This is a genomic window from Pleionea sediminis, from assembly GCF_007570825.1.
In the GTDB taxonomy this organism is placed as follows: Bacteria; Pseudomonadota; Gammaproteobacteria; order Enterobacterales; family Kangiellaceae; genus Pleionea; species Pleionea sediminis.
Genome location: NZ_SUNB01000001.1, coordinates 2,076,174 through 2,191,516, shown reverse-complemented (window position 1 = coordinate 2,191,516; position 115,343 = coordinate 2,076,174). Strand labels below are relative to the sequence as shown.

The 115,343-nt window shown below is 40.4% G+C and carries 117 protein-coding genes (2 of these 117 cut by a window edge); 50 read left to right on the top strand and 67 right to left on the bottom strand.

The window, feature by feature from the left end:
• Window positions 1-507: the beginning of an N-acetyl-gamma-glutamyl-phosphate reductase gene (gene argC, locus FAX86_RS09060; RefSeq protein WP_144393002.1), read on the bottom strand. It extends 540 nt beyond the left edge of the window; only the first 507 of its 1,047 coding nucleotides appear in the window; it begins with the start codon at window positions 505-507; its stop codon lies beyond the left edge, outside the window.
• A 42-nt stretch (window positions 508-549) separates the two neighbouring features.
• Window positions 550-996 (bottom strand): arginine repressor, encoded by a 447-nt coding sequence (locus FAX86_RS09055; RefSeq protein WP_144393001.1) that lies wholly within the window; start codon window positions 994-996, stop codon window positions 550-552.
• Window positions 997-1,096: 100 nt separating this feature from the next.
• Between FAX86_RS09055 and argE the strand changes: the two genes are divergently transcribed.
• The 10 genes from argE (at window position 1,097) to FAX86_RS09005 (ending at window position 9,456) form a co-directional block, all read left to right on the top strand.
• Window positions 1,097-2,254: an acetylornithine deacetylase gene (gene argE / locus FAX86_RS09050; RefSeq protein ID WP_164503516.1), complete on the top strand. Its 1,158-nt coding sequence runs from the start codon at window positions 1,097-1,099 to the stop codon at window positions 2,252-2,254.
• Between the two features lie 242 nt (window positions 2,255-2,496).
• Entirely contained in the window at window positions 2,497-2,733 is a 237-nt protein-coding gene (gene rpmB / locus FAX86_RS09045; protein WP_144392999.1) for a 50S ribosomal protein L28, read from the top strand.
• A 12-nt stretch (window positions 2,734-2,745) separates the two neighbouring features.
• A complete protein-coding gene (gene rpmG, locus FAX86_RS09040) occupies window positions 2,746-2,916 on the top strand; it encodes a 50S ribosomal protein L33 (protein ID WP_144392998.1) in 171 nt (56 codons plus the stop codon).
• Between the two features lie 74 nt (window positions 2,917-2,990).
• On the top strand, window positions 2,991-4,256 hold the full coding sequence (locus FAX86_RS09035; RefSeq protein WP_144392997.1) for an EAL and HDOD domain-containing protein: 1,266 nt from the start codon (window positions 2,991-2,993) through the stop codon (window positions 4,254-4,256).
• Window positions 4,257-4,354: 98 nt separating this feature from the next.
• Window positions 4,355-5,230 carry an ABC transporter ATP-binding protein gene (locus FAX86_RS09030; RefSeq protein ID WP_144392996.1) on the top strand — a complete coding sequence of 292 codons (876 nt, stop codon included), beginning with the start codon at window positions 4,355-4,357 and terminating at the stop codon, window positions 5,228-5,230.
• Entirely contained in the window at window positions 5,230-7,242 is a 2,013-nt protein-coding gene (locus FAX86_RS09025; protein WP_144392995.1) for a DUF4350 domain-containing protein, read from the top strand. Before FAX86_RS09030 ends, FAX86_RS09025 begins: the two co-directional genes overlap by 1 nt.
• Window positions 7,218-7,709, top strand: coding sequence for a hypothetical protein (locus FAX86_RS09020; RefSeq protein ID WP_144392994.1), 492 nt, complete (start codon window positions 7,218-7,220; stop codon window positions 7,707-7,709). The genes FAX86_RS09025 and FAX86_RS09020 overlap by 25 nt, the downstream gene beginning before the upstream one ends.
• Window positions 7,710-7,738: 29 nt before the next feature.
• Window positions 7,739-8,551, top strand: a complete 813-nt coding sequence (mutM, locus tag FAX86_RS09015) for a bifunctional DNA-formamidopyrimidine glycosylase/DNA-(apurinic or apyrimidinic site) lyase (RefSeq protein ID WP_144392993.1) — start codon at window positions 7,739-7,741, stop codon at window positions 8,549-8,551.
• A gap of 137 nt (window positions 8,552-8,688) precedes the next feature.
• Window positions 8,689-9,096, top strand: coding sequence for an ExbD/TolR family protein (locus FAX86_RS09010; RefSeq protein WP_144392992.1), 408 nt, complete (start codon window positions 8,689-8,691; stop codon window positions 9,094-9,096).
• Window positions 9,097-9,147: 51 nt separating this feature from the next.
• A complete protein-coding gene (locus tag FAX86_RS09005; protein ID WP_144392991.1) occupies window positions 9,148-9,456 on the top strand; it encodes a DUF3301 domain-containing protein in 309 nt (102 codons plus the stop codon).
• Here FAX86_RS09005 and FAX86_RS09000 read toward each other — a convergent pair.
• The 15 genes from FAX86_RS09000 to FAX86_RS08930 form a co-directional block, all read right to left on the bottom strand.
• Entirely contained in the window at window positions 9,453-10,217 is a 765-nt protein-coding gene (locus FAX86_RS09000) for a patatin-like phospholipase family protein (RefSeq protein ID WP_246128533.1), read from the bottom strand. The two genes, FAX86_RS09005 and FAX86_RS09000, sit on opposite strands and share 4 nt — an antisense overlap.
• 120 nt (window positions 10,218-10,337) lie before the next feature.
• Entirely contained in the window at window positions 10,338-10,598 is a 261-nt protein-coding gene (locus FAX86_RS08995) for a YfhL family 4Fe-4S dicluster ferredoxin (protein ID WP_144392989.1), read from the bottom strand.
• 102 nt (window positions 10,599-10,700) lie between these two features.
• Window positions 10,701-11,180: a pantetheine-phosphate adenylyltransferase gene (gene coaD, locus FAX86_RS08990; protein WP_144392988.1), complete on the bottom strand. Its 480-nt coding sequence runs from the start codon at window positions 11,178-11,180 to the stop codon at window positions 10,701-10,703.
• Window positions 11,181-11,207: 27 nt separating this feature from the next.
• Complete coding sequence (locus FAX86_RS08985) at window positions 11,208-12,773, bottom strand: GMC family oxidoreductase N-terminal domain-containing protein (protein WP_144392987.1); 1,566 nt, start codon at window positions 12,771-12,773, stop codon at window positions 11,208-11,210.
• Complete coding sequence (locus FAX86_RS08980) at window positions 12,770-13,303, bottom strand: hypothetical protein (protein WP_144392986.1); 534 nt, start codon at window positions 13,301-13,303, stop codon at window positions 12,770-12,772. The genes FAX86_RS08985 and FAX86_RS08980 overlap by 4 nt, the downstream gene beginning before the upstream one ends.
• 30 nt (window positions 13,304-13,333) lie before the next feature.
• Window positions 13,334-14,314, bottom strand: a complete 981-nt coding sequence (locus FAX86_RS08975) for a hydrolase (protein ID WP_144392985.1) — start codon at window positions 14,312-14,314, stop codon at window positions 13,334-13,336.
• Between the two features lie 14 nt (window positions 14,315-14,328).
• Window positions 14,329-15,396, bottom strand: a complete 1,068-nt coding sequence (gene hemE / locus FAX86_RS08970; protein WP_144392984.1) for a uroporphyrinogen decarboxylase — start codon at window positions 15,394-15,396, stop codon at window positions 14,329-14,331.
• A gap of 73 nt (window positions 15,397-15,469) precedes the next feature.
• Complete coding sequence (locus FAX86_RS08965; protein ID WP_144392983.1) at window positions 15,470-17,122, bottom strand: SPOR domain-containing protein; 1,653 nt, start codon at window positions 17,120-17,122, stop codon at window positions 15,470-15,472.
• Between the two features lie 2 nt (window positions 17,123-17,124).
• Entirely contained in the window at window positions 17,125-18,204 is a 1,080-nt protein-coding gene (gene aroB, locus FAX86_RS08960) for a 3-dehydroquinate synthase (protein ID WP_144392982.1), read from the bottom strand.
• A gap of 20 nt (window positions 18,205-18,224) precedes the next feature.
• Complete coding sequence (gene aroK, locus FAX86_RS08955; protein WP_144392981.1) at window positions 18,225-18,743, bottom strand: shikimate kinase AroK; 519 nt, start codon at window positions 18,741-18,743, stop codon at window positions 18,225-18,227.
• Between the two features lie 102 nt (window positions 18,744-18,845).
• Entirely contained in the window at window positions 18,846-20,942 is a 2,097-nt protein-coding gene (locus tag FAX86_RS08950; protein ID WP_144392980.1) for a type IV pilus secretin PilQ, read from the bottom strand.
• Between the two features lie 22 nt (window positions 20,943-20,964).
• Window positions 20,965-21,504 (bottom strand): pilus assembly protein PilP, encoded by a 540-nt coding sequence (locus FAX86_RS08945; RefSeq protein ID WP_144392979.1) that lies wholly within the window; start codon window positions 21,502-21,504, stop codon window positions 20,965-20,967.
• Window positions 21,501-22,124 (bottom strand): type IV pilus inner membrane component PilO, encoded by a 624-nt coding sequence (locus FAX86_RS08940; protein WP_144392978.1) that lies wholly within the window; start codon window positions 22,122-22,124, stop codon window positions 21,501-21,503. Before FAX86_RS08940 ends, FAX86_RS08945 begins: the two co-directional genes overlap by 4 nt.
• Window positions 22,117-22,689, bottom strand: coding sequence for a PilN domain-containing protein (locus FAX86_RS08935; RefSeq protein ID WP_144392977.1), 573 nt, complete (start codon window positions 22,687-22,689; stop codon window positions 22,117-22,119). Before FAX86_RS08935 ends, FAX86_RS08940 begins: the two co-directional genes overlap by 8 nt.
• Window positions 22,689-23,756 carry a pilus assembly protein PilM gene (locus tag FAX86_RS08930; RefSeq protein ID WP_144392976.1) on the bottom strand — a complete coding sequence of 356 codons (1,068 nt, stop codon included), beginning with the start codon at window positions 23,754-23,756 and terminating at the stop codon, window positions 22,689-22,691. Before FAX86_RS08930 ends, FAX86_RS08935 begins: the two co-directional genes overlap by 1 nt.
• Window positions 23,757-23,936: 180 nt before the next feature.
• On the opposite strand from FAX86_RS08930, the gene FAX86_RS08925 reads away from it, so the two are divergent.
• Window positions 23,937-26,465, top strand: a complete 2,529-nt coding sequence (locus FAX86_RS08925) for a penicillin-binding protein 1A (protein WP_144392975.1) — start codon at window positions 23,937-23,939, stop codon at window positions 26,463-26,465.
• A gap of 100 nt (window positions 26,466-26,565) precedes the next feature.
• On the opposite strand, the gene rpmE is transcribed toward FAX86_RS08925, so the two are convergent.
• Window positions 26,566-26,781 (bottom strand): 50S ribosomal protein L31, encoded by a 216-nt coding sequence (rpmE, locus tag FAX86_RS08920; protein WP_144392974.1) that lies wholly within the window; start codon window positions 26,779-26,781, stop codon window positions 26,566-26,568.
• Window positions 26,782-26,953: 172 nt separating this feature from the next.
• Between rpmE and priA the strand changes: the two genes are divergently transcribed.
• From priA to FAX86_RS08900, 4 genes are all read left to right on the top strand, one after another.
• A complete protein-coding gene (priA, locus tag FAX86_RS08915) occupies window positions 26,954-29,179 on the top strand; it encodes a primosomal protein N' (protein ID WP_205859136.1) in 2,226 nt (741 codons plus the stop codon).
• Window positions 29,180-29,350: 171 nt separating this feature from the next.
• Window positions 29,351-31,054, top strand: a complete 1,704-nt coding sequence (argS, locus tag FAX86_RS08910; protein WP_144392973.1) for an arginine--tRNA ligase — start codon at window positions 29,351-29,353, stop codon at window positions 31,052-31,054.
• 77 nt (window positions 31,055-31,131) lie between these two features.
• Window positions 31,132-31,713, top strand: coding sequence for an SPOR domain-containing protein (locus FAX86_RS08905; RefSeq protein WP_144392972.1), 582 nt, complete (start codon window positions 31,132-31,134; stop codon window positions 31,711-31,713).
• 104 nt (window positions 31,714-31,817) lie between these two features.
• Window positions 31,818-32,834: an NAD(P)/FAD-dependent oxidoreductase gene (locus FAX86_RS08900; protein WP_144392971.1), complete on the top strand. Its 1,017-nt coding sequence runs from the start codon at window positions 31,818-31,820 to the stop codon at window positions 32,832-32,834.
• Between the two features lie 73 nt (window positions 32,835-32,907).
• Here the strand turns inward: FAX86_RS08900 and FAX86_RS08895 are convergent, their stop codons facing one another.
• The 4 genes from FAX86_RS08895 to FAX86_RS08880 form a co-directional block, all read right to left on the bottom strand.
• The gene (locus FAX86_RS08895) at window positions 32,908-35,517 is read right to left on the bottom strand and encodes a sialate O-acetylesterase (RefSeq protein ID WP_144392970.1); all 2,610 of its coding nucleotides are present in this window, start codon (window positions 35,515-35,517) and stop codon (window positions 32,908-32,910) included.
• A 382-nt stretch (window positions 35,518-35,899) separates the two neighbouring features.
• Entirely contained in the window at window positions 35,900-36,109 is a 210-nt protein-coding gene (locus FAX86_RS08890; protein ID WP_144392969.1) for a cold-shock protein, read from the bottom strand.
• Window positions 36,110-36,405: 296 nt separating this feature from the next.
• The gene (rapA, locus tag FAX86_RS08885) at window positions 36,406-39,297 is read right to left on the bottom strand and encodes an RNA polymerase-associated protein RapA (RefSeq protein ID WP_144392968.1); all 2,892 of its coding nucleotides are present in this window, start codon (window positions 39,295-39,297) and stop codon (window positions 36,406-36,408) included.
• Between the two features lie 236 nt (window positions 39,298-39,533).
• A complete protein-coding gene (locus FAX86_RS08880; RefSeq protein WP_246128532.1) occupies window positions 39,534-39,770 on the bottom strand; it encodes a TIGR02647 family protein in 237 nt (78 codons plus the stop codon).
• A 150-nt stretch (window positions 39,771-39,920) separates the two neighbouring features.
• Between FAX86_RS08880 and hslV the strand changes: the two genes are divergently transcribed.
• The 11 genes from hslV (at window position 39,921) to FAX86_RS08825 (ending at window position 48,086) form a co-directional block, all read left to right on the top strand.
• Window positions 39,921-40,466: an ATP-dependent protease subunit HslV gene (gene hslV / locus FAX86_RS08875; RefSeq protein WP_144392967.1), complete on the top strand. Its 546-nt coding sequence runs from the start codon at window positions 39,921-39,923 to the stop codon at window positions 40,464-40,466.
• Between the two features lie 26 nt (window positions 40,467-40,492).
• Complete coding sequence (hslU, locus tag FAX86_RS08870; protein WP_144392966.1) at window positions 40,493-41,833, top strand: ATP-dependent protease ATPase subunit HslU; 1,341 nt, start codon at window positions 40,493-40,495, stop codon at window positions 41,831-41,833.
• Window positions 41,834-41,935: 102 nt separating this feature from the next.
• Window positions 41,936-42,325, top strand: a complete 390-nt coding sequence (locus tag FAX86_RS08865) for a gamma-butyrobetaine hydroxylase family protein (protein WP_144392965.1) — start codon at window positions 41,936-41,938, stop codon at window positions 42,323-42,325.
• A gap of 12 nt (window positions 42,326-42,337) precedes the next feature.
• Window positions 42,338-43,084 carry a bifunctional demethylmenaquinone methyltransferase/2-methoxy-6-polyprenyl-1,4-benzoquinol methylase UbiE gene (ubiE, locus tag FAX86_RS08860; RefSeq protein ID WP_144392964.1) on the top strand — a complete coding sequence of 249 codons (747 nt, stop codon included), beginning with the start codon at window positions 42,338-42,340 and terminating at the stop codon, window positions 43,082-43,084.
• Window positions 43,085-43,696 carry a ubiquinone biosynthesis accessory factor UbiJ gene (locus tag FAX86_RS08855; RefSeq protein ID WP_144392963.1) on the top strand — a complete coding sequence of 204 codons (612 nt, stop codon included), beginning with the start codon at window positions 43,085-43,087 and terminating at the stop codon, window positions 43,694-43,696.
• 38 nt (window positions 43,697-43,734) lie between these two features.
• Window positions 43,735-45,366 (top strand): ubiquinone biosynthesis regulatory protein kinase UbiB, encoded by a 1,632-nt coding sequence (ubiB, locus tag FAX86_RS08850; protein ID WP_144392962.1) that lies wholly within the window; start codon window positions 43,735-43,737, stop codon window positions 45,364-45,366.
• 148 nt (window positions 45,367-45,514) lie between these two features.
• A complete protein-coding gene (locus FAX86_RS08845) occupies window positions 45,515-45,850 on the top strand; it encodes a histidine triad nucleotide-binding protein (protein WP_144392961.1) in 336 nt (111 codons plus the stop codon).
• Between the two features lie 58 nt (window positions 45,851-45,908).
• The gene (tatA, locus tag FAX86_RS08840; protein ID WP_144392960.1) at window positions 45,909-46,133 is read left to right on the top strand and encodes a twin-arginine translocase TatA/TatE family subunit; all 225 of its coding nucleotides are present in this window, start codon (window positions 45,909-45,911) and stop codon (window positions 46,131-46,133) included.
• Window positions 46,134-46,142: 9 nt separating this feature from the next.
• Complete coding sequence (gene tatB, locus FAX86_RS08835; RefSeq protein ID WP_144392959.1) at window positions 46,143-46,658, top strand: Sec-independent protein translocase protein TatB; 516 nt, start codon at window positions 46,143-46,145, stop codon at window positions 46,656-46,658.
• A complete protein-coding gene (tatC, locus tag FAX86_RS08830; protein WP_144392958.1) occupies window positions 46,655-47,419 on the top strand; it encodes a twin-arginine translocase subunit TatC in 765 nt (254 codons plus the stop codon). The genes tatB and tatC overlap by 4 nt, the downstream gene beginning before the upstream one ends.
• Before the next feature lie 322 nt (window positions 47,420-47,741).
• A complete protein-coding gene (locus tag FAX86_RS08825; protein WP_144392957.1) occupies window positions 47,742-48,086 on the top strand; it encodes a hypothetical protein in 345 nt (114 codons plus the stop codon).
• 74 nt (window positions 48,087-48,160) lie between these two features.
• Here the strand turns inward: FAX86_RS08825 and FAX86_RS08820 are convergent, their stop codons facing one another.
• The 4 genes from FAX86_RS08820 to FAX86_RS08805 are packed head-to-tail and all read right to left on the bottom strand — an operon-like array spanning window position 48,161 to window position 50,939.
• Window positions 48,161-49,258 (bottom strand): 5-(carboxyamino)imidazole ribonucleotide synthase, encoded by a 1,098-nt coding sequence (locus tag FAX86_RS08820; RefSeq protein ID WP_144392956.1) that lies wholly within the window; start codon window positions 49,256-49,258, stop codon window positions 48,161-48,163.
• Complete coding sequence (gene purE / locus FAX86_RS08815; RefSeq protein WP_144392955.1) at window positions 49,258-49,740, bottom strand: 5-(carboxyamino)imidazole ribonucleotide mutase; 483 nt, start codon at window positions 49,738-49,740, stop codon at window positions 49,258-49,260. The genes FAX86_RS08820 and purE overlap by 1 nt, the downstream gene beginning before the upstream one ends.
• Window positions 49,741-49,757: 17 nt before the next feature.
• A complete protein-coding gene (locus FAX86_RS08810; RefSeq protein ID WP_144392954.1) occupies window positions 49,758-50,699 on the bottom strand; it encodes a sodium-dependent bicarbonate transport family permease in 942 nt (313 codons plus the stop codon).
• Between the two features lie 3 nt (window positions 50,700-50,702).
• Complete coding sequence (locus tag FAX86_RS08805; protein WP_144392953.1) at window positions 50,703-50,939, bottom strand: hypothetical protein; 237 nt, start codon at window positions 50,937-50,939, stop codon at window positions 50,703-50,705.
• A gap of 244 nt (window positions 50,940-51,183) precedes the next feature.
• On the opposite strand from FAX86_RS08805, the gene FAX86_RS08800 reads away from it, so the two are divergent.
• A complete protein-coding gene (locus FAX86_RS08800) occupies window positions 51,184-52,122 on the top strand; it encodes a LysR family transcriptional regulator (RefSeq protein ID WP_144392952.1) in 939 nt (312 codons plus the stop codon).
• A 9-nt stretch (window positions 52,123-52,131) separates the two neighbouring features.
• Here FAX86_RS08800 and FAX86_RS08795 read toward each other — a convergent pair whose 3' ends face one another.
• From FAX86_RS08795 to FAX86_RS08780, 4 genes are all read right to left on the bottom strand, one after another.
• On the bottom strand, window positions 52,132-53,022 hold the full coding sequence (locus FAX86_RS08795) for an FAD:protein FMN transferase (protein WP_205859135.1): 891 nt from the start codon (window positions 53,020-53,022) through the stop codon (window positions 52,132-52,134).
• Window positions 53,023-53,090: 68 nt separating this feature from the next.
• Window positions 53,091-54,425, bottom strand: a complete 1,335-nt coding sequence (locus tag FAX86_RS08790) for a DUF3570 domain-containing protein (protein ID WP_144392951.1) — start codon at window positions 54,423-54,425, stop codon at window positions 53,091-53,093.
• Window positions 54,416-54,649 carry a DUF4266 domain-containing protein gene (locus FAX86_RS08785; RefSeq protein WP_246128531.1) on the bottom strand — a complete coding sequence of 78 codons (234 nt, stop codon included), beginning with the start codon at window positions 54,647-54,649 and terminating at the stop codon, window positions 54,416-54,418. The genes FAX86_RS08790 and FAX86_RS08785 overlap by 10 nt, the downstream gene beginning before the upstream one ends.
• A gap of 1 nt (window position 54,650) precedes the next feature.
• Window positions 54,651-55,124, bottom strand: coding sequence for a TlpA disulfide reductase family protein (locus tag FAX86_RS08780; protein WP_205859134.1), 474 nt, complete (start codon window positions 55,122-55,124; stop codon window positions 54,651-54,653).
• A 244-nt stretch (window positions 55,125-55,368) separates the two neighbouring features.
• On the opposite strand from FAX86_RS08780, the gene FAX86_RS08775 reads away from it, so the two are divergent.
• Entirely contained in the window at window positions 55,369-55,881 is a 513-nt protein-coding gene (locus tag FAX86_RS08775) for a helix-turn-helix transcriptional regulator (RefSeq protein ID WP_246128530.1), read from the top strand.
• Window positions 55,882-55,888: 7 nt separating this feature from the next.
• Here FAX86_RS08775 and FAX86_RS08770 read toward each other — a convergent pair whose 3' ends face one another.
• Window positions 55,889-56,881, bottom strand: coding sequence for a 2-hydroxyacid dehydrogenase (locus FAX86_RS08770; protein ID WP_144392949.1), 993 nt, complete (start codon window positions 56,879-56,881; stop codon window positions 55,889-55,891).
• A 7-nt stretch (window positions 56,882-56,888) separates the two neighbouring features.
• Entirely contained in the window at window positions 56,889-57,431 is a 543-nt protein-coding gene (locus tag FAX86_RS08765; RefSeq protein WP_144392948.1) for a hypothetical protein, read from the bottom strand.
• A gap of 172 nt (window positions 57,432-57,603) precedes the next feature.
• On the opposite strand from FAX86_RS08765, the gene FAX86_RS08760 reads away from it, so the two are divergent.
• From FAX86_RS08760 to FAX86_RS08750, 3 genes are all read left to right on the top strand, one after another.
• A complete protein-coding gene (locus FAX86_RS08760; RefSeq protein WP_144392947.1) occupies window positions 57,604-58,065 on the top strand; it encodes a DUF4442 domain-containing protein in 462 nt (153 codons plus the stop codon).
• A gap of 103 nt (window positions 58,066-58,168) precedes the next feature.
• The gene (locus FAX86_RS08755; RefSeq protein WP_144392946.1) at window positions 58,169-58,702 is read left to right on the top strand and encodes a hypothetical protein; all 534 of its coding nucleotides are present in this window, start codon (window positions 58,169-58,171) and stop codon (window positions 58,700-58,702) included.
• 6 nt (window positions 58,703-58,708) lie between these two features.
• A complete protein-coding gene (locus tag FAX86_RS08750; protein ID WP_144392945.1) occupies window positions 58,709-61,588 on the top strand; it encodes a prolyl oligopeptidase family serine peptidase in 2,880 nt (959 codons plus the stop codon).
• Between the two features lie 46 nt (window positions 61,589-61,634).
• Here FAX86_RS08750 and FAX86_RS08745 read toward each other — a convergent pair whose 3' ends face one another.
• From FAX86_RS08745 to FAX86_RS08720, 6 genes are all read right to left on the bottom strand, one after another.
• The gene (locus FAX86_RS08745) at window positions 61,635-62,273 is read right to left on the bottom strand and encodes a YceI family protein (RefSeq protein ID WP_144392944.1); all 639 of its coding nucleotides are present in this window, start codon (window positions 62,271-62,273) and stop codon (window positions 61,635-61,637) included.
• Complete coding sequence (locus FAX86_RS08740) at window positions 62,260-62,631, bottom strand: VOC family protein (RefSeq protein ID WP_144392943.1); 372 nt, start codon at window positions 62,629-62,631, stop codon at window positions 62,260-62,262. The genes FAX86_RS08745 and FAX86_RS08740 overlap by 14 nt, the downstream gene beginning before the upstream one ends.
• Window positions 62,632-62,640: 9 nt before the next feature.
• Complete coding sequence (locus tag FAX86_RS08735) at window positions 62,641-64,002, bottom strand: alkaline phosphatase (RefSeq protein ID WP_144392942.1); 1,362 nt, start codon at window positions 64,000-64,002, stop codon at window positions 62,641-62,643.
• Window positions 63,999-64,667: a deoxyribonuclease V gene (nfi, locus tag FAX86_RS08730; RefSeq protein ID WP_144392941.1), complete on the bottom strand. Its 669-nt coding sequence runs from the start codon at window positions 64,665-64,667 to the stop codon at window positions 63,999-64,001. The genes FAX86_RS08735 and nfi overlap by 4 nt, the downstream gene beginning before the upstream one ends.
• A 70-nt stretch (window positions 64,668-64,737) precedes the next feature.
• Window positions 64,738-65,190 (bottom strand): hypothetical protein, encoded by a 453-nt coding sequence (locus FAX86_RS08725; RefSeq protein ID WP_144392940.1) that lies wholly within the window; start codon window positions 65,188-65,190, stop codon window positions 64,738-64,740.
• 49 nt (window positions 65,191-65,239) lie between these two features.
• On the bottom strand, window positions 65,240-66,490 hold the full coding sequence (locus FAX86_RS08720) for a VanZ family protein (RefSeq protein ID WP_205859133.1): 1,251 nt from the start codon (window positions 66,488-66,490) through the stop codon (window positions 65,240-65,242).
• Between the two features lie 96 nt (window positions 66,491-66,586).
• On the opposite strand from FAX86_RS08720, the gene FAX86_RS08715 reads away from it, so the two are divergent.
• From FAX86_RS08715 to plsB, 3 genes are read left to right on the top strand one after another with little or no spacing between them, the layout of a single operon-like run.
• Window positions 66,587-68,146 (top strand): acyl-CoA ligase (AMP-forming), exosortase A system-associated, encoded by a 1,560-nt coding sequence (locus FAX86_RS08715; protein ID WP_144392938.1) that lies wholly within the window; start codon window positions 66,587-66,589, stop codon window positions 68,144-68,146.
• Complete coding sequence (locus tag FAX86_RS08710) at window positions 68,143-69,375, top strand: pyridoxal-dependent decarboxylase, exosortase A system-associated (RefSeq protein WP_144392937.1); 1,233 nt, start codon at window positions 68,143-68,145, stop codon at window positions 69,373-69,375. Before FAX86_RS08715 ends, FAX86_RS08710 begins: the two co-directional genes overlap by 4 nt.
• 15 nt (window positions 69,376-69,390) lie before the next feature.
• A complete protein-coding gene (gene plsB / locus FAX86_RS08705; RefSeq protein WP_144392936.1) occupies window positions 69,391-71,862 on the top strand; it encodes a glycerol-3-phosphate 1-O-acyltransferase PlsB in 2,472 nt (823 codons plus the stop codon).
• 15 nt (window positions 71,863-71,877) lie between these two features.
• Here the strand turns inward: plsB and ubiA are convergent, their stop codons facing one another.
• Both ubiA and FAX86_RS08695 read right to left on the bottom strand, forming a co-directional pair.
• On the bottom strand, window positions 71,878-72,855 hold the full coding sequence (ubiA, locus tag FAX86_RS08700) for a 4-hydroxybenzoate octaprenyltransferase (RefSeq protein WP_246128529.1): 978 nt from the start codon (window positions 72,853-72,855) through the stop codon (window positions 71,878-71,880).
• Window positions 72,842-73,381, bottom strand: a complete 540-nt coding sequence (locus FAX86_RS08695) for a chorismate--pyruvate lyase family protein (protein ID WP_144392935.1) — start codon at window positions 73,379-73,381, stop codon at window positions 72,842-72,844. The genes ubiA and FAX86_RS08695 overlap by 14 nt, the downstream gene beginning before the upstream one ends.
• Before the next feature lie 109 nt (window positions 73,382-73,490).
• Between FAX86_RS08695 and FAX86_RS08690 the strand changes: the two genes are divergently transcribed.
• A complete protein-coding gene (locus FAX86_RS08690) occupies window positions 73,491-73,943 on the top strand; it encodes a flagellar basal body-associated FliL family protein (protein ID WP_164503514.1) in 453 nt (150 codons plus the stop codon).
• Between the two features lie 18 nt (window positions 73,944-73,961).
• On the opposite strand, the gene glpE is transcribed toward FAX86_RS08690, so the two are convergent.
• The 4 genes from glpE to FAX86_RS08670 are packed head-to-tail and all read right to left on the bottom strand — an operon-like array spanning window position 73,962 to window position 77,053.
• The gene (glpE, locus tag FAX86_RS08685) at window positions 73,962-74,270 is read right to left on the bottom strand and encodes a thiosulfate sulfurtransferase GlpE (RefSeq protein ID WP_144392933.1); all 309 of its coding nucleotides are present in this window, start codon (window positions 74,268-74,270) and stop codon (window positions 73,962-73,964) included.
• 47 nt (window positions 74,271-74,317) lie between these two features.
• On the bottom strand, window positions 74,318-74,806 hold the full coding sequence (locus FAX86_RS08680; protein ID WP_144392932.1) for a GNAT family N-acetyltransferase: 489 nt from the start codon (window positions 74,804-74,806) through the stop codon (window positions 74,318-74,320).
• Window positions 74,803-75,834 (bottom strand): L-threonine 3-dehydrogenase, encoded by a 1,032-nt coding sequence (gene tdh / locus FAX86_RS08675; protein WP_144392931.1) that lies wholly within the window; start codon window positions 75,832-75,834, stop codon window positions 74,803-74,805. The genes FAX86_RS08680 and tdh overlap by 4 nt, the downstream gene beginning before the upstream one ends.
• Window positions 75,835-75,859: 25 nt before the next feature.
• Window positions 75,860-77,053: a glycine C-acetyltransferase gene (locus tag FAX86_RS08670; protein ID WP_144392930.1), complete on the bottom strand. Its 1,194-nt coding sequence runs from the start codon at window positions 77,051-77,053 to the stop codon at window positions 75,860-75,862.
• Between the two features lie 169 nt (window positions 77,054-77,222).
• Between FAX86_RS08670 and FAX86_RS08665 the strand changes: the two genes are divergently transcribed.
• Complete coding sequence (locus tag FAX86_RS08665) at window positions 77,223-78,584, top strand: hypothetical protein (RefSeq protein ID WP_144392929.1); 1,362 nt, start codon at window positions 77,223-77,225, stop codon at window positions 78,582-78,584.
• Here FAX86_RS08665 and FAX86_RS08660 read toward each other — a convergent pair.
• Window positions 78,577-78,978, bottom strand: coding sequence for a YccF domain-containing protein (locus tag FAX86_RS08660; protein WP_144392928.1), 402 nt, complete (start codon window positions 78,976-78,978; stop codon window positions 78,577-78,579). The two genes, FAX86_RS08665 and FAX86_RS08660, sit on opposite strands and share 8 nt — an antisense overlap.
• 266 nt (window positions 78,979-79,244) lie before the next feature.
• Window positions 79,245-80,225 (bottom strand): malate dehydrogenase, encoded by a 981-nt coding sequence (locus FAX86_RS08655; protein WP_144392927.1) that lies wholly within the window; start codon window positions 80,223-80,225, stop codon window positions 79,245-79,247.
• Window positions 80,226-80,465: 240 nt separating this feature from the next.
• Here FAX86_RS08655 and FAX86_RS08650 point away from each other — a divergent pair, with 240 nt between their 5' ends.
• A complete protein-coding gene (locus FAX86_RS08650; protein ID WP_144392926.1) occupies window positions 80,466-82,526 on the top strand; it encodes a TonB-dependent receptor plug domain-containing protein in 2,061 nt (686 codons plus the stop codon).
• A 49-nt stretch (window positions 82,527-82,575) separates the two neighbouring features.
• Here the strand turns inward: FAX86_RS08650 and FAX86_RS08645 are convergent, their stop codons facing one another.
• The 3 genes from FAX86_RS08645 to recG all read right to left on the bottom strand — a co-directional run bounded on the left by FAX86_RS08645 (window position 82,576) and on the right by recG (window position 86,545).
• On the bottom strand, window positions 82,576-83,115 hold the full coding sequence (locus tag FAX86_RS08645) for a response regulator transcription factor (RefSeq protein WP_144392925.1): 540 nt from the start codon (window positions 83,113-83,115) through the stop codon (window positions 82,576-82,578).
• Window positions 83,108-84,367, bottom strand: a complete 1,260-nt coding sequence (locus FAX86_RS08640) for an ATP-binding protein (RefSeq protein WP_144392924.1) — start codon at window positions 84,365-84,367, stop codon at window positions 83,108-83,110. The genes FAX86_RS08645 and FAX86_RS08640 overlap by 8 nt, the downstream gene beginning before the upstream one ends.
• 99 nt (window positions 84,368-84,466) lie before the next feature.
• The gene (gene recG, locus FAX86_RS08635) at window positions 84,467-86,545 is read right to left on the bottom strand and encodes an ATP-dependent DNA helicase RecG (protein ID WP_144392923.1); all 2,079 of its coding nucleotides are present in this window, start codon (window positions 86,543-86,545) and stop codon (window positions 84,467-84,469) included.
• A 123-nt stretch (window positions 86,546-86,668) separates the two neighbouring features.
• Between recG and FAX86_RS08630 the strand changes: the two genes are divergently transcribed.
• Window positions 86,669-86,866, top strand: coding sequence for a DUF6316 family protein (locus FAX86_RS08630; RefSeq protein ID WP_144392922.1), 198 nt, complete (start codon window positions 86,669-86,671; stop codon window positions 86,864-86,866).
• A 156-nt stretch (window positions 86,867-87,022) separates the two neighbouring features.
• Window positions 87,023-87,223 (top strand): DUF6316 family protein, encoded by a 201-nt coding sequence (locus tag FAX86_RS08625; RefSeq protein ID WP_144392921.1) that lies wholly within the window; start codon window positions 87,023-87,025, stop codon window positions 87,221-87,223.
• Here FAX86_RS08625 and tcdA read toward each other — a convergent pair.
• Window positions 87,220-88,005: a tRNA cyclic N6-threonylcarbamoyladenosine(37) synthase TcdA gene (gene tcdA, locus FAX86_RS08620; RefSeq protein WP_144392920.1), complete on the bottom strand. Its 786-nt coding sequence runs from the start codon at window positions 88,003-88,005 to the stop codon at window positions 87,220-87,222. The two genes, FAX86_RS08625 and tcdA, sit on opposite strands and share 4 nt — an antisense overlap.
• A 46-nt stretch (window positions 88,006-88,051) precedes the next feature.
• Here tcdA and rsuA point away from each other — a divergent pair, with 46 nt between their 5' ends.
• A complete protein-coding gene (gene rsuA / locus FAX86_RS08615; protein ID WP_246128528.1) occupies window positions 88,052-88,831 on the top strand; it encodes a 16S rRNA pseudouridine(516) synthase RsuA in 780 nt (259 codons plus the stop codon).
• A gap of 60 nt (window positions 88,832-88,891) precedes the next feature.
• Here the strand turns inward: rsuA and FAX86_RS08610 are convergent, their stop codons facing one another.
• Window positions 88,892-90,115, bottom strand: coding sequence for a NupC/NupG family nucleoside CNT transporter (locus tag FAX86_RS08610; RefSeq protein ID WP_205859132.1), 1,224 nt, complete (start codon window positions 90,113-90,115; stop codon window positions 88,892-88,894).
• Window position 90,116: 1 nt separating this feature from the next.
• Window positions 90,117-90,755, bottom strand: a complete 639-nt coding sequence (gene udk, locus FAX86_RS08605) for a uridine kinase (protein WP_144392919.1) — start codon at window positions 90,753-90,755, stop codon at window positions 90,117-90,119.
• Between the two features lie 285 nt (window positions 90,756-91,040).
• Here udk and FAX86_RS08600 point away from each other — a divergent pair, with 285 nt between their 5' ends.
• Together FAX86_RS08600 and FAX86_RS08595 are read left to right on the top strand one after the other, a co-directional pair.
• Entirely contained in the window at window positions 91,041-92,078 is a 1,038-nt protein-coding gene (locus tag FAX86_RS08600) for an alkaline phosphatase D family protein (RefSeq protein WP_144392918.1), read from the top strand.
• On the top strand, window positions 92,075-92,854 hold the full coding sequence (locus FAX86_RS08595) for a S1/P1 nuclease (RefSeq protein WP_144392917.1): 780 nt from the start codon (window positions 92,075-92,077) through the stop codon (window positions 92,852-92,854). The genes FAX86_RS08600 and FAX86_RS08595 overlap by 4 nt, the downstream gene beginning before the upstream one ends.
• Before the next feature lie 37 nt (window positions 92,855-92,891).
• Here FAX86_RS08595 and FAX86_RS22735 read toward each other — a convergent pair whose 3' ends face one another.
• From FAX86_RS22735 to asnB, 3 genes are all read right to left on the bottom strand, one after another.
• Window positions 92,892-93,020: a hypothetical protein gene (locus FAX86_RS22735; protein WP_281286388.1), complete on the bottom strand. Its 129-nt coding sequence runs from the start codon at window positions 93,018-93,020 to the stop codon at window positions 92,892-92,894.
• Window positions 93,017-94,030, bottom strand: coding sequence for a DUF3080 family protein (locus tag FAX86_RS08590; RefSeq protein ID WP_144392916.1), 1,014 nt, complete (start codon window positions 94,028-94,030; stop codon window positions 93,017-93,019). Before FAX86_RS08590 ends, FAX86_RS22735 begins: the two co-directional genes overlap by 4 nt.
• A gap of 99 nt (window positions 94,031-94,129) precedes the next feature.
• Entirely contained in the window at window positions 94,130-95,815 is a 1,686-nt protein-coding gene (gene asnB, locus FAX86_RS08585; RefSeq protein WP_144392915.1) for an asparagine synthase B, read from the bottom strand.
• A 182-nt stretch (window positions 95,816-95,997) separates the two neighbouring features.
• Here asnB and asnC point away from each other — a divergent pair, with 182 nt between their 5' ends.
• Both asnC and FAX86_RS08575 read left to right on the top strand, forming a co-directional pair.
• A complete protein-coding gene (gene asnC, locus FAX86_RS08580; RefSeq protein WP_144392914.1) occupies window positions 95,998-96,456 on the top strand; it encodes a transcriptional regulator AsnC in 459 nt (152 codons plus the stop codon).
• Window positions 96,457-96,541: 85 nt separating this feature from the next.
• Entirely contained in the window at window positions 96,542-96,811 is a 270-nt protein-coding gene (locus tag FAX86_RS08575) for a hypothetical protein (protein WP_144392913.1), read from the top strand.
• A gap of 238 nt (window positions 96,812-97,049) precedes the next feature.
• Here FAX86_RS08575 and FAX86_RS08570 read toward each other — a convergent pair whose 3' ends face one another.
• Together FAX86_RS08570 and FAX86_RS08565 are read right to left on the bottom strand one after the other, a co-directional pair.
• Window positions 97,050-97,541, bottom strand: coding sequence for a hypothetical protein (locus tag FAX86_RS08570; protein ID WP_144392912.1), 492 nt, complete (start codon window positions 97,539-97,541; stop codon window positions 97,050-97,052).
• 384 nt (window positions 97,542-97,925) lie between these two features.
• Window positions 97,926-98,414, bottom strand: coding sequence for a GNAT family N-acetyltransferase (locus FAX86_RS08565; protein ID WP_144392911.1), 489 nt, complete (start codon window positions 98,412-98,414; stop codon window positions 97,926-97,928).
• Between the two features lie 480 nt (window positions 98,415-98,894).
• On the opposite strand from FAX86_RS08565, the gene FAX86_RS22495 reads away from it, so the two are divergent.
• The 6 genes from FAX86_RS22495 (at window position 98,895) to FAX86_RS08535 (ending at window position 106,056) form a co-directional block, all read left to right on the top strand.
• Window positions 98,895-100,760 (top strand): Ig-like domain-containing domain, encoded by a 1,866-nt coding sequence (locus FAX86_RS22495; protein ID WP_144392910.1) that lies wholly within the window; start codon window positions 98,895-98,897, stop codon window positions 100,758-100,760.
• 427 nt (window positions 100,761-101,187) lie between these two features.
• Window positions 101,188-102,165 carry a cytochrome-c peroxidase gene (locus FAX86_RS08555; RefSeq protein WP_144392909.1) on the top strand — a complete coding sequence of 326 codons (978 nt, stop codon included), beginning with the start codon at window positions 101,188-101,190 and terminating at the stop codon, window positions 102,163-102,165.
• Window positions 102,166-102,175: 10 nt separating this feature from the next.
• Window positions 102,176-102,796, top strand: a complete 621-nt coding sequence (locus tag FAX86_RS08550; RefSeq protein WP_144392908.1) for a cupredoxin domain-containing protein — start codon at window positions 102,176-102,178, stop codon at window positions 102,794-102,796.
• Window positions 102,777-103,376: a cytochrome P460 family protein gene (locus tag FAX86_RS08545; protein WP_144392907.1), complete on the top strand. Its 600-nt coding sequence runs from the start codon at window positions 102,777-102,779 to the stop codon at window positions 103,374-103,376. Before FAX86_RS08550 ends, FAX86_RS08545 begins: the two co-directional genes overlap by 20 nt.
• An 18-nt stretch (window positions 103,377-103,394) precedes the next feature.
• Window positions 103,395-105,395 carry a methyl-accepting chemotaxis protein gene (locus FAX86_RS08540; RefSeq protein ID WP_144392906.1) on the top strand — a complete coding sequence of 667 codons (2,001 nt, stop codon included), beginning with the start codon at window positions 103,395-103,397 and terminating at the stop codon, window positions 105,393-105,395.
• A 298-nt stretch (window positions 105,396-105,693) separates the two neighbouring features.
• Entirely contained in the window at window positions 105,694-106,056 is a 363-nt protein-coding gene (locus FAX86_RS08535) for a hypothetical protein (protein ID WP_144392905.1), read from the top strand.
• An 81-nt stretch (window positions 106,057-106,137) separates the two neighbouring features.
• Here FAX86_RS08535 and FAX86_RS08530 read toward each other — a convergent pair whose 3' ends face one another.
• The 10 genes from FAX86_RS08530 to FAX86_RS08485 all read right to left on the bottom strand — a co-directional run.
• Window positions 106,138-106,995, bottom strand: a complete 858-nt coding sequence (locus tag FAX86_RS08530; protein WP_144392904.1) for an AraC family transcriptional regulator — start codon at window positions 106,993-106,995, stop codon at window positions 106,138-106,140.
• Window positions 106,996-107,132: 137 nt separating this feature from the next.
• On the bottom strand, window positions 107,133-108,605 hold the full coding sequence (locus FAX86_RS08525; RefSeq protein WP_144392903.1) for an endonuclease: 1,473 nt from the start codon (window positions 108,603-108,605) through the stop codon (window positions 107,133-107,135).
• Window positions 108,606-108,775: 170 nt separating this feature from the next.
• Complete coding sequence (locus FAX86_RS08520) at window positions 108,776-109,057, bottom strand: SET domain-containing protein (protein ID WP_246128526.1); 282 nt, start codon at window positions 109,055-109,057, stop codon at window positions 108,776-108,778.
• A gap of 107 nt (window positions 109,058-109,164) precedes the next feature.
• Window positions 109,165-110,073 (bottom strand): sulfite exporter TauE/SafE family protein, encoded by a 909-nt coding sequence (locus FAX86_RS08515; RefSeq protein WP_144392901.1) that lies wholly within the window; start codon window positions 110,071-110,073, stop codon window positions 109,165-109,167.
• Window positions 110,074-110,091: 18 nt separating this feature from the next.
• On the bottom strand, window positions 110,092-111,357 hold the full coding sequence (locus FAX86_RS08510; RefSeq protein WP_144392900.1) for a hypothetical protein: 1,266 nt from the start codon (window positions 111,355-111,357) through the stop codon (window positions 110,092-110,094).
• Window positions 111,354-112,079, bottom strand: a complete 726-nt coding sequence (locus FAX86_RS08505) for an outer membrane lipoprotein-sorting protein (protein ID WP_144392899.1) — start codon at window positions 112,077-112,079, stop codon at window positions 111,354-111,356. The genes FAX86_RS08510 and FAX86_RS08505 overlap by 4 nt, the downstream gene beginning before the upstream one ends.
• A gap of 28 nt (window positions 112,080-112,107) precedes the next feature.
• Entirely contained in the window at window positions 112,108-113,337 is a 1,230-nt protein-coding gene (locus FAX86_RS08500) for an ABC transporter permease (RefSeq protein WP_246128525.1), read from the bottom strand.
• A 1-nt stretch (window position 113,338) separates the two neighbouring features.
• Window positions 113,339-114,016: a hypothetical protein gene (locus tag FAX86_RS08495; protein WP_144392898.1), complete on the bottom strand. Its 678-nt coding sequence runs from the start codon at window positions 114,014-114,016 to the stop codon at window positions 113,339-113,341.
• A complete protein-coding gene (locus FAX86_RS08490) occupies window positions 114,013-114,750 on the bottom strand; it encodes an ABC transporter ATP-binding protein (RefSeq protein ID WP_164503513.1) in 738 nt (245 codons plus the stop codon). Before FAX86_RS08490 ends, FAX86_RS08495 begins: the two co-directional genes overlap by 4 nt.
• Window positions 114,751-114,755: 5 nt before the next feature.
• Window positions 114,756-115,343, bottom strand: partial view of a tetratricopeptide repeat protein gene (locus tag FAX86_RS08485; RefSeq protein WP_144392896.1) — the 3' portion only. It continues 141 nt past the right edge of the window; only the last 588 of its 729 coding nucleotides appear in the window; the start codon falls outside the window, past its right edge; its stop codon occupies window positions 114,756-114,758.

Here is a 115,343-nt window from a genome sequence, read left to right as displayed (position 1 = left end):
CAATCCGAGAATCGATGCTGATGGGTAACATCCTGCAACAGCCACCAGGGAAGCATCTCTTAATTTATTACGATTAATTTCAGGCAAACCGTATATAGCATCCGACAAATAATCGGCATGTGGATGAGCAAACCCATAATATTCGGCAAAACAATCAGATGAGGTGAGACGGTAAGCACCCGACAGATCAAAAATTTGTTTATTGTCGGCGAGCAAACTGGGCACGACACCAGCACTAAATTCATGCGGCGTCGCTAGAAACACAATATCAATTGAGGACCAGTCTTCACTGTTTACGATTTCTTCGAAGGAACGATAAATAAGCCCTTGTTCTGCAATAAACGCTTGGCAATACTGTGGATAATCATCACTAAAGCGGCGACCAATCGAGTCACTGTTTTTAGATACCGCGAGAGCGGACAGTTCGAGATTTGGATGGTTACTAATCAGGGCTGTCAGTTGAGCGCCAGAATAACCACTCGCGCCAATAACAAGACATTTTTTCATGGCAGACTTCTCCCGCTCCCGCGGGCAAATCTGCCGGCGAGATTATTGAGTCAAAAGTTCCAGTTCGTTTTTCAACTGCATTGCGTCACTCTCACTCCGAGTTGCAATAAAGATGGTGTCGTCGCCAGAGATATTGCCTACAACAAGAGGTAATTTGATATTATCTAATTCGTAGCCAATCGCTTGAGCTCGACCGGGTTGCGTCTTTAATACCACTAAACTTCCCGCGACCTCAGCAGTAACCAACAATGATTGCAACACCTTACGGAGTTCATTTTTAGTCGCCCTTACGGGCGCCGCTTCATTCCCCAGTACATAACCTTCTGGCCCTTTCCAAATACCCAATTCATTTAAGTCTCGCGACAGCGTCGTTTGAGTTGCCCTAATGCCCTGCTGAGCTAACAATGCGACCAACGTCTCCTGGTTAGGGATCATTTGTTCGCCGATTAACTCTTTTATGGCGGACTGCCTTAATTTCTTTTCAGACATAACAGTTCCGTTGATATTTAAGCTAACATAAATCAGAATATTTATGCAATTCAATATGCATAAATATTCTATTAAATTTCAAATTGAGAGTATTATAACCATGTTTCAGCATAAAATGTCGCATAGTCTCCTGAGCTCGATGATCAAAACCAATACTGTCAGCTCGCCAGATCATGGGATTGACCAAAGCAACCTTCCGCTATGTGAAATACTAGCTAACATACTGGTAGATTTGAATTTCTCTTGCCAAATAACGCCCGTTCCCGATCACCCAGAAAAGTGGAACCTGATTGCAAAACGCCCGGGAACAAAATCCGAGTCGGGCGGCCTCATGTTTAGTGGACATTGCGATACCGTTCCAGCAGATGAATCACTCTGGCAAGCAGATCCTTGGCAACTATCTCAGACAGACAATCGACTTACTGGACTGGGTGTAACCGATATGAAAAGTTTTTTTGCCACAGTGATCGATGCCATTTCACTAATGCCAATGCAACATCATTCACCCGTTACTATCGTTGCCACCGCGGACGAAGAGACTTCGATGGCTGGCGCTCGCGCTTTAACTTCTGAAGTTGTAGGGACTCCTGATTTAAATATTCTTGGCGAACCAACTAATTTAACTCCTGTTTTGAGCCATAAAGGGTACCTGGCTTTTACTATTGAGTTAACCGGCCCAGGAGGACACTCAAGCCAGCACGCGCCCGAACTACAATGCCTTGAAGCCGCAACGGCGGTGATGCAACAATTGCTCATGTTACGTGATGAACTACAAAAATCCGTTATTAATCCATCTTTTGCTGTGCCAGTCAGCACCTTGAATCTTGGTAGGCTAAATGCCGGAGATATTGTTAATCGTTTGTGCTCCAACGCTACACTCGAGTTTGATATTCGTCCGTTGCCTGGATTAGCAACCGAAGAATTAACTGCTTTATTGGAAAAACGCATAGAACAAGCACTGAGTCGTTTCAAAGTTTCATGGAAGCTGAAACCGACTCATACAAGCATCTCACCATTTCACACATCAGTGACCAACGAATTGGTTGCCTCAATTTGTAAAAGCTGCGCCTGCGAACACTCCAATCCAGTGAGTTACGTAACGGAAGCCCCGCTGTTCGAACAACTAGGTATTCCCACTCTAATCATGGGACCAGGGAGCATTGACCAAGCCCACCAGCCCAACGAATGGTTGGATACTTCTCAAATTAGACGGGCGCAAGAAGTTTATCCCGCTTTATTAATGAGCTTCTGTTACTGAGCAGTTGAATCATCGCGCCAAATCAGTATAGTAGCGACTCGTTAATGAGAACCCGCCAGAATGGCCCAAATATTGGCCAGACCAGATCTTTTTATTGCTTAAAAAGCCCTCATCTGGTATAAAGTGCGCCCTCGTTTCTAACGACTCAGGTACAGTGTAAATTTTGTACCTATATCACCTGATAGAATATATTTTTAGTGCCAGGTGCTAAGTAAAGAATTTTAGTGGTTTTGGAGGCAATTATGTCACGAGTATGTCAAGTTACGGGCAAAGGCCCAACAGTGGGAAACAACGTTTCTCATGCAAAAAACAGAACGAAGCGTCGTTTTCTTCCTAACATTCACTCTCACCGTTTTTGGGTTGAAAGTGAAAAGCGATTTGTAAAACTTCGTGTTTCTGCGAAAGGTATGCGCATCATCGATAAGCAAGGTATCGACGCTGTGCTTAAGAAAGTACGCGCTAACGGCGTAAAAGTGTAAGGAATATCGATCATGGCTAAAAAAGGTGCACGCGATAAAATCAAGCTTGTGTCAAGCGCAGGAACCGGTCATTACTACACGACCGATAAGAACAAGCGCAACACTCCTAGCAAATTAGAGTTCAAAAAGTACGATCCCGTGGTACGTAAGCACGTGATGTACAAGGAAGCAAAAATTAAGTAATACTGCTGCCTCCAAGCATTTTTAAAAACCCGCCTATTCGGTGGGTTTTTTTATGCCTGTATATATTGTGCTTTATGCTACAGTTTAATGAAAAGCCCAATCATGGAAGCAACGAGTTGACCGAAGCGAACGAATCACCCGACATACTACTCGCACGACAACCCATCTTCGATCGAAACTTGAAGCTTTATGGTTATGAGCTTCTTTATCGACAAAATAATAGCGCAAACCAGGCAGACTTCCTCTGTGGAGATAAGGCGACTTCTTTGCTCCTTTTGAATAATTATGCGAGCTTATCGCAAACGACCGAACATCATCGAGTGCCTGCATTTATCAATACCACAGAAAACCTCATAAAATCTGACGAGCTCTTACCGCTTCAACCAGAAAAAGTCGTTCTGGAAATATTAGAAAATGTAACGCCCGATAAAGCACTCATAGAATCGATCTGTCGCTATAAAGAGAAAGGCTTTAAGATCGCTCTCGACGACTATCCTTTTACCCCTGAGTTTGAACCTCTCCTGAAACATGCAGACTTTATCAAAGTGGATGTTCTATCCTTTCCGCTTGAAACGATAGAAACAAAGCTCGATCAACTAAAAAATTTTGATGCGCAATTACTGGCTGAGAAAGTAGAAGATCATGATGGCTACATTCAATGTCTAAAGTTGGGATTTCACCTGTTCCAGGGTTACTTTTTCCAAAAACCGCAAATCGTACGCGGCAAGAAGCTGGAAAGTAATAAACAAGTCATTATGTCGATACTTTCTCATGTATATGACACCGAAGCTCAACCAGAAATTATCGCAGAGAAAGTCTCTCACGATGCCCAATTAAGTTATCGTTTGTTAAGAATTATCAACTCAGCCGCCTATGGTTTGAATCGCAAAGTTCAGTCAGTAAAAGAAGCTGTCGTTTTTCTAGGACTCAACCAATTAAAACGCTGGATAGCTCTAATAGCTTTTTCTGCTAGCGACGATACACCGCCGGAGTTACTGAGAACACTTCTGATTCGTGGGCGATGCTGCGAGCTTATGGCAAAAGATTCAAAAGCATTTACCGCTGAAATGTATTTTACTGCCGGGCTTTTTTCAGGTATCGATTCTCTCCTTGGCGCCGACCTAAACTATCTCATTCAGGAACTCCCACTGGATACTGAAATTCAACAAGCCATCCTTCAATACAAAGGCGACATTGGTGAAACACTTCGCGCAGTCATTCAATTTGAGCACGCTCAATGGGATCAGCTACCTCCTAATATCGACCCACAACAACTCAATCGGTGCTACTTCAGCGCTATTCAGTGGTGTGATGAAATGACAGCGTCATTGCCTCCTTAGGAATTACCGTCATAATAGTGCAGTTACTCACTGAATTAAGGTTGATTTTTGCTGTACGCTTCAAGACAATCAATAAAAACAAAATTAAGAAGATTGCCGTGCCTCTTATTGTTAACCAACTTAAATATTCCTATCAGCCCCAAAATACAGCTGGATACTCATTTACACTAAATGACTCAGAGCTAACCGCTTTGGTAGGAATGAATGGTGCCGGCAAATCCTCTTTAATCAAAACGTTATCTGGCGAGATAACTCCAGAAGCCGGTGATATTCAACTTAATCAATTCCCTCTAAATTCATCTCGAAAGAAATATAAACAACACACCGGATACATGCCCGATATCTTTCCGGTGCCCAAAAACCAGACAGCTCGGGAATTTTTATTGTGGGTTGCGAGCTGCTATAAAATTTCTCAGAAAAAGGCATCATCACTTATAAAGTCACTTGCAAGCCAATTGAACCTCCATGAACTATTGAATAACAAAGTCTCTCAACTATCTCTCGGGCAAAAGCAGCGACTCTCTCTGGCTCAAGCATTAATCAATGAGCCGCAATGTTTATTTCTCGATGAACCTCTGAATGGATTGGATCCAACGCAACAAACCAGTTTTTGGGATACCATAAAAAACGAAGATAGTGAACGCTCAACTTTAATCGCAAGTCATCACATTAATGACGTTTTAGAACACTGCCACCGAATATTAATTATCGATGCCCATTCCTTAGTAGCAGATATTGCAATCGATAAAACTAAAGTACTATTGTTTAGCGATGAACCGATAATACAAAATAAGGCATCAAGTTACGAAAAGAATATAAATATAATTCATCCCAAAATTTGGGGCTTCAATAACCATAAAGAAGCAGAGAATGTGGCGACTCAATTGTCAAAAGAAGGTATCAAAATCGAAGAACTAAAGCCTGCACTACTTAATATATTTAGTCTTCAGGCAAAAGGGAAGTGGAGCTGGTAATGTCGATTTTAAGCTTTCAAATTCGCTCTCTATTATTATCACCTTCAACATACATGATATTCACGGTATACGCTTTTATTCTTAGTGTATTTGCTAATCAATTCAGTTATCAATTTGTTCAGGCTCAATCAGCGAATACACAGTCAATCAGTGCGACGGCGGCAATCATTTCGCCATTAAGTAATTTATCAATATTGCTAACTCTGTTATTAATTCCACTTATACACTTGCAACTTAAACCCGCAAGAGATAGATCTGGTGTCGAAAGATTATTACAAACTTATCCCATATCTAAATTTAAAGTCTGGTTAACCGATCTCTTAACCTCAATTATCATACTGACCATACTTCAATCCTTTCTTTTAATCATTCAATTACCAATTCTCTTTGCTATTGAGGTAGATTGGCCGGTTTATATTCTCGGGTTCCTCACTCATTATTTTGGAGCAATATCATTTTCCACCTCAGCTCTCGCTTTACAGCAATTAACAAAAAGCACCATTGCTGCATTAATTATTCAGTATGCCGTTATATTCGTCGGTTGGGGAGTTTTTCTGATTTATCAGTTAAATCCAACCTGGACACTGTTATCAACGTTAAACATATTAAATACGATACACTTAAGCACTCAAGGAATATTATATTCAGCAGGACTCGCGACAATAGTACTGATTAGCGTTTACGTTATTTATCTTGTAAGTACTTTTAGTAGTAAGAAATCAAGAATTATTCAACCTATCATTATTACATCTCTTTTTGTTTGCACTTTCGTATTCTTACCCTCTTGGCTGTCAAACTACGATCTCACTAGCAATCAAAGATTCTCACTGTTCTCTCCACTTAAAGAACAGATAAATAAGTCATCAGAAATTACTATTGAAACTCGCGGACTAGACGATCGTGCTAAGCATGAAATTGATTTAAGACTAGTTAAGCCTTTATCAAACTATATTGATAAAATCAACTTAACTCATCATATGAATGCTTCACAGAAGGAAAGCCGAAGTAAACTAGGCGTACAAATAACAGTTAACAATACCAATATTTGGTTAGAATACCCTTTCACTCAGCATCCACAGCTAACGCTCTACCAGTCACTTTTAACGGCAAGAGATCGTAAAGACTCCTGGGTATTTTTTTCTACTGGGCATAATGAATCAGAAATTGACTCAGAGGAAAATCGAGGTTTAAAGAAATTTACAAACTTACTATCCGAGCATGGTTTTCGTTATACTCAAACTCGTTTGAATTCAAATATACCTGATAATACAGCATTAATAATTATAGCTTCATCTCGACAGCCGTGGCTCGAATCTGAACAAGTCCATTTATTAGATTACTTACAAAAGGGTGGTAACTTACTTTGGCTACGAGATCCTGAAGACAGTCAGTTCGAAACTCTTGAAAATTATCTAGGCATACAGAAAATTGATGGCGTTTTAATGGATCCGGTCGGTTATCAACAAGGAACACCACACCCTGCCGTGTTACTTGTGCGACAGTTTGAAAAATCAGCATTAACTCAAAATTTAAACTCATTGATTGCATTACCTTGGTCTACAGCTTTAGTTACCAAGAAGACTTCAAATTCATGGCAAACAATCCCATTTATCGAGACAAACAAGCAAGTATGGACAGAGTTTCAATATGAAGAGGAGCAGCTAGCATACAATGCGAATCAGGGCGAACTACAAGGCTCCTTTAAACTCGGATATTCATTACTTAGAAAACAGGGCGTAAAACAACAACATGTTGTCGTTGTTGGAGATTCTAACTTTTTAACCAATAATGCCATTGATAATTATGATAACAAACAGCTAGCACTCAATATTATTTACCGACTGACCGAGTCTAATCTAAATGACTTCCCCAAAGTCGACCGCCCTATTGATAGCCATTTTTCGCTTAGTAAGAAAGTTCAACATTTACTGGGATGGATACTGCCTTTTGTATTCCCCAGTATTCTTCTAATAACCGGAGGCGCATTTTGGCTGCGAAACCGATTCGTCTAACTCAGAAGCAGTGGTTAAATATCATTATTATTTCCATTGCTTTTATGATTTTATTATTCACTTTAGTAGGTCAAATATTAGAAAAGAAGTTAACGCATTCAACTGAAAGTGAAGCTCCTTTCAAAAATATAGAAAAGTTACAGATAGATAATTGGTCAGCAATCCAAATTAACAGTGATTGCCAACAATCTAAGAAATTAGTTTCGGTAAATCAGTGTTTAGTTATATTGGAAGAATGGAGAACCTACTCTCCAATGGTCATAACTAATGAATTCGACAAAGGGAAGACAGTACTCAATCTTGAAGTTTCTATTGATTCACAAAAGTCATCATGGCAATTAAAATTACATAATCAACAATTAATGCTTATCTCACAAGAACAAAAATTGGCTTTTATTCTTACGACCGAGCAACGAAAATCTTTATTTCCAGATGAATTATTGAAAAACTGGCTTGATAATAAATGATCAACTGATAGAACAGAGGAATACTCAAGTTGCCCGAATTACCCGAAGTAGAAACTGCTCGTCGCGGTGTAAAACCCTATCTGGAAAACCAAACTGTTAAACAGCTGGTCATTCGCAATCGTAAATTACGCTGGCCAATAGAGCCCGAATTAGAGACACATTTATCAGGGCAAATCATTCAGTCGGTCACACGAAGAGCAAAGTATCTTCAAATTAACTTCAAACATGGTCAACTATTAGTTCATCTCGGCATGTCAGGGCAGCTAAGAATTTTACCCGTTGGCACGGAGCCGGGTAAGCATGACCACGTTGACCTTATACTGAATTCTCATAAAATGTTGCGCTTTACTGATCCACGTCGCTTTGGTTTTTGGCTCTGGGGCGACCAAGAAATGGCCCAAAAATTACTCGCCAAACTAGGACCAGAACCACTTTCAGATAATTTTGAACCGGATTATTTTGTAGCTGTGTGCAAACGTCGGAAAGCGTCAATTAAGCAGGTGATAATGGATAATAAAGTTGTGGTTGGCGTAGGTAATATTTATGCTGCCGAATCATTGTTTCGCGCCGGTATTTCTCCAGTTCGTTCGGCGAACCGAATAAGTGCAAAGCGACTTAAATTATTAGTGGATTCTATTAAAGAAGTTTTGCAACAAGCCATAGCTCAAGGAGGAACGACACTTAAAGATTTTTTACAAAGCGATGGTAAACCCGGTTACTTCAAGCAAAAACTGATGGTTTATGGAAGAGAAGGCCAAAACTGTTATCAGTGTAAAGGTATCATTAAAGGCACTCGGCAAGGCCAAAGAGCAACGGCGTACTGCCCCAACTGCCAAAAATAGCTCGTCTGGTCGATCCTGTGGACAGACTCAATGATCTTCCGGATTCAACTGGACTTGGGCATGTGGAACCGCTATATTGCGGGATTCAAAAATAATTAAGCTTTTTGAGCAAAAATCAAACAGATAAAGGTAACCCAATGCGTAGACATCGCTCTGATGATGATGATGCTAACGTCGATATGACGCCGATGCTTGATATTGTGTTTATCATGCTGATCTTCTTTATCGTAACAACATCGTTTACCAAAGAAGATGGATTGGATATGACGCGTCCTTCAAACAATAATACAGAACAAGTTGAAAATGATAATGCTCCTGTAGCAGTTGAAATAACCGATGTCGGTGAAATACGTTTCCAAGGTCGTATTATTGATGCTCGACAGGTTAGCGCTAACATCGAAACAAAAATGGCAGAAAACCCCAATACGATTGTTGTTGTTCAGGCCCACCCTCAAGCAAACACTGATGTTGTTATGGCTGTGATTGATGGAGTCAGAGATGGCGGATTCGATACACCCGTTTTAGCCAGATTACCGGAAAATTAAGCCGGATTTACTAAGCACCGGCATTTGTCGGTGCTACTCGACCTAAAAATCATGTCCAAAGTAATCTTCCTTCTCGTTTTATCACTCCTTGGCTACCTATGGTGGCGCGGACAGCAAATCAAAGATAAAGCCTATCAAGCAGTTTTGACGCGATGCTACAAATCGGATCTTGAGTTATTAGATGGAACGATAGCACTTCAAAAACAAAGACTGCAGAAAGACAAAAATGGTGTTTGGCGTTGGTTTAGAGACTATCAGTTTGAATTTACTTCAACACGAGAACATCGTTACAAAGGTTACATTAAGATGGCAGGCTTTCATGTCGTCGATATCCATTTGGAGCCATTCCACATTAATTAATCTTGCTCCGCACTCATTCTGACAGCTCGACTGTCATCAAAAGTACGTCCTAGAGCTATTATTGCAAGACGCTTAGATTCTTGGTAAATACCGGGCCCCAAATGAAGTTTGTCTGGACCTGAACGATTAATATCCTCCAAAACTAAACTCACCAAATTCTCTCGGAAGGGTAATTTTAACACTTCACTTGTTTTGCTGCGCCAGGGTGAGCGCGAAGCAATGTGATGATAGAACACACGTTCTTGAGAGTCGGTCCCAGCAAGCCCAGGACGATCACCAATACCACCATCCCAATAAAGACGCCCTTTTTGCCACAAGGGATGAAATAAAAAAGGAACGGCACAAGAGGCATAAATCGCATCAACCAGTGATCCTGACTTTAAAACTCGGGTTCGTCTCGCAAACCCATCCCAGACAGATAGGGCCAGTGGAACTCGACATTGTTCAAATTCCATGCAACCAAGAAGCTCTGATAATTTCCGCTTAAACTTTTTACCCCGTAACAAACCCAAACCAGGCCAAGGATCCCAAAAGTCATCTTTACTCAATTCATATAATTGTTGTTCAATGACCTCTGACTCAACTCCTGAGGCCCACAATGAGACAACCAATGCTCCAGCACTCGAACCAGTCACTTTAGCTGGGAACAAATTATGCTCCGCAAGAGCCGACAAAACTCCCGCATGAGCAAAAAAGCCAAAGAAGCCTGAAGACATTGTGAGAGTGAATGGTTTCTCTTGTAACCAGTTATGGAGTGTCATTAGCATCAGAATAAAATATATAAATAAACTCGAGAATCAATGAAGAATATAGCTCCTTCAAATACGCATAAAAAAAGGTGGAACAAGCCACCTTTTTCCTTCAGCTTCTGAAGTTTCACGTTAACCAGCGAAGGATTCTCCAGTTAACTTCTCATACTTCTCGATAAGCTGCTCTTTTGTTTCTTCATTATTTGGATCGAGTGGTATACAGTCGACGGGGCAAACCTGCTGACATTGCGGCTCATCGTAATGACCCACACATTCAGTACATTTGTCAGGATCGATCTCATAGATCTCTTCACCCTGGTAAATCGCTTCGTTTGGACACTCAGGCTCGCAAACGTCACAATTAATGCATTCATCTGTAATTATTAAGGACATAAGCCCCTCACTCTTTAAATCTCAACAACAAACGGGCGCGTATTTTAACCATCTGCTCAGCTATTGCAACCGTAATGACTAATTCTCACGCAACACCGTTCTCTAAGAAAACTTATCCGCAAGTTTTTGAGCCACAAAAGGATGAACAAAATCGGTGATATCACCGCCATATTTAGCAACCTCACGAACCAGAGTCGATGAGATAAAAGTATTTGTCTCATCGGGCGTTAAGAATACACTCTCTAACTCAGGCGCTAACCGCCGATTCATATTGGCCAGCTGAAATTCATACTCAAAGTCTGAAACAGCGCGAATACCCCGCAACAAAGCATCAACTTTGAGTTTCTTAGCAAAATTAACTAATAAGCCATCAAACCCAAGAACCTCAATAGATCCTACGCCATGAGTCGCCTTTTGGACCATCTCAATACGCTCGTCCATACTGAATAGAGGGCTTTTCCCTGGATTTTCGGCTATTGCGACTATCACTTTATCAAATAATCGCGCTGCTCTCGTTACAAGGTCTGTATGACCGTTAGTAATGGGATCAAAAGTACCTGGATATAAGATTGTTTTAACCATAACACTATAAAATTATTAATGATTATCTCATTTTAGTCGCTCTGACAGCCCTGACGCCAGCTTTGCAGAGATAGCATAGATAGTCAATTGAGGATTTACTCCTAAACTGGTCGGAAATAACGAACCATCTAATACCGACAAGTTATTAAAGAAATGACTTTTACCGGTACTATCAACCACTGAATTATCAGGGGAATCACCAAAAGCACATCCTCCCATTACATGAGCAGAGAATAATGACGTCCGCACAACTTGATGCTTTAAGCTTTCAATCATTGTTTTGGCAGCCGGCCAAGTTGTAGCCCACTGTGCATCCATATGAAAAGGTCTAATACGTTTCGCGCCGGCTGCAAATTGAAGTTCAGCCATATTGAGTAAAGCAGATTTCACCCCCTCCCACAGGTAACCATTGGCTTTATAATCCAGCAAAGGCTCATTAAATCTGTCCAGCTCAACCTGACCGCCTATACTTGATTCATTAAATCCATCTCTTAATAAAGCCAAAGATGCGTGAAAATAAGGAAATCTCTTCATCATTTGGCTATGTGGCTCGCCATGAACCGGAATGATAGAACTACCGATAACGGGATGGATAGGAGGGACTTCAAGTTTGTAACCGATTTTACCAGTGACGCCATCACGCCATAAAAATTCGTCGGAATAAACCGATTGAGGAGCACCATAAAAAGCATTCACCTTGTCTGGCATATCCGCAAGCACTGACGTAACGGGATGTAAAAAAGTTCTTTTACCGATAAGAGCGCGCGGATCAGGAACTTTGCTACGCATTAAAATAGCAGGCGTACCAATAGCTCCTGCCGAGAGCACCACGTAATTACAGGCCAGCTTAACCAGGCTATTTTTAGCCTGATGATTCTTATCAACTGGACTCAATAAGATATGTTCGACGACCTCTCCCCGATAAATTAACTTTTGACACCTTGCATTGGTAATTAACGTTGCTCCAGCTTTTACAGCAGCTGGAATAGTCGTTACCAACATGGACTGCTTAGCATCAATCGGGCAGCCCATGCCACAATAGCCCAAATTAGCGCAACCTCGTACATTTCGTGGAATTCGCGCAGCAGACCATCCCAGTTTATGAGCACCTTTTTCCAAAATTGAATTGTTTTCATTTGGAGGAATGGGCCAAGGCGAAATATTTAATTGTTGCTCTACTTTTTTAAACCAAGGAGCTAACTCTTCACTAGAAAAACCACTGACACCATGAACTTCAGACCAATGATTAAGAGTTTTTTCAGGCGTACGGAAACTGCTGGTCCAATTCACTGTCGTTGACCCACCAACAGTTCGACCTTGCATTACGGTTATACCTTTATCCTTTGTCTTTCTCGACATCGCTTCTTGATACAAATCGGGATAAGCTTGTGCCTCGTTTAGTGTAAAGTCAGCTGCTGTTTTGAATGCCCCTTCCTCAACAATGGCAACACTCAATCCCGACTGAACAAGAATTTCGGCCGCTATGCCGCCACCCGCTCCCGAACCGACAATAACAACATCGAATACTTTATTAATAGGCAAAGTATCTTTCGATAGGTCGATATGATTTTTATGTAGTTTTAGTGAAGTCATCGTTGAATCGGAGGTCCTGGATAATCACACAGCGACCAACTCTCTGTTTTACTGTAATAAGCAGCAATAATTAACTGTTGAAGAGCCTGATAACCTTGATTCAAAGTAACGAGCCAGCTTTCTCGCCACACCTGTAAAAAATTATTGATTGTAGTGGCGTCAGCATCAGTCCAAGACGTCCACACTCTTGCAACTAATAATTTAGCCGCTCTATTCCATAAAATATCGAGTAACTCACGAACTTCTTGCTGCGAGCGTTTAGAAAAATTTACGATAGCATTATCGATTAACGTTAATATCGTTTTAAAAGATACGTTTTGTTGCGTCCATAACTTTAGACATGTATCGCCTAACACAACAGGAGCAATCGACAAAAATAAAATTTGATCCGAATCTGTTAGAAACTGATACTTATCAGTTTCAATTGACTCAAAATCTTCTTTTTGAATCAATTGATAGACAGCGGTACCGCCACTAAACGCGGCTAGCGAAGAAACACTCCATATCATTAATTGTCGCCGAGTAAGCATGGTGCTCCAAGCAGTAATTTTTTCTCTACTTTAATGAGAATCAGAGCGTGAATCAAATGAAAAGTAATCGAATACTCGGCGTGCCAAAAAACAATCTTTACTAAAAACATTCAAATGATCTAGAAAACCAACGTGACCACCATACCGACTAAGTTCAAGAATAAGTCCGGGACCAAGCTGCTCCCTTTCCGGTATTACTTCTTCAGTCATAAAAGGATCATCTAAAGACTGCAACAGTAAAGTAGGTGTTTGTATTTTAGAAATAAATTGATAACTCGATGCTTTCTGGTAGTAATCATCAGCACTTTCAAAACCGCTAAGAGGTGCTGTCACATAATGGTCAAACTGCCAAAAATTTTTTATCGCGCTCAAGTCAACGGAGCTCGACAATTGAGGACCAGGTAAGTTTTCGGACAGTTTTTGTTGCATTTTTAGTTTTAGAGAATCGATTAAATGTTTTTGATAAATTCGACTCATTCCTTGGCTAATCGCAGTCGCACATGTCGATAGCTTAAAAGGAACAGAAACAGCCATGGCTTTCTTAATGTCCGTTTGTTCGGGGTTTTCACCCAACCATTTTAAAAGAACATTGCCACCCAATGAAAATCCGACAGCATAAACAGGATGTTGCGTTTGATTTTTAATGACCTTTATCGCAAAGCCTAACTCATCACTCGAACCCGAATGATAGGTACTCATGCTGCGATTTAAATTACGGCCACAACTACGAAAATGTGCAACCACGACGCACCACTGATGTTTCAAAAACTTTGCTATGAGTCGCTGAATGTAGTGAGACTGATAACTTCCCTCTAACCCATGAGAAATAACGAGCGTGGGACTGTCTTCTTTGCCAAACCAGGCGAATTCGAGAAAATCATCGTCGGGCAAGTCGATTACTTGCCAACGATTAGGTTGATAACGAGTCGAGATAAGCAAAGGACCCGCAAGCGTTTGCAAATGACGATTTGCAATTCCTGGCCAAGGCTTAAATTTCGACTCAATGATCATTAACAATAACCAGGCTATTCCTGATGGAAAGGCCGACTAAGTTCATGAACCGCATCAACAAATACTTTAGCATGCTCAGGATTAACGGTTTGGTGAATACCATGACCAAGATTAAAAATATGGCCATTTCCTGGACCATAACTTTTAAGAATATCGGCAACCTCATCTCGAATTCTTTCTGGAGAACCGTACAAAACAGAGGGATCCATATTACCTTGCAAAGCGACACGGCTATTAACTCGACTACGAGCATCAGCCAAGTTGCATGTCCAATCAACTCCTAAGGCATCGCATCCAGTATCAGCCATTTTATCTAACCAGTTTCCACCATTTTTAGTAAACAGAGTGACAGGTATTTGCTCACCTTGATACTCTCGCTTTAAACCGTCAACAATCTTTTGCATGTATTGAAGAGAAAACAATTCGTAATCTCTAGGAGTTAATACGCCGCCCCAAGTATCGAATATCATAACGGCTTGTGCACCCGATTCAATTTGCGCATTTAAATAACTAATCACAGAGTCAGCCAAAACATCTAATACGTGATGAAGTAACTTAGGCGACTGGTACATCATCCCTTTAATTTCAGAAAAGTTTTTAGTCGAACCACCTTCGATCATATATGTTGCCAATGTCCATGGACTTCCCGAAAAACCAATTAACGGAACAGAACCATCCAAGGCTTTACGAATTGTGCTCACGGCATCAGTTACATATTTCAGCTTATCGTAAGGATCAGGTACAAATAGATTTTTAACATCACTCTCGGTTCTAACTGGCTTTTCGAACTCGGGGCCTTCTCCCGCGACAAACTTTAAACCGAGTCCCATAGCATCGGGAATCGTCAAGATATCAGAGAATAATATCGCAGCATCGAGCTCAAAACGTCTTAAAGGCTGAAGCGTTACTTCACAAGCTAACTCCGGATCCGTCGCTAGAGCCATAAAACTTCCAGCTTTTGCACGAAGTTCACGGTATTCAGGTAAATAGCGCCCTGCCTGTCGCATCATCCAAACAGGAGTACAATCTACGGGTTGACGCAATGCGGCTTTAATATATCGATCGTTTTTCAGTGAACTCACGCAAAAATCTCCTACAACTAGTTACCCATATTTTACATGAATACGCAGGTAAGGTTAAAAAATTGCGTTAATTTTAGTTAACAGAACGGATTTCTTGTTGGACATCTGCGACGGACTTCAACCAAGGTTGGCGCTGTTTAAGCTCGGTAGGTAGCTTGTCTTTAGCAGATAATGCATCATTTTTTTGCTTGAATGGTCCTAGAACAACCACATACCAATCACCACCAAAACGATTGGTTCTGTAAAAATGTAATTCACCTACTTTCATGTTCTGCTTTATAAATTGAGCCGCACTATCCAAGCGACTGAATCCGGATAGTTGAATAACCCAGTCAACAGAAGGTCGATTCAGAAAAAACCGCTCTTCACTAGTGAACTTTACTTCTTGAGACGAGGCATTTTTCTCAATAGGTTTGTTTTCATTTGACTGAGATTCCACAGAATCAATTGCTTCCGCAATATCTTCTTCAACACTATCAACGACTTCTAGGCTTTGAACTTGATTATCACTTGACGGCTCAACTTTGAGAGCTTCTGTCGGGTCAGCTTGGGAACTCTCACTTTCTAAGGGTTCCGATATCTCGTCATTTTGATTGACATTATCAAGCTCAGTATCTTTAACTTTCGACTCAGAAATATTACTCAAAGTTGCCAAATTATCATTGGCAGCAATTTGTCCCTGTTTTTTATCATTTAATTCTTTACTTTCAGAGAAAGGCTCATCATCTGATGATGAAATATCAGGCAACTTTTTACCGTCTGACTCAACAAATACATCTGATGCAAAAACATCTTCTTTATTCGTGGATTCACTTTGATTTACTTTCAAGTCTGATGACTCAGTGGCTCCTTCTTGACCCGACTGATTTGAAGTAGTTTTACTGTCGACCTCTTGAGTATCACTCATATGCGAACCCAATTTTTGATCAACTTTTGGACTATTAATAAGCTCATTAATATCATCTTGGTAAATTAACAACCCAATTAACAGCAGTGCGACAAATAAATAAAGCATGCTTAAAGCAATCTTTTTTACTGGAAAGTTATCTTTGATATCATCTCGCCCCGCTAGCTTTTTTGCTGCCAGAGCCATAACTTTCGATGGATTGCCTTCTGTCTGTTTTAATATCTGCTCAATACTACTTTCAGGAAAAACGGTTTGTAATTGAGATTCTTTGACCTTGAGATGAGTCGCCAACAACTCTTTGCTCTCTTCTGATGTTAGAGGCTCAGCAGAAACAACAATCGACTTTTCTGGATAGTCAGCGGCCCAAATCAAATTACTCGACGACTCATCAGAAACTAATATGCAGTGAAATGTTTCCACCTGAACTTTATTGGCTAATAATTCGACTTGCTCTATTGTCAGCTCATTAGAGTTATCCAAAATTAACAGTAAATCTGTAGTAGGATTCACTTGACCTAATCCAAACTGGAAGCTTTGTAGCCCTGCCGTCGTTTGGATGCCGACAGCCTCCAATAGAGAAGAGAACCAATTTGAATCTTGACAATCCGCTAGTACGACATCGACTTCTTTAGGTAGCTGATCTATTAAAAATTTGATTATGACTGACTTACCAGAACCCGAAGCTCCTGATAAAAAGATAAGGCGATCAGAATATACAGAAAAGTGCTCCAGCTTCTCAGCTGTTTTTACCTGGCTGGTCAGCTCAATTAAATTCGCTGATGCCATCATCGATTGAAATAAATGCCCTTGTTCACTCATATTCAAAACATTCGACTACCTATCGCTTGCTTAATGTCCGACTCACAAAAACGTTCCGTAATTTCAACTTTTCCGACGCCAACTGGCACTACCAAAGTAATATTTGAACTTTGATTCTTTTTATCATGTCGCATCGTTGAGAGCAATTCTGAGATTTTAAAAGTTTTAGGTATTGTAGTTGGCAGATTATAAGTGCGATACAAGCTGCAAACTCGCTGAAAATATTCCGCAGTAATTAATCCTTTATCTTCAGCTAAGGCCATAACCATGCAAGTACCTATAGCCACAGCTTCACCATGCAGAAAATCTTCATAAGCTCCAGCTTTTTCAATTGCATGACCAAAGGTGTGCCCTAGATTTAATATTCCACGCAATCCTTGCTCGGTTTCATCGAGCTCAACGATCTTTGCTTTAATTGCACAACTCACTTTAACAATGTTACTCAATGCATCAGAATTTTTACTTAAAATTTCTGTTGATTGCATTTCTAAGTATTCTAAAAATTCAGAGTCGCGAATAAGTCCATACTTAATCACTTCAGCCATACCTGCAGCAAACTCTCGGGCAGGTAATGTGTAGAGGCAATCCAAATCAACTACGACTGCTTGCGGTTGATAAAACGCTCCAACCATATTTTTAGCGAGTGGATGATTAATGGCGGTTTTCCCACCAACAGAGGAGTCGACCATAGCAAGCAAAGTGGTCGGCACTTGAATGAACGGAATTCCACGCTGATAACACGCTGCGCTAAAGCCAGCCATATCCCCTACAACACCGCCACCCAAGGCAATGATAGTTGCGTTGCGTCTCAATCCATTTTTAATTAAAGCTTCAATTATTGACTGAAAAGTATCAAATGACTTATAGGCCTCGCCATCAGGCATAAAGTAAGTTGAAACTTCATAATTATCTAAAACAGAATTAAGTTTCGACAAATACAATCCGCCAACTGTCTCATTAGTTATAACGAAAACTTGCGTGGATTGAATGTACGGTTTGAAAAACTCAGCTTGGCTCAGAATGGTATTATCAATAAATATTGGATAACGATGATGTTTAACATCAACCGTCAACTGAGCCATGAGTAGAGGATCCGTATAGGTTAATTTTGTTGTACAAGTTCGGCAATACGGTTTGCAACGGCTTTAACTGTATTTTCGTTAGTTGCAACGACGTAATCACTGATTTCACGATAAAGAGGATCTCTTTCATCCATTAGATCGACTAAGGTCCCTTCTGGATCATCATTTTGTAAAAGAGGACGACGTTTATCGCGCCGAGTTCTCTCCACCTGCTGATCAATCGAAGCTTCTAAATAGATAACAACGCCCCGTCCCGCTAGATGCAGCCGATTTTCGTCACGAATAACCGCTCCACCTCCAGTCGCCAACACAATGCCTTGCTGAGAGGTTAATTCCTCTATAATTTTTTGTTCTCGGTCACGAAAACCTTCTTCCCCTTCAATATCAAAAATCCAATCGATAGGTGCTCCTGTGCGGCGCTCCAATTCTTGATCAGTATCGATGAACTCTAGTTTTAAGATATCGGCAAGTTGCTTGCCTATGGTTGTTTTTCCAGCCCCCATGGGGCCGACTAAGAATACGTTACGTTTATTCTTCATTGTGTCGATTCAAAATTCCTATCTTATTGATATATAAGACTTTTCACCTCTCAAAAATACAAGAACCCGCTCAAAGCGGGCTCTTGCGCCAAATTTGAGGGCCTATCTTACTCCTTCTTTGATGATTTTTGGAGTCACAAATATCAATAATTCACTTTTTGCTTCTGACTCAACAGTATTTCGGAATAATATACCAAGTCCAGGCAGGTCTCCGAGCAAAGGAACTTTGGTAACATCTTTATTCTTACGCTGCTGATAGATACCACCAAGAACGACAGTTTCGCCATTATCGACCAAGACTTGCGTTCCAACCTCCCGCGTATTAATCGATGGAACACCCAATACTTCTTCGCCTCTAGTATCTTGGTTAACTAGCAAATCAAGAATGATCCTGTCATCCGGTGTTATTTGAGGTGTCACCTTTAAACTTAACACTGCTTTTTTAAACGCAATCTTAGTTCCTCCAGAAGTACCACCTGCTGCTTCCTGAAAAGGAATTTCTTCACCGGCTTCAATATAGGCTTCTTTCTGGTTGGCTGTCACAACTTTCGGCGAAGCTATTACCTCACTACGATTTTCGCTCTCCAAGGCAGAAAGTTCTGCATCTAAAATTAAATTATCCGATAGTCGAGCTAAAACCATACCTATCTGACCTGCTGGCTGTTGAACCGGCAAGTCTACGTTTAACTGCCGATCCTCACCAACGGTTCCACCAGCAGCAAAATCATTTATAAGGTCCGTTGCACTATTTATTGTTCCAGAAACACCGATTCGATTACTGTCAGCTGTATTATGAACACCAAACCTGACACCCAACTCTTCGTTGACACCATCATCAGCAACGACAATTCTTGACTCAATCATCACTTGGCGAACCGGAATGTCTAAGGTTCGAACGAGCTGACGCACTTCATCTAGCTTCTTAATGGTATCTCTAACCATCAAAGTGTTCGTTCGCGCGTCAATCGTGATGCTACCTCTTTCAGAAAGAAATGACGTTTTTTCACCTTGAATAATCCCCATCAAGGTTGCCGCTTTTGCGTAGTTAACTTGAATAAATTCACTTCTTAGAGGTGCTAATTGTTCCACTTGCTGCTCAGACTGCAACTCCAATGCTTCTCGAGCTGCAATTTCATCTGCAGGGGCAATAAGAAGAACATTACCGTTTTGACGTTTATCAAGACCTTTTGTTTTCAAGATAATATCCAACGCCTGATCCCAGGGAACATTTTGCAATTGCAGTGTAATTGAACCAGTTACCGTATCGCTGGTCACCATATTAACGTTTGCTATATCAGCAATTAATTGCAAAACCGCGCGAACAGTGATGTCCTGAAATGTCAAAGACATTCTCTCACCGGTATATTGAGGTTCTTGACGTCGCTTTCGCTCGACCTCTTCGGGAGTCAACGGCTTTAACTCAATGGTATATTTGTCTTCTGCTTGGTAGGCAAGAAACTCGAATTCATTTGCTGTTTTGACAATCAAACGCACATTTCCGCCAACTTGCATGGTCTCTATAATCTTTGCCGGGGTTGCAAAATCAATAACGTCCAGTTTACGGATGAGCTCAGCTGGTATATCAACACCAACAAAATCAGCAACCACGTCTCGACCTTCTTGGCGTAAATCGATACCAATGTTTGGATTGCTTAAATCAATAATTACACGACCTTCCCCCTGATCGCCTCGACGGAAATCAATTCCTTCGATTTGCTTTACATTGGACGCAACTTGCCTCGAGGCTCCTGAAGAACTCGTTGGTGAAGAAGTTGAAATATTCGCTGCTTTAGGTTCTCCAACGGTCACGACGAAATCGGTGCCATCGATACGCGTAGAATAAGCAACACTTTCTACTAAGTTAATGACAACCCGCGTACGACCTTGGGCTTCAACCGCCGTAACGCTTCGAGTTGCTCCCACAGATACGGGCAAAGTTTTTTCCGCAAGTTTTACCGACGTATTTTGAAAATCAAAAGCAAGGCGAGCGGGATTTTCCGTTGAAAACTCTCTTGGCGTAGATGGTGTTTCAGACATATTGAAACGCAATTCAACTTTGTCCCCAGGGAGAACATTAAAGTTAATTGAATTGAGATCATTAGCCTTACTTGCAATCGAAGTAACCATCAAACATAAAAACAAAGAACCTCTTTTGATTATATTTTTCATTGCTTGATTACTCGAATTAAACTTTAACATTTGTTGTCTCCTGATGCTTCAATCACTCATTTAAGGCTAAATTAACCACACGCTTTTCCCAGCAGCCTTGCCCATCCGGAACGAGTGTTTCCACCATTATTCGGAACTCGTTGATATCCACAATTTTACCGTGATCGACACCAACATAATTTCCAGTTGCTACTCTAAATACTTTTCCTGCAGAGGGTCCGCCAGTCATTTTTATGAGCCCCCAGTTTGAATCGCCCTTAAACATTGCACCCACCATTTCCATTGAATCTAAAGAGAAACGTTCGAGATCTTCACGCGTCCTATCTGGATCAGGTTGCAACTCAACATCGCATTGCTCAGCAATAACCAGTAATTCTTTTTCAACTTCAGAAGAGAGCTCTGCGAAAGGACTTTTTAAATCATGAGCTTTATATTCAAATGATGGAGCAGCTTTAACCTCAGGCATCGGTTCGATAGGACCAGCGGGCTTAGCTTTCACAGATTCAACCCACTCCTGCAAATCGTCTGTCGATTCACTACAGCCCCAAAGCACAAATGAAGACATAAAAATTAGTGCTATTTTGTATTTCACTGCTGAACCTCCCCACCTTCATCGTAACGATAGGTCTTTGCAGTAATCGTCATCTTTAACATCATTTCACCTTCAGTACCGAACACTTCCCTGCCGGTATTGCTGATTTCAAAATCATGTAAAGTAACAATCCGCGGCATGTTCGAGACACGGCTAACAAACTCAGCGATTTGATGATAGCCACCGGAAATAATGATATCTAATGGCTCTTCAAAATAAATTTCTTTCGCAATTTCACCTTTGAGAGAAATATTATCGAGTTCTAATCCCGCACCAGTGATCGCGTAAGATATTTCATCAACAAGTCCTGGAACTTCACTGCTTTGAGGTAGCTGTTTTAACAATGACTCAAAAGAATTTTGAATCCGTTTCATTTGATCCCGATATGCATCCAAATGAACAGCTTTGCGCTGCTTAGTTTCGAAGCTTTGCTTTAATTCTCGCTCAGTGTTTTTTGCTGCAGCCAAAGCATCTTCGTCATCGCTCACAAATAAGACGTAACCTCCAACAACAACCAGAATGAAGACTATTGCTCCGAAAACAGCCTTTACCGGAGTTGGCCAAACTCCCATGTTGTTTACATCTAAATCTTCAAGTTTAAAATCTTGCAAACTACTCATTGCCCGCACCCTCTTTCGAATCAGATAGCGAAGCTTCTTTGATCGTCAGGGAAAACGCTTTGCGACTAGCACCATAATCCGAGTCCGTATCGATATCTTTAAGGCTTCCACTCTCAAACCATTCAGACTCATCGATTTTCCTCATAAAAGCTGTCACGCGCTGTGCTGACTCTGCGGTACCATTGATTACGAGCTTGTCACCTGTTCTTTTAATCGACTTCAAATTCAAACCTTCCGGAATTGCACGTACAAGTTCATCAAAAATATGTACAACTTTAGGACGACTTTTCTGCAGATTCGTAATCATTTGCATTCGCTCTATGAGTCGACGTCGCTCTTCTTCCAACTTCTCAATTTCCTTTATTTGTTCATCCAATTTCCGAATTTCAGTTTCCAAAAAACTATTGCGTCTCTCTTGCGCATCTATCTGCAGACCTACTGTGTATTTGTAAGCAAATACAACGACGCCACCGAGAATAAATACTAAGATTAAGACACTCAGAAATTGCTTTTGCTTTTCTTTTCGAAGTTCTTCCCGCCATGGGAGTAAATTTACGCGAGCCATTAATCAAAACTCCTTAGCGCCAATCCGCACGCAATCATTAATGATGGTGCATCAACACTTAGTGCTTGTGCATTTACTCGATTGGCAATGGACATATCAGCAAATGGATTTGCAATTGAAGCAGAAACTCCGAGACGCTCTTCTAGCATATCTTCCAGACCATCAATCACAGCACACCCGCCAGCTAGAACTATGTGATCAACTTCGCTGTACTGACTTGAAGAATAAAAGAATTGAAGTGAGCGGCTTACTTGTTGAATAACGGCTTCTTTGAAAGGCTCTAGCACTTCGGGCTCATAATCGTCGGGTAATCCGCCTTGCTTTTTCGCCATACCAGCCTCTTCATAAGACAGGCCGTAACGACGCTGAATTTCTTCGGTTAACTGTGCACCACCAAAAACTTGCTCTCGAGTATAAATGGTTTTGAAATCTTCAAGGACGCTCAAACTGGTCATAGTAGCGCCGACATCAACAATCGCTACAATTTTGCCTTCCCCTTGGTCTGGTAGTTGATTTTCTAACAACCCAAAGGCACGTTCCATCGCGTATGCTTCGACATCAACAACTTTAGTTTCTAACCCACCAAGTTCAACAGCATCAACGCGACTGTAAACATTTTCTGACCGGGAGGCAGCCAATAGAACATCCACCTTATCAGGGGCTTTTTCAGATTCACCAACCACCTCAAAATCTAAGGCGACTTCTTCTAAAGGATAGGGAATATATTGATCAGCTTCGACTTGAATCTGACTTTCCATTTCATCTTCAGAGAGATTCTTATCCATTTGAATCGTTTTGGTGATAACAGCAGAACCGGCAACAGCCACGGCGGCATTTTTGATGCCTGACTTTGATCGGCTAAGCACACGTTTAATTGCCTCGCCCACAGCTTCCGGCTCGCGAATATCACGTTCCGAAACCGCTTCTTGAGGTAACGGTTCTACCGCATAAGCTTCTACTCTATAACGAGAGCCCACGCGCCCCAATTCTAACAGCTTTACAGAGGTTGAACTAATATCCAACCCAACCACTGAAGGCCTTTTTGTCCCGAATAGCTGAGCCAGCATAAGCGTAAAATTCCTATAACTTTATATATTTACACTACTTACGTGTGTATTCACATTAAATAATAGCGCTAACTGTCCGATATTTCACCTTTTTTCCAAAAAAAATATCCTAATGCAACTATTAAACGATATACTGTGTCAAAATCATAATCTGAACACTAAATATATAGTTTGTGCCCAATGAAATATCTACTGAAAGCATTAAATAAAAGCGGATATTATGCGATCCTTTTCGCAATCGCCGGGTTTATGGGGTTCGGAGGGCTTTATCTCTACCTTGGCCCAAACCTTCCCAATGTCGATTCCATTCGAGAAATACGTCTGCAAACTCCAATGACTGTCTATAGCCACTCTGGAGATCTATTGGCAGAGTTCGGAGATAAGCGACGTATACCGGTCACTCTTGAAGAGGTACCGCAAACATTTATCGACGCACTTATTGCAACAGAAGATAAAAGATTTTACGAGCACTCAGGCGTTGATTTTTGGGGAGTTTTTCGTGCAATTGTGACCAATGTCACAACGGGAACACGTAGTCAGGGTGCAAGTACAATCACCCAACTCGTTGCTCGGAATGTCTATTTGAACCGAAAAAAAACTTTTACCAGAAAATTCAGAGAAATTTTTCTAGCATGGAAAATAGAATCTGAAATATCAAAAGATCAGATTCTCGAACTCTTCATTAACAAAGCCCACTTTAGTCATCGCGCTTATGGGCTGGGTGCTGCAGCGCAAGTCTATTTCGGTAAAGAATTGTCTGAACTGGAGCTCGATGAAGTCGCCATTCTTGCAGGAATACCAAAAGGCGAATCGATTTATAACCCTATTTCTAACCCAGATAATGCAGAAAACAGACGCAATCACGTGTTGGGTCGAATGTTGGCTGAAGGATACATCTCTGAAGAAGCTTACGAAGAAACGATCAAAAAACCTATTAACTCACGCAAGCATGGAACTGATGTCTCATTATCAGCGCCTTACTTAGCAGAAATGGTGCGTCGCGAAATGATTGAGCGTTTTGGTCGAGAAGACGCTTATAACAATGGCTACCGAATTTACACAACATTAAACAACGAATACCAACTCGCAGCCCAAAAAGCATTAAGAAAAAGTTTACGCGAGTACGATCGTAGACACGGTTATCGTGGTCCAGAACAAGTATTGGAAGCAATGAGTGACATGACTCTGGATGAAAAAGTCGACTTTCTAGAGAGCCTTCCTTTTGCCGCAGAGTTGTATCCCGCGATAGTTATTTCTATTGATGACGAAAACAAAATGGCCACAGTGTTAACTCAACAAGGTGAGGAAAAGAATATTCTGTGGGAAGGCATAGAGTGGGCAGCACCATTCATAAATCAAGATAGAAAAGGTTCTAAACCGAAGACTGTCAGCGAGGTATTGAAACCAGGTGACGTCATTCGAACCATATTAAATTCGGAAGATCAGCTAGAGCTCAGCCAAGTACCTGATGTAACGGGCGGGTTCGTCGCCCTAAAGCCAGAAACCGGAGCGGTTGAGGCCTTAGTTGGAGGTTATGACTTTAATTTGAATCAATTTAATATGGTGACTCAAGCCAGACGACAACCTGGATCAAATATAAAACCATTCATTTATTCGGCGGCACTTGAAAAAGGATACACCGCAGCAAGTGTATTAATGGATGCCCCCTTTACTGAGTTTGATGTCACAGCAGAGGATTTTTGGCGCCCCAAAAATGACAGCGGTAACTACAAAGGCCCTACCCGTTTAAGGGACGCCCTCAGGTTTTCTAACAACTCTATTTCAATACGCCTGATTAATGCGATTAATCCGAAGTTTGCAGAGGACTACTTGATAAAATTAGGCTTTCCCGACGAGTATATGGAACCCTATAACTCACTTGCCCTGGGAAGTGCCAGCTTCACTCCTCTCGAAGTCGCCAAAGGCTATGCAATTTTTGCAAATGGCGGATATAAAATAGAACCCTACTTTATCGAACGTATTGAAACACCTAATCAAGATGTACTCTTCCAAGCAGAGCCGATACAGGTGTGTAAAGAATGCGAAGATATCTTAGAAAAAATTGAAGAGCAGGCCTCTCAAGAGGTTGCCAATAAAAGCAGTTTAAATTCTCAACCAACAACCGATGAGTCGTTGGTATCGGGAGCTCAAGATCCGATGTTAATACCTCTAGAGGCATTACCTAAACTTCCCATTGATGAAGAGAAAATGGCTCCCAGAGTGATCGATGAGCGTAACGTCTTTATCGTTAATAGTATGATGAAAGACGTTATACATCGAGGCACCGCTTGGCGAACTCTTTACAACAGTGGAAGTCCTCTTTTACGACGAAACGATCTTGGCGGAAAAACAGGAACAACCAATGATGCGAAAGATGCCTGGTTTTCTGGGTACAATGGTGATTTTGTGGCTACTGCCTGGGTTGGATTTGCAGATTACTCCCTGTCTCTTGGTAATGGCGAGTGGGGTGGTCGAGCAGCCCTACCTGTGTGGCAAAAGTTTATGGAAGTTGCGCTAGAAAATAAGCCCCAAAACACAATGTCTCAACCTCCTGGCATTGTTACTGCGAGAATAGATCCTAAAACAGGCAAACTTGCCAACAGCGCAACAGAGAAAGCTATTTTCGAAGTATTTAGAACAGAGTTTGTGCCCGAAAAAGAAGAGGTCGAAGAAAAACCTATCGACGATCCTTTCGGAGATATTTTCTGATCATCGGTGAGTAAAACAGACGCTGAAATTAAGAAAAGCAAAGCTTAAGAGCACAAAAAAGGCGCCATTTGGCGCCTTTTTTATAGCTGGATGGCAAGAATTACTTCTTTCCGCCTCGGCTTCCAAAACGCTTACGGAAGCGATCAACTCGACCACCAGTATCAACGATTTTCTGTTTACCAGTGAAAAATGGGTGACATGCAGAACAAACATCAAGTGAAATGTCTTTGCAAAGAGTCGAACCAACTTCAATCTTGTTACCACAGCTGCAAGAAGCAGTAATGGTTTCATACTTAGGATGAATACCTTCTTTCATAATACTTTCTCTCTTTGTTGTGGATCGCTATTCGCTTCAGGTTGAAACAAACACCATCCACCCAGTTAGGGGACGCGCGATCATACTCCCCCACTGGTGTAAATTCAACCTCCATTAAAAAGTCCCACCAAGATTCGCTTTCCCCTTTACATATTTTACGGAATGCATACCATTGACCCACAATAAAAAAGCCGATGTCAGAACTTTGAGCCAAAACCTAATAACAGTTGCCCTTCCAGTACCGCTCCGTCGACTGTTCACCTATCAGGTGGCTCAACCTGGTGCATACATTGGTCGTCGGGTAAAGGTTCCCTTTGGAAAACAAGAGCTTATTGGTATCATTGTTGACCAGCCGAATACTACCGACCTACCGGAAAACAAGCTCAAGCCAGCTAATCTAATTATCGATGAACATCCTGTTATTCCGCAAAATACACTTTGGGACCTCATCTTCAAGGTATCGCAATATTATCATCACAGTTTGGGAGACTGCTTTGCCACAGCGCTTCCTAATGCACTCATGAAAGGAGAAAGCTGCACCTTGTCTCCAGAGATTTTCTGGTCCATAACTCCGACAGGTGTAGAAGCAAAAACGAGCTTGTCTAAAAGAGCCGTAAAACAGCAAAAAGCGCTAACCTACCTAGAAAACGAGAATCACCCCGTCAACCAGGACGAGCTAAAACACGTTGAAATATCAACGGCGACCCTCAAAACCCTCCTCGAAAAGGGCTGGGTAGAAAAACACTTAATTACTCCTAAAGCACCAAAGATTACTACTGGAGAAAAGAAATCTTTAAATAAAGAACAGCTAGAAGCTTATAAAGAAGTCACATCAACCAATGACCAATTTGTTGCCACATTACTAGAGGGAATCACGGGAAGCGGCAAAACGGAAGTTTACTTACAAGTGATAGAGGAACAGCTGAACACCAATCGACAGGTACTCATACTTATTCCAGAAATTGGTCTGACACCACAAACACTTAAAAGATTTGAGCAGAGATTTCCGGGACATGTTGGCGTTATTCATTCAGGACTCACCGACAAACAACGCTTAAACACCTGGCTAAAAGCACGTGAAGGTGCCTTAAGAATTATAATTGGTACCCGATCTGCAATTTTTACTCCACTGAAATGGCCAGGAATGATCATTATTGATGAAGAGCACGATCTCTCATTTAAACAACAAGATGGACTTCGCTACTCTTCCAGAGATATCGCATTATTGCGCGGGCAAATGGAAAACATTCCGGTTTTATTAGGCAGTGCAACACCTTCACTAGAATCACTCAACAATGCATTATCTGGCAAATATCGGCACATCAAGTTGACTCAGCGGGCGACCGGTCAAAGCTTACCAACAATAAAACTTCTCGACTGTAAAAACCAACCAATGATCGAAGGGTTTAGTCAACCGCTCCTAAAGTCGATTGAATCTCACATTCAAGCGGGCAATCAAGTACTAGTCTTTATCAACCGAAGAGGTTTTGCTCCTGTTTTATTGTGCCACCAATGTGGTTGGATTGCCGATTGCACCCGTTGCGATAGCTATATGACGCTGCACCAATCAAAACATAATGAGTATTTGCAATGCCATCACTGTGGCCGCTATCAAAATAAAATTCACAACTGCCCAAAATGCAACAGCACCGAGCTGGTGAGTGTGGGACAAGGCACCGAACGCATCGAAAAGTTTTTATCGGATCGATTTCCAAACATCTCATTACAACGAATTGACCGCGATACGACCAGACGCAAAGACTCGATGAAAAATTACATTGAAGCCGCTAAAAAGGGAGAAACCCAATTATTAGTTGGTACACAAATGATTGCCAAAGGCCATCACTTCCCCAAGGTAACACTTGTTGCAATACTAGATATTGATGGGGCTTTGTTTAGTAGTGACTTTCGAGCTCCCGAACGAGCAGCACAACTGATCACACAAGTCGCCGGCCGAGCTGGTCGAGCCGAACGCAAAGGCGAGGTTGTCGTACAAACGCATCATCCAGAACACAGCTTACTTCAGGCTTTGTTGCAAAATGACTACCACCAATTAGCAACAAAGTTACTCGCCGATCGCAATGAAGCTCAATTACCTCCACATACTTACGTTGCATTATTTCGCTCAGAATCAACCAATAAAGATTCGGCCTATGAATTTTTAGCTTTTGTAAAACAAAACTTTTCTCAATTCATGAATCAATTAGAAGTACTGGGGCCTGTTGCATCAACCATTAGTCGAAAAGCTGGACGCTTTCGATTCCAACTATTACTGAACAGCCCGTCTCGAAAAGCTTTACATTCAGCCATAAATGAAAGAATGGATGAAATCGAACAATCATCTCTGGCCAGTAAAGTTCGTTGGTCATTAGATATTGACGCTCAAGATCTACTGTAACAAGTCAGGCAGATTTAATAAGCCCAAGACTCCATAGGGTTCTGAAAAGAGATTTTATTCACTTTAGAACGAAAACTTTGAATCAAATCTTTATAGGTATCGATCATTCAACCCTTTTCAAGGATAATACGGCAAACACTGTATTCTTAATAATTGATATAAGCAATTTCGATGAAAGACACATTATTACAACTACTTGAACAAGCGATACTAAAGATGAAATCTGACGGCCTACTAACCGAAGATTTCACACCGCGACTTCAAGTGACCCACACTAAAGATAAAGCTCACGGTGACCTTGCCACTAATTTAGCAATGATGCTATCAAAGCAGGTTGGCAAACCACCTCGCGATATTGCTCAGATTATTATTGATGCTCTACCAGAGTCAGCCGCAATTACAAAAGTAGAAATAGCCGGACCTGGATTTATTAACTTTTTCATGGCGCAAGACGCTCAAAGTGCCGTTATCAGTGAAGTACTCAAAGCAAAAGATACTTTTGGTCATAACCAAACTGGGAATGGTCAAAAAGTACAGGTGGAATTTGTATCCGCAAACCCAACGGGGCCATTGCATATAGGACATGGACGAGGCGCCGCAGTTGGCGACAGCATTTGCCGATTACTTGAAGCAAATGGTTGGGATGTAACCGCTGAATTTTATTACAACGACGCTGGTCAACAAATAAACAACCTCGCTCTATCAGTACAGGCCCGTTGTAAAGACATTTCCCCTGACGACGTCGCTTGGCAAAAAGACTGGTATCAAGGCGATTATATTAAAGACGTTGCCGATGATTATATGGCAAAAGTAAAAATAGACGCAGAAGATCAGCACGTCATAGGCAAAGGCGACCCTGATGATCTTGAAGCCATTAGACACTTTGCCGTTGCTTATTTACGCCGAGAACAAGACCTGGACTTAAAAGCCTTTGCCGTTCACTTTGATAACTACTTCCTTGAATCATCATTGTATGAAACAGGAAAAGTCGAAGAAGCCGTCAAACAACTCGTCGATAACGGATTCACTTACGAAGATGGTGGAGCCTTATGGCTCAAAACCACTGAGTTTGGAGATGACAAAGATCGTGTCATGCGCAAAAAAGATGGTGGATACACCTATTTTGTACCCGATGTTGCTTATCATTTAAATAAATATCAACGAGGCTTCAAAAAGGTCATTAATGAACAAGGCGCCGACCATCATTCAACCATCACCAGAGTAAGAGCAGGCCTTCAAGCACTTAAGATGGACATACCTCAAGGTTATCCAGATTATGTTCTGCACCAGATGGTAACAGTGATGCGCGGCGGAGAAGAGGTTAAAATATCCAAGCGGGCAGGCAGTTATGTCACACTTCGCGATCTCATCGATGAAGTGGGCCGTGATGCAACTCGCTATTTCCTGGCAGCGCGCCGAGCGGAATCTCAACTCACATTTGATATTGAACTAGCGAAATCTCAAACTAATGACAATCCGGTGTACTATATTCAGTATGCTCATGCACGTGTCTGTTCTGCATTTAGAAAACTTAGCGAAGTTGGTAAATCGTTTGATCAAACCAATGGTTTGAGCCAACTCGAGCTACTTACTCTAGAACAAGAAACAGATCTCATGGATAAAATGAGTCAGTTTCCAGAACTCGTAAAATCGGCAGCCAGTCAATGTGAGCCCCATGTGATTGCACATTATTTACGTGACCTTGCTGCATTACTTCACGGCTATTATCAAATTGGATCAGACGACGCAAACAACCGCTGGATTGTTGATGATAGAAACTTATGTGACGCGCGTTTAACTTTAATTACGGCTGTAAAACAAGTTATTTCAAATGGATTACACTTACTTGGCGTTAGTGCACCAGAGAAAATGTAAATGCATTTTTTCCTCCTGCTCTCCTCTCGATGAGGAGTCTAGATAATTAATTAACGCCAGGAAGGACTAATACAATAATGGCAAGAGATTACGCAAAAAAGTCTGCACCGAAAAAAAGAAAACGTAATGCGACACGTCGCAAAAAGCAGGGTTTTCCAACCGCAGCGGTACTCGTTGTTGGAATGCTTGTTGGTGGGTTTGTCGCATTTTTAATTTATTTAAAGTGGATACCTCAGCCCGATGGTTCAAAAGTAGCGGCACAAAATAAAGTCTCTTCAGAACAAGTAACCGAAAAAGCTGCAGACAGAAAAGTCGAAACACCTAAGACAGAGGTTCCAAAGTACACGTTTCACGATATTCTGGAAAAGAAAGAAGTCGTTATTCCTGAAGAAGAACTTGCTAGACCAGAAAATAAAATTTCAATGCAATACGTTATGCCATGTGCGGCTTTTAGTGACAGTAATAACGCTGACGCATTAAAAGCTAAAGTTGCTTTGCTCGGCTTCGAAAGTAAAATCGTCCCTGTAAAATGGAATGACAAACAACTCTATCGAGTTCAATTAGGCCCGTTTGCAAGTAAACGAGAAGCAGAGTCTATCCGACATCGTTTACAAAGAAACGATATAAACGACTGTAAAATTTGGGGTAAAAAGCTTTAATCACAATCAAGAGTGCGTCCATATTTCAGTAAATAGAGTGCGTCGATAGTATCTAATAGCACTGACTTATACGTATAACGAAAAAGCTATCGTAAAGGTGAATTATGGACATCGCAATTATTGGCGCTGGTTTAACAGGGTTAGCATTAGCAAAAGAACTTAAAGCTCTCGGGCATTCGGTCATTATTTTTGAAAAGTCACGTGGTCGTGGTGGCCGACTTGTCAACAAACGATTTAACTGGGCATCCTTGGACATTGGAGCACAATACTTTACAGTTCGAGAACCTGCATTTAAAACCAAAGTCGATGATTGGCAGCAGCAAGGACTGGTTACACCTTGGCAGTTTACTCCTTATAAAATGAACCATGGCACGCTTACTTTATCACCAGATAATACTGAGCGCTGGGTCGGATTACCTGCAATGAATGCCCCTGCAAAATTTCTTGCTAACGAACTAAACATTAAGTTCAATTGCTCAATTACGCGAATAGAATTCCAAAACTTAAAATGGACACTTCACGATCAAAAGGATAAGTTTTATCCTGGTTTCGACTGGACAATTATCACTGCCCCTGTCGAGCAATCACTACCTTTAGTCACAGAACATGCAGCACCACCAGAAGCAATAACTCAAATAAAGCATACACCTTGTTGGGCTCTTGCATTTCAAACTTCAACGCCATTAGCAAATTCTGAAATCAAAGGTATATTTGGTGACGAAATTATTCGCTGGGTCAGTAGAGATTCTTCAAAACCTGGTAGAAAGGAAAAAAGTAGTTCTAATTGGATCGTCCACTTCTCTCCAGAGTGGTCAAAGAAAAATCAGCCTCATCAACCATTTAAAGATTTAACTCAAGTTGAACAACAACATTGGAAACAACGGTTAATTGAAACAGCGCAAACTTGGTTACGCCCTTGTTTTGATTCTCCAATTGCGATCTCAAATTCCTATTTTCATTTTTGGCGTTATGCAAATTTAGAAGAAAATGACGCATTACCTTTTTATTGGGCAGATAAAGAGAAAGGATTAGCGCTAGCCGGTGCTTGGGCAGCAGGAGGTCGAGTAGAGGGAGCTTGGAAATCGGCGATGATGTTGCTAGAAAATGAGTTCAAACTTTAATTCGAACTCATACGAATTTTCTTAATGCCCTTAATGGCTTGCTCCCGAAATTATCGGGAACAAATGATTTACGTTACTGACAAATTAGTGGAAGCATTGATTCTGCTAAATTCTTACCGATTAAATAGTAAGACTCTGCATTTCGATTCCAGTGATACCCTTGATCAGCAGGCGAGTTTTCTGCCGAACGCCAAAAATCCCGAGTTTCGATGGCAGCTACCTTTCTAGCATTTAATCGATTATCCGATGGTACTGCCAATTGCGCATTCATTAATGACAAAGCCCTTGGATGAGTTTCATCCCAACCGCTCATTCCAGTTGTAGCCAGAACAAATGGAAGCTCGGTCAAAGTTAACTCTTGCCGTAGGTCATTTATAAAATTAACCAAGTTGGTTTGATACTCATCATTGAACTCTTGATTTATTCGATCATTCCAACCTTGATGCCAACCAAAACCAACAATTTCGAAACCTTGGCCTTGATAACCTGGTAACTCACTCTCTAAATTACTTAAAACATTTTGAGCATACTCAAGCATTTCTTGATATTTAGGTCCTGTATCGCCACCAGAACTTGGCGGACGCCAATCTACAGCAAGACTGGTTCCACCCCATGAGGTTTTAATAAGTAACACCTGATTATCATAGTGATCGCCCATCACGTTACCAAACGCAAGCTCAGGTCCAATGTGACTTGAATTAGAGCCTTTGCCGACACTTAACTTACCTGTCGAACTTAAATTTGCAATCCATACATCATCACGCTCAATCCAGTTGCCACTATTATCTTTTAAGTTGGCATACTCCTCATTGTCAGCAACCAATTTTTCAAGCGTTCCCAAACCACCATTGCGATCTAAATGGCCTTGGGTTGGAGTGACAGTTCCGTGACCAACCATATTTGATTGTCCGGCTAGAAAAAATACTTTAACTGGTCCATTGGACTGATTAGTGCATTGCTCAATGCTTTCATCATTCCAAGAAAACTCATCACTTCCACTATCGCCTTCTTCTTGAAAAATATCTAAAACGTCAGGCGATGCTGGCAATCCATTTTGTTCTGCATCAGGCGTCAATAAAAGTTCAACTTTAGTAACTTCACCATCTGATGCACGCAGATTCACAGCTACCGTTTTCAGACTATTTTGATTGAAACGATCCCCACTCGGATCACCGCTTGCTGCAAGCATATAATAACGGGTGTTCCCACCTTGAGTCACTTTGAGCGTAAAGTCACACCCGGTATTTGGACAGTAATCTGAATCAGCTAATGCGCGATCTTCAGCATTTGTCGGATCGAAGGTCAGAATTAGATTACCAACGTAAGGACCAATTGGTGGGTAAACCATATTTAAATCCATATCCGCCAAAGAGGTCGCAGCCATAACACTTATAACATCAACATCCATTTCAATTGGATAACGAACACCGAGCCCAGAAATAATTTGAGATGAATACGACTTATCGTTGTCATTCCATTTAAACCAATTCTCATTTCTATTTATTGCGACTTTCGACTCTAAGTAATTCTGCATTTGGTTAACGCTGTAATCCGAAAAGTGACGCATTAAAAATTGAGCCTCTTGATCACCGGTTCCACCACCTTGCATAGGACTCGCTTTATAGGTTCCAGCAACACCACGGTTACTGTCTTCTTGAACCGTTGGCGGAATAAACGTTAACGTTGGTAAATCAAATGCCCACGTCGGACCAACATGAGTTCCGTTAAGCGTATCGGGAGCCGGAATTCCATGCATATCACCTTTGTAGGGATAACTTCCGTTATTACCCCAGTGTGGTAACGATAATGCATGCCCTAATTCGTGATTCAGAATTCCAACACTCGGCGCACCAACACCATCAAACCCACCGGCCTGACCGCCGGCCGGTACACCTATAATGTTGACATAACACATTGCCGTGTCTTGATTTCCACCCGCTGCAGATAGAGCATGAACCCACTGTAAAGCCGCCGCTTGCTCACCATCGAACCTCAATCCTGTTTTTTCTTGATATTCAGCAGTTGAGGTTATCCTTACATTCGGCGCACCGACATCAGGACGAGCCGGGATTACCATTTCGGGAAAATTAATATCTCTAACTCTTTCAACAGAAAGCGATGCCGCCGGCCACTTTGCCGCTAACTCAGCAAAAGTTCCTGCGGGGTAGTCAGAGTCACCTTGACCGAAATAATGAATATCGAACATTTTCATTTTAATATCTGTAGGAGCACCAACATTTAAGTCATATTCCGCTCTTTGCTCTGCTGCAACCACTTCAATCGACAAGCCAGGGGAAATCCATTGCGCAGGAATAACAACCGTAAAACTGTCATCGAAAGAGTGTTCAACTTGCCCTTTTTCACCGTTGAAAGTGGAAGGTAATAAAGTTGGCCCATCGAGGGTTAATGAGTCAAACTGATCACCCAGCTGTAAGTTAACTGTCACATCTGGCGATGCTACTTCGTTTGGATCAATTACTTGAACTTTAAGTAGTGCGTCTCGGTTACCAACCAGTTTAAAAAGAGGAGCTTCGGGTGGTAGAACATGAGTTTGAGCCAAATAAACGGCTTCTATTTTGGTATTCGACCAATCAGTAGTATTATCATTGTCATCATCAGTATCTTGCCCGCATCCAGACAAAATCAACAGACTACTCAAAGCGATTACACGATACTCTTTCATTTTATCCACCTTAATTTAAATTCCTTATAGGTGAAAAGTATCCTCCGTGAACATCAAAGTCATTAACGAAACCTAAGATTTGTGACTCACTCAAAATTAATCGTGAAATTTATATTCTGCTTTTGCGTATTTTGTGAAATAAACCTCAAATATATAACTTACTGTTTCCGCTAAATAAAGATGCAAAACAGCAACTTAAAAATGAACAATCAACTAGAATCATTCAATAAATCAAAGTTAGAGCATCGAAAAGCTTAGATCGAAATTGAAATGGGCAAAGACAATGGAAAGAATATTTATTTTCTGTGATATCAAAATCAATCAGACACAAAAAAGGCGTGTTTTTAACACGCCTTTTTAAGATAAGAAAAGTCTCAGCTAATTATAGAACAACAATGTTCTCAGCTTGTGGACCTTTCTGACCTTGAGTTACAGTGAACTCAACAGCTTGGCCTTCTGCCAAAGTTTTGAATCCTGAACCGTTAATCGCACTGAAATGAGCGAATACATCTGGACCGCCCTGCTGCTCGATGAAACCGAAACCTTTAGATTCATTGAACCACTTAACGGTTCCTTTAACTGTATCTGACATAATAACTAACATCCTGAAATTTAAACAAATATTTGCCTTACGGCGTCTTTAGCTTCGAAAGCTAGACTGGAACTTAGAAAACTGCAGGACGAAGTGTTACAGGTAAAACAGCGAAATGTAGGTTTTCAAGAATTAGACTTTCTTTCTTGCTGCGGCGAACTTTACAGGAATGCGAACCGAATGTCGAGAATATTTTAGATTATTTTTTAATCAAGCTATCAACTGAGCAGACTCCCTTTCAAAAGCCTGCTTTACGATAAGTCAACATGACTTAATTTCGATAAGAAAAAGATAGATTAACTGGCTACGACCAGCTTTAAACCTTGCATCTGTAAAGATGCTTTTCGAATATGATACTCACACTGCTCTATTCGCTTTTTTAAACGCTCAATCTCATCGCTACGAATACTGGCATTTGTTTTTTGTAAGTCAACGAGTCTCGCTAACTCACTGCCTAAAATTAACTGCATTTTTTCAATAGCAGATGCTTTTAGTGATTCCACCTGACCTTGTGCGATTGCATCGCTTTTCTCGATAATTTTTTCAGCTTGAGGTTTTACTTGTTGAATAACTTGTCGGGCAACTTTACGTTTAAGCGGTTGGCTAAGCCCATTTAAGGCGTCATGACTAACAACTTGAGATAAATCTTTTCCGTTTACATCAACCAATAATCGAACTGGAGCTTGCGACATATAACGGTGCAACTGCAGATGTTTAGGCGCTATCGATTGCAATGTAAAATAACTCTCCAGCAATAATGTGCCGGGTTTAAGCCCTTTCACGGAAATGGTCGTCATGGCAGCATTTCCAGCATCACCTTTGATCATCATATCCATCGCTTCGACAACCATAGGGTGCTCCCAGGATAGGAACTCAATATCATCACGAGATAAAGCCTTTAACCGATCCAAGGTCACGGTATTGCCGTCTTCTTTCAATCCTGGAAAATAAGAGTGTTTCATATGATCGCTTGGACGAATAACCCAACTTAAAGATGAATGATCTTCTTGCTCAACACCAAACTCTTCCAACAACCGCTCAAAATAGCTAGCCAATCTGTTAGCTTGCTCTTCTTCCTCGAGCTGCTCAACAAGTTGATTAGCATGCGGTTGTCGACACGAGTTCAACTCCAAGAGACGATCTCGCCCAGCTTCCATTTGTCGATGTATTTCCGCAACCGTTTGTTGAGTCGCTTCAATTAATTCGTCGGGTAAATCCTGAAGGTGCTCCATGCAATGAGTCAGTTGACTATGAAACTTTTCATAAACCGAATAACCGGCACTAAAACTCTTTTCAAAAAGATTCAGCCCCTCGTGATACCAACGGAATAAGACCTCTTGAGAGGCGCCGGTTAAAAATGGAACATGAACATTTATTGTTTCTGTTTGCCCGATACGATCCAGTCGGCCAATTCTCTGCTCTACCAAATCAGGATTATTTGGCAAATCGAAAAAGATCATATGATGCGCAAACTGAAAATTGCGACCTTCACTACCAATTTCTGAGCAAAACATTACTTGAGCACCTTCTTCACGATCAGCAAAATAAGCCGCGGATCGATCACGCTCAAATAAACTTAATCCTTCATGAAAACAGGTACACCGCAATCCATATTTTTTACTAAAGTGCTCTTGCAAGGTCAAAGCCGTCGATGCGTGGTGCGCAATCACAAGTACTTTTTCACCTTTCAACTCAGTAAGCTTTTGCAACAACCATTCGACACGTGGATCACGAGGTAACCAAACTTCGGGAACCAATTCAATTTCAGGAGTTAATCCCAATTGACCAAGATTCATCGGGTCATCGTCATCAGGCGTATATATTTCAGGACAAGGAAGTGGGTAAGAATGAAGCTGTCGCTCAGGAAAGTTACTCATAGCAGAACGAGTGTTACGAAATAAAACTCGTCCAGTGCCGTGTTGATCGATAAGTCGATCTAATAACTTTTGCTTTTCAACATCGGTTAGAACATCTCTTGAGTCAATTAAAGTCTCTAGCTCAGGCAACTCCAATAGCAACGGTTTAATATCCGCGACTGACAATTCATCATCATTTGCCAAAAGATTAATAAGAGACTGATGCTGACTGTAAATTGAAGACTCTTGTTTGAAAGCCTCAAGATCATGAAAACGATTAGGATCAAGCAATCTTAAACGCGCAAAGTGACTTTCGACTCCAGCTTGCTCTGGGGTTGCCGTCAATAACAATAATCCTGCCGTTTTCTCACCTAACATTTCGACAAGTTTGTAATCGTCTCCTGTCGGTTGTTCGATGTCTTCATTATCGCCCTCATCAAGAGGGTTCCAATGCAAATGATGAGCTTCATCAACAACTAACAAATCCCATTGAGTTTGTTTTAATTTATCCTGCATATCAGAACGCTTCATGAGTTCATCCATGCTGCAGATAATCAGTTGTTCCATTTCGAACGGATTTACTTCTTCACCAGTATCTAAATCAACATCTGGTGAATCACTCAATGCGGCGAATCGAGATTGATCAAACAGTGCAAACCGTAGGTTGAACCGACGTAACATTTCCACCAGCCACTGATGCACCAACGAATCAGGTACCAGTATAAGCACTCGCGACGATTGGCCAGTATGCAGTTGCTGATGCAAAATCATCCCTGCCTCAATCGTTTTACCTAATCCAACTTCATCGGCTAAAAGAACACGCGGCGCCTGGCGTTTAGAAACTTCGTGAGCGATATAAAGCTGGTGAGGCAATAACTCCACACGAGAACCTAGCAATCCACTAACAGAACTTTGATTAAGTCTCTCTAACTGTAAGAAAGTGTCGTAGCGCAGCTGATAAGCCTCTTCTTTATCGAGTTGGCCATTCAACAAACGTTTGTCTGGAGCGTTAAATTGGACATAACAGTTTAAGTGAAGCTCAGATAATTTATGCGAATTGCCCTCTACATCCTCACAGGCATAAATCATTAAACCTTGATGCTCAATGGCTTCCGTAATCTGATAGGCCTGCTCGTCCATGTCCGTTATTTGGTCTCCAGGCTGATAGATAATTCGGCTGACCGGAGCATTATCGATGGCATAATGGCGAGACTCATTAACGGCAGGAAAATAAATTTCCATTCGCCGTCCTTCAATAGACTGGATCATACCCAGTCCCAAATTTGCTTCGTTATGACTGATCCAACGCTGACCGACTACTACAGAATTCATAATTAAACTGGATAATAACTTGGACTGGAAATGGCCGCGCATTCTACCACTGCGAGGGATAATTTAAAGTGTGAATTTGAGTTATCTTTATTCCTTGAATTCCACAAAAGCAACACTTTCTAAATTCCTTCTACTCATCTCAAAAAAATAATCGCGACTTACTTAATATTTCGCTATCTCAAAATATGAGTGACTGCGATCTGAGCCAAGTGTAAAACACCTAAAACAGCTCGATTTTAATTAGAACACAAGATACTCAACAATGCGTCTGCATGTTCTGCAGCCTCACGACCTAAATCGGTTAAATAACCGCCATCTGGTTGAGTGATAAGTTTTTTCTGAAACAACCTTAGGGTTGCTTCTATGATGCGAATATCTGCATTTGAATGAACTTTCAAACCTTCTTGTAAGGTATTCAAATTAAACCTGACGAGCATGTTCAATTCATCTACCATCGATTGGTCAATTGGCATAGAAACAACCTTTATTCTTTTTAGACTTCACCAACTATAGCTCGAACGCCGTCTCCACACCAAAATGAATTCGCGAAGTACCTTGAATTTATTATTCAGACCCCCACTATGTATCCCATTGTTAAGCCCAAAAATCCTCAGGAGCTCATTTTGGAACAATTTAGAGGAACCACCATTCTTTCAGTACGCCGTAATGGCCAAGTGGTTATTGGCGGAGACGGACAAGTCTCTCTTGGCAATACAGTAATGAAAGGCAATGCGCGAAAAGTTCGACGTTTATACCACAACAAAGTTATCGCTGGCTTTGCTGGCGGGACGGCCGATGCGTTCACATTGTTTGAACGCTTTGAAGCAAAGCTCGAAATGCATCAAGGTAAACTCCTTCGTGCAGCAGTAGAAATGGCGAAAGATTGGCGAACCGACCGAATGCTTCGACGCCTGGAAGCTATGCTCATAGTGGCTGATAAAGATCATTCATTCATTATTTCAGGTAATGGAGATGTCATTGAGCCAGAAGCCGATGGCGGGCTATTGTCGATAGGATCAGGAGGGCCTTTCGCCCAGGCAGCAGCCAAGGCACTCATTGAAAATACCGAGATGACGGCAAAAGAAATCGTCGAAAACGGACTAAAAATTGCTGGTGACATCTGCGTTTATACCAACCAGAACCTGACGATCGAAGTACTAGAAGATTAATTAAACCAAAGAGTTAACGAATTATTATGTCTCAGATGACCCCAAGAGAAATAGTCCATGAGTTGGACAAACACATCGTTGGCCAAGATTCTGCCAAGCGAGCAGTCGCAATTGCGCTACGTAACCGCTGGCGCCGCATGCAGGTCGACGACTCATTACGCAACGAAATTACTCCCAAAAACATTTTGATGATTGGCCCAACGGGTGTCGGTAAAACAGAAATCGCACGTCGATTGGCCAAACTTGCCAATGCTCCTTTCATCAAAGTCGAAGCGACTAAATTTACCGAAGTAGGTTACGTTGGACGCGATGTTGAATCCATTATTCGCGACTTGGTCGATTCTGCTTTCAAAATGTTACGTGAACAAGAAGTAGAACGTGTTAAGCCCAGAGCCGAAGATGCTGCAGAAGAGCGTATTCTTGACGCATTATTGCCGCCCGCTCGCAGCTCGATGGGTTTTGATACCGATGAACGGCCTCAAGAAGAATCCAACGGCACGCGTCAGTTATTCCGCAAAAAACTGCGCGAAGGCGAACTAGACGACAAAGAAATTGAGATTGAAGTGTCAGCGCCCCAAGTTGGCGTTGAAATCATGGCACCTCCTGGTATGGAAGAAATGACAAACCAGTTACAAAGCATGTTTCAAAACATGTCGCCAGGAAAAACCAAACGCCGTAAAATGAAAGTTAAAGACGCCTTCAAAATGGTTCGCGAAGAAGAAGCTGAGCGTCTGATCAACCTGGACGATTTGAAAAACAATGCCGTCGATGCAGTTGAACAAAATGGTATCGTATTTCTAGATGAAATTGACAAAGTTGCAAAAGGATCCGAAAACACTTCTGGTGGCGATGTTTCTCGCGAAGGAGTACAACGAGATCTACTACCGCTCGTTGAGGGCAGCACGGTAAGTACGAAGTACGGAATGATCAAAACCGATCATATTCTATTTATCGCATCTGGCGCATTCCATTTGGCAAAACCATCGGACCTTATTCCAGAATTGCAAGGCCGACTACCGACTCGCGTCGAGCTAAAAGCACTGACTGTCGAAGATTTTGTTCGCATCTTAACAGAACCAGATGCCTCTCTAACACGACAATACAAAGCACTTATGGCAACCGAAGAGCGAAGTATCGATTTTGACGATTCTGGCATTAAGCGCATTGCTGAGATAGCCTGGCAGGTCAATGAACGAACTGAAAACATTGGTGCTCGCCGACTACAAACGGTAATGGAAAAGCTCTTAGAAGAAGTCAGTTACACCGCTTCGGAAGAGAAGTCGGACGTTACCATTGATGCTGCTTATGTCGACAAACAACTATCAGACTTAGTTGATGATGAAGATTTAAGTCGTTTTATTCTGTAGTATAAAGCGTTCGCCGTTCGCGGGATTCACTCTCGAACGGCTTGCTTTAACTATCAACAACACCCTAGGCAACTCATTCGCCAACACCAGCGAGACACTCTGATGAAAACAAATCCTCCTCGCGATATAAAATTCCACCAAAAAAGCCAACGACTCGAAGTGGTATTCGACGATAAAACATATGAAATGACCGCTGAATACTTGCGTGTTTTTTCGCCTTCAGCCGAAGTCAGAGGCCATGGTGGAGGACCAATGAAGTTGATCACTGAGAAGCAACACATCAAAATTCAAAAAATCACCCCCGTCGGGCATTATGCAATCCAACTGACCTTTGATGACGGTCACGACTCTGGGCTGTATACTTGGAACACATTACGCGATTTAGGCGATAACTTTGAGGCAAACTGGGAGCATTATTTAAACCGTCTCGCAACAGAAGGCGGCTCAAGAACTCCACAAACCTCAAAAGCACCTTATAAAAAAGTTGAGTAAAGAAGATTCTCTATGAGCGATAAAACCACCCACTTCGGATATGAGACAGTTGATCGAGAAGAAAAGCAAAAAAAGGTAGCGGATGTCTTCCATTCCGTTGCGTCCAAATACGACTTGATGAATGATGTCATGTCGATGGGTATTCACAGGTTGTGGAAACGTTTTACTATCGAAATGAGTGGTGTTAGGCCAGGCCAACAAGTTCTTGATCTTGCAGGTGGCACTGGAGACCTGGCAGCAAAGTTTGCCGACAAAGTTGGCCTTGATGGGCGTGTTGTTCTTGCTGATATCAATGAGTCGATGCTTAACGTTGGCCGAGATAAGTTAATTGATAGCGGATATGGCGGTCGAATTGAGTTTGCTCAAGTCAATGCCGAATGCCTGCCTTTTGAAGAGAATACTTTCGATATTATCACCATAGGTTTTGGTCTTCGAAACGTTACCGACAAAGAAAAAGCACTCCAAAGTATGTACCGCGTTTTAAAACCTGGTGGCCGACTGTTGGTTCTCGAATTCTCTAAACCAGAAAATGAGTTGCTCAGTAAAGTATACGACACTTACTCTTTCACATTATTACCGACAATGGGTAAGCTGCTTGTTAATGATGCTAAAAGTTATCAATATCTGGCAGAGTCTATCCGAATGCATCCCGATCAAGAAACATTAAAGCAAATGATGAAAACCGCTGGCTTTGATGAAGCCCAATATCATAATCTTACAGGTGGAATTGTCGCCCTACACCGTGGATTTAAATACTAAATGTTAACACTTAACTTGGTCACCGCATCAGCACTGGAAAAAGTGATCAATCACTGGGTGTTTCTTGACCCTGAAATTTCCGAGAAACGAAAACCGCTAATCCAAAAACGCGTTGCGATAAAGTTAACTGACTGGAATTTAACCTATGTATTTGATTTTAATGAAGAATCAATTGCTATTGATACGCAAGTCGAAGCTCCGAGTCAGGTAACTCTCAGTGGTACCAGTTTTGCCTTTTTTAATATGGCTCGACAAGAACATGGCGGCGACGCTCTATTTAAAGGCGACATCCACTTTGAAGGTGAAGTTGGTACTGCACAACTTTTTCAAGCCTTTTGGCAATCCATTGATGTTGACTGGGAAGAAGAGCTTTCAAAATATACCGGAGATATTGTCGCTCATCACGCAGGAAACTTTGTTCGTTCAGCACACAAAACGCTTAAAAATTTCTTTATTACCGCACAACAGAATGTCAGTGAGTACGTGAGAGAAGAAGCTAATATGTCACCTTCTCCTATCGAAGTTGAACTGTTTTATAATGAGCTTGACGACTTAAAAAGTGATATCGACCGCTTGGCGAGTCGGATCGAAAAATTAAACACTAAACTTTAATTTTTTCATTCTTAATTAAACACTAAAAAAGAAAACGAATGGCACTTAAAAACTTCTCACGTATTTTTTCAATTAATCGAACATTGATTAAACATGGTCTCGATGAGTTTTTAAGCTTAACGCCAATGGGCAGCTGGTCACCAGCACTCAAATTATTCGCCTTAACGTCAGCGACAGAAAAAGAAAAGCCCCGTGGTCAACGTTTACGTGAGGCTTTAGTTGAACTCGGACCTATCTTTATAAAGTTCGGACAAATGTTATCAACTCGCCGCGATCTCATTCCAGATGATTTGGCCCGGGAGTTAATGTTATTGCAAGACAAAGTAAAGCCCTTTGACGAATCAGTCGCTGCTCAACGTATTGAGTCACAACTGGGTCAGCCAATCGACTCCATTTTTTCGAGCTTTTCTTCCAGCCCCATCGCCTCAGCTTCTATGGCACAAGTTCACGAAGCAACATTACACTCTGGAGAGAGTGTCGTCGTAAAAGTAATTCGCCCAGGTATTCGCAAACAAATTGCCCGTGATATTGCGTTACTTAAACAACTCGCTGGCTGGTTTGAAGATCATTTTCCAGAAGGCAAACGCTTTAAACCCAGGCAGGTAGTGAGCGACTATGAGTTAACTATTTATGCGGAACTCGATTTACGTACAGAAGCCGCCAATACAATGCAGCTAAGACGTAACTTCATTGAAGGTGACCTGTTGTATGTCCCGCAAGTCTACTGGGACTTCACCCGCGAAAAAGTAATGGTGCAAGAAAAAATCAGTGGAATACCTATAGCCGATGTCGAAGGTTTAAAGGCTGCCGGAACGGACATGCAAGAATTGGCACACCGAGGCGTCGAAATATTTTTCACCCAAGTTTTCCGCGATAGTTTTTTTCATGCCGATATGCATCCAGGCAATATCTTTGTCGATGTTTCAAATCCACAAAAGCCTAAATACATTGGTATTGACTGCGGCATCATGGGCACATTAGGTGAGCAAGACAAACGCTATCTTGCTGACAACTTTCTCGCTTTTTTTGATCGCGACTATCGACGAATTGCCGAACTTCATATCCAATCGGGCTGGATACCCGCCGACACTCCTGTTGAAGCTTTTGAATCGGCAATTAGAACCGCTTGTGAGCCGATTTTTGGAAAGCCGTTATCGGAAATTTCTTTTGGACACTTTTTGATCCAGCTGTTTCAGGTCGCCCGTCGTTTTCAAATGGAAGTTCAGCCGCAATTGGTGCTTCTGCAGAAAACGCTTCTTTACATTGAAGGATTGGGTCGCCAGCTTTATGGCGAGCTTGATTTGTGGGAAACCGCGCAACCTTATTTGCGAGAATGGACAAATAAACAGTTTGGTCCAAAAGCAATATTCAAAAAAATGAGAAACAAGTGGCCAACCTGGATTGAACAGCTTCCAGAAATGCCCGAAAAATTTTCAGCCTTTTTAGAGCAAAGTGAACACTCCCAACATAAACTCGATAAGCTACTCACTGAATTAACTCGTCTTAATAACGAACAAAATAAGCGACGGAAGATGACAACCTGGCTAACGATCGGCGCAAGTTTAACCTTGTTATCTGGCTTTTTATTGAGCAATAGCATGTTACAAGAATGTTACGGAAGTCTGTCAGCAGCTGGAATAGCCTTTATTCTGGCAATTAGAAATGCATAAATCTGTCATCAATCTTACAAAACATCTCACCTATCACACTCTGAGTATCATTTTTCAAAAATCGCAATCGCCCATTATATAAATTTGGTATGATAATAAGTGGTGAGTTACCATAAACCGATAACTCGACGAAAAACAGGTACTTGGCATGAACGATTGTTTATTTTGCAAGATTATCGATGGCGAAATACCCTCAAAGAAAGTCTACGAAGACGAGCATATCTACGTTTTCGAGGACATTGCTCCTAAAGCACCAGTCCATGTGTTGGTTGTGCCGCGCAAGCATATTCGATCGTTAAAAGAAGCCTCCAGTGAAGATAAAGAGTTGTTAGCTCACATTCAGCTAACCATTCCTAAAATTGCTCAGCAATTAGGGCTCGACGCTGGCTTTCGCACAGTGTTAAATACCGAAAAAGGTGGTGGACAGGAAGTATTCCACATTCACTATCACATTTTAGGCGGCGGCCCCATGCCCTTCGCATGATAGAGCCGATTTACTTGAATTACACTTATCACTTAAGAGTGATTGAGAGGTACATGACATGTTTAGTATGACGCAAATTCTAATTATTTTACTTATTGTCATTTTGTTATTTGGAACTAAAAAGCTGCGTAATATGGGCGGAGATCTTGGTGCGGCTGTAAAAGGCTTTAAAAAAGGCATGAGCGATGACGATAAATCCGATAAGCCTTCGGAAAAAATTGAGAAACAAGAAGGTGACATTATCGAAGGTGAAGTCACTAAAGAAGAACAGAAAAATAAATAAGCAACTCTCATGTTCGATATCGGCTTTTTAGAGCTCACTTTCGTCGCGATCATTGCGCTTATCGTATTAGGCCCAGAAAGATTGCCTGTTGCAGCAAGAACGGTAGGGCGTTGGATCGGCAAAGCTCGCAGAACATTTAACTCGGTGAAAAGTGAAATTGACCGAGAGCTTCAACTTGACGAGCTCAAAAGGCAACTTGCAGAGCAACAACAAAGGATGGACCAATTCATGAATGCTCGTCCGCTCGACGACCTGACAGAAGAAACGCAACGTCAAATCGAAGAGTCGAAGGCTGAGTTCTATAAAGAGATGAACGAGCAAAACGAATCGGATGCCAATAAAGACAAAGAAGAAATAGAAGAAATGTCAGGTTGTGAAAATCCCGTAGAATTCGAGCCATTACCAACTAACAGCTCAACCGACAAAAAGACATCCGATGACAGAGCCGTGGAAAAGCCAACTAATAGCTCATCATCAGAAAATACGATTCATCCCGAACCAACGAAAAAACAGTCAAATACATGAGCGAACAACAACATACCAGTGACAAGGAAATGCCTCTTCTTGCACATCTCGTTGAGTTGCGGAACAGATTACTCAAAGCTGTTGCCACAATATTCCTGATTTTTTTGGGCCTCATCTATTTTGCCAACGATTTATATTTATTTGTTTCTCAACCATTGATGGCTAGCTTGCCCGATGGTAGTGAAATGGTTTCAACGAGTGTTATAGCGCCCTTCTTCACACCGTTCAAACTGACATTAGTATTATCCTTTTTTCTGGCTGTTCCTGTTGTACTGCATCAGGCCTGGGCTTTTATTGCACCCGCTCTTTATCAAAATGAAAGAAAGCTTGCGATTCCGTTACTCGCCAGTAGCGTCGTTTTATTTTATGTGGGGATGATTTTTTGTTATTACGTAGTTTTTCCACTCATGTTTAAATTTTTTCCATCGGTAATTCCAGAAGGTATTCGTTATATTCCCGACATGAGTGATAGCCTGGATATTATGATAAAACTTTTTTTTGCTTTCGGAATAGCTTTTGAAGTACCCATCGCAGTCATGTTACTCATTTGGAGTGGCGCAACAAAAGTAGAAACACTTAAAGAAAAACGCCCCTACATCGTCGTTGGTGCGTTTGTAATAGGAATGCTTTTAACGCCACCGGATGTTATTTCTCAAACATTACTAGCTCTACCAATGTGGCTCTTGTTTGAACTCGGCATCATTTTTGCTTTGTGGATAAAGCCACAAAAAACACAAGATAAGTCAGCAGAGTCATCTTAACGATTGTCCATTTAATTCTCATTTTGGATAGATACTACAAGAATATGTTTTAGTCATCCGACCAATTATCAAAATCGACAGTTCACCTCAAAGCTTTAAACAATTGACCGATCTAAAAACCATTGCCAACCTAGGTAAACATGACTCTAATTATAATAAATAATACGACCGTTCCATCCTACTTTCGACTCGTTCACGAATCTTAATAATAAACACAAATATCGCTTGAATAAATCTGTGTCGGTCCCATATATTTATTTGGAACAAAATGAAAAAACGGGCATCTAAAGATAAATAAAGCTTAATAAGAAGGAAAGAAATTATGTACTTGAGCATCCAATCAAATAATATAACTTTGAATTCTTTGGCAAAAGAAAATATTAAAAAACGTGCTAGACGAGTGTTTTCCAGAGTCGAAGATAAAATTGATAAAGTACTGATTAACGTTAAGGATGTAAATGGACCAAAGGGAGGTCCCGATAAGCTTTGTAAAGTCATCATAGAAAGCACTGTATCTTCAACTATCGTTGTTACCAACCGCAAACAAAACCTCGCTGCGGCTGTCGATTTAGCCCTTACTAAAGCATGCTTTAATTTGACGCAAAAAATGAAGCGTCGAAAAGGGAAAAAAGTTAAGTCGATGCCTGACTCAACCTTGGAAGTTTAACATTGACAACTGCCTGAGTCTTTTTCTAAAGCTCAGGCAGTTGCAACTAAAAACAGTGAGTAGTAACCAAAAACCTATTGGTAAATTTGCTTTTCTAGATCATTTAGATTTCTTTCAAGTTCTGAATACTCGCTGTGTTGAATATTTATATGACCGACTTTTCTTGCCGGTTTACAAGCTTTGTCATACCAATGCAATTGCGCATTGGGCAACTTAATATCACGCTCGGCTACTTGTTTACCTAATAAGTTTAACATTGCAGTCGATGTTTTTAATTCCGTATCACCTAATACAATTCCCATGATTGCTCGCAGATGATTTTCAAATTGGCTACAACTAGTTCCCGCTTGGGTCCAATGCCCACTATTATGAACTCGGGGAGCTAATTCATTAACGAGTAACTCGCCGTCTACAATAAAACACTCCATCGCTAAAACACCAACATAGTTAAGCTCAGTCAACAATTTATCCAAATAAGACTTTGCTTTTTCCTCAAATGCTTTTTCAAACTGTAAAGTTGGCACTTTCGAAGTCAACAAAATACCATTTTGATGTTTATTCTCCGTCAACGGGTAAAACGCAACATGCCCATTAAGCGATCGTGCAGCGATCATTGAAACTTCAGCTTCAAACGCAACCCACTTTTCAACAATTAAAGGTTGTGACGGAAATTGACAGACAAACTTATCGATATCTTCTTCAGTTTTAATGGTCCACTGATTTTTTCCATCATAGCCTTGTTCTAATGACTTAATCACAACTGGTAAACCAAGATTTTTGATAGAAGCTAAAACATCGTCAGGTGATGAAGCCTCAGCAAAGGGCACTGTGGGTATACCTTGATTATTTATAAATGTTTTTTCTTCGAGTCTATTTTGAGTAATTGAAACGGCTTGCGGATCAGGTGCTACACGACAATAATTTTTCAAATTACTCAATAAACGAAGATCAACATCTTCTTTCTCTACAGTTACAATTTGCGGCGACCCTAGTGCATCAAAGATCGCTTTAGCAGACTCGTGACCAGAATACGTTACGACATTACCCAACCCTTTTATAGATTCAGAGTCATCGCCCGGAGTTTTTACAAAACTAAAAGTTATTCCTAATGATTGGCCAGCCTCAGCCATCATTCTCGCTAACTGACCAGTACCATAAATTCCAATATGCATTACTCCACCTCCTCAGGTACCGAGTCACTTTGGCTGGCACGCCAGTCAACTAATTTCTGCTTAATTTCATTGTCCGTAAGCGCCAAAATTTGCGATGCCATTAAGCCCGCATTGAATGCCCCAGGTTCTCCAATGGCTTGAGTCGCAACAGCAACGCCTTTTGGCATTTGAACAATCGATAACAAGCTATCCAATCCCTTTAAACTTTTACTTTGAACAGGAACCGCAATGACAGGCAATTCAGTCATCGAAGCTGCCATTCCTGGTAAGTGAGCAGCACCACCTGCCCCAGCAATAATCACTTTAATTCCTTTTTCAGAAGCACTTTTCGCATATTTAACGAGACGATCAGGTGTTCGGTGTGCCGAAACAACTTTGGCTTCATATTCGATGCCCAAAGTCTCTAACAACTCAGTCGCACGTTTCATAGTTGGCCAATCGGATTGAGAGCCCATGATAATTCCGACTTTAACTTCGCTCATTTTATTTGCTCCTAAAACTAAAGACTTTGACTAAGTACCTGGGCCAACAATATATAAATTGGAATACCCACCAATACATTAAAAGGAAAAGTAACGCCTAAACTCGCAGCAATAGACATACTATGATTTGCGCTTGGTAAAGCGACTCGCATCGCCGCGGGTACGGCAATATATGAAGAGCTTGCTGCTAATACAGCAAGTAATGCAACACCACCAGTAGACATTGATAAAACAAAATGACCAACGGCTCCGCCTATTAAAGCTCCAACCATTGGCATAAAAACAGAAAATGCCACTATAAACAGACCATTCTTTTTTAACTCTTTCAAACGACTTGCAGCAATAATTCCCATCTCTAGTAAAAAGAGTGCAAGTACGCCACTGAACAATCCTTTGAATAAAGGCATAATAGAATTAATGCTATCATTTGAAACAGCACCGATTATTAATCCACCTAACATAAAGACAATGCCTGGATTGAGAAACATCTCATGGATCAACGTACTTAACTCTCCTTTCTCACGGCGCTTTTGTGCGAGAAAAATACCTACGATAATTGCTGGTATTTCAAGTAATACAACAAAGAGAGCAAAATAACTTTCATAAGGAATGCCAAGAGAATCAATAATTGCAATCGCCACCGCAAAGGTACCAACGCTTACAGAACCATAATGCGCAGCAATACTCGCCGAATTGGTTGTATCTATTCCACCAAAAAATCTTAAAATAGGAAATGCAATTAAAGGAATTACCACTCCAATTGCGATAACCGCAACACCTTGGATAACCAGCTCAAACGTGGCATGTTCTTTTAATGCGATACCACCCTTTAGACCTATTGCAATAAGCAAAATGAGCATTAACGTGCGAGAAAGACTTTCTGGAAATTGAAAGTCTACTTTCAAAATTCGAATAACCGCACCAAAAATGAAAAAGAGTACAACCGCATCAATACTCATAACTTACCTCTGCGTAAAGCCCATTGACTGGTGAGCTTTCGCTCCTCCAAGTACGGAAGATTTTTCGTTATTCTTCTGACTTGGCTCTCTTAACCAGGTAATTAAAGCCGCAACACACAAACCAACACCCACCGCTGCGAATGACATATTTATTAAGCCACTCCACCACAAAACTGAACCAGATGTAGCGAACAGCACTCCCACGAAACTACAAAACATCAATTGGCGTATATTGTTCATTAGTGCTCCTAAACTCTCTTCACGTCGCAGATTATTCCAAAACAAACACCTAGATTAAAATAGATTTAACTTATGCTTTTGATAGACATTAATCTATTTGTATTCAATACCTATTTTTATCCTTATATTTCAATGCTTTACTAAGGCATTATCATCCCACTTCGAAAAGAATAGCTTAGCTATTACTAGACTTTTTAGTTATTTCATAGATAATTATCTATGATTAAGTTAGAGGAAAAATAATATGAGTTCACGACTGCATGCTCGAATCGGCACCTTCCGACAATTAGAAATACTGCTTTCCGTCTATCAAAATGAGAGTATCAAGCAGGCCGCTACGGAGTTGCATCTCACTCAACCAACGATTTCAATGCAACTGAAAAAATTATCAGACAGCATCAACATGCCGTTGTACGACCAAGTGGGACGCAAGCTTGTATTTACAGAAGCAGGTAAGTCGCTCGCTCAAGCCGCGCAAGATGTGCTTAATAGAATGGAAAGCTTGGAGATGGACTTATCCCAATTACGAGGCTTAAAAGCAGGAACACTTAGATTATCGGTCGTAACCACATCAAAATATTTCATTCCTCATTTACTCGGACCATTTTGCCAACGGTATCCTGATGTCGATATCGAGTTTAACGTAGGTAATCGTCAACAAATCATAGAACGGTTACGACAAGGTACCGACGACTTTTTTGTATTTAGTAATTTACCTGATAGCGTTGATTTTGAAGCAATCGACTTTCTGGAAAATCCACTGGTTGCTATTGCGCCGAGTGATCATCCATTAAGCCGACGAACCAACATTGATTTGAAACAACTCGAACACGAACCTTTTTTAATGAGAGAAAAAGGTTCGGGTACACGATATGCGATTGAAAGTTACCTAAAAAGTCATCAAGCAAAAGTAACGGTTCGAATGACCATTGAAAGCAATGAAGCAATAAAACACTCCGTTATGTCAGGACTTGGTATTTCTATATTGTCAGAACACACTTTGGCTTTCGGCGAGTCAAAAGGATTAAAAATTCTCGATGTAAAACAACTACCAATAATTTCCAAATGGTTTTTAATTCGACCACGCAACAAATATATCTCGCCAATTGCAAAAACATTTTTAAATTATATAGAAACAGAAGGTAGAGAATTAATAAGAGAGCAATTAAAGAACTTACATTAACCGACGCTATTATCGTTGGCAAAAGTATTTAACACCTTGCTTTTGTAAGAAAGCTTCCGCATCACTACCTTGCAAAGAAGCCAAGGTCGCTAATAGTCCAGCTTGCGTACAATTATCGGCTATAACAGTGACAGTTTTTGGCGCTCCTGCAACAGGATAACCTGTTTTTGGATTTAAAATATGACTGAAACGATTACCCTCGTGCATGATAAAGCGTTCAGTATCACCACTGGTACAAACAGCACCAACGGTTAGATCGATTCCTCGTTTAACACCGGGCAAGTAACTTTCAACACCAATGACCCAACTTTTTCTCGACTTGGGCGCCGAAGTAATTCTCAAGTCCCCACCAAAATTAATAACGACTGATAACTCAGGAAACTCTTTCTGAAGAATACTTGCGGCTCTATCAACAGCATACTCTTTTCCAATACCACCCAGATCAATTTCCATATTTTTCGGTAAAGTAATTGTCGAACCGGAAAAGTTAACTTTCTTCCAGTCTACCAAAGGTAATAACTCTTTAACTTGTTCCGATGTCGGAAAAGCAGCATCTGGCTTGAAAGTCCAAATACGTCGCAAAACGCCCGATGTTATATCGAACAAACCATCACTCATTTGAAAACACTGATCCGAAAAGTTTAATAAGCTCTGTGTTTCCTCATCAACAGATACAGCTGCACCATTACTCTGATTAATTTTTTGAGTAACACTATCAGAAAGATATCGACTGTATTTTTTTTCTATTCGCCATGCCTCATGAGATACCAAATGCATAACACGATTAGCAATCTTTCGTTCGGTTGATTCCACTAGACACTCACATGGACTAGCCATAGCAAAAAATCGCCCTGCATATCCAAAATCTTTCGGAATCAGCTTTTCAGAAACTGATTGCATTTAAATGATTCCCGTATAACGTCTACCCAATCAAGTTTATCAAAGATCCTTTAATTCCCATATAACCATTAAAATGAATAAGAATATTGTACGAAAAAGGCATCCAACTCTGGATATATCTCAAGATTATTTAGCACACCAGGATGCGAACTCAAAGTATCTTCAGGTGTTTGCTTGTAGTAAGAAAAACGTACAGACATATCATTTCCTGCCGATGTTTTCCAACCATACTTTAAACCTAGCGTATAAGCACTAAATTCACCCAGTCTAATATCTGCAGATGCATATTCAGGTAATGTTTCACCATCAATTAAATAAGGCCGATAAAATTCAGCTGCCGATTGTTGATACCAACGCATCTGTGGCTCGATATATGAGTTATTACCAACCCAAAAGTAGTGACGATAATCAATCGTCTGAGAGCTAATGTCCCAGTTATCGGTCATATATCTGATCGAAACATCAGCTATCGATTCATCAAAGTGGTGCTTTGTTTGCCAAAAGAAACTATGCTTCGTTCGTTTGTCTGGTCGACTTTCAAATAAATGATCTGTCGCTATGCCACCCCCATCGACAGTTGAAATAATTTTAAAGGGGTCATTTAAATAACCGCTAACATTAGAATAAGAATAATTAAACTGCATTATGGTTGAACGATTAATAACTTGTGTCCACCCCAATAATAGGTCGGTAGTTTGCTTGTCATCGCTACTGTCAATACGAGTTGCATTAAATGCTGCACGATAATCGTCTTCTGTTGGAAACTGTCCAAAATCAATAACCATCGAGGAGAAAGGATCGGGTATTTTACCAACCGGCTCGAAAGTATCATTAGCAATCGAAAGACCAACAGAAAACGTCGAGTTTTTCTTATTAAAATCCCAAGCTAAACTTCCATTAAAAGCAAGAGACAGGTAATCATATTCTTTTGAAAAATGTATTCCGTAACTACCCGTCGACTCTCCCCACGCAGCCTTAGTCCACTGAGCGTTCAATTGTAATCGAGTATCACGAAAAGTATCGTCTAAAGGAATCTCTTCTGCTGAAACTATATATTGGCCATTACCAGAGGGACGCGTAAACGTTTGCTCACCAGGTTGTACAATTGCACCGGAAGGAGATGCTCCCGTTAAACTATCAAGCACAACTTTAAAATTAAAGACATCTTTCACGTCAACTTCACGGGTTGCGCTAAAAACCCCTTCTAAAGCAGAAACACGATCTTGCTCTCCGTAATAGAGAACAGCAGAGTCAAATCGCCAGTCTTTAGAAAAGTCCCAAAAGTCGCCCTCTGCTTTAACAGAAGGACCCACTAATATGGCCGTTGCAGCGGCGAGTACTCCTGCAACATTATTATTACGGACGCGATTGTATGTCGCGCTTTTTCTTTCATTTAATTGCATCCGCAACCTCCACCAGCAAAACTTCGTCCACCACTGGTAGCTTCTTTTGAAAAATAAATATGGTCGTCTAATCCTGCTTCTACAGGATCCGCTACCAGAGCCATCTGCGACTTGGCTAATAAATCTCTTTCCCAAGGCTCAACACCTAGACTAGAACAACCACTTAGAATCAAACCGAATAGCAGGAAAATTGTGGACTTAAGTCTAATTTCTCTTAACTTCACTTTATTCTCCTGAACTTTTAAGTAATTGCTCGATAGCATTTTCGTATTCAATCTTTTTCTCTTCATTAAATCCGACATGTCCACTTACCAAAGAACCATCACGACTAATAATAAAACTCATAGGCATTCCTTTTAGTTTAAACTTCTCGGCTAATTGCCCCTTGGCATCAAAAATAACTTTAAAGCTCGCTGGATTTTCCTCCAAAAATGCATCCGCCAAAGATCGTTCTTTATCCAGGTTGACAGTTATTACTTTGAACCCATCCGATTTATGTTTCCTCAACATGTAATTCATCCATGGAAAAGAATGTCTGCATGGCTTGCACCAGGAAGCCCAGAAATCGACGTAAATAACTTGCCCCTTGTTAACATCCAAGAGCTCTTGCAATTCGACTTCGGGATCAACCTTAGCCAACGCACTGTTACTAAAGCTCCAAAACGACAATAAAGTTACCAACCAAAGTACGTTCTTCATGTTCACCATGTCGACCTTCATCCAAACACCATGACTAAAATTTAGTTTATTAACTTCAATTTAAGAGAAATAGATAAAAAACTCTATTGGACAGATGTCCTGACATGCTCTAACCAACTGACTTCATTGCTTTTTATTTTAGAAATAATGAATTAAGGCTCTTTTATAAATAATTTTAACTAGTCTCTGAACTATAATGACGACATCAAATCCAATTAATAAATACCTAACTCCAGGCGCAAAAATGACAGACCGGGTACTCAATTACTTGAGTCGGCTGAAGCTGACAATCGCTCTCTTTACAATTATTGTCACTGTAAACATTATTGATATTTACACGGACTTACTTGAAGGCTCTAGCTTGACACATGTTCTTGAAGAAACAGTAATGATTCTTATTTTTATTAGTATCATTATCGTATTAATTCGAACACTGCTTGATAGCTCCCAAAAGCTCAATACCCTTAAAGTTGAGTTAATGAATATAAAGCAACTCCATGCTCAACAAACAGAAAAGATGAGTCAAGCTCGTAAAAATTACAGTGAAGTTATTCAGCATCAATTTAATGACTGGAAATTAACAAAAAGCGAAAAAGACGTGGGATTCTTTTTATTAAAAGGATTGAGTTTGAAGGAAATTGCAGCGATTCGGAATGTAAAAGAAAAGTCGGTTAGGCAACAAGCATCAAACATTTACTCAAAGGCAGGCGTCGCCGGGCGACATGAGTTTGCAGGATGGTTTTTTGAAGATATGTAGCGGAATATTAAAAAATTTCGTTGTCTGACTTTAACCTTTTCTCTAAAGCTTTTAAGTTTTCGAGAGTAGTTTCTGCTATTTGCTTTAATGCTCGTTTGGTAAAAAATCCCTGATGACCAGTTATTAAAACATTAGGAAATGTCGTGAGTCGCATAAACAAATCGTCCATTATAATATCGGTCGATAAATCCTCAAAAAATAAGCTAGCTTCTTCTTCGTAAACATCAATCGCTAAATACCCAATGTGTTTTGACTTTAAAGCTTCATAAACAGCTTGCGTATTTATTAATCCGCCGCGTCCTGTATTCACTAAAGTGACACCCCTTTTCATCATTTGAATAGAGTGGGAGTCAATCATATGGCGATTATCATTTGTTAATGGGCAATGAAGAGTGATGATGTCAGCGCGCTGATATAGCTCTTCAAGGTCAACGTATTGAATACTCGATTTACTCATCAGATCTTGATTAACAACAGGATCTGAAGCGATCACTTCACATCCTAGCCCATTAAATATATTCGCGACTATTGAGCCAATATTGCCCGTACCAACAATACCCACCGTTTTACCAAATATTTCTTCACCAGATAAACCGGTTAATGAAAAATTACCCTCTCTAACTCGGTTATATGCTTTATGAGTGGAACGATATAATGTTAAAAGTAATGCTAATACGTGTTCAGCGACAGCATTGGGTGAGTAGGCAGGCACCCGTACACAACGAAATCCTTTCTTTTGCGCATATTGTAAATCGATATTGTTATAACCAGCACACCGAAAAGCGATGTATTTCGTTTTTCCTTTGCTTAAAGTATCCAGAACATTCTTATTTATTCGATCATTAACAAATACACAAATAGCTTCAAACTCAGAAGCCATAACAACTGATTTTTCAGTTAAGGAAAAATCAAAATATCGAACCTTATACCCATAATTTTTATTTGCTTGATTGAAAAATTCTTCGTCGTATTTTTTAGCACTAAAAAAGCCAATATTCATATTCAACTCACACGTTATTGATTTGAGGGAAATCAACTTTTGGAAACAATTCAATGATACCGCTTTTACCTTCAAAGTCGGTTACTAACCAAATTTGATCAAAAGGATGCTCCTGTGGAATATGTAAAGACTTTATATTTCGAGCAATTAATTCTGCCGTCCATTCGGGATGAGCATTTCGTATCACCAGCCAAACACGATCACTACGATATTTTTTTTCAGCTTTCGAAAGCAATATTCGCTGAAGAGCATCGACCAACCTTTTCTCAATATTTTTTTGGCGCTCCAGGAGCTTTAATGCTTCTCGAGTTTTTGAACCAAGTTCCCTGCCCAATATCTTCATAGCCTCCTGTTCTGAGGCATAAAGATGAGCCACTTCAAGGTCGAGTCTTACTCCTTTTAATCGACAGGATACATCTGGCTTGACAGGTTTATTGTGCCAAATATGACGAATCTTCACACCCTTTGCTGCTTCGTAAAGTCGCATAAATATTTTTGCCGCTTGGTGCTCTAATTCAATTTTTTCCTGCTCACTTCGATTTAATGCCATTTATATTTACTTTAATTTCTGACAGTAAAGTTAGTATAAGTCAGGCCAGCGCCTAAGATACAGCGCTCAAAAACACTTTTACGATAAGATCCATCAGTACACATCTTATTGCGAAATAAACACAAAAACGATATCCTTAACTGGTATGACCAGAACATCAAGGAGAGACAGTATGCGTAGGAAACTAAGTGCTAATTGGCTGAAACGAATTCTCAACTTTTGGCCACCTTATTTAGGCTCTGGAATTAAAGTGCTCGAAATTTCAGAATCTTGGGATTACGCTCGAGTAAGGCTCAAAAAAGGAAAGTTAAACACCAACTATTTCGGTACTGCTTATGGCGGTTCATTATTTTCTATGACCGATCCTTTCTATGTATTATTGCTCACAAACCGACTTGGCCGAAACTATATCGTCTGGGATAAAGAATCGAGTATTAAATACATATCTCCCGGAAAAACAGACGTTTATTGCCAGTTCAGTCTCACCCAAGAACACGTTGATGACATTAAAAGAAAAACTGAAGAATTAGGAAAATTCGAACCAATATTTGAAGTGGATGTGGTTAATACCGATGGAGAGCTGGTCGCCAAGGTTCACAAGCGGCTTCATGTGAAATTAAAGTCGTCGCAATAAAGGCAATATTTAACAGCACAAGACGGTATCTCATATTAAAATACCCACGCTCGACAAACGCAAAATTGGTTTAGAGCTATTTTTAACAGACAAGGAATCTATGATGAATCGACTCAAGGCAGTTGCCTTACTAATTCTATTGCTTTCAGGCTGTGCAACTCAGGTAACCTCTATCAAGGATGGACAAACTCAATTAGCAAAGGCAAAAGGCTATTTATTGCTTAGTGTGGAGACTAATCGAGATTTAAAAACCATTTATATCAATGGTCCACAAAACATTTCTCTCGGCTCTAAAGACATTCGAGCAGGCTCAAACTATATTTTAGTTGAATTGGAAGCCGGAAGTTATACTTTCGAGCGCATTCAACTGGATCGTTACTGGTATATGAAACTGGACGAAGAATATTGGCAAGTCACTATCGAGCAAGGAAAAATTAACTACATCGGTCATCTAGAACTTGTAAGGCCACGCTACTGGAGTGGTGTTTCTCGAGTCGAACTAGTCAACCGCTCATCTGAAGCTCTCGAATATCTGGAAGAGTCTTACCCTGTTGTACTTTCAAACTACCCTATTACCAACAGCGGCCCAGGGGAAGACGATTTTTTTGACATTGCGGCATCATTAAAAAAGGACTAACACACCATGGATATTCGAATATTACTCGCTTTCGCTTTATTTTTTGTGCCATATTGCTTCGCCGAGCCTATCAGTGCTGATAAGTTATTTGATGATCCAGATGTTCAACAGGTAAGGCTATCACCGGATGGAAAATTTGTATCGGCCTATGTTCTTGATGATGAGAATTATTACTTTAGCTTAATCGATACAGAAAAAATGAAAACAACCCGCTCGATTCCCATGGGAAAAGACAATCGCATCGATAGCTACTACTGGCTAAATAATACCGATATTTTGCTGAATATTGATCATAGAAACAAAGATCGAGTCGCTTTGATTTTTAGATTAATCAAGGATAATCAAGTTCAGGCTTTGCCAATAAAAACCCATGGTTATTTTGTGCATGATTATCCAAAAGATTCCAGCAAAGTTCTGTTCGCAAAACATTCGAGAAATCGTAAATACACCAACTTATTTCTTATAGATATCGATAACCTCGCAAATGATGACTTTTCTGATGCTTTAGAAATCGAACACGATAAGTCGACTAATTATTACAGTTATGATCCTAACTTTAACATAATAACTACCTTCGAATATGATGAGGATGACGATAAGCGGACATTCAGTTATCTGCCTTGGGGTAGTGACGAATGGATAACTTACTTGACCATTACAGACAAAGATTACGAATTAAAGTTTAGCGGATTCATAAATCAATCCAAAATCGCAATACTGACGAATAAAGAAACCGACAAAGTCGTATTGAGAGAGTATGATATTTATTCAAAAGAATTCAGTGATATTGTTTATCAACACCCTGAGTACGATCTCGATTCAGCCCACTATAATGAAAAAGGCGAGCTCATAGGTGTCTCGTATCTAAAAAATGGACTCAGACAATGGAATTATTTTGATCCAAGTACAAAAAAGGCAGCTTCCAGAATAGCGAATACTTTTAAAAATGCAGAAACCTACTTCATCGATACCACACATGATAAATCATCGGGAATTCTTCATGTTAATGGCTCCGATCAACCTGGTGAATACTTTCTAATTGATGACAAGGCGACAACGGCTCAGAGGCTACTAGTCTCATACCAAACATTAGATGACGAATATTTACATCCATCAGAAACGTTTTATTTAACTTCGAAAGATGGCAGCAAAATCGAAGCATTTATTACATATCCATCCAGCGATTTCGATTTTAAAACACTATTAGTCATGCCTCATGGGGGACCTATTGGCGTTAGTGAATCCGATCGATTTAACGCTGAAGTTCAATATTTTGCCAGTCGAGGTTTTGCCGTACTCAGAGTTAATTTCAGAGGTTCATCGGGCTTTGGAAAAGCATTCCAAGATCAGGGTGTTGGACAATTTGGAAAACTTATAGAAGAAGATATTACATTAGCGGTTAACACCATATTAAAGAAAAAAAGCTTTAAACATATCTGCTCAATTGGTGCAAGCTACGGTGGTTATTCAGCCGTTATGCTGGCTATGAAACACCCATCAGTATATAAATGTGTGATTGGTGGTTTTGGAGTGTACGATCTGCAGTTACTTTACAATGTTAGTAACCACCGCTCGGGTGGAGAGTTTACCGAGTCTGTTGAAAAAATTGCCGGTAAATACAGAGAAGAACTTAAAGAAGTGTCACCGGTTCATCAATATCGAAAATTGAAAGCACCCATCTTACTCATCGCTGGTAAAGACGACGATATTGCAGACTTTGAACATACTAATCGTTTTAAATATTTACTCAAAAAAACAAATCATGATGTTGAAACCCTGTTCTTTGAAAATACAGGACACGGTCATAGCAGCAACCATGCTCGACAAATTGAAGCGGCAGTTACTTTTGACTATCTCCGTCGAGTCTTAAATTTAAAACTACCCACAAAAAATAAACTCAGTAATTCTGGGCGAGAGGCAATCGCCAGAGACTTTGCTCTTATTGCTGATCGCTATGAATTTGACAATAATACTGATATTGATAAAGAAAAAGCTTTTGATTACTACAAGTTAGCTGCAAAATACGATCATCCTCGTTCTTTATTTAACTTAGGTGCTACTTACCACTCTGGCGACGATGTTAAAAAAGATCTCGCTAAAGCGATCGACTACTACAAAGCTGCAGCAGATCTTGAATATGAAAATGCTCATAAACGCTTGGGAAGAATGTATATGGAGGGCGAGTATGTTAAACAAAACTGGTCTAAGGCTAAGCATCATTTAGAGAAAGCAACTCAACTTGATCCTTCTCCAGATAATAATATTATGCTAGCGAGATTCTATTGCTCAGCACCCAAACCTCACAAAGACATTCACACTTGCCTCAAACTAATGCAGCTAGAACAGTACGATCGAATATCTGAAAGACAGCGTAAAATTGCTGTCGATCATATTAAAAGCGCTATGCCATGGATACTAGCAGAATCTCAATTAACTCAGAGTGAATTGGAAAGTATAAAGCGATTCGCAAAGTCAGTATTCGAACTCAGTGACTACAAGGTGTATTTAGAAAATATTAAACTTGGTTCTTTTGCTTTTAAAGAAAGAGAGTCTTTTGGTGAAAGGGATACGATGGAGCTCGTTGAAGCAGGCACTCATATTCAAGCGTTACCGGAAGATAAAGATCGCTTCGGAGTTCAGTTTGAAGTTGATGCTCCCGGACTTAATACGAGTAAAGATCGTGTCGCTATTCCTGCCCGCTGGATAAAAATAGATGCAGATGGGCAAACAAGTTATCCACGACAATTTACGCTTTGGGGATCGCCCGATGGAACTTGGAGTGCATTCCTTCCTTTTAAAGAAGATACAACTCAATCAAAATGGAAATTACAGCTGTTTAACTGGGAACAACAAGTAATTCTTGAAAGAGAATTTATAATAAACTAGTTCCAAACAGAAAGAATAAAGCAAAGCTCAGTAGTGGGCTTTGCTTTTACTGCTGTTGAAACTCAGCATAAATTTCAATATTTATTGTATCGCCCACCATCGGAATATAAGAATCCATACCGAAGTCGGAACGTTTTATTGTTCCTGTCGCAGAAAAACCAAGCGTATAATAGCCCGTCAAAATATTATCTGCTCCACCATTAAAACTGGCCTGCAACTGAATAGGCTTAGTAACTCCCAGCAGTGTAAGTTCAGCATTAAAAATAAATTGTGACCCAGACTGGCTTGAAGGCTCAACAGAAAGTGTTTTTAAAGTAGCTCGTGGGAATTTCTCTGAATCGAACCAGGTTCCACCCTTTAGCGAATCTTCTAACTTTGGATTATTTACATCGACACTGGCAGTCTCAACAAAAGCATCGAGTCGTGTCTTTTTTATTTGCTTGGGATTAAAGTCTAATGTTGCATCAAATTTATTAAAGCGGCCAATATAAGTTGACAGTCCCATATGAGAAACTTTGAAGAGCACTGTTGTGTGAGCTGGATCGAGCTTGTATTGCCCCGACTCTAATTCTTCGAGCTTAACTTCAACCGATGGCGTTAATAAATAACTGCATCCAGTTAAACAACTAAGAAGCAAAGAGGCGCAAAACAACCGCGCTCCAGTAATCAACTTAACGCTTTGCATCTTTTTCTTGATATAAGGTGCAAATAGCGCCGGCAGGATCCTCTATCACGGCATAACGACGATCTCTTTCGGGTTGCTTTAAAATTTTTCCGCCTAATTTTTCACAAGAAACTAAAGAGCGCTCTAAATCTTCAACCATGATATACATCATCCACACTGGAGGAATGTCTGCATTTTGCCCTAATGCATGACATATACCCGCAGAAGGATCTTTCTCACCTTCTGCCAGCATATTAAAATCATCATAATCGCCCATTCCAACAGGCTCAGGGTGCCAACCTACCACATGCCGATAAAACTCTTTAATTTCTTCGGCATTTGACACCGTAAGATCTGTCCAAACAATTTTACCAGCCATAGTATTCTCCTATTTATTTTGCAGCCAACTTTTCAATGTTGTTCCAATAAAAGTATTAGGATGAAGTCCTCTAAATAACTCGGCACCTTTACCAATGGCATATAAATTAACATCAACGCCAGTATGACCATTCGTCGTCCAGCCTGTATAAGTTGCACGGTTTACAATTCGGCGTAAGAAATCGAACACCTCATCTTTGTTCAATTTCTTTTTTAATACTTTCCACTCTTTTTGTTCAACTGATAGAAGCTCAATTTGCAATTCCGTTAAAAAAACGTCTAAGCTTTTCGTAGTAAGTACCTCATCAGTATAGCTATTCAAGCTCTTCTTCATATTCTTAACAGGGTTTGCATTAAATTTATAGTGGCTATCGTTCTCAATACGACGACCGACAGATAATCCTCCAGTTTCATGATCCGCTGTAATCAAGACCAAAGTGTCGCCTTCTTTTTCAGCAAACTTTATGGCACTTGCGATAGCTTTATTAAAGTCATCCATCTCATGAAGCATGCCAGCAACATCATTATCATGGCTTGCCCAGTCAATTTGACTGCCCTCAACCATTAAAAAGAAACCTTTATCATTTTTAAGTCGCTTTATAGCGGCCTCTGTCATTTGTGATAGCGATGGATGTTTTTGCTCTCTATCTAATACCGACGGTAAACCAACATCAGCGAATAATCCAGCAACCCTATCGCCTGCACCCGAAAGCTCTTTCGCATCAGTGATAACTTGAAAGGACTTCTCCTCAAGTTCTTTCACTAAATCACGATCGTCTCGCTTAAAATACTTCCAGCCACCACCTAGAAAAACATCAACCATGGGTTGTTCGTTGAACTGACTATCAACAAAAAAGTCGGCAATTTCATTGTACTGTTTACGGCTTTCTACATGCGCGATGAATGCAGCAGGAGTGGCATGGTTAATTTGGGAAGTAGCGACCAAACCCGTTTTCATATTTTTCTTTTTGGCTAACTCTAAAACCGTTAACGTTTTAGACTTATCATCTTCGACCGCAATGGCACCATTATAAGTACGAATTCCAGAGCTATATGCTGTAGCTGATGCAGCAGAATCAGTGACCTGATAAGTTCCTTGCTCAATGGACTCATCACTACCATTTGAAACACCAACACTGTTATCAGTTGTTAAAGCTCCAACCAAATATTCGTCAATAAGTAATGGATCAACCCCTTGCGTTTCTGGATTATCTTTAAATACTCGGTAGGCCTTAATATGCGCTGGCCCCATTCCATCGCCAATCATTAAAATAATATTCTTGGGCAATGCCATGTCCTTTGGCGTATCTGCTTGAGCGCTAAAGCCACAAGACAAGATAATGAGAGTCCAAAACTTGCAAAACAATTTCATTTAAAATTCCTATTTGATGCTATTTTATCGGCCCAACGTGTTGGCTCGGGCAATTTAAGCCCACGACCTAACTTGAGAACCCAGTCTACCGACTGCTCAATCGTTATTCGATGGCCGGGTGAAACAAATAAAGGCTTAATTTTATCGCGAGTCCGAAGGACACTACCAACAATTTTTCCTCGGTAACTTAATTTTGTTCGACTCCCTCTGGCATCGCCTGGTTCCACGAATTCTCCTACCAGCCGCGATTTCGCAACACCAATGGTGGGTAAATCAAGCAAGACTCCCAAATGACACGCAATGCCAAATCCTCTGGGGTGAGCGATACCTTGTCCATCGCATAACACCAGATCAGGTCGATGATTAAACTCAGAAAAAGCTTTTAAAACAGCAGGTAACTCACGAAAAGATAAATAACCAGGAACATAAGGGAAACGACAAGGTTCAGTAGCGACCTTATAATCAAGCAACTCAGCAGAAGTGGCATCGTGATAAGTGACTACCGCTCGAATGGTTTGCCCTTGATCTAATAAACCAACATCAACTCCAGCAATCAGCTTTGGTTCAAGAACGTGTTGCTGAATGTCGACTTTTTGCGCTAACGCTAACTGAATTTGTTTGGCCTCATTGAAGTCCGAGGGCCACGACTCAAGTAAACTTTCCAAGTTGAGTGTTTCCGTTAGGTAAAAACACCACTTTAAAAAGCTTTCAACAAATACTCAACTCAACAAACGATTAGTGATGAATCATCGGGAGTATAACCGCAATCAAAGCCACCCAAAGCGTCCAAAATGGATTTTTGGCCGAGCCCTTTTTGTTATTGGCTCTTAACGATAATTCAACTTGCCGGGTAATCTGCTCTTGCTTCTCTAACGTCAAACGCCCAGTTTCAATGTAACAATGGAATAATTGTTTTTGAAATGCGTCAGAGTAGAAAAAGCCGTTAATCATGGCATCTTGAACCACTTGACGGTATTCGTAAGACCAATCGAACTCGCCGTTCACTTTTTCCCAGTTCTCTCCATGCGATAAAGGATGTCCATGACTCTTTAACCAACTATCCAGCGATTTACGCCGCTCAAAAGTGTCGCCACGAGATAAATCAATTACCAAAGCCTGATAAGCAGCCCGATGGTGCTTTCGAGAAAAACGAGTATCTTCGACGACTATGGGTTTGCTCGTATACATTTTACTGCCTCAACTTCTCACCGAGAGCCTTTAGTGTAGTGCTTATTTTTTACACAGATGTGACAATTGTCTTAGATGATGACGGATGACTCAATATTAACTGAGAAAATCCATATGAGAGAAACAAGATAATTAATGGATCGGTTAATTCTGCCGTATCATGAATAAACCACATTTGGCCAAACTCAATGATAAGCAAAGAAAAAAATGAAATAAGTGCCACCCACCCCCAATCTCGAAGCCAGATAAAACAGAAATAACAGAAAGCACCATAGCAAAATAGGTTTTCAAACAATAAATAGCTGTTCATCCACATTGAACCACTTAAAAAGATGCTAAACGGCGTAAGGTTAAAATCTTGCACATTGTCGCTTAACGCAAAAGGATACCAACCACGGGCAAATAGCCAAACCAATAAAATGACGACACAGTAATCAATTCTAATGCGGCGAACCTGATTAATAAAAATAATTGATAAAATGGCGGCGAATAAAACATTTAAATCCATTAAGTTTCGTACAAACACAAGCTGAAAAAACAGAATTAACAACAAAAGTCCCCATCGATATCGATTCAGTATGGGGAAAGGAAATGCTTTATCTATAAAAAACCAAAACAGGCTCCAAGCGATAAATTTGTCCGCCAATAAAAAAGGCGACAATAAATGCCAGTGATAAAGAGGTCGCAGACTAAACTCTATTTGCGCCCAGGTAAGTGATGGTATAAATGGAAACCAGTGAAAGCCAAGCCAACAGGCGCACAACATGACAGGAATAGATATTTTTAGCGATACTTGCTCAGACGAATACCATTGGCTGACTTTTTTAGTCGCCATTATTTTCACAACAACAATACCCAATAGCAAACCAATTAAATTAGCTACAGCATCGAGAGATGAAGCAATTCGGCTGGGCAGAAAAAGTTGCAAAGCCTGCAATAAAATTGCGTAAAAAACACCCACTCCTATCAATAGGAATGTTAGCCAATGCCTTTTTGTTCGCTCATAAGATGCAATGCCCAGCGCGCCAAAAAATCCCAAGGGTAAAAAGAGTAAAATGTTACCTAAAATATCGCCTCGAGTGGTTCGCTGATTAAACGTGAACAACCAACTTAAAATATCCGTTCCTTGAAAATCAGTCATAACAAATTGAAACGGAAATAACGAACCATAAGCAATAAGAATGGAAACAATAAATAAAACCAGCCTCATATTCTGCTCTAATCCATTCACTACTGACGTAATTCGCAACCCGTGATACACTATGCCCTGCTTAAAATTGTTTAACAACTGTTTTTTCAATGAGTTACCACAACTCAAACTGAAGTAATTTCGCGAACGACCCTCAATTTGGCGAAACTAGAAAACTAAGTAGCAACCGTAAATAGTGACCCCTGTATGAGTGAATTATTGCATGAGTTAATTCTCAATAGCGCTAAACGTCACCCTGGACGCGTCGCACTAATCCATAAAGACGAGCATTGGAATTACCAACAACTCACCGACGCCTTAAACCATTTTGCTCAATTCTTATTGGGCCATGGCCTCAGCTCTGGTGGTCGAGTTGCCGTTTATTTACCCAAGCAATTTGAAACCCCTGTCGCTTTGTTCGGTGCTCAATTGGCCGGCGGTGTGATGGTGCCAGTAAATCCCCAACTAAAAGGACCACAGGTGGGGCACATTATTAATGACTCCAGTTCAGAATTTTTAGTGACATCACGCCACAGATATCAACAAATTAAAGAACATTTAAACGACGCAACTTCATTAAAAGCTATCATTTTAATTGACGATCCGAGCCCGCAAGATGCTCAATGCCATTATTGGTCACTTGATTCTCACGTCGATACTTTTCCGCCGCATCGACGTATCAATCGCGATATTGCCGCACTACTTTATACTTCTGGAAGTACCGGAAAACCGAAAGGCGTTGTCTTGTCGCATTTAAACATGGTCGCTGGCGCATACAGTGTTGCTCAGTATCTTGAAAATCACGTCGACGATCGTATTTTGTCCGTTTTACCGTTAAGTTTTGATTACGGACTGAGCCAATTAACCACCGCTTTTTTAACCGGTGCCAGCGTTGTTTTACTGGAATATTTATTGCCCCGCGATGTCATAAAAGCAATCGATAAATATCAAATAACCGGACTAGCTGCTGTTCCACCTTTATGGGTTCAACTGGCAGAACTCCCATGGCCTGACTCACTTGAAAGTTTACGTTACATTACCAACAGTGGTGGCACCATGCCAAAGACCACACTGCACAAGTTACGTTCCAAACTGCCCAATACCCAGCCATATCTAATGTACGGTTTAACGGAAGCTTTTCGCAGTACTTATCTGCATCCAAGTCAATTGGATGTTCGCCCCAACTCAATAGGAAAAGCCATTCCCAATGCAGAAATACTCGTCATTAATTCCAAGGGCGAACTCTGCAAACCAAATGAGCCCGGAGAATTGGTTCATCGAGGCGTCCATGTCGGTATCGGCTATTGGAATAACCCGGAAAAAACAGCAGAACGCTATCGACCACTTCCAGGACAGGAAGGTCTATTAAATCCTGAATTGGCCGTTTGGTCTGGTGATACTGTAAAAATGGACGAAGAAGGCTATCTTTACTTCATAGGCCGGCAAGACGATATGATTAAAAGCTCCGGCTATCGCATCAGCCCGATGGAAATAGAAGAAGAAGTCCATCAATTTGAGGAAGTCGCAGAAGTCGCAGCTATTGGAGTGCCTCATCACCAATTGGGACAAGCTATTGTGTTGGCGATTCAACTAAACAATTCGACGACAAACACGACAGATGCGATATTAAAACAGTGCAAAACTAAACTGCCTAACTTTATGCAGCCTCAACACATCGAACTTTACGAGATGTTACCCAGGAACGCTAATGGTAAAATCGATAGACCCAAACTTGTTGAAGAACACAAACAAAGATTTCAACAATGAAAAATAAACTTTTACACGCCCCTATGTCACAATTTAAAAGTGATGGTGATGACTTATTGATCAATGGAATTCCGGTAACTCAAATAGCGCAAAGAGTCGGTCAAACCCCTTTTTACGCCTATGACCGCTCCGTTATCCAACAGCAAGTCAATAAACTTCGTCAATCGCTCGCAGGTGCAGCCAATATTCACTACGCGATAAAGGCTAATCCGATGCCAGCCGTAGTTGATCTCATGGCTCCTCTCGTCGATGGACTTGATGTTGCTTCAGGAAAAGAATTGCGAGTTGCATTAGACAGCGGCGCCTTACCGGCAACGATCAGTTTTGCAGGTCCGGGAAAAAGTGAGAAAGAATTAACCATGGCTGTGGCTTCTGGAGTCACGATTAACATTGAGTCAGAAATAGAATTTAATAGAGTCGTTACGGTCAGCAAACAACTCAACATAATTCCGCGCGTTGCGATTCGCGTTAATCCTGACTTTCAACTAAAAACGTCAGGTATGAAAATGGCAGGCGGACCACAACAGTTTGGTGTCGATGCAGAACGCGTTCCCGCACTCGTTGATGAAATCAAAAAGGCAAAGTTCAACTTTCATGGATTTCATATTTTCACCGGTTCTCAAAATTTAAATCCTGATGCCATTATTGAAGCCCACAATAATATTTTTGAACTGGCAAAAAAACTAAAAACAGAATGTGATATCACTGTTCCTTCACTGAATATTGGCGGAGGATTTGGAATACCTTATTTCCCCGGAGAAAAGCATCTCGACATTGAACCCGTTACAGCAAATATTAAACGTCTTACCAAAGAATACAGCAACGAATTTGGTAAAACCGAGGTTATTTTAGAATTAGGCCGTTTTCTAGTTGGTGAAGCCGGTGTTTTTATTTGCCAAGTAACCGACATTAAAGAGTCACGCGGCGAGCTTTATGCAATTGTCGATGGAGGTCTCCACCATCATCTAGCCGCATCAGGAAATTTTGGACAAGTTATAAGAAAAAATTATCCCGTTAATGTTGCCAATAAAATGAGTCAAGACAACGTGCAGCCCATTAATGTTGTCGGGCCTTTATGCACACCACTTGACTTGTTGGCACAAAAACTACCATTACCCAATATATCAATTGGTGATTACATTGTGATTTATCAGTCTGGCGCTTACGGTTTTACCGCGAGCCCTAAAGATTTTCTCAGTCACCCTGCACCCGTTGAAGTTTTAATTTAGCGAAGAAGAATAACTATGTTTGGATTACGACATTTGTATTTTAGTCTAGCCAAGTTACCGATTAACTGGTTAGTAAGAATAAAGGCTATTCCAGAACAACCCAAAGAATCGCTTAACATAGATCTGGAAAAACCAGTTTACTATGTCATGCGGACACGTGCGACCAGCAGCTTCATTATGCTCGAGCAGCAGTGTAAAAAACTGGGATTGCCAGAGCCCAAATACATAAACTCTACTCAAGATGATATCCCCAATGGCGCTGTATTTTTTATTCAGCATAAACAGATTTTTGGTCGTCGACCATCAACCATAAAAAAATATTTTGACCGACTACAAGCTTTATTAAAACAGCATGAACACAATCAGGATCATCCTCAAATTTTACCTGTTTCAATCTATTGGGGACGCAACCCCGGTCGCGAAAAATCTTTATTGCGTTTGTTATTAACTGATACAGAAAGTGCAACTCCACTAAGAAAGCTACTAATTTTGTTGTTCCAGGGTCGCAATAGTTTTATGCGTTTTGGAAAACCATTAAAACTAAATTTACTCGACCAACACTCCAACTTAGAACATAAAGCTCGAAAAATTACGCGAACTCTGCGTGTTTACTTTCATCGTCAGTGGATTGCAGCAATGGGCCCACTCGTTGCTAACCGAAAACAAGTGATCACCAGTCTGTTAGCAAATGATACTGTAATAGAATCTATTAAACGCGAACAAAAAAAGAAAAACATCTCTTATGAAAAAGCACGAAAAAATGCACTGAAATACGCAGATGAAATTGCTGCAAATTACTCGTACAAAACCATTCGATTTATGAGTAGCATTTTATCCTGGGTTTGGAACAAAATGTATGGCGGTATAAAAGTATTCAATGCTGAGCGAGTTCGTGAACTCGCTAATGACCATGAAATTGTTTATGTGCCCTGCCATCGAAGCCATATTGATTACCTACTACTCTCTTATGTCCTTTACTACGAAGGTTTAATGACACCTCACATCGCAGCTGGAATTAATTTAAACTTTTGGCCAATTGGTGGCATTTTGCGTCGCGCAGGAGCTTTTTTTATTCGACGCAGTTTTAGCGGAAATAGATTATATACCGCGGTATTTAACGCTTATTTTCATCACTTAATGGACAAAGGCATTCCCGTCGAGTTTTTCCCTGAAGGTGGCCGAAGCCGAACAGGACGATTGCTACAACCTAAAACGGGAATGATGGGTATGATGGTACAAAACTTTATGAAAGGCTGTCGTAAACCCATCATGATTGTTCCCGTCTACATAGGTTATGAGCGAATGATGGAAGGAAAAAGCTATATAAAAGAAATGCAAGGAGGAAAAAAGAAAAAGGAGTCTATGGGACAATTACTAAAAGTCCGAAACCAATTAAAGCAAAGATATGGAAAAGTTTACGTCAACTTTGCAGAACCAATCAATTTGGAACAGTGGTTAGACTCCAATGTCGACGATTGGAAAGCTTCAAACCCCGATGAAAGACCCACCTGGCTCAGTGAGAAAGTACTAGCACTGGGTGAGCAATGCATGACACACATTAATCAAAGTGCCATTGTTAATAGCGTTAATCTGACCAGTTTAGTCCTACTTTCAACTCAACGCCGAACTCTGGGTAAGCGAGAATTAATTAATCAAATTGAGTGGTACATTTCACTATTAAAAAGCACACCTAACTGCGGTGATATGTACATTTCAAATGACAATGCTGCGTCTGTTGTCGAGGAAGCCAAAAGTCTTGGTGCCGTGCAAGAGTTCAATAATCCACTAGGTAATTTATGCCAAATTTCTGAACAAGCCGCCGTGCTATTGACTTATTACCGAAATAACATCATGCACTTAATCGCGATTCCGGCATTAATTGCTAGTTGCTTTAGACAAAGACTGAGCCTTCAAAGAGCAGAACTTATTGCTAATTGTAAAGCCGTTTATCCTTTATTAAAGCGAGAACTATTTATTAAGTACTCGGACGAAGAACTATCGAACGTGATTAATCACTATATTCAAGAGTTTGGTAATAACAAGCTTCTTACAATTTCTGAAGATGAAATATTACGTCCAAATATAAACAGTGATGAATATTCTCAACTCATCTTACTGGCCGATACCCTAAAAGAAACTCTCGAAAGATACGGTATTACTCTAACACTACTTGCCACACACGCAGGGCAAAGTGCGATCAGTCGTAGTCAGCTCGAAAATCAAAGTCAAAAACTCGCTCAACGAATTTCGGCTCTTTACAACATTTATGCGCCAGAATCCTTTGATAAATCTTTATTTCAACAAATTGTTGGGACTTTAAGGAGAAATAAGTTCATCGAAAATGGCAGCGATGGTGACTTAATCATTCACGGCAGCATTCCTGATTTGCAGCACCTCATTATGTCAATGCTTAGTCACTCAACACAGGAAAGCATGCTTAAAACAGCACGGTGGGCTATTGCTCGCTGGCGCGAGGGAAGTGCATAACGGTAAGTTTGTTACCTAAAAGTACGCGTAGTTAATAGCAATACCTAAAAAGAGAACTAGCCCGACATAATTATTATTTAAAAATGCTTTAAAACATTTTTCGGGCTTTCTTTTTCGCGCAATCCATACTTGATAGGCAATAAAGCCAGCTGCGACAAACCAACTCATATAATAAGGCGATGCCATGTCATACCGTGCACCCAGCAGCAACATGCCAAACATAAAAAAGCCCTGAATCACGCTGATAATAGCAAGGTCTGCATCACCAAATAAAATCGCTGTCGACTTAATGCCAATTTTCAAATCGTCTTTCCGATCGACCATCCCATAAAAAGTGTCATAAGCCAAAACCCACATCAAAGTTGAAACGTACAATAACCAGGCTTCCACCGTAATTGAGTTGGTCGAAGCCGCAAAAGCCATTGGAATTGACCAGGCAAATGCAGCACCTAGTACGACTTGTGGAAAATAGGTGTAACGCTTCATAAAGGGATAAGCCGAAGCAATAAAAATAGCACCAAAAGATAAAGCAATGGTGTAAACATTTAAGGTCAGCACCAGAGCCAACGCACTTAAAGCAAGCACGCAAAATAAAATCATGGCTTGAAAAGGCGATACCTTTCTCTGAGCTAATGGCCGATGTTTGGTTCTAGCAACACTGCCATCAAAGTCTCTGTCGGCAAAATCATTAATGACGCATCCTGCCGATCGCATCAAAAAAGTACCTAAAAGAAAAACAACTAAAATGTGTAAATCTGGTGGGCCTTCATTAGCCAACCACAAAGCCCATAGTGTCGGCCACATTAACAACAGCGTACCAATAGGCTTATCAATTCGCATCAGCAAACCATAGCACACCAAACGCGTTGCCCATGGTTCCGGAACTATTCGATAGAAAACATCTTTCGCCGTTACGAAGAGCCAGGGCGCCGATCGATAGACTTTCTGGGTTACTATTTTAAAATTATCAGCTTTCTTTTCATTCATTTCCATAAACGGGATGACTCGGTAAAAATAATTCTCGGAGTAATAATATTTTTTGCTGAATTAAAAAGGTCGACCTTCTACACCATAGCAAATTTTGAGCGATATGATGTGTCCAACTTGTACTATTCACCCGTTCAAAGTCAATTTCACAGCGCTGAGCATTTAAGCGATGAAATAATAGTGGACCCAACGGCTTATCTCTCAACAAAGTAATACGTCGAATATTTTTTACCAATGATTTTTGCGGAATAACAGTACGCGCCAAAACCCAGGGCACACCATCAAACGACAGTTCAACCTCGCGGACCCAGCCCCATTGTCTTTCAGACAGATTAAGAAACGCTCGCTCTTCTGAATAAATAGGCAGCATTCCCTGATTTAGTATTTTAACCGACATTGGCGAGCCACTAACTTGCTCCATTTTTTCTGTGAGCGAACCTCTAAAAGTGAGCCAATCTTGTCCAGTTCCTGCTTTCAAGCCTTCCACACCTCTTAAACATTGACCGCCAAATTGTATCCTGAAACGCCACATTTCCCCAAACTCAAGTCGAGAATTAACTCACATCACAGTATTGCGATGATCTGAGCAGCGTCTATACTTTTCTGTATACACGACAATGGAGTCACAGGATATCTTTAAAATGGGTACTGTCATTCGCCTGATTAGTGTTTGCTCACTTTTCGCTATTATGAGTTCATTTGCGGCCGAAGAACCTGCTGCAGAGGATCCCGCAGCAGAAGAGAAAGCAGCGGACCAGGGCCCGCCACCTGAAGTCCATTATTACGATTTAGACCCAAATATCATCACTAATTATCAGAAGCCACCCTCACGTAAACTTGGGTTTATCACTATCGATGTTCAGTTTCAGGTCAACTCCATCGAAAACCTGGACCTTCTTGAATATCATAAACCACTGGTTGAACATACATTAATCAACGTCATCAATGGTCTGGATGAAGAGCTTGTTAAAAGCCTTGATCGACGGGATGAAATTCGAGAAATTGTAAAAGTTAAACTGTCAGAAGTACTCAAAGAAGAAACTGGCTCAGAAATTGTCGAAAACGTCCTTTTTACGAAATTTATTTACCAGTAACTTACCTGGACAAAATGTTTACTGAGTAAAATCGAATTGCAATTTCCAAGCTTCGAACCCACCATCCATACTGTAAACATCAGCAAATCCTTGCTCAGCCAGGTACTGTGCTGCAGGTTGGCTCGAATTTCCGTGATAACACACCACAATTAGTGGTTTTTCCTTTTCGGAAGATTGAACAAAGTGCTCAATATTGTCGTTTGTTAAATGCACCGACTTTGGAATGTGACCGTTATTAAATGACTGGGGATCTCGAATATCAGCGACATTAGCCTCTTGCTGATCGATTAAAGCTTTCGCTTCAACAATTGAAATACGTTTAAACATGACACACCTTGTTATTAACTACTCAACCCAATCAATATGATATTTATTTAAGCACTGGCAACATTTGATGCCGGTCGGATCATATGAATGTGATCAATCCCATCTTCGTCATACACATCTGAGGATTGCTTAAAACCAAATCTTTCGTAAAACACTTTTAAGTAAAGCTGAGCGCCTATTTTTATTTCTTTATCGGGAAATTCGGTGTCCACTCGCTGTAATGCCACTTTCATTAGTTCACGACCAACACCAAATCGTCGTACCGAAGGATCAGTACAAATACGGCCTATCGCACAACGATTGCCGTATTTAGAATAAGCAGGGAACCAACGCAACGTAGCAACCAACTTACCATTATGCCATCCCATTAAATGGATAGCTTCGTCATCCTCACCATCGATATCATGAAATGGACAGTCTTGCTCAACAATAAATACATCTTGGCGTAACTTAAAAATTGCTACCGCTTCTTCCATACTCAATTCATGATAGGGCTTCCATTGCCAGTCTATTTCTCCAGTTAATTGCTCGCTCATTTCGCCGTCCAATCTAATACGACTTTTCCTGACTGACCCGAACCCATTATTTCAAATCCTTTTTCAAAATCATCAATATTAAATTGGTGAGTAATAATCGGTGAAATATCCAATCCAGATTGCAACATACTGACCATCTTATACCAGGTTTCATACATCTCTCTGCCATAAATCCCCTTAATGACCAGTCCTTTGAAAATAACCTGATTCCAATCAATTCCCATTTCACCCGGAGGAATACCCAGCATTGCAATTTTTCCACCATGATTCATCGTATCGAGCATTTGTTGGAAAGCCGAAGGAACGCCCGACATTTCAAGTCCAACATCAAAACCTTCCGTCATGCCCAATTCATTCATCACATCGTTCAGATTTTGTTTTGATACATTGACTGCTCGACTGGCTCCCATTTTAAGAGCAAGATCCAACCGATATTCATTCACATCGGTAATGACAACATGCCGCGCTCCGACATGTTTGCAAACTGCTGCCGCCATAATCCCAATTGGGCCTGCGCCAGTAATCAACACATCTTCACCCACCAAATCAAACGATAAAGCTGTATGGACCGCATTACCAAATGGATCGAAAATGGACGCGAGCTCGTCGCTAATATCATCAGGAATTTTAAACGCATTGTCCGCGGGAATGACTAAGTATTCAGCAAAAGCACCCGGCCGATTAACACCGACACCAAATGTGTTGCGACACAAATGACGCCGACCCGCACGACAATTTCGGCAATGACCACAAGTAATGTGGCCTTCACCAGAAACTCGATCTCCAACTTTAAAACCCTTAACTTCTTGTCCTACTTCTGCAATTTCGCCGATAAATTCGTGCCCCACAACCATGGGAACCGGAATGGTATTTTGCGACCATTCGTCCCAACTGAAAATGTGCATATCGGTTCCGCAAATGGCCGTTTTTCGAATCTTAATTAATACATCATTATGACCGACCTCAGGTTTCGGTTGGTCAACCATCCAAATCCCTTTTTCGGCTTTGGCTTTCGTTAAGGTTTTCATATAAAGCGTCTCTTACTGCGTCGTACTAAATGATAGATAATTCTTTGCCAACTTTCTCGAAAGCAGCTATAGCGCGATCAATATGTGATCGGTCATGAGCCGCCGACATTTGCGTTCGTATTCGAGCTTGTCCTTTCGGCACAACGGGGAACGAAAAACCAACCACATAAATGCCCTCTGCTAGCATCATGTCTGCGAATTTCTTTGCCAAAGCAGCATCGCCTACCATTACAGGAATAATTGGATGCTCACCGGGCAACAATTCAAATCCCAATGCCGTCATTTTTTCACGGAAATAAGTCGCGTTATCGCGCAACTTTTGTCTTAATTCATCACCGCTCTCTAGCATGTCGAGCACTTTTATCGAAGCCTGGGCGATCACCGGAGCAAGAGTGTTTGAAAACAGGTAAGGTCGAGAACGCTGACGCAACCACTCAACAATTTCTTTTTTACCCGATGTGTACCCTCCAGAAGCGCCACCCAAAGCCTTACCAAGAGTACCAGTAATAATATCGACCCGATCCATAACATCACAATATTCGTGAGTGCCACGCCCTTTATCCCCAATAAATCCAACTGCGTGAGAGTCATCTACCATTACCATGGCACCATATTTATCGGCCAGATCACAGACAGCTTTTAAATTAGCAATATAACCATCCATAGAGAAAACGCCATCAGTCGCAATTAATTTATGTCGCGCACCATCCAACTCAGCTTGCTTAAGTTTTTCTTCCAAATCTTTCATATCGTTATTGTTGTAACGATAACGCTTGGCTTTACACAAACGAACACCGTCAATAATCGATGCGTGGTTCAATGCATCTGAAATGACTGCGTCTTCTGGACCCAAAAGAGTTTCAAAGAGACCACCATTAGCATCAAAACAAGATGAATACAAAATCGTGTCTTCCATCCCCAGAAACTTACTTATCCGCTCTTCAAGCTCTTTATGTACCGCTTGAGTCCCGCAAATGAAGCGCACAGAGGCCATTCCGTAACCCCATTTATCAAGACCAGCTTTACCCGCTTCAATTAAGTCAGGATGATTTGCCAAGCCAAGGTAATTGTTGGCACAAAAGTTAAGAACACTTTCGCCACTGGTAACATGAATATCAGCTTGCTGCTGCGAGTCAATCACTCGTTCATCTTTATACAGCCCTTCCGCGTGCAGCTCGTCAATTTGCTTCGCTAATTGCTTGAAAAAGTCTTGTTTCATAGGTTCCAACTCGGTCTTATTTTCTGTGGCGCCGATTGTAACATAACGGATAGAAATCTCAGCGCTTCTAAAGGTTCTACCTCTTGATATCGCCCATTTTTCTCCTTCAGGTGCAATTTTAAAATTCGACTATAATCAATTGAGAACTCTAGAGTTTTTAGAATTTTTAATGAACGAAGCCAACCTACCTTACATTGTGGGCCTGCAGCTTGCTGGACTGATAATCCTGATATTATTCATCGGGCTATGGTTCACTTTCAGAGAGTTGCGAAAAGCCCGGAAAAAAGGCATGCGAATGCGGCGTGAATACGCCCGTATGAACCGCCGAATAAAGTCTTTGGATGCGCAAGCTCCCTCTGCCACCAAAAGCAATCCCATAAAAATACTTCAACAGGCCCTAAGTGAAACAGAGCAAAAATACGAAGAAGACTTTGCCGAAAACGACATCAGCAAATTAGATGAACAAGTTTCACAAGAAGAGTTATCACTCGCGCTACGTCGACTGTTGATAAAAACCGAACTCGATCTCCGGCTTGAAGACAACGACAGTTTCACTCTCGATGCCTGGATCGACAACTTAACGGAGCCTCTCAAAGTCCTAAAAGCAAATAGCTCACCATCAACTCAACCCGCAGAGTCATCAGTGCCAACAGATAGTGCAGACAGCGAGTCCGAATATTACAAAAAGCTCTACGACGATTTACTGGTAACTCTTCAGCGAAGCAAGCAAACCATTCGTTCTTTGGCTTTGCGACTATCAGACATCATTGATGACGGCATGGACGAAGACCAACTCAACGCTTTGGTCGAAGAACTCAATAACAGTATGGATGCCTTCGGTGAACTCTCTGGAATCACCAGCTCTACTGGTAATCAACAAATGGAAGATGACGTCAAAGAAATTCGTCGCGCTTATGAAATGGGTATGAATTTAATGGAGCATTTTGAAAACGCATTGAAGCAATCTGCCGATATCAAAGAAGCCGTCGATGAGCATTTAGGTGTTGTAGAGAGTAATCGAGCAAACTATGAAGAAGGAGAAACCATCGATCGTGACGCAATTCTAGCCAATAACAAACGTTACAGCCGACTGCTAGATGAATCGAAAGTTACCCTTGACGAGTTAGCACAAGAACTCGATGGCGGAAAAGAAATAATTGGCAACTTCCTCGCTATGACACGAAAATTTCAAGATCAATCAACCCGAGTTGCGATTTTGCAGTCACGTGAAAAACAACTGAATTCAGACTTAAGGCAATCAAAAGTCGCGCAAGAAGAAACCAAAGAAAATGTTAAATTAAGGGATATTTTATTGGGCGCGCTTCACAATAAATACGTCGAAAGCGCTGATAATGAACTCGTCAACAAACTTTGTACCTTTGCCGACGAGCTTTATCGATTGGATAAAGAAATATCGGGGTTAGATCAATCCGACAAAACCAGTGGTGCAAAAAACAAACGCAAAGAGTTGAACCAAAAGCGCGGTGGCATTGAAGCTCAAATCAAAGAGTTGGTTGGCAGTATCAGTTAGTTCTTCCGATTGCATCAAGCTCGATAATCTCCCGACCAAAAGGCGTAAATCCTAATCGAACCATCTTAAAATGTTGGATACCAAACGGGATTCCTATTATTGAAAGACACAAAACAACTCCCCAGAATAAATGCGAAAACACCACAAAAATACCGCCAAAGACTAACCAGATAATATTTGCAATTAAATTTAGAGTACTGTTTGTTTCGTGATAATCACGCATGCGAGTGTCACTACCAAAAGGAAATAATGAAAACACTGCCAGTTTAAAACATTGAATGCCCCAGGGGATTCCAATAATGGAAAAACACAGTGCAATTCCACCCATTAAGTACCCTAAAGAAACAAAAAATCCGCCCAAAATAATCCATAACAGGTTAAACAACAAACTCATTGGCTCTCCTTCAAACTCACAGTTTCAAACTTAAAATTAGATAACACTATTTAACTATCTCAATAATACTTCGAGATAACTATTGCAAGACTACTGCAAGATTACTGCCAAAGAATAAAGTCAATAGTATCAATTAGTTAGCTTCAATGGCTTCAATAGACTTAGGATTTCTAAACAGTTAATCGTGGAATCGACCAATAAAAAAGGGAGCTTATTCAGCTCCCTTTCCATTTCGAAAGAACTCTATTTCGAAAACAATCTCGAGATTAAGGTAGAAGATGCTTTACTGCGTCTCGCTCTTCTTTTAACTCTTGCTCTGTGGCTTGTAACTTCTCTTTGCTAAAGTCATTCAAATCCTGGCCTTGAACGATTTCCCAATCGCCATTTTTACAAACGCATGGGAAAGAGAAAATTAAACCTTCATCGATTCCGTAAGAACCATCAGAATAAACGCCCATGCTTACGTGGTCGCCATCTTTTGAACCTAACGCCCAGTCACGCATGTGGTCAATCGCGGCATTCGCTGCAGAAGCAGCAGAAGAAGCGCCTCGAGCTTTAATAATAGCCGCACCACGTTGCTGAACCGTTGGGATAAAGTCGTTTTCAAACCACTCTTGATCGACTTTATCAATTGCCGACTCACCAGAAACTTTCGCATTGTATAAATCTGGGTATTGAGTAGCCGAGTGATTACCCCAAATAGTCATTTGTGAAACTTCAGTAACTTCAACGCCAGTTTTTTGTGCTAATTGCGTTAACGCTCTGTTTTGGTCAAGACGCGTCATCGCAGTGAAATTACGAGGATCTAAATCAGGTGCATTGCGCTGAGCAATCAGTGCATTTGTGTTAGCAGGGTTACCAACCACTAAAACTTTTACATTTTTGCTAGCGTTATCGTTTAACGCTTTGCCTTGAGTCGAGAAGATCGCAGCATTCGCTTCAAGTAAATCTTTTCGCTCCATGCCGGGCCCACGAGGACGAGCGCCAACAAGTAACGCATAATCAGCATCTTTAAAACCAACATTTGGATCGTCAGTACAAACCACGTCTTTCAACAATGGAAAAGCACAATCGTCCAATTCCATTTTCACGCCTTCAAGCGCATCCATAGCGGGAGTGATATCTAGCAACTGCAAAATGACAGGTTGGTCATTACCTAACATTGCTCCAGAAGCAATGCGGAACAATAAAGCGTAGCCAATTTGACCAGCAGCACCAGTCACAGCGACTCGAACAGGTTGTTTCATCCTGGTATCCTCTTGAATTTATTAATTATTTCTTGATCGGCTTGCGCTAGCGGCAAAGGCCTGTGAATTCATAACATTTCCGGCGCGAATTCTAGCATAATTGTAACCTCGATTCTGCCGCTTTGACGTTATCAAAATATTTTAATGAGTCAATAATAAAGAACTGCGACATATCGTCGCACCCGAGCATCTCAAATACCACTACTGATAAGATCCGCAAAAAAACTTTTGGGGATTAAATTGAAATTAATTCTACAACTCATTGCGGCTTTTTTATTACTGCAAAGTCAATCACTACACTCAGAAACCAATGAACAAACGTTGGTCGTCGAGGGGAAAGAAGAAAAAAACGATAAACTTTACGTTGAGCGTTCTGCTGATCCGGCAAATCCAGATATCGGAAAAGCAATTTCTGCTCTACCAGGCGCTGATATCAATATGAATGGAAGACTAACCAGTCTCCCTCAATACCGCGGTCATATTGGACAAAGAACCCAAGTTTCAATTAATGGGTTAACGCCATTGTCTTCCGGCCCAAATCTAATGGATGCTCCCTTGAGCTTTGCCATCCCAAATTGGATTGAGCAAATGACATTACACCGTGGAATAACACCTGTATCTATCGCACAGGAATCTATCGGAAGTGCAATAAATATTCAGCTGTATAAGCCTGACTTCAAAGAAACGTCCAGTGGAGACTTCGAAGGACAAATTGATCTGGGATACTCTTCCAGCGGTCACAGTAAAGACCAATCTTTGATTGCAGGCTGGTCGAATAATTCACATCGAATTGTAGGTATGTCTTCGCTTCAAGAAGGCGATGACTACGAATTGCCAGCTGGCCGATTTTATGGGACTCAATTCGATAAACAAGCTGCATTGATCAATTATGGATTTAAACACAACAACCATATATTCTCTATTGGCTCAACAACACATGACGTCGATTTTGCAGGAACGCCCGCATTACCGATGGATATCACTCTCATCGAAAATAATAAAAATGATTTCAGCTATAGCTGGGCAGGAAATACCCAGGAATTCTCAATGAGCTTGTCTGAAGCTGAGGGTGAGCATGTTATGGATAATTATTCCCTGCGAGCACCAATGCCAACAATGCAGCGCTCTACCTCTGCCGAAAGCAAAGGAAATCAACTTAACCTAAATTACTCACAACTTTGGCAACAGTGGCTATTAAAAATAGGCGCAGAATACAAAAGCCAATGGCATTCAGCAATTGTCACCGACCCGACAAACCCGATGTTTCGCGTTGTAAACTTTAATCGCTCAGAGCGTGACGACTGGAGTATTTTTATTGATGGAACAAAGGAACTTTCATTCAACAACAGCTCAGTTCAGTTAGGCTTTCGATATAAATCAACAGATGTAAACACTGGAGATGTTGATCATCACATGGCAATGATGATGCCGGCTATTCAAAATGTTAGAAATACATTTAATGCATCGGATAGAAGTAAGAACTTTTCTAACATTGACTTTGCATTAAATTACTACATTCCTCAATCCAGTGAACTGACTTGGTACATTGGACTAGGACAAAAAAGCCGAGCACCTGTTTACCAAGAGCTCTATCTTTGGATTCCAATGCAAGCAACAGGAGGACTTGCCGACGGCAATGTTTATGTCGGTGATTTAAACCTGGATATGGAAGTCGCTACTCAATTGGATTTCGGTTTCACTTGGCAATCTTACGACTTTAGCATCTCTCCACAAATCTATTACCATAAGTTACACGATTACATTCAAGGTTCACCAGAAACAAATACAGCTTTAAATATGATTGCAACAATGATGAATGCCGATCAGGTCTTTCGGTTTTCGAATGTTGATGGAAAAATTTATGGATTTGATACAACTATCAATTGGAAGTGGAGTCAAAATTGGCAACTCGGTAGTACTCTTTCGATAGTAAGAGGTACCAGAGACGATATTGATGAACCACTTTACCGAATTATGCCAGACAATCTTCAACTTGAACTCTCTTACTTAGGAAGTGATTGGAATATGAGTATGGAAGTTATTTCATACAATTCACAAAATAGAGTTGCGCGATCTTTAGGAGAACAATCGACCAATGGGTATTCAATTTTGAGTTTTTCAGGTGATTTCTATTTAAACGACGTCTTAACAATAAAGTATGGAGTCAACAATCTACTCAATGAAACCTACACTCACCATACTTCAGGGGTAAATCGAACGATGATGAACGTTGTCGCAGCAGGAGAGAAAATTCCGGAGCCAGAAAGAAATCTTTTCATATCTGTATCTATCAACCTCTAGCACTTTTCAATAAAGAATAAACACATCAGCAACCATTTGCCTCTTAATTTTAAGGGGCTTTTTTTATCACTCTTTTTTTCGCTAACTTTCGCTGTAAAGTTCGACGGTGCATATCGAGCGCTCGGGCCGTTGCAGAGATATTCCCATCGTGATCATTCAAAACTTTCTGAATATGCTCCCACTCTAGCTCTTCGGTTGTCAATCTATCTTCTGTAACCAATGTCTGCGAAATATCATCACCTAACGCCTCGATTATTTGCCGCGAACTCGCTGGCTTTGGCAAATAATTATAAGCTCCTTTTTTAATTGCCAAGACCGCTGTAGAAATGCTCGCATACCCGGTCAAAACTAAAACTCGACAAGAGGGTTGAATGATTAAAATATCTTCCAAGACATCAAGTCCAGACTCATTCGACAATTTCAAATCGAGCACAACTTTTGATATTTTCTCGCGATTCAATAACTGCCGAGCACCAAAGGCATCGGACTCAACAAATACATATTTTACAAATTGCTGGAGTCGCTTGGCCAACATGTCAGAAAATGCATGGTCATCATCAATAACTAGCCAAGTTTCTGAGTCAAGCATCGTTCAATACCAAAGGTAAGCTAACATTAGTAATAACCTTACTGTCCTTCTTAAACAAAACCACCTTGCCTCCTAACCTCTCAATACTACTGTTAGCCAGAAAAAATCCTATTCCTAATCCTTGAGTACTTTCTAAAGGAGCAATCCCTAGTTGGCTAATAATATCTTCTGAAGTTTTTGACATTGGGTTTTCAAAATGAATTCTCAATTCATTTTCAACAACTTCAATTATGACCGACAATGAACTAATATCGAAAGATTGGCATTCACGTGAAGCATTATGAATAAAATTAATCAATGCAGGTAGCAAACTAGAGTCTCCTGAGATATATCTTCCTTCTACAGCTTTTGCGACAACATCCAAATTAAAATCAGGATACTGCAGCAACCATTGCTGCTGAAGTTGCTCTTTCAACTTAGTCACTTTCACTCTTTTCTCTGCTGGTTCAGCATGGTTACTTCTAATCTTTTGTAGTGTATTTTTACATGACAACAGTTGATTTTCGATGCAGTCAAGCAGCTCACTATCGACGGCACTGTCTCTTAACTCTTCCGTTGCTAGTTGCATCGTATTCAATGGAGTCGACAAATCGTGTACAGCCCTAGCGGATTGAGTAGCCAACGCAATTAAATGTTCGTCTCGCAACTGCTGCTCTTTCATTATATTTATTTTTTCAAACTGAAACGCTAAATTTCGACTAAGTAGATTAACAAAGTAAACTAAAATTCCTGTTGAAATAGAAAAAGTGATCCACATCCCCCAAAAATGCAGCTCCATTTGTTGAGAATTTTCAACGTGATGATGACTAGAGTTCATCACTAATGGCTGATAATAAAACATCAGTAAAGTATAAAGAACAATCGCAAGAAGAGCGGTTACCCAAGCTCTTTTTAACGAGCACAATAAAGCCGCTAACGTTACAGGCAAAAGCAATAGCGATACAAAAGCATTGGTTGCGCCTCCGGTAAAATAGAGTAGCAATGCGATTATGATTAAATCGAAAATGAGCTGAAGCCAAATAAAATAGCTGGAAGCTTTTGTTGTTCGATTAATGGACTTTTGAGTAATTAAATTAAAGATACACTCAACAATTATGAGTGGTATTAAACCAAGCAATGAAGGTCGGTATTCAAAATAAACAAATCCTATGATTATCGCGAACAATTGAACCGCAATGTATAGCCAACGAACAGTGACTAACTTTTGAAGCTGTAGTTGGGTGTATGATGGGGAACTGATTGATGTTTCCATGATTACGTCTTGTTTAGTACGACTTACGCTTTACTTATCTTTAGTTTTATCCATTGATTCTCAATCCAAACAGAAAATCAAAATTTCTCTTTAATACGATTAAACCTGTCCATAAACTTCTCGCCGGCCTAACCAACGCTCAATTAACTCGTCACTCATAACAGGATCCTCTTTATACAAGACCTTTGCAGCCTTGGAAATATCTGGCAGTAACATTCTGTCGCGAATAACATCCGCTATTTTGAATTGAATCAATCCGGTTTGACGTGTGCCCAGTACTTCTCCTGGACCGCGAATCTCTAAATCTTTTTCAGCTATTTTAAATCCGTCATTCGTAGCACGCATCGTTTCTAAACGCGTTTGCCCATTTTGTGAGAGAGGTGGGTGATATAATAAAACACAGTGACTCTCTAAATGTCCCCGCCCAACTCGACCGCGTAATTGATGCAATTGAGCAAGTCCTAAACGTTCTGGATTTTCGATCACCATCAAACTGGCATTAGGCACATCAACGCCAACTTCAATAACCGTTGTGGCAACAAGCAAATCTATGTTTCCGGCTTTAAAATCGTCCATCACCGCTTGCTTATCAAAGGGTTTCATTTTGCCATGAACCAGACCAACGCGGATGTCAGGAATCGCCTCTTGCAACTGACGAGCGGATTCTTCCGCTGCCTGACACTGTAATTCTTCTGACTCTTCAATTAACGTGCACACCCAATACGCTTGAACGCCTTGTGTGCGACAAACATCGGCCACTCGCTGAACGACTTGTTCACGTCGTGAGTCGGGTAACACGACAGTTTGCACTGGCTTTCTACCGGGAGGAAGCTCATCAATTATAGATGTATCCAAATCTGCATAGGCCGTCATAGCCAGAGTTCTCGGAATGGGTGTTGCAGTCATAATCAACTGATGCGGTGCAAAGCCGGTGCTTTTACTTTTTTCTTTTAATGCCATCCTTTGATGAACACCAAAACGATGTTGTTCATCGACAATCACGAGTACCAAATTATGAAAATTCACTCCGTCTTGGAAAAGTGCGTGAGTTCCAATTACCATTTGTGCATCACCGGAAGCAATTTGCTCTAACATTTGGCGTTTCTCAGCGGCTTTTAATTTACTGACTAGAAAGCCACATTGAATATTCAGCTTTTCAAACCAACCCGAAAAGTTATTCCAGTGTTGTTCTGCCAAAATTTCTGTTGGCGCCATCAAGGCTACCTGATAGCCCTGCTCAATGGCTTGCAAAGCGGCCATCGCCGCCACCAATGTTTTTCCCGATCCCACATCGCCTTGCACCAGACGCAACATTGGGTGCGGCTCTTTTAAATCTTCTTGAATCTCGCCAATTACTTTTTGCTGTGCTCCAGTTAGTTCGAACGGCAAGGTTTCTAACAATTGGCGCGTTAAATCGACCGAAGGCTCTAATGGTTGCGCCGGCTCACGCACAATCTTGCTACGCAATTTAAGCATGCTCAGGTTATAAGCAAATAACTCTTCAAGAGCGAGCCTCTGTTTAGCCGGATGCTGCCCCGAATACATCTGATTGAGATCGACGCCCGGTGGTGGACGATGAACAAAAAACAATGCATCAGCGAGATCAGCCATTTGATGTTGGCTCTTGATCGATTCAGGCAACAACTCTTTTAGTTGTCCCCGCTTTAGTTTTGCCAAAACCTGGTCGGTTAACTTTCGTAGTGTAAATTGTTTAACACCTTCCGTTACCGGATAAATAGGGGTAAGCCGATCATCAACGGGAACAGGTTGGTGTGCACTAACATACTTTACTTCAGGGTGAATCATCGAATGGTAGCTTCGGCCACTACTGATATCTCCATAGCAAAGTATTTGTCGACCTCGAGCTAACTTATCTTTTTGCGCTTTAGAAAAATAGAAAAACCTAAGATCCAGAAATCCGCTGCCATCGCTAATTCGACAGACTAACGCTCGACGTTTGCCAAAGGTAATTTCGCAGTGCTCAACAGTACCTAGGACTAATCCCGACTCTCCAGGCACTAAGTCTCCGATTCGAACGACGCGCGTGCGATCTTCGTAGCGATGCGGTAAATGAAATAAAACATCTTGCCATGATTCAAGCCCCAATCGAGCCAGCTTTTCTCGCATGGCTGGACCAACGCCTTTTAACTCACCGATGTCATAATCTTTAAAATTCATTCCGAATGATTTACCAAATTATTTCTCATTATAAGAATACCGTTCTTTTGCGACCATTTACCATAATGAACTTCAAAATCTCACCTACACTATAAATATCACGTCGAGATTTTGGAGAAAAAAATGTTAAATCGGTCCGGTGAAATAAAAAAGACTTGGTTTAGAGGCGATCGTTACTTTCATACCGCTGAAGGCTGGTTCTTTTTAACCAGAGAGTGCACCCAGGAAGGTCCTTTCCGATCACAAAACGAAGCTGAAAATGAACTCATGCTATACATTCGTAAAATCACCAATCCGATATACCGACAACAAACGGCTTAAATTTTACTAAGTTATTTTTGCAAAACGGTTGATCATCCCCTTGGTCGTTGTTCCTGCAACGACTAAGCCATTTCTTTTTTAATCGTAAATACCATAACGAGCTAATAAAACTCGCGTAAAATAGTGCTTAAAGCTCATTAAATGGAGAGCACTACCATGAAGGTACGATCTGGCGAGTTGAAGAAAACCTGGTTCCGCTGCGAACGTTTCATTCATACCGAAGACGGCTGGTATTTCGTGACAAGAGAAAACACCCAGCAAGGTCCGTTCGACAATCAAAAAGACGCAGAACAAGAACTTAGCACTTACATACGCGACTTAAATAAAGATCTTTTTTCTAGTCTACGAGCGCGCTAATTTTCAAACTTACGTTTCAACTTTTCTAAAACTCTTGCCGTTGCGACAAACCCGAATGTTGCAGTTACAACAGTTGTTGCGCCAAATCCACTGGCACAATCCAGTCGCGTTGAACCTTCGTTAAAGGATTTCGATTGACAAACAGTACCATCAGGTTTTGGATAGACCTGTTGTTCTTCCGAATAAACACAATCTACCGAGTAGCGCCTTTTCGGATTGCGAGAAAAATTATAAAAGCGACGTAAGTCAGAGCGAACCTTTGCTGCTAGAGGGTCATGCTTGGTGCGATTCAAATCACTAACTTTCACTTGAGTCGGATCTTGTTGGCCACCGGCTCCACCGACAGTAATTATCGGTATTTTATTCCGTTTACAAAAAGCAATAACCGCAGCCTTTGCTTTTACACTGTCTATGGCATCTACGACAAAATCCATGTCAGTAAAAATATACTGCTCTAAATTATCCTTAGTAATAAAATCTTCAATACAAATCACTTCGCACTCAGGATTAATTTGCAAGATGCGCTCTTTCATAACAGAGACTTTCATCTTGCCAACGGTAGGATCCAGCGCATGAATTTGGCGGTTGATGTTTGAAGTACAAATATCATCCAAATCAATTAACGTGATTTTGCCAATAGCTGAACGCGCTAATGATTCGGCCACCCAACTGCCAACTCCACCAATACCAATCACACAAACATGCGCCTGTCGAAAACCATCGACCGCTTTATTACCGTACAATCGCTTCAATCCACCAAAGCGAAAATCAAAATCACTCATAATTGCTCTGTTTTTATGGGACAATAAACCCGACCCGTTGGCTCTAATGAATTATATAATGCCTGGCGGCTTTAAATACAGTTTTCAACTACAAAAGACAACCTCGATGCAAAGCGATAACTTTAAATTCCCTATGCGACTCGATCGATTTATCAGTCAATCGACCGACTACTCAAGAAAACAGGTAAAAATTCTGTTAAAACGTGGAGAAGTCGAAGTTAATGGCGAAATCGTTAAACAGCCCGAGCAAAAAATCCTTAATTCCGATCGAGTTTTATTGGCAGGAGAACCTTTAAACCAGCTTGAACTCCGATATTTTATGCTAAACAAACCCGTTGGCTTTGTCTGCGCAAATAAAGATCTGGAACACATGACCGTTTTGGAGTTTATAGATGAACCACGACGGGAAAATTTAAGCATTGCTGGACGGCTCGATATTGACACAACAGGTCTGGTTTTATTAACCGACGACGGCCAGTGGCTACATCAGGTTATTTCTCCAAAACACGAGTGTGAGAAAATATATTTAGTCGAAACCATTTCTCCACTCGATGAAAAAACGATTAAAAAACTGGAACAAGGCGTATGGCTAAAAAATGATAAAACACGAACTCGTCCAGCGCAAATAGAAGTCATTGATGAATACCATTATCGCGTAACGATAACCGAGGGACGTTACCATCAGGTGAAGCGCATGTTTGCTGCGGTTGAAAACAAAGTCGAAACATTGCATCGAGAAAAAATTGGCGACATTCATCTAGATCCCGATCTGGCTCCCGGAGAGTACCGAGCACTTACGCTTGAAGAAATTAAGTCAATCCAATAGCGTTTACTATATAGTTTTTTGGTTAACCGGCGTTAGGTAAACAAAACGCCGGCTTAATCATTAAGCAATGGTAAAAAACAAACCAGCAATTGCTGCACTTAATAGGTTCGCCAAAGTTCCCGCAAAAACAGCTTTTAAGCCATAACGAGCAATTTCACTGCGACGATGCTCAACCAAACTGCCCAAGCCACCCAGCAAAACAGCTATCGAACCAAAGTTAGCAAAACCGCACAAAGCAAACGTCAGAATAACTTGAGTTTTTTCCGATAGCGATTCTTTGTAATTCACGAAATCAAGAAAGGCGACAAACTCATTAATCACTACTTTTTCACCAATTAAGGTTCCAGCAGTCGACGCTTCACTCCATGGAATACCAATAAGCCAGGCAATAGGTTGAAACAAATAGCTCAAAATCATTTGTAATGACAAACCATCGATACCCACTAAACTGCCAAGCCAACCTAAAAGGCCATTCAACAAAGCAATTAACCCAATAAATGCAAGCAACACAGCGCCAATATTTGCTGCGAGTTTCAGCCCATTTATCGCACCAGATGCCGCTGCATCAATAACATTTTCATGCTCAGAAACTTCGGAAGAAACATCCACATTCTCTGCCGGTTTTGATATTTCTGGCATTAATAACTTTGCCATCAATAATCCAGCAGGAGCAGCCATAAAACTCGCCGCAATCAAATACTTAACTTCAACACCAATACTGGCAAAACCGGCCAAAACTGAGCCAGAAACACTGGCTAGTCCACCCACCATAATCGTAAAGAGTTCCGAGCGCGTTAATTGTGGCAGATAGGGCTTTATCACTAAGGGCGCTTCAATTTGTCCAACAAAAACATTAGCCGTTGCCGACATAGATTCAGCGCGGCTGGTGCGCAAAACTGAATGCAAAAATCCACCAACAACTCGAATAACATGAGACATAATTCCCAGATAATACAAAACAGCAATCAGTGAAGAGAAAAAGATAATGATAGGTAAAACATGGAAGGCAAAAATGAATCCGAGTTTCATTTTCCCTAAATCGCCAAAAATAAACTCAATACCTTCTTTACTGTACTCAAGAATATTATTAATGCCATTCGACATCGACAACAGAACTGATTTACCCCAAGGTACCCAAAGTACCAGTGCAGCTAAAGCAACTTGTAGCGCCAATGCCGCCAAGACGGTACGCCACTGAATCTTATTGCGATTACTCGAAAAAACAAATCCAACAAGCAATAGCACGCCAATCCCCACCAGGGCTTGAATAACATCTAACAGCATATTAAGAATTCCAGTGGGCGCTTAACTCAATAAAAAATTGACTTTGCAAAACGTCAGCTAACATCTTTTCCATTGATTGGTGACCATCAATCACCAAGTCAGCTTTATCCTTATTGGCTTTGATAAAAGCTTCATACATGGGCCGTACGGTTCCCATATATTGCTCAATCACAGAATCAACCGTTCGCGCACGTTCTTTAACATCGCGCTGAATTCGTCGAGCCAAACAAACATCAAGAGGCGTTTTTACAAAAACTTTGAGATCAAAACTGGGGAGTAATAAAGGATTGGTTAAAACATGAATACCTTCAACAATTAAAACCGGTATTTCATCGAGAGCATTTTGTGATTTAAGACGGGTGTGAGTTTTATAGCAATATTCTGGAATGTGTATCGAGTTGCCAGCTTTTAGCTGTGTTAAATGATCGGCCAATAACTGATGTTCAAAGGACTCGGGGTGATCAAAATTGAGTTTCTCGCGCTCCTCAATTGTGAGGTGGTCCTGAGGATGATAATAACGGTCTTCCGACAGAACCCGACAAAAACCCAAACCATAGTTTGAGTTGAACCATTCCTCCAGATGATCTGCCAGCGTTGTTTTGCCAGACGCAGATCCGCCATTCACAGCAATAATAATCATAATCTTATTCTTTAAAGAACTAGTTGACCGCACGAAAATCGGCGCAGATCATACCATGCCTTACCAATCTATGACTATTACGAAACCGAGCTCAATAACAATTCACATTTATCGAAAGACTCTATAAACCACTTAATTACGGGTTCAGCCAAACAACAACATCGCAGAGCTCGAAGATAGTTGGTAATATTCCCCCTTTCTTGGCCCGACTTGTCACAATATTGACTCCAAAATTAGATATCCTGAACGGTCAATTTGTCGAAATAAATAAAAAGCTTTTAATAAATGATTAAATATTGTTCTCTTTTTATCCTTTCTTTTTGTTGCCTCAAATTATTATCCAACGATCACTCGGTCACCATAGGATTTGGTTCATGCGCTTATCAAGATCGCGTACAACCAATATGGGCCACCATTATGCAACACAATCCCGACTTGTTTGTTCTTATGGGCGACAATGTCTACATCGATAGTACTGATGAACAAGACATGAAAAATGCTTACCAAGAACTAGCACAAAAAGAACATTTTCAGCAATTCCGCAATCAGGTCCCAATCATTGCCACTTGGGACGATCACGACTATGGCATTAATGACGGCGGGAAAAACTTCTCTGCAAAACACAAAGCCAAGCAAGCCTTTATTGAGTTTTTCGACTATCCCGAAATTTCGCAACTAAAAAGCAAATCTCAAGGTATTTACCACACTAAATGGCTTAAGCAGAATGATCTCGACATTCAAATTATTCTTATCGACACTCGCTGGGATCGTGACGACTTAACACTCAGCTATTTAACGCCTGAACAAAGAAAACAATTACGATTAGGCCCTTACCAACCCAACAGTGATAACACCAGACAATTATTGGGCGACCAGCAATGGCAATGGTTAAAGAAAGAATTACAAAAAGCAGCAGATGTGAAAATTTTAGTTTCGAGCATCCAGGTCATTCCCGAATACTCAGGTTGGGAGCTTTGGGCTAATTTTCCTGACGAGCGCAAAAAGCTGCTCGACATGCTCAGCGAATACTCTAACAATAATTTAGTAATTGTTTCAGGTGATGTTCATCGTGGTGAGCTTTCACAAATCAAGTACAATGGAAAAACAATGTACGAAGTAACCAGCAGTGGATTAGCAGGTAGAGTATATCCAGCGGCACCCAATAAAAATCGATTTGGGCAAGCACTAATTAAACAAAACTACGGACTTATTGAAGTGAACAATGTCGACCAAAAGACGATTGAGCTTCAAGCTTCGCTCTACAGCGACGATGGAAAGTTATTTAATCAATTCGTAATGAATTTGGAGAATAAAAAGCTATGAAATATTTTATTTACACATTAGCTGCCGTTGTTTCATGCAGCGCAATGTCTTTTGGGAAAACTGGGCACCGAATCACCGGTGCTATTGCAGAAAAATACCTTACCGAAACAACACGACAAAGTATTGAGTCGATCATCGGAAATGAAACTTTAGCTGAAGCCTCAACTTATGTTGACGAAATGAAATCAAATCCTTCTGAGTTTTGGAGAAAAACAGCCAATCCTTACCATTACGTTACGGTTCCAAAAGGAAAAACTTACGCACAAGTTGGAGCTCCCAAAAAAAGTGATGCTGTAGAAGCTTTAAAAAAATATTCTAAAGTACTTAAAGATAAGAAAGCCAGCAAAGCCGATAAAGCAGTTGCACTTAAGTTTATTGTTCATATTATTGGCGACTTACACCAGCCATTACATGCTGGCAACGGCGATGACCGAGGCGGCAACGATGTCAAACTCCGATTTTTTTGGCAAGACTCTAACTTACATCGGGTTTGGGATAGTGGACTGATTGATCAACAGAAATTGTCATACACCGAATGGACCAATTTCTTAAATAGAACAATTACGCCCGATACAATCTTGCAATGGACAACAACCAACCCTGAAGATTGGATCGCTGAAAGCACAAAAATTCGCGATACCATTTATCCGAAAGAAGATAATCTAACTTGGGATTATCAATATCAACACTTACCAACGTTAAAATTGCGCTTAAAGCAAGGCGGGGTGCGAATTGCTGTTTATTTAAATGAGCTATTCGATCCAACTCATAACTAATTGTTGTTTTTGGCCTCTCTAGCCGGTTAATAGGCACCTATTTCTTTATGCCGAGTTCATTTAACTCGGCACTATTTGTTCCCATTTCACAAATATCAGAGTGCTGTAAATTGATTCTGACTGTAAACACTCCACTGTTGCCACCAACCATAAACATTCCTTTCATTCATTTAACTTTCTCAGAGAACTGCCACAAGACTTCATGATCGCCTGCCAAAGAGTAACGTGCTCTCGAATTCGGTTAGTTAATTGCTCAGATAATTTGGGAGAACTATGAATTTTGTGCAAAGCTAACCATTCATTTAGTTTATTATTATCGATGCTATTAAACATATTCGTTTCTATATAATTCTCAACTGCTTTTAAAGCATCAATAAGCTCTACCTGCTCTCGCTGAACTTTTGTCGTGTAAAATTTAGTAAGAACATTCGTCAAATAATCAAATTGTCGTGTGGGAATATTTTGTGGACAAATAGCTTGTTGATGTAAAGCTAAAGCTTCGTTTAACGATATCATATACGCTAAATGGCCTAATCCTTCATAAATCGCACTACCAAACACAGCACGATGCGATTCAATAGATTGAAATACATTAAACCATTGAGCTTTCTCTGGAAGTCTTTCATTTGAGATAAAACGATTTAATAGTTCAAGTTCTGCGACAACATGATTAACGCTATTCTGCGAAACTTGATTATCTCTTTGAGAAAATGAAAACAAACCTCGCCAGTAATTGCTTGCCCAAGTTAAATTCCATACAACATGTTTCATGTTTTCCTTTTTTATTCTTATTGCTGAAACCCATTCCGGAGATTTTTGAGATAATGAATGTTCGCACTGAGTTAACAGTTTTAAAGTTTTTAACTCAAAATACAATTGCGTCGCTGCTTCTCGAGTGCGACCGAGAGGACTATTTTTTTCTGCGATAACAGTTTGTAAGTCATCGCAGTTTATTGAAGAAAAAAACTCGCTCCAGTTAATTTCGACGCGCTCGATTGAAGCGAGCATAAAGCGTTTATCAGGATAAGGCGACGTATTAACGGAGACTAACGTTTCTTCAATTTCGAGTAAAGAAAAAATGCGGCTGCGATAATCATCAATCTCATGCAGTCTTGGATCAACAGAATCACATCCGACAATCCAGATACAACACATTAGTGTGATGACAAAGCGCATTGGACAACCAAATCGATCAATTAAAAGTCCATAATGACCAATTTAATCTTAAGACTCAAGTCAACAATGCACCATCACAGCGATCGAATACAACAAAAATTAAGCAGCTGTCTCCTTTAGCTTGTAACCATCTGAATGAACCGTGGTGACAGCACGACCGGAAGGATCCGCCAGTTGTTGGAACTGGCGATCCCACTCTAAAGCTTCGCTTGTGCTGCAAGCAACCGATTTTCCTCCAGGCACCGTTTCGGCTGCCGACTGCGATGGAAAATGTTGCGTAAAAATATCACGATAAAAATACGCTTCTTTTGTTAATGGTGTATTAACTGGAAAACGAAAATGAGCGTTTTTCATTTGTTCGTCGGTAACTTGCTTTTCAGCCAAGTCCTTTAACGAATCAATCCAGCCATAACCTACGCCGTCAGAAAACTGTTCTTTTTGGCGCCAGCACACATCGTGTGGTAATAAATCAGAAAATGCTTCGCGCAAAATTTGCTTTTCCATTTTTCCGTCAGTAATCATTTTCGCTTTAGGATTGACTTGCATGGCAACATCAATAAATTCGCGATCTAAAAAAGGGACACGCGCTTCAACGCCCCAAGCGGCCATTGATTTGTTTGCACGTAAACAATCGTACCAATGCAGTTTTTCAACTTTTCTAACAGTTTCTTCATGAAACGCTTGCGCGTTGGGCGCTTTATGAAAATATAAATAACCACCAAAAAGTTCATCACTTCCCTCGCCACTCAAGACCATTTTAATACCCATGGCACGAATTTTTCGCGACATTAAATACATAGGCGTTGATGCACGAATGGTTGTCACATCATAAGTTTCGAGGTGATAGATGACATCATGCAGAGCATCGATGCCTTCTTCAATGGAGTAAGTAAAGTTGTGGTGAATCGAACCAATGTGATCCGCGACTTTTTGTGCCGCGGCTAAATCGGGCGAGCCTTCTAAACCAATCGCAAAGGTATGCAAACTGGGCCACCAAGCACTCGATTTGCCATCGTCTTCAATACGCTTTTCAACAAATTGTTTTGCTACAGCCGCAACAATTGACGAATCTAAGCCACCTGATAATAAAACACCATAAGGTACGTCAGTCATTAAGTGTCTTTTAATCGCATCAGTTAATGCTTCACGTACGGCTTGCACGCTGGCCATGTTCGACGAAACAGCTGAATACTCTTTCCATGGCTTTTTGTAGTATGGTTTTATTTCACCTTCATCGCTTGAAAGATAATGCCCAGGAGGAAAAGCGGTTACGGTTTCGCACACATCGGTCAGAGCTTTCATTTCCGATGCAACATAAAAGTTACCGTGTTGATCATAGCCCGTGTACAACGGGATAATACCAATGGGATCGCGTGCAATTAAGTAGTTATCACGACTTTCATCGTAAAGAATAAAGGCAAACATCCCGTTTAAGTCGTCAAGTAGCCCGACGCCCTTTTCTTTATACAGCGCCAAAATGATTTCGCAGTCTGACTTAGTCTGAAATTCATAATCTAAGTCGAGTTGCTGCTTCAACTCTTTATGGTTGTAAATCTCACCATTTACCGCCAGCACTTGTAGCTTGTCGGGAGAGAGTAAAGGTTGTGCTCCATTATCAACATCAACAATTGCCAACCGCTCATGGACCAAAATGGCCGAGTCATTTTGATATACACCCGACCAGTCCGGGCCGCGGTGTCTTTGTTTTTTCGACTGCTGTATCGCTTGTTTGCGAAGTACTGAAACGTCCGATTTAATATCAAGAATTCCTAATATAGAGCACATAACGACGTACCTTAATATTGACAATTTAAACTAAATGCTCATTTCGAGCCTCTCTGTTAGTCAATCATTATCGAAATAGCCAAAAAAGTGAATACCCAACAACACAAATAGACTTTACGTTAAATATTATCTATTATTCTCTAATATATTCGCTGATCCGTTAAAAATACCTGAGATATAGCATGGAAAATCAGACAATCGACAATTTGGATAAAAAAATAATCAACGCGCTTATCTACGATGCCCGCCGACCCTATGCCGAATTGGCCAAAGAATTTTCGGTCAGTCCCGCCACCATTCATGTTCGAATAGAGAAATTGAAGAACGCAGGCATCATTACCGGCACGCATATGAAAGTCAGCCCAAAAAAGTTGGGTTACGACGTTTGCTGCTTTATCGGCATTAATTTACAAAGCGCGGGCGATTACCCCATTGTGATTAAAGAACTCGAAGCAATCGATGAAGTGGTAGAGGCCTATTACACCACGGGGCAGTACAGTATTTTAATAAAGATAATGACCCGCTCGATCGAAGACTTACAATGGCTACTTATCGACAAAATTCAGTCCATTGAAAAAGTACAAGCGACTGAAACCTTGATTTCATTACAGAATCCGATTCATCGGAGCATTTTAGTTTAGTTTTTTACATTCTATTATCAAGTAGAGAGTGAAAGTTTAGTGCTTTTCCGTAATACTTAAGAAAAGCCAACTCGAGTGAAGAAACATGGTTGATTCAACAAAATTCAACAACCTTTCAGAGCAGGAAAAAATTAAGGAAGTTTTTCGAAATATTCGAAATTTACTCTCCGTGATTGAGACTAAGTCAGTTTCAATTGACTGGCTAGATAACGTCGAGTCTGATGCCTTGAAAGGTCACTCGTGGGTAAACTCAGTTAATGGGTATTTTCAAGGCTTAAGAGCTGCGCGTGTTATTTCAGTAATCGAACTTCAAGCTCTTGACGAATTACTGTTTTCATTTGGTTATTTGAAGTAATAAGAATAATTTTAGTGAGCAATTATCAAGCGCTATTTAAAGATAACAATAGAAAAATTGCTTGAGGCGTTAACACGTATATTAACTCCAAGAAATTGGATTGCGATGTGTGGGTAATTACCCCGTAGTGATTAATTAACTCGAAAAGACCGGCGAATTGGTAGAGATTTATTACACTACTGGTGTGTGCATTATTTTGGTATAACTTGGTCGCAAAGCACATGTGTATTGATAATTGTCATATAATGTCCCATGACCAAACAACTTTATAGTAATCATCGTACTTATTTATTGATAACGTACAAAAGCATCCACTTTCTGTTAGCCAGGTAATTAGGGCTTCATCTTTCTCTGAAAGCCCCTCTTCGACTTCCTTTTCAAAATGCTCCTTATAAGGATTGACATAGGTATTGTAACTTGGATTTCCTAGTTTTATTGCAATCATTTCTAGCCAAGTTCTTACTAGCTCATGAGCATCTACCGGATATGGTACATGTTGAGCGAATGAGTAACTGTTCGTAGTATTGCCATTACAACTAATCAAAGATCGGGATAAATACCCTGCATACTGACGCTCATAGGAATATATATAACCATTACGCTCGTGTAGTTCTTTTTTATCATAGTCCACCGACTCTTCCATACTAACAATATCAGAACATGAAGTTCCCAGCTTTATATCAATAAAAGGATTAGCATTTAACATCAATGGCAATAAGAATAAAGTCAAAATGAAATTTTTCAAAACACATCTCCTGGAAGGCACACACAGTTTCAACTGACTCGATTTAGTTTTAATGCTAACTTTAAAATATGTAAATTAGCGACATAACTTACAAACCATATAATCGAACCATAAATTAAAAATACTTTACCTGAAAACTGATAGTCCAATCAAATGAAAACATCAATATAAAAGTAGTGAGCACTATTGCCATTACGTAATAAAAGCGAAAAAACACAAAATATCCCCGCAATAACTTTTTAGAGGCTTCTCTATCAGAATTACTATTCAGACCAAAGTTTCGAGTAAGATATGGTCTCATATATTTTCCTTTTATATTTAATAATTGATGTTTCTTCCATAAAATAGCTATATTGCAAGAAATTCTTCTTACAGCGCCTTGAAATACCGCGCTACTGGCCACTGTTCATAACCTTGAAATTCATAAGTTCGTCTCGCTGGCTCATGACCGGAGTCTCCAACTGTTTCAACCATCACCATTTTCATACCTGAAGCACAAATTTTTTCTTCAGAAAAATCCATTAGAGCTTTAATAATTCCCTGTCTTTGATGCGAAGGAGAAACAGCAATGATAGATATTTCGCCCATTTTGTCTTCCGGATGAATAGCTATACCGACAAATCCAACAAGCAGCTCTTTTTGAAAGGCTAACCAGAAACTTTCTGGTTCAGAGTCAAGTAATGCAGATACATCGTCAACTTGTCGACTCTTCCATCCCTTCGGATAAAAGTTATCGTATACAAAACGAGGAACATCGTATTCAGTTTTTTTAAATACCGGTTCCCAAGTATCAATAACTAACTCAAGCACTCTATCTCGATATTTTGTTTGATAAGGTAGAATTTTAATTGCTTTCATAATCAATGTTCTTATTGTATCAACTAGTGGAATCTTGGTAAGGATCTCTACAACTGTCTGTGACCAGCTTTATCCATTCTCCCATATCCTAATAAGAAACAACTTATTCAAACTTTTTGTTTCAAGGGAACAATCTTAAAACCGCAATGGATCACTCAATGACTCAACAGAATTAATCACTAAAAGCACTAAAGATACAACGCTTATTCTAAAAACCTTTTCAATAAAACAATAGGCAACCAACTCAACTCTCTTAAAAATGTGCTCTATTTCAAGTAATTCATTCCATTTTCAGCATTCCCAAGTATTAATAATACCCTTAAATATCAATTGGTTAACGTTGTTTTGTCGGATTATTTAAGATCTTTGCCGGATTATTGCTAACGGTCACACTGGTCAATTCCCATACAATTCGCACCTCTTGGTTGGCAGTCACCTAATGATAGGTAGTTGTCGTCGATCTTAAATTGGAGCGAAATTATGAAAAACAAACTTTGGTTAATTGCATTAACATCTGCATTGGTTTTATCGGGATGTAAAGACGGTGGTTCAGGTTCTAAAGACCCGAGCAAAATTGACAGCGACGGTGATGGCGTTGTCGACTCTCAAGACGCTTTTCCGAATGATCCAACAGAAACAACAGATACTGATGGTGATGGCATTGGAAATAATGCCGACACCGATGATGATAATGATGGGCACGCAGACATTAATGATGATGCACCTCTTGATCCCAACATTTTCGATTTAACTGCGCCGATGCTTACTGAGTTTACACCAGAAGACGGCACAACCAATATGGCTTTCACCACTAGTGTTTCAGCAACATTTAATGAGCCGATGGCTGTTGAATCATTTGGTGCTGGTTTCACATTTACCAATCCAGGTGGTTCTTCGGTAGAAACCACAACTGAGCTAACGAATAATGATCAAACCGTTACCTTAACTCCAGTGTCTAAACTTGCACTTCATACTACCTATACCGCAAACCTGACAACAGACGTTACCGATGCACAAGGCAATAACTTAGCCAATGGTCAAAGCTGGTCTTTTACCACTCAAGACGGTGCTTGGACAAGTAATCGAGAAATCGATTTAAATGAAGATGCACTTCCTAATTTCAAAGGCGCAATTCGCATGCAAGTCGCTTACGACAATAGTGGTGACGGTCTAGCAATTTGGGAAATACGTTCTTCGGACGTTCGAAGTTTAATGGCAAGCACTTACGATGCTGAGTTCGGCTGGTCAGCTCCAGAATTTATCGAGACAAATGAAGACGATATTGGCTACCCAAAAATGTCGATGAATGCGAATGGCAATGCCATTGTTACTTGGATGGCTTATCAAGAAGGTGGCGCAAGCACATTATGGACAAATACTTTCTTTAAAGGCGAAGGTTGGGGAGCACCGCAAAAGTTTGAGGCGCGTCCAACTCGGTTTTCACACGAAAATCATGATGTCGTCCTAAAAAATGATGGCACTGCAATTATCGCTTGGACACCACTACTCGAAGAAAATGTACAACCTCTATTGAGTATGCAATTTAACATTGAAGAAAAACTGGGCGCTATCGTAGAGCTAGATTCAAACCGCTCAATACGTCCATCTTTTGCAAAGTCAAATAATGACGAGATTGCACTTGTATGGCAAATGCTTAACGTAAATTGGAGCGCTGCTTCCAAAATACTCTCTGAAGAGAATGCTTGGAGCGACACGACGATTCTCGACAACAATGAAGACGCTTCTGTTTACGATATCAAACCGAAAGCGGCGATAAACAACCTAGGTAATATTATCGTTGCCTGGACTAGATACAATCCTGATGCAGATACAGAATCTGTTTGGGCGAACTATTACTCTTCCTCAGAAGGTTGGTCTGGAGAACAACAAGTAACTACTACCGCTTATGTAGCCTACGGCAGTGACATTGTTTTGAGCAATACCAATAAAGGAACTCTTGTGTGGATTCAAAGCAATAACGAAGATGAAGTTCGTTCACTTTACTCTTCACAATTTGACGCAGGTTCAGGCTGGACAACGCCGGAGTTAATCGAAAGTAACGACATTGGTGACATTGATACAGTTCAATTAAAACAAGACGCGAATGGCAATATCTTTGCCGTGTGGAAACAACGGTTAGAAACATTTACCAAGCGTCACCTATGGGTCAAACGCCTTACATCAGAAGGTTGGTTGACGGAGTTTAATGTTGACCCAACAGCAGGCAGCATTGATAACTATGATTTAGCATTTACAACTCGAGGCGAAGCAATACTCATATGGAACGCATGGAATGGAGAAATGTACCAAGTATTTAATAAGTTTTTTACTGAAGCACTTCGATAAACACAGGTTTAATAACGCGAATACAATTATTCTTATAATAACAACTCGCTCAAACCAAGAACTTTGGCCTTCAAAATGAAGGCCTTTTTTTATTAGTAAATCATTAATTTTTGATTAAAAAAATCTTCTCGCTATCCTAAATTTATGCCTATATTTTTGTAAGCCTATGTACAGCAGTTTCAGCTCTCATTTTCCAAAACTTAATGCTTAAACCGGCCAAATTTTTGTCAGCTTTACAAGAAAGAAACGAGCATACATAAAAATCCGCAACTTATTTCCTTGAAAATAAAGTGGTTTTTCTGACTCAAATTTGTCTACCCAAACACCCAATCTCACACTGAGAACAAAGTTATTCTATCTTGAAAAGCTTCATACCTTATCTATATTTAATCCACAGTATTAGAAATCCCCCTTCCTCGGAGTTTAAATGATAAGAAGTAGTTTTACGCTGATTGTTTATGCGTTGATTCACCCCTACGTTACCGCTGGTCAACCATTGGGAACACCCGATCCTGACTATATAGAATACCCCTATGGGGAACCACCCAGTGAAGCTGAAGTTGAGTTAGGTAAAAAGCTTTTCTTCGACCCTCGCTTGTCAGTCAATGAAAGTCAAAGTTGTGCAACTTGCCATAATCCAGACCTTGGTTTTAGCGACGGCGTTAAGTTTAGCTTTGGAGCCAACGGGAAAAAACTTGAGCGTCATACACCACACCTCTACAACCTAGCTTGGAATGTCATTTTTGCGTGGGATGGCCGAGACATGACATTGGAAGAGCAAGCCCTTGGTCCAATCGAATCAAAAGCAGAAATGGGTATGTCCTTAACGATACTCCCGCAAAGGTTAGGCAGCATACCTGGCTATAAAAAACTATTCAAAGAAGTGTATAACTCAGAAGAGATAACTGCAGAACTTGTTACTCAAGCCATCGCTGCGTTTGAGCGAACCATAATCTCCAATAACTCTCCATTTGATAAATATATTGCGGGTGACAAAAATGCCATGTCACCTGCGGCAATCAGAGGATTAGAACTATTTAAAGGAAAAGCGAGATGTACCGAATGTCACGATGGAGAGAATTTTACAGACAATAGTTTCCACAATTTAGGCATTAAAGGCGACGACCCTGGTCGCGCTAAAATCATTAATGACGACAGTTTATTTGGAGCCTTTAAAACCCCAGGGTTAAGAAATATTGCGCTTAGCCCACCCTATATGCACGACGGCTCTAAAGCGACTCTCGAAGAAGTCATGGAATTTTACAATCGAGGCGGTGACGGAGCTAAAAATACTTCAAATGTAATAAAACCCTTAAATTTAACGAAACAAGAGATTTATGACCTTGTTGCCTTTATGGGTGCACTAACCGATCCCGTTATTATTGAACGTCCATCGTTGCCATAGGAGCTAATCAATGAATAAAATAAATTACTACTTCATTTTGCCATCCATATTGTTTTCACCTCTTTTGTTCGCAGGCAAAGTGAACGTTGAATTAAAGTTTGACAAGCGCCCTCCTACAGCAGGTATTTTTTATGCTATGGGGAGCAAACCAACTGCGAAAAATGGCGTTCTTGATCAAAAGAATAAAGAGTTCACGTCTTCGATAGTTGTAACCGATAATGAAGGTTCTTTGACCTTTAAAAATACCGACGATGTCGATCATAATATATTTGCCAATGATAGAAGTAGTGGTGTCGAATTTGATGTTGGACTTATGCCAACAGGTACCACAAATAAACTAGATGTTGACTGGAAAAAAGACACTCTTGTCCGTCTAGGCTGTAAAATTCACCCTAGAATGCGTGCCTACATTGCAAACATTAATAGTGACTCTTATAAAGTATTTGAGTTTGATCGCGACAAGACAGAGTATGCAGCTGAAATTGATAATGTCGATGACTCCACTAGTCAATTTAGATTTATGTTTGGCAACTTCGACCCCGTAGAAGTAGAAGTCAAAAAAGGAGAATCTAAAACGATACCATTGACTAAGCGAGGAAAGGAGGCTGGAAGTGCAAAAATCTCTCGGTAAATTCATTGGTATGACTACATTCTTATTAATGACATCCAGCGCCTCCATTGGTTCCGATCAAGTTATTAATCCATTTTCTGTAACTCCTTTCAAACCTCCGAAAAACTCTGCCATTACAGAGAGCTATCGTACAGAATGGAATAGAATGACCGGCTTTGAACTCTCTGGTCTTCATTGGAATCAATTTATTGTGGTCTATACTGATAAAGGGAGTAAAACCTATAAGAAAAACTTTTATGAGTACATAAAGTGGATGCAAGCTTTTGACGAAGGTGACGATTACGAAGCGCAATATCAAGAATATCCGGTCGGCACTGTCGTACTAAAAGAAAATTTCACTTCAGATAAGGGAAGACCTGACCTAGCAACGACTTTAACGATAATGGTTAAGCATGAAAAAGGCTACTCACCGAAAGGTGGTGACTGGGAATATATCGAGTCAACAAAAGATGGCCAAGTGATTATGAGAGGCAAAGCAGAAGACGAAGCTATAAATCAGCGCTGTGCTGCATGCCACATGAGTATAAAAGATAGAGACTATATATACTCCGTTCACCTAACTGGAGATCACTCTAATTAACACAGTACTTTACTTATTATGAAAGGTACATTCTCTAATTTTGGAGTTCGAACAAAGCTTTTAGCTTTGTTCGTTCCTGTACTTGTTTTATTGATTGTGTCATCAGTTATTAGTTACGATCAATTTACAAATGCCCGGCAACAGTTTCACCAAGTCGTTCACGTCAGTCAACCCAAAATGCTGGCATACACCAAGCTCAACAGCCGTGTTGATATATTTATTAGCCGGCTAGCTCTCTATAGCTTATCTCAAACACAGGATTCACACACCAAACTATTAGAGTCTAAGCAAGACGTGTTTGATAGTCTGAGCAACATCAAACGGAATTACAGTAACGACCCGGACATGCCGGATCTCGTAGATGATATTGAAGAGGAATTAAATAAAATTCGTAATGTCGACGAGCGAGCTCGGAAACTAGTAGATGACTGGAAATCGAACTATCCTGCTTTAGTTAAAAACTTAAATGAACTTGAACCACTTTCATTCACTATTTTTCAAAATATCAGTGATGTCTTACTATTCGACGAAAACATATCAAGTAAAGCAGTTCAATCACTTCAAGAGCTTCGATACAACTGGGCGATGGTAAACCTATATTTTTCACGGTTTTTATCCCAAAGAAGTCAAAATGCACTAGAAAAAATGCAACTCCATTATTCGGGAACATCACAAGCTCTGTCAGAAAGTCTCTCACTAAATTTAGATTACGAACAACTCGACCTTTTAGAGGCCGTCAAAGATGAAATCGAAAACTACAAAGAAATAAGTCAATCAATTATAGACACACATCTTAGTGATACTTGGCGAAAAGACGCAGTGATGTATCGCGAGGATATTTCTCCGCCTGTGGATAACATACGGGAATCTTTTGATAAGTTATTATCGCACTTACAAAAAAAGAATAGTGAAGATTTCACACAACTAGAAAACTCATTTTCCGAAGCAACCACGAGATTAATTATTATTTTATGCTTCTCCATAATCTTTAGTCTTATTGCTATTTTCTTACTCACCAAATATATCGTAGTGCCAACAAAACATCTTTATTCAGCACTTATAGAGCTTAATAGCGGCGACTGCAATTTAAATTTTAGATTACCTATAGATACAAAAGATGAAATTGGCGGAACAGCTCAGCAATTCAATCAGTTTTTAGAGACCATAAGCGAAATCGTCAGTTCCGTTAAACGTTCATCAACAGCGCTAGATGAACTCGTAAATAGAAGCAAAAGCACTTTCGATGAACTAAGTAGTATTTCAAATAATACTGAAAAACAAACCATTTCAACAGAGTCATCGGTGGAAGCAATAGCAAACGATTCACAAGACGTTTTTTCTCATGCATCATCTACAGCCGAGCAGCTTCGCTCTGCCGAATCTTCGGTAAACTCAGCCATTCAATCGATGGAAAACTTAAGCCATAACTCAGACAATGTCTATGCTGCAATTTCCGACTTAAAGAAAGGATTAATCGAACTCGATGAGAAAGGACAAAGTATGCTATCGATGATATCGGGTATTAATGATATTACTGAACAAACGAATTTACTGGCACTCAATGCAGCAATTGAAGCAGCCAGAGCAGGAGATGCAGGGAGAGGTTTTGCTGTTGTTGCTGACGAAGTACGACAATTAAGCAAAAAAACCCATCATACAACGGAAAACATGAATACGATTCTTCAAGAAAATTCTGAATTGAATAAAAATTTTGTTGAACGAATGAATCAAACGGTGACTCAAACGGACTCTATGCTTGAAAGTGTTAGTCAAACTAAAAAATTACTCGACGAACTTGTCAATATTTTCAGTAAAATCGGAGATATGACAAATAATATTGTTAACTCAACAGTTATTCAGAGTAAATCTACCGTTGGAATTCTTGGTGCAACAACAAAAGTAAAAGAACATGTACAACAAACCAATGTAGAAATATCAAACTTAGTGGAGATACTTGGCAATATTCACACTAAAAGTGGCGAGCTACGCACGAATGTTTCCAAGTTTAGAAGTGATTAGTAAAATTCTCGTTTACACTCTCAAGCTTTCCTATTCTAATATTTTTATTTAAAAACCTTCCAGTAACTGATCTCCAACGATCATTTAACGCATTTAGAACTCGGTCAACAGATTAGTTTCTGTGTGCGAATTAATCTTGATTTTTCTCAACTATACTGAAAGCAATTTGATTAATAATACTACGAGCGAGAGTTAAAGCTCGTTAAATAATATCTTTTGAGTGACCTTACTCGGTTAAGATAGAATTCAGCTAAGGGAGTACATAATCACTATCACTACTTATTAATGGGACGAGACAATGAAAAACATACTTTTTATTCTTATCTTGGCTTTTACCGCCATAACAGCATCATCTCACTCAGATTATGAGAGCACAAAAAGAGAAAACCGTTATTTAAAAAAGGAAATTAAAGAACTACGGGCCGATGTCCGACGTTTAGAAGGACTTATCTTAAATTTGATGGATATGGTGGAACATAAACCGAGACACGATAGAGGACATAAGAAACAATGGGCATGTTATATGAATGATATGCGAGCAGGTGGAATTTATGGAACAGGAAGTTCAGAAGCCGAGGCTAAAGGAAAAACGCTGCAAAGTTGTACAAAAAATGGCGGAGTCTGTTTTTCTAGCGACTTAAAATGCAGCAAATCAGACTAGGCAGAAATCTCATTAACTTCCATTTTTAAGCTCCATCTTGATAAAGATGGAGCTTAAAGCAAACAAGATTACAGTAACAATTTATTGAATTGGTAGAAATACGTCAGTTACTGCATCTTTTTCCAAAACTTCCGGAAAGAAACTCACTCTTTCGAAAAAGACTGGAAAGTCTCTCAGTTCATATGCAGAGTTTTCAATCCAATCTGAATAAAGAAAATTAACAACAGCGCCTATCGTATCATCACTTCCGATATGCCTAATTCTGGCACATTGCCCGGCAGGGATACTCTTGGTGACCAATACATTGCCCTTATTTTTAAGTGGTTCCTTTATTTCACAAGCTACATCGAAACGAAATTCGTCAGGCGGCGTAATTCTAGGGTCGTCATATACTAAGTTAAAGGTTCTATTCTTCTCTGGCGGAAGTCGGTTTAATTTTCGCCACTCAATAAATTTCCTTATCGTATCGCCTAATAAAACAGGAGAGCCTCGATGTTCCATCACTGCAATATTCAGTTCCGGAAAATCGACAATGTCGACGGTAAAATTTTCACTCATAACTCTTCCCCTTAAATTAACAACAGGCTCATATTTTGATTGCCAAGAAGTCCAGTCGGGGTGTTGCCTAAATTCAGAAGGACTTTGATTAAAGTAACTTCTAAAAGCCCGAGAAAATGATTCGTGTGTTTGGTAACCACAACTCAATGCAATATCGATAATAGATGTTTCTCGATAAGCTAACTGATAAGCCGCACTTTTTAACCGAAGCAAACGCACCAACGTCATTACCGTAATACCCAAAAAAGCAGAACACTGACGATGAAAGTGAAATTTAGATAAGTTTGTCACTCGACATAATGATTCGATACTAATCTCTTCATCCAGGTTATCTTCGATAAAACGAATAACATCAACAAATCGATCACGATAATTGGACATTGACTCCACTGCCTCCTTAGCAAAAACAGGATAGTCATTGCATTTTGAATAAGCTTGACCAAAATTGCTATTCTTCACAGATAATAAAAAAGGGTCACGAATGCGACCCTTTAACAACAACCACTAGTCGATAGCTACTAGTTACATTCACTTTCCCAAATTTGGTTGGCCCAGGTCGGGTAATCAACAAATGGATTGCGATTTCCTTGTTGCTCAACAATCCTAGCGTGCCGTGCAATCTCTGCATTACTTACGGGATCTTGATTATGCCAAGCCAGTAACGTACATAACTTGCCCAAAGTTGCGCCACTCGAATTGGTATAGTTAACCAATTTCAAATCAGGTACGCCAGTCGAATCGTTGCCATTGTAGCGAATATCCATATAAAACATCATTCTCGCCATATCGCCTTTAATGTCATCACGCGGTTGAATACTATCACTGTCGGTATAATTACCTGGCGCTTCACTTATTTGGCTGCCACCATTGTCGAAATCCTTATTACCCCGAGTCGAATTGACAGATGCATCGGAAGGTCTTAGATGGTGGATATCGGTATAGGCCCACTGTCCAGAACTTGGAAAACCATGACTCTTAGGCCAACTGTGCTCACGGTTCCAGGCGTCTGGATCATTATTGCCGCTGGAAGTAAAAGATTTTGATTGCGAACGTCCAGTATAAATTAAAATAACGTTGTTACTGTTATTTGGATCTTCATCGGTATATTTTAGTGCCGTCCAAACTTGAGAATAAGACATGCGAGAATGGTTACGCGCCGCAGCTTCATTTAATGCAGCAAGCAAGTTTTGCCCTGTTTTGCCAATGGCATCGCTATAATAATTTTCAAAACCGTCCCAGGTTGCACCATCAGTTCCATCTCCAGGTCCGTCGTCTCCGGAGCCATCATCGCCATTTCCACCCTCAATATTGGCCGACAAACTCACATTACTGTAACTCGAATATCCGTAAATCAAAACATAGTAGTTACCGGCTTGTAGGTTATTCAGAGTGCACAGTTCATCATTACCACCAATATATGGTCGGCAATCATAACTGGATTGTGTTGGTTGCGCGTCCGCTCTCACATACAGGTCAGCATCACCAGTGCCACCACTCATTGCAACGGTAAGCTGAGTACTACCTGACGGTACATTGATTTCAAAATATCTGGAAGATCCTTGCCCAGCTGCAAGACCAAATAAAGTTTGGCCATCGTCAAGAACATCCATATCAGTTTGTGACTCATCGTAAGTAGCAAGAAGGGAGACGTTGGAAAAAGTGCTGTAAGCTCGAAGTTGAATGTAATAAATGGAGGAGGAAGGAGAGGAGAAGAAACAGTTTTCGGTATTACCAGTTCGATAAGGGCGGCAATCGTATCTCGATGATGTCGGCACCGCCCCGGCCCTCACATACAAATCGGCGTCGCCAGTTCCGCCCCACATTTCTATTTTAATATTTGTGGCACCATCTGGAACATGCAGTTCATAATTCAGTTGTGAACCTTGTGAGGCACCAATAGAAGAGACTTCAACGCCTTCCGATAACTCAAGAGCTTGAGAAGAAATCGAAAGAAAAGAAGATATCAAAAGAAAAAACAGAGCGTTTTTCATTGTGCGTTTCCTTTATCGTTTTCGTTATCACGGGAATTGCTTGCGCATTCTACATTGATAAAGGTAGCACTCCAATATATCAGGGATGTTACAACGCAATATTTTTAGTAAATTTTGAATCTTAACCCTAATTTTTATAATTAAATTGGAAAATGCAATCTCGGCTCTATCTAACTGTTATAGTTATGCACCAATTCGTCACCTTCCTTGATGTCTTTTAGTGCAACGACAGTAAGATCATCGTAGTAAGCAACATTTGGACGAGATGAATGATTGATAAAACGGAATTGGTTTAAAACTCGCACAGCTTCAGTTTCTGACAACCAAAGAACATAAGCGCCATCTTTCTCAACCGGCTTTGTTTCTAAATGACCAATTAAGGTACCTTTTCTAATAGGTTGGTCGGCGAACAAGCCGCGACCATGAATTTTACTGCGTTTCGTTTTGACCATAACAGACATAACCAGTATTTAATAATATTAAACTCAAATAATAACAAATTTGCGAACAAATGAACCAGCTATAAAAATGCCTGACTGGTAGCTCTGCAACGAAATAGTTATGCGCTTACACCAAACTGAAGATAAAGCACGCCACTTAATGTAATCCAAATACCCATCATCGTTTTTAGTTTTATCGCGCCCAACCATGTAGCGATAACTCGAGCAACAGCACCGCCAATCATAGCCGCTGGAGCAGCAAACAATAATATGTCGGTACTAATTATTCCCTGCCCCACATATTTCATTACACCAACAATGACAGAAATCGAAGAAACACAAACCGCAACAGCGACCGCTTGCTGGACTCGAAACTTCATGGCCAATAGTGCAATGGCGACTAATTCCCCCACACCAACAGAAAGCCAAGCGGTGACCATACCACCAATTATCGCCACAAAAAGTAAAAACAATTGTTCAATATAAGAAAGGCTTACGCTCCGCTCTTCGGGAACTGCTTTAAATAAGAAAGGAGCCAGAACAATATAAAGTCCAACAAATATCGAAAAAAAAGAAAATAAAGAATGCACATCAAATTTTAAAGGCGGCAAAACATACTGCGCAAGCAATAGCCCAATAAGAGACCCGACAACACTCAAAGTCAGTAAATGAGTAAAGCCATGCCACTCATAATGTCCTAAGTTTCGCTCTCGCTGTCGAAAGCTTAACCAGGCTAAAGCGCCTGATGTCATACCAAAACATTGAATCGCGAAACTGGTCGATAAAGCCGTCTCAGTTGAGATTCCCAGCATTGTAAATGCCGGTAGAAAAATAATACCACCGCCAGCGCCAGTTGAATTAGCTATAATCGCGGCTAGTAAACCAATAAAAAAGAAATGTCCAAAAGCACCCAGACGATGCTCAAAAAGTTGTGGAGTATCGTTTAAAAAAATGCAAATAACATACAGTAACGAGAGACTCGATACAAAAAACAGCCAGCGAGACCAATATGATGTTATAAAATACATAATTATATAAGTTGTTATCTAAAACAAATAATAAAAGCTGACTCTTAATACTTCAGTATCTGGAACTAAGCCAAATTCGCACTCAGAACATCCGCTAAATTTTTGCCACTCGAGGCGACTCGAAAAATGGGAGGTCCAGTTTTGCATAAATTCGGCACGAAGGAAATAACTCTCATCGTCCAGGTTTGATTGTGTACTTAGACGATATTGTAAAAGCTGGTCAACTTTTGAGTTTGATAACGCGAAGTGAGCGTAGTTTTGCCTTAATTGACCCAAGCCCATAAGTGACAACATTCGGCCGATTTGTTCAAAGCCATTGGCAGGATTGGTACCGTTCACAATATCGAGATTCGCGCTGTCCAATTCAGTAATCAGCGAGTCCCATTCATTTTCTTCATAGCCATGTTCGTTGTACAAATACTCAAATGATAAATCCCAACCGGGGAAAGCGTAACTAAATCCAATCACCGATTTTAAATATCCCTCATCTTCGAAAAACCAGTTATCCAAAGAAAGTGGAAATTCTCGTCGTTTCATATGGGAAACATCGGCTTTAAATGTAATAGTGTCAGTTAATAGTTGGCTCCATGTTAATGCAACACTCGCTTCAAGGCTTTCAACCTTATAAATAATCAATGAGATATCGGCCGGGCTTGCTATTGAATATTTCAACGCGTATTGATATCGATCAATTAACAATGGATCTAATGAATGCTCAATTTTATCAGCTGCAACTAAAGTCCAACTGGAATCTGCGAATCGTCGATTAATTTCAAGCAAATCCCAACCTTTTAGTTGTTCACGGTCATCACGATCGTAATTAGGTCGATCGAAATAGGGCTGAAAAAGATTCGCCGGAGTCCAATTGAATCCTTCACTCCATTGTATTTTCTTGCGTCCCGCTGCAACATTCCAAATTTTCTTTGCCGATGAATACTCTACAAATGACTCCAAAGTTTCAGAGCGACTTTCAGTCGGAGCATCATCATCTTCATAGGCTTCATAGAAGCCTGAAGAATAGACGCGAAAATTATCATTAATCGCAAAATCTAAATTAAGTTGCAGCCCTTGAATCTGTCGCTGTTCGGTAAAATCTATTAAGTTGGTAAGCTGACTCTGATCAAGCTCATTCTCTTGATAATAGGAGTACCAATCGGCGTTCCACTCAAAAGCTTGCGATTCTGGTGACTCGATAGTTATATCAGAAAACGGGTCGTCGTAGGTTGAGTCTGCGGAAAATAGTAGCGGACTAATTAAACCAATCAAAAAATACCGCAAGGTCATAAGCGTGATAACTCATCTTTAGCAAACTGTTGAACACTGAGTGTTTGTTTTTGGTAGTTATCAAATAGCATCCAGGTATGATAGCCCTCTCGTATCGGATCGACTAATAGCAATTTATGAAGTTTTTGTTGACCATCAAATTTTTTATACTCTTTGTAATGTGCGACTTTTATCAACTTACCACTACGAGAATAATGTTCACTTTGAACAGGAAGATGAGGCGTTTCTGCAGCTAAAACGAAAACGATTTTGTGGTAAATTGCCGACTTATCTTCCGCTACCAAATTAACTGTTATGGAGCTATTCTCGTTAACATCAACCTGCTCTACTTTATAATTTTTAGAATAACTAACACCAACAACATCGGCGTTACTCGTTTGACCCAACAACCGTTGTGCGGGAGCAACCCGAATGACACGTCGCGTGTTGGGTATGTGCAGCCACATATCCTTTCCTTCTTTAAGTAAAGCTCGACCTTTTACTCTCTCAGGAGAAATAAACTCCACCAAAGATTTGTCATTCAATACTTTGACTCTCAACTGATTTTGCTTCTTGTCCCCGTCGGGCTCGACACTGACATTAACGATGTCAAACTTAAAACCACTATCTTGATAACCACGAACTGAATCAAGTATTTCTAGATAATTAATATCATCTGCTCTTAGTGAAAAAGAAACTAAGACAAGGATACTGAGGAATATTTTTCTAGAGTTCTTTTTCATATTATCGACCTGAATTATCTTATTTTATCTAAACAAAGCGAAGAGCATCAGCAACTGAAAGCCTGGTTGCTTTAAACGCAGGATAAATACTTGAGGCTACAGCGACACCCAACGCTATCAGAAAGGTTTCAACAATCATCGATTGTTCAATAATAATTCTTATAGGGTAACTTTGACTGCTACCAGGCGGTGTCGGCATCATCCAACCTGAATGATTAAGCATCTCGGCTCCAAACCATCCACACGCAATACCTAAGGTGCTACCAATCAATCCAATAATTGCTGCCTCAGATAACAGCAAATTCATCACACTCAGAGGTGTTCCACCAATTGCACGAATGGTTCCAATTTCTCGAGTCCGCTCCATAACAGCCATTAACATCGTGTTCGCGATACTCAAAGCGACAATAAATAACACAATAATTTTGATAAATTGAAAAATACTATTAAATAATCCGACCACTTCGTGGTAGTAACCCGCCAGTTGGGACCAGGTACGCATTTCAATATTTAGATCATGTTCTTCAAAAATTTGCTCAAGCTTTTGAAAGACTTTATCGGTGTCGTCGGTGTTGTTTAATAACACAACCATTCGACTCACTTTGTCGGTATATAAAAGCTCTTGAATAAGAGATAAGTTGGCACGAATAAATCGAGCGTCAACTTCTCTGACACCAGTAGAAACAACGCCTGTTACCTGAACATCAATTGCATTAATTGCACCATCAGCTGTAGACGATAGAATGGTTAAATACTCTCCAACATTAGCGGACAATCCATTGAATAATCCATCCCCCACTAAGGAACCGTAAGTGTCATCAGAAAAGAGATCATCCCCCTGTTTTAAAGAAACCGCAGAGCTCAATAAAGCTTCTTTATCAGGAACGATTCCTTCACCAACCACGGCTACTGATTGTGAGCCATTACTAATTAATCCATTAAAGTTCAACCGCTCGGTTACAAGCAAAACGTCAGCGTCGGCTTCGAGAATATCTTGTACTTTTGATACTGTTGTCGAGTCCAGCAAATATTTTTCTGGTTCTGATGCACTATTTTTATTATATCCTTTCGCGTAAATCTGAATGTGCCCAAGTTGAGAATGAATCAAATTTTCTCTCATTCCTTGATACATAGAGTTAATAAAACCAGCAAATAATATAAGCGCCGTACAGCCAAGAATTATCGCTGACAAAGTAATTAAACTACGGCGATAATTGCGAAAAACATTAAGTAAGGCCATTTTTTGATTAAGTAACACGTCATAGCTCCGATAGTGCGCTTTTTGACTTTTCCGACCAAGGTTTCATGTCACTGGATGACAAGGATTGGTAAATCTTACCGGCCTTATCCTCATCTTCGTTTTTGACATAAGCCATAGCGAGATAAAACTGAATCATGGCAATAAAGCTTTTATCCTGGATGTCTTTTGTATGGTTTAAAACCATAGTTAAATCTTCAACAGCTTTATCGGCACGATTTAAAAATTTTGGCATACTCGCCTGTGCAATGCCACGCTGCATACGGGCACCCATGTGTTCAGGATTCTGTTTTACTGCAGAATCCATCAGTCGCATCCCCTTTCTCGAATAGAGTAAAATCTTGGAATAGTTATCGTTAAAAAAACTTGATAAGTAAGATGTTAATGCACCGAAAGCTGCCTGAATCTCTGGGTCATCTTTAATCATTTTAATCTGAGACTTGATAGTGCCGTATTCTTTTAAAACAGCGTCTCTTTCAGACTCAGGAATATCATATACCTGAATCATTTTTATTAAGGCATAAGTTTTCTGGTCTAACTCGCTAGCATTACTTAGATCTATTTTATTAACAAACTCTTTTCGTAACTCGTCAGTACCAGGAATAATTGTTGGCGCAGTTACTTCCGCATAAACATTGCTTAGCAACAATAGTAAAAAAACAAAAATATTTTTAATCATAGGGTAGTTTCCAAAACACTATTTTTTTCTATTCTTTCGGTCGACATTAACTCTTCGACTTCCTTAGATACCATTCCTTTCATCTTTCCATCAGCCATCTCATAGCGCTCAGTTGCGTAAGGATTGAAGTCGTCATGATGTGTCGCAATAACAAATGTCACTTTACTCTCAGCATTTAATTCGGCGAGAAGCTCTACAATCGTATCAGATGTTTGAGTATCCAGATTGGCCGTAGGTTCATCGGCAAAAATAACGTCTGGTTTACTTACAATTGCTCTTGCTATTGCGACTCTTTGCATTTGACCACCAGACAGCTGAGCTGGGCGATGATTATGAAAATTAGCTAATCCAACCCGCTCTAAAGCATCCATACCTTGCCTACGTGCATCACCAACTCCTAACAAACTTAATGGATAGCAAACGTTCTCTAATGCAGTAAAAACCGGCAATAAATTAAAGTTTTGAAATATAATTCCAAAATGGTCTCTTCTTAACAATGTTCTCTTTCGCTCAGACATAGTCGAGAAGGACTCATCGTTAAAATACAAGCTACCTGAAGACACAGGTTCGATCCCGCTTAAAACGTTTAATAATGTACTTTTACCACTGCCACTTTTGCCGTGAATGACAATAAAAGATTGCTGAGGAATATCAATGCTCACTTCATTCAAAGCTCGCAATTCATTTTCTCCCAGTTTGTATGACTTACTAACGTTGGTAGCTCGTAATAACATCGAATTTATTCCTTCGATTGACCAATAATTTCTTTGCATTGCTTAACAGAACTCTGAGGACAACCACCACTGCTGGCAATTTGATCGATGTAATATTCGTATTTATTTGAGAAAACATCGTCGTTTTTAGTCTCTTCAGATTTTATTTTATAAGCATTAGCTAATGCGACATACATATGTTGATAAACATCGTTAGGTAAAACTTTCTGATTCTCCACTTGTGGCATGACCCACTTTTCGTCCTCGAAAACGGTTTCAAAATCATTGTTAACATCACCAAGATAACCAAAGGTAATAAGCCGATTTATCCTAACCAGAAGATTACCTTCATCCGCCTCAACGGCTCGATTAATTCCATCAATAGCTTCTTGTAATTTAAATAGTTTATATACTCCCATCGATAAATCGATCATAGCGCCAGCCCTTTTACTCTCATTAGCATAATAAAATGCTTGCACCATTGGATCTGAAGGGTAAAGCTCAAAAGCTTTTTCAAGTACTTCATGTGCTTTATCAATCAAGTTATGATTTGAGTACAAAGAACCTAGGTAAACTAATGCTTCTTTATCTGCTGCGTCTTCTTTCAACGATAG

What these genes read in the sequence shown, in the direction of transcription:
- FAX86_RS08630 (WP_144392922.1), top strand. Translation starts at nt 86,669, where the DNA reads ATGTTAAATCGGTCCGGTGAAATAAAAAAGACTTGGTTTAGAGGCGAT.
- tcdA (WP_144392920.1), bottom strand. Translation starts at nt 88,005, where the DNA reads ATGAGTGATTTTGATTTTCGCTTTGGTGGATTGAAGCGATTGTACGGT.
- FAX86_RS08845 (WP_144392961.1), top strand. Translation starts at nt 45,515, where the DNA reads ATGAACGATTGTTTATTTTGCAAGATTATCGATGGCGAAATACCCTCA.
- FAX86_RS08755 (WP_144392946.1), top strand. Translation starts at nt 58,169, where the DNA reads ATGAATCGACTCAAGGCAGTTGCCTTACTAATTCTATTGCTTTCAGGC.
- FAX86_RS08985 (WP_144392987.1), bottom strand. Translation starts at nt 12,773, where the DNA reads ATGACTTCACTAAAACTACATAAAAATCATATCGACCTATCGAAAGAT.
- FAX86_RS08625 (WP_144392921.1), top strand. Translation starts at nt 87,023, where the DNA reads ATGAAGGTACGATCTGGCGAGTTGAAGAAAACCTGGTTCCGCTGCGAA.
- FAX86_RS08795 (WP_205859135.1), bottom strand. Translation starts at nt 53,022, where the DNA reads ATGCAATCAGTTTCTGAAAAGCTGATTCCGAAAGATTTTGGATATGCA.
- FAX86_RS08670 (WP_144392930.1), bottom strand. Translation starts at nt 77,053, where the DNA reads ATGAAACAAGACTTTTTCAAGCAATTAGCGAAGCAAATTGACGAGCTG.
- FAX86_RS08680 (WP_144392932.1), bottom strand. Translation starts at nt 74,806, where the DNA reads ATGAGCGAGCAATTAACTGGAGAAATAGACTGGCAATGGAAGCCCTAT.
- recG (WP_144392923.1), bottom strand. Translation starts at nt 86,545, where the DNA reads ATGAATTTTAAAGATTATGACATCGGTGAGTTAAAAGGCGTTGGTCCA.
- FAX86_RS08510 (WP_144392900.1), bottom strand. Translation starts at nt 111,357, where the DNA reads ATGACCTTGCGGTATTTTTTGATTGGTTTAATTAGTCCGCTACTATTT.
- FAX86_RS08530 (WP_144392904.1), bottom strand. Translation starts at nt 106,995, where the DNA reads ATGTCCAATTATCGTGATCGATTTGTTGATGTTATTCGTTTTATCGAA.
- FAX86_RS08655 (WP_144392927.1), bottom strand. Translation starts at nt 80,225, where the DNA reads ATGAAACAACCTGTTCGAGTCGCTGTGACTGGTGCTGCTGGTCAAATT.
- FAX86_RS08980 (WP_144392986.1), bottom strand. Translation starts at nt 13,303, where the DNA reads ATGCTTACTCGGCGACAATTAATGATATGGAGTGTTTCTTCGCTAGCC.
- FAX86_RS08770 (WP_144392949.1), bottom strand. Translation starts at nt 56,881, where the DNA reads ATGAATATTGGCTTTTTTAGTGCTAAAAAATACGACGAAGAATTTTTC.
- coaD (WP_144392988.1), bottom strand. Translation starts at nt 11,180, where the DNA reads ATGGTTAAAACAATCTTATATCCAGGTACTTTTGATCCCATTACTAAC.
- aroB (WP_144392982.1), bottom strand. Translation starts at nt 18,204, where the DNA reads ATGGCTCAGTTGACGGTTGATGTTAAACATCATCGTTATCCAATATTT.
- FAX86_RS08645 (WP_144392925.1), bottom strand. Translation starts at nt 83,115, where the DNA reads ATGCTTGACTCAGAAACTTGGCTAGTTATTGATGATGACCATGCATTT.
- FAX86_RS08690 (WP_164503514.1), top strand. Translation starts at nt 73,491, where the DNA reads ATGGGTACTGTCATTCGCCTGATTAGTGTTTGCTCACTTTTCGCTATT.
- ubiB (WP_144392962.1), top strand. Translation starts at nt 43,735, where the DNA reads ATGGCACTTAAAAACTTCTCACGTATTTTTTCAATTAATCGAACATTG.
- FAX86_RS08935 (WP_144392977.1), bottom strand. Translation starts at nt 22,689, where the DNA reads ATGGCTCGCGTAAATTTACTCCCATGGCGGGAAGAACTTCGAAAAGAA.
- FAX86_RS08790 (WP_144392951.1), bottom strand. Translation starts at nt 54,425, where the DNA reads ATGCAATTAAATGAAAGAAAAAGCGCGACATACAATCGCGTCCGTAAT.
- FAX86_RS08820 (WP_144392956.1), bottom strand. Translation starts at nt 49,258, where the DNA reads ATGCATATTGGAATTTATGGTACTGGTCAGTTAGCGAGAATGATGGCT.
- FAX86_RS08525 (WP_144392903.1), bottom strand. Translation starts at nt 108,605, where the DNA reads ATGAAAAACGCTCTGTTTTTTCTTTTGATATCTTCTTTTCTTTCGATT.
- FAX86_RS08810 (WP_144392954.1), bottom strand. Translation starts at nt 50,699, where the DNA reads ATGAGTATTGATGCGGTTGTACTCTTTTTCATTTTTGGTGCGGTTATT.
- FAX86_RS08595 (WP_144392917.1), top strand. Translation starts at nt 92,075, where the DNA reads ATGAAATATTTTATTTACACATTAGCTGCCGTTGTTTCATGCAGCGCA.
- tatC (WP_144392958.1), top strand. Translation starts at nt 46,655, where the DNA reads ATGAGCGAACAACAACATACCAGTGACAAGGAAATGCCTCTTCTTGCA.
- FAX86_RS08550 (WP_144392908.1), top strand. Translation starts at nt 102,176, where the DNA reads ATGAATAAAATAAATTACTACTTCATTTTGCCATCCATATTGTTTTCA.
- FAX86_RS08825 (WP_144392957.1), top strand. Translation starts at nt 47,742, where the DNA reads ATGTACTTGAGCATCCAATCAAATAATATAACTTTGAATTCTTTGGCA.
- FAX86_RS08975 (WP_144392985.1), bottom strand. Translation starts at nt 14,314, where the DNA reads ATGATCATTGAGTCGAAATTTAAGCCTTGGCCAGGAATTGCAAATCGT.
- ubiA (WP_246128529.1), bottom strand. Translation starts at nt 72,855, where the DNA reads ATGGAAATGAATGAAAAGAAAGCTGATAATTTTAAAATAGTAACCCAG.
- plsB (WP_144392936.1), top strand. Translation starts at nt 69,391, where the DNA reads ATGTTTGGATTACGACATTTGTATTTTAGTCTAGCCAAGTTACCGATT.
- FAX86_RS09035 (WP_144392997.1), top strand. Translation starts at nt 2,991, where the DNA reads ATGCTACAGTTTAATGAAAAGCCCAATCATGGAAGCAACGAGTTGACC.
- FAX86_RS08780 (WP_205859134.1), bottom strand. Translation starts at nt 55,124, where the DNA reads ATGAAGAACGTACTTTGGTTGGTAACTTTATTGTCGTTTTGGAGCTTT.
- FAX86_RS08715 (WP_144392938.1), top strand. Translation starts at nt 66,587, where the DNA reads ATGAGTGAATTATTGCATGAGTTAATTCTCAATAGCGCTAAACGTCAC.
- tdh (WP_144392931.1), bottom strand. Translation starts at nt 75,834, where the DNA reads ATGAAAACCTTAACGAAAGCCAAAGCCGAAAAAGGGATTTGGATGGTT.
- FAX86_RS08665 (WP_144392929.1), top strand. Translation starts at nt 77,223, where the DNA reads ATGAACGAAGCCAACCTACCTTACATTGTGGGCCTGCAGCTTGCTGGA.
- FAX86_RS09000 (WP_246128533.1), bottom strand. Translation starts at nt 10,217, where the DNA reads ATGACACTCCATAACTGGTTACAAGAGAAACCATTCACTCTCACAATG.
- FAX86_RS08540 (WP_144392906.1), top strand. Translation starts at nt 103,395, where the DNA reads ATGAAAGGTACATTCTCTAATTTTGGAGTTCGAACAAAGCTTTTAGCT.
- FAX86_RS08765 (WP_144392948.1), bottom strand. Translation starts at nt 57,431, where the DNA reads ATGGCATTAAATCGAAGTGAGCAGGAAAAAATTGAATTAGAGCACCAA.
- FAX86_RS08555 (WP_144392909.1), top strand. Translation starts at nt 101,188, where the DNA reads ATGATAAGAAGTAGTTTTACGCTGATTGTTTATGCGTTGATTCACCCC.
- argS (WP_144392973.1), top strand. Translation starts at nt 29,351, where the DNA reads ATGAAAGACACATTATTACAACTACTTGAACAAGCGATACTAAAGATG.
- FAX86_RS08760 (WP_144392947.1), top strand. Translation starts at nt 57,604, where the DNA reads ATGCGTAGGAAACTAAGTGCTAATTGGCTGAAACGAATTCTCAACTTT.
- FAX86_RS08905 (WP_144392972.1), top strand. Translation starts at nt 31,132, where the DNA reads ATGGCAAGAGATTACGCAAAAAAGTCTGCACCGAAAAAAAGAAAACGT.
- rapA (WP_144392968.1), bottom strand. Translation starts at nt 39,297, where the DNA reads ATGAATTCTGTAGTAGTCGGTCAGCGTTGGATCAGTCATAACGAAGCA.
- tatA (WP_144392960.1), top strand. Translation starts at nt 45,909, where the DNA reads ATGTTTAGTATGACGCAAATTCTAATTATTTTACTTATTGTCATTTTG.
- FAX86_RS09055 (WP_144393001.1), bottom strand. Translation starts at nt 996, where the DNA reads ATGTCTGAAAAGAAATTAAGGCAGTCCGCCATAAAAGAGTTAATCGGC.
- FAX86_RS08590 (WP_144392916.1), bottom strand. Translation starts at nt 94,030, where the DNA reads ATGCGCTTTGTCATCACACTAATGTGTTGTATCTGGATTGTCGGATGT.
- udk (WP_144392919.1), bottom strand. Translation starts at nt 90,755, where the DNA reads ATGATTATTATTGCTGTGAATGGCGGATCTGCGTCTGGCAAAACAACG.
- FAX86_RS08505 (WP_144392899.1), bottom strand. Translation starts at nt 112,079, where the DNA reads ATGAAAAAGAACTCTAGAAAAATATTCCTCAGTATCCTTGTCTTAGTT.
- FAX86_RS08640 (WP_144392924.1), bottom strand. Translation starts at nt 84,367, where the DNA reads ATGGAAACATCAATCAGTTCCCCATCATACACCCAACTACAGCTTCAA.
- FAX86_RS08535 (WP_144392905.1), top strand. Translation starts at nt 105,694, where the DNA reads ATGAAAAACATACTTTTTATTCTTATCTTGGCTTTTACCGCCATAACA.
- FAX86_RS09010 (WP_144392992.1), top strand. Translation starts at nt 8,689, where the DNA reads ATGCGTAGACATCGCTCTGATGATGATGATGCTAACGTCGATATGACG.
- FAX86_RS08965 (WP_144392983.1), bottom strand. Translation starts at nt 17,122, where the DNA reads ATGAGTGAACAAGGGCATTTATTTCAATCGATGATGGCATCAGCGAAT.
- FAX86_RS08890 (WP_144392969.1), bottom strand. Translation starts at nt 36,109, where the DNA reads ATGTCAGATACAGTTAAAGGAACCGTTAAGTGGTTCAATGAATCTAAA.
- rpmE (WP_144392974.1), bottom strand. Translation starts at nt 26,781, where the DNA reads ATGAAAGAAGGTATTCATCCTAAGTATGAAACCATTACTGCTTCTTGC.
- FAX86_RS08865 (WP_144392965.1), top strand. Translation starts at nt 41,936, where the DNA reads ATGAAAACAAATCCTCCTCGCGATATAAAATTCCACCAAAAAAGCCAA.
- asnB (WP_144392915.1), bottom strand. Translation starts at nt 95,815, where the DNA reads ATGTGCTCTATATTAGGAATTCTTGATATTAAATCGGACGTTTCAGTA.
- FAX86_RS22735 (WP_281286388.1), bottom strand. Translation starts at nt 93,020, where the DNA reads ATGAAAGGAATGTTTATGGTTGGTGGCAACAGTGGAGTGTTTACAGTC.
- FAX86_RS08600 (WP_144392918.1), top strand. Translation starts at nt 91,041, where the DNA reads ATGATTAAATATTGTTCTCTTTTTATCCTTTCTTTTTGTTGCCTCAAA.
- FAX86_RS08930 (WP_144392976.1), bottom strand. Translation starts at nt 23,756, where the DNA reads ATGCTGGCTCAGCTATTCGGGACAAAAAGGCCTTCAGTGGTTGGGTTG.
- FAX86_RS08800 (WP_144392952.1), top strand. Translation starts at nt 51,184, where the DNA reads ATGAGTTCACGACTGCATGCTCGAATCGGCACCTTCCGACAATTAGAA.
- asnC (WP_144392914.1), top strand. Translation starts at nt 95,998, where the DNA reads ATGGAAAATCAGACAATCGACAATTTGGATAAAAAAATAATCAACGCG.
- FAX86_RS08745 (WP_144392944.1), bottom strand. Translation starts at nt 62,273, where the DNA reads ATGCAAAGCGTTAAGTTGATTACTGGAGCGCGGTTGTTTTGCGCCTCT.
- FAX86_RS08900 (WP_144392971.1), top strand. Translation starts at nt 31,818, where the DNA reads ATGGACATCGCAATTATTGGCGCTGGTTTAACAGGGTTAGCATTAGCA.
- FAX86_RS08565 (WP_144392911.1), bottom strand. Translation starts at nt 98,414, where the DNA reads ATGAAAGCAATTAAAATTCTACCTTATCAAACAAAATATCGAGATAGA.
- hslU (WP_144392966.1), top strand. Translation starts at nt 40,493, where the DNA reads ATGTCTCAGATGACCCCAAGAGAAATAGTCCATGAGTTGGACAAACAC.
- FAX86_RS08695 (WP_144392935.1), bottom strand. Translation starts at nt 73,381, where the DNA reads ATGTGGCGTTTCAGGATACAATTTGGCGGTCAATGTTTAAGAGGTGTG.
- FAX86_RS08895 (WP_144392970.1), bottom strand. Translation starts at nt 35,517, where the DNA reads ATGAAAGAGTATCGTGTAATCGCTTTGAGTAGTCTGTTGATTTTGTCT.
- tatB (WP_144392959.1), top strand. Translation starts at nt 46,143, where the DNA reads ATGTTCGATATCGGCTTTTTAGAGCTCACTTTCGTCGCGATCATTGCG.
- FAX86_RS08940 (WP_144392978.1), bottom strand. Translation starts at nt 22,124, where the DNA reads ATGAGTAGTTTGCAAGATTTTAAACTTGAAGATTTAGATGTAAACAAC.
- glpE (WP_144392933.1), bottom strand. Translation starts at nt 74,270, where the DNA reads ATGTTTAAACGTATTTCAATTGTTGAAGCGAAAGCTTTAATCGATCAG.
- FAX86_RS08925 (WP_144392975.1), top strand. Translation starts at nt 23,937, where the DNA reads ATGAAATATCTACTGAAAGCATTAAATAAAAGCGGATATTATGCGATC.
- aroK (WP_144392981.1), bottom strand. Translation starts at nt 18,743, where the DNA reads ATGAAGAATAAACGTAACGTATTCTTAGTCGGCCCCATGGGGGCTGGA.
- FAX86_RS08710 (WP_144392937.1), top strand. Translation starts at nt 68,143, where the DNA reads ATGAAAAATAAACTTTTACACGCCCCTATGTCACAATTTAAAAGTGAT.
- purE (WP_144392955.1), bottom strand. Translation starts at nt 49,740, where the DNA reads ATGAGCGAAGTTAAAGTCGGAATTATCATGGGCTCTCAATCCGATTGG.
- rsuA (WP_246128528.1), top strand. Translation starts at nt 88,052, where the DNA reads ATGAATTATATAATGCCTGGCGGCTTTAAATACAGTTTTCAACTACAA.
- FAX86_RS08880 (WP_246128532.1), bottom strand. Translation starts at nt 39,770, where the DNA reads ATGCCAATTGACCAATCGATGGTAGATGAATTGAACATGCTCGTCAGG.
- FAX86_RS08575 (WP_144392913.1), top strand. Translation starts at nt 96,542, where the DNA reads ATGGTTGATTCAACAAAATTCAACAACCTTTCAGAGCAGGAAAAAATT.
- FAX86_RS08735 (WP_144392942.1), bottom strand. Translation starts at nt 64,002, where the DNA reads ATGAAATTGTTTTGCAAGTTTTGGACTCTCATTATCTTGTCTTGTGGC.
- FAX86_RS08740 (WP_144392943.1), bottom strand. Translation starts at nt 62,631, where the DNA reads ATGGCTGGTAAAATTGTTTGGACAGATCTTACGGTGTCAAATGCCGAA.
- argE (WP_164503516.1), top strand. Translation starts at nt 1,097, where the DNA reads ATGTTTCAGCATAAAATGTCGCATAGTCTCCTGAGCTCGATGATCAAA.
- FAX86_RS08490 (WP_164503513.1), bottom strand. Translation starts at nt 114,750, where the DNA reads ATGTTATTACGAGCTACCAACGTTAGTAAGTCATACAAACTGGGAGAA.
- FAX86_RS08520 (WP_246128526.1), bottom strand. Translation starts at nt 109,057, where the DNA reads ATGGTCAAAACGAAACGCAGTAAAATTCATGGTCGCGGCTTGTTCGCC.
- FAX86_RS08725 (WP_144392940.1), bottom strand. Translation starts at nt 65,190, where the DNA reads ATGTATACGAGCAAACCCATAGTCGTCGAAGATACTCGTTTTTCTCGA.
- FAX86_RS09025 (WP_144392995.1), top strand. Translation starts at nt 5,230, where the DNA reads ATGTCGATTTTAAGCTTTCAAATTCGCTCTCTATTATTATCACCTTCA.
- FAX86_RS08610 (WP_205859132.1), bottom strand. Translation starts at nt 90,115, where the DNA reads ATGCTGTTAGATGTTATTCAAGCCCTGGTGGGGATTGGCGTGCTATTG.
- FAX86_RS08995 (WP_144392989.1), bottom strand. Translation starts at nt 10,598, where the DNA reads ATGTCCTTAATAATTACAGATGAATGCATTAATTGTGACGTTTGCGAG.
- FAX86_RS08805 (WP_144392953.1), bottom strand. Translation starts at nt 50,939, where the DNA reads ATGAACAATATACGCCAATTGATGTTTTGTAGTTTCGTGGGAGTGCTG.
- FAX86_RS08775 (WP_246128530.1), top strand. Translation starts at nt 55,369, where the DNA reads ATGACAGACCGGGTACTCAATTACTTGAGTCGGCTGAAGCTGACAATC.
- FAX86_RS08495 (WP_144392898.1), bottom strand. Translation starts at nt 114,016, where the DNA reads ATGATTAAAAATATTTTTGTTTTTTTACTATTGTTGCTAAGCAATGTT.
- FAX86_RS08855 (WP_144392963.1), top strand. Translation starts at nt 43,085, where the DNA reads ATGTTAACACTTAACTTGGTCACCGCATCAGCACTGGAAAAAGTGATC.
- FAX86_RS22495 (WP_144392910.1), top strand. Translation starts at nt 98,895, where the DNA reads ATGAAAAACAAACTTTGGTTAATTGCATTAACATCTGCATTGGTTTTA.
- FAX86_RS08750 (WP_144392945.1), top strand. Translation starts at nt 58,709, where the DNA reads ATGGATATTCGAATATTACTCGCTTTCGCTTTATTTTTTGTGCCATAT.
- FAX86_RS08515 (WP_144392901.1), bottom strand. Translation starts at nt 110,073, where the DNA reads ATGTATTTTATAACATCATATTGGTCTCGCTGGCTGTTTTTTGTATCG.
- rpmB (WP_144392999.1), top strand. Translation starts at nt 2,497, where the DNA reads ATGTCACGAGTATGTCAAGTTACGGGCAAAGGCCCAACAGTGGGAAAC.
- rpmG (WP_144392998.1), top strand. Translation starts at nt 2,746, where the DNA reads ATGGCTAAAAAAGGTGCACGCGATAAAATCAAGCTTGTGTCAAGCGCA.
- FAX86_RS08660 (WP_144392928.1), bottom strand. Translation starts at nt 78,978, where the DNA reads ATGAGTTTGTTGTTTAACCTGTTATGGATTATTTTGGGCGGATTTTTT.
- FAX86_RS08950 (WP_144392980.1), bottom strand. Translation starts at nt 20,942, where the DNA reads ATGTTAAAGTTTAATTCGAGTAATCAAGCAATGAAAAATATAATCAAA.
- ubiE (WP_144392964.1), top strand. Translation starts at nt 42,338, where the DNA reads ATGAGCGATAAAACCACCCACTTCGGATATGAGACAGTTGATCGAGAA.
- FAX86_RS09005 (WP_144392991.1), top strand. Translation starts at nt 9,148, where the DNA reads ATGTCCAAAGTAATCTTCCTTCTCGTTTTATCACTCCTTGGCTACCTA.